Raw genomic sequence first — 115,343 nt, 5'->3', positions numbered from 1 at the left:
CACTTTCGTAAGTCGGTACACCGCGACTGCCTTGTTGCTGTAAAAACCGTACCGCTTCATTGATCGCTGACAACGGAGTCGCTTTGGTAAGTACCAATATCGGCGGCAATTCCGGATCTATCGCAAGTATGGCCAAAATCTGATGGCGTTTCGCAAAGCTGTATGGCAACTGCATCATAAAGACGGCCCAATAAGTGAGGAGAGGATGAGAAGTACGCAAGCCAAGACATGGTGGATGCCTTGTCCTTAACAGTTCGAATCAAAAAAGACTGCCAGTAAGGTTGCATGAGTTTGTTATAATAGCATTTTGTTTTAGACGGGTATTATTTTATGTGACTGGCGCTTTATACCTATCGCCCAGCACATATTATTACTATCAAAGTTAGCATATCATGCGATTTTTTCGCAGACAGCTTGCCATTGTCTATTACACCTTTTAGATTGCTTAGATTACCCATCATATTTTGTCTGTCCCCTTCTCCCGCTCGATATTAGGATTTTCCGTTATGTCAGAGAACGTTAGCACTACTCATCCAACACCACTTTTACAAGATACCTTTACTGTCGGTAGCCGTACCTTTTCTTCGCGTCTGTTAGTCGGTACCGGTAAATATAAAGACATGACAGAGACTGGAGAAGCTATTGCCGCTTCAGCAGCCGAGATCGTGACCGTTGCTATTCGTCGTGTCAATATTGGACAAAATAGTGATAAGCCTAACTTATTAGATGTGATTTCACCTGAGAAATATACGATATTACCGAATACTGCTGGCTGCTTTGACGCCGAAACAGCCATTCGCACTTGTAAGCTTGCTCGCGAGTTATTGGGTGGGCATAATTTGGTTAAGCTTGAGGTATTGGGGGATGAAAAAACCTTATATCCAAACGTTACGGAAACTTTAAAAGCCGCCAAAGTACTGATCGATGATGGTTTTGAAGTGATGGTTTATACGTCAGATGACCCTATCGTCGCACAAGAATTAGAAAGCATGGGCTGTGTCGCCATTATGCCACTTGGCAGCTTGATTGGTTCAGGACTTGGTCTACTCAATCGTCATACACTTAGCTTAATAATCGAAAATGCTAAAGTACCTGTATTGGTTGACGCTGGTGTCGGCACTGCGTCTGATGCTGCACTTGCAATGGAGCTTGGCTGTGATGGCGTACTGATGAACTCAGCCATTGCCAATGCACAAAACCCAGTAATGATGGCGCACGCAATGAAACATGCTATGTGGGCAGGTCGCGCTGCGTTTTTGGCAGGTCGTATGCCAATGCGTAAGGTGGCTACTGCCAGCTCACCACAGACTGGGTATTTCTTTCAATAAATTGAAGTATAAATGACATAGCATAATAGAGCGTGTTGAGTATTTACGTATAGTGCTGTCAGTGCTATGGTTGATTGCTTAACACGCTCTATAAAATAATAAAAAATGTTATTTGATTGAGTCTCTACTTATTATAATTTTCACATAACACTTATCGTCATAAAAGGATTTATTATGCGACTTCTCACAGCAGTCGACCAGTTGTTTCTACTTCTTGAGTCGCGTAAACAGCCCATGCACGTTGGTGGGTTGTTTGTATTTGAATTACCAGACAATGCAGATAGCGATTTTGTCTATCAATTGGTAAAACAAATGCAAGAGTCTGATGTACCGCCTAGCTTTCCTTTTAATCAGGTACTTGAGCATTTAGCCTTTTGGAAAAAAGACAAAGACTTTGATGTCGAGCATCATTTGCATCATGTCGCGCTACCAAGTCCTGGACGCGTACGTGAACTATTGATGTACGTCTCAAGAGAACATGGACGTTTATTAGATCGTGCCATGCCTTTGTGGGAATGTCATGTCATCGAAGGTATACAGCCAGAAATCGAAGGTGGACCTGAACGTTTTGCGTGGTATTTTAAGATTCATCACTCTTTGGTTGATGGCATCGCAGCGATGCGTTTGGTTCAAAAATCCTTATCACAATCGCCAACCGAACCAGTGACCCTGCCTGTCTGGTCGTTGATGGCGCGCCATCGCAACCAAGTAAACGCTATCTTACCTGCCGAACGATCTATCAGGGGTATCATAAAAGAGCAGATATCTACCATCAAACCTGTATTCACAGAACTGCTAGATAATGTAAAAAACTACGGTGATGAAGGGTACGTCGGTACTTTTGACGCCCCAATGAGTATCTTGAATAAACGTATATCAGCTTCACGGCGTATAGCCGCACAGTCTTATGATATACAACGGTTTAACGATATCGCTGAAAGGCTCAAAATTAGTAGGAACGATGTGGTACTGGCGGTCTGTGCAGGTGCTATTCGTCGTTATCTAATATCAATGGATGCGCTACCAAGCAAACCGTTGATTGCCTTTGTACCGATGTCCCTGCGTACAGACAACAGTATCTCGGGCAATCAGTTGTCGTTTGTATTAGCAAACTTGGGTACGCATTTGGACAATCCATTGCGCAGGATAGAACTCATTCACCGTAGTATGAATAACGGCAAACGTCGCTTTCGCCGTATGAACCAAGCGCAGGTCATTAACTACAGTATCGTCTCATACGCGTGGCAAGGCATTAATTTGGCGACAGGACTGTTTCCTAGAAAGCAGGCATTTAACCTGATTATCTCTAACGTACCTGGCTCTGAAAAACCGCTGTACTGGAATGGTGCTCGTTTGCAATCACTGTACCCCGCTTCTATCGTCTTTAATGGTCAAGCGATGAATATCACTTTAGCCAGTTATTTAGATAAGATTGAGTTTGGCATTACCGCTTGTAGCAAGGCATTACCTCGCGTACAAGATATGCTGATGCTGATAGAAGAAGAGTTGCAGCTGCTAGAAACTACCAGTAAAGAATTAGCATTCAAAGGTATTACCGTCGAAGATAAAAATGACAATAAGGGTAATAATAAAACAAAAAAGCTGGCTCCATAATGGAACCAGCTTTTTTTCATTCATACTCAATCTAGATATTAACTATATCTAGGCGCTAAACGTTAATACCATTAAGGTTAACATTTAGATTGCGTCACCCCAGATTGGTACAACTGTTTGCATCAATGGCTTGAGCAATTTCACATTACAAGCGAAGATAGAGCCTGATGTCATAGAGTTGTGCGCGCCAGTATGATCAACCACTACACCGCGTGCTTCAGTTACGATAAGCTCGCCCGCAGCGATGTCCCAAGGCTTGATAGACATCTCAAAATAACCGTCAAAACGACCAGCAGCAACATAGCACAAGTCAAGTGCAGCTGAACCCATACGACGTACCTGACCACCTGCCTCAGATATCTTCTGTAAGCTCTCAAAGTGCTGTTTGGCATAAGAGATTACTTCGCCATTGCGCTTACGCTCAAGCGGATGACCGGTCGTAAAGAAACCGCCATCAATGGTTTTGCGCTCGCTCACTTGCATACGGCGATTGTTCAAGCGCGCGCCTTTACCGCGGCTTGCTGAGAACATCTCATCACGAACAGGATCATAGACCACACCATGCTGAGTAACACCTTTATGCTGTACTGCAATAGATACGCAGAACTGCGGTACACCGTGGACAAAGTTCTTAGTGCCATCTAGTGGATCGATAATCCAGCACCAGTCAGCATCTTCGCCGCGGCCTTCTTGCATACCGAACTCTTCACCCAAAAATGAATGATTAGGATAGCTGGCTTTTAACGTCTCGATAGTGAGCTCTTCGCTAAAGCGATCAATGCGGGTAACCAAACCATCAAGTCCTTTAGACTCAATATCTAACTCGATTTTGTGGCGGTTTTGATGCGCATATAAAATCTCTTTACCAACTTTTTCAGCAGTACGCGCTGCGATGACGACCATGGGTTCCATAAATAACCTATTTGCTTGATGAATGAATATAAAAAATAAGACTAACTTTGTGCCCACAACATGCCAAACAGCCGCCGCATCACACCACATCTATGCGATTAAAAACGTGTCTCTTATAAACGAAAACTTATAAAAGACACCCGCATTATACTAAAATTGTTCGATAAAAACGAAAAAACCGTCACGCTGACCAAGCCAGTACTTTGGCGATCATCTAAACTGCGCAAGTTGTAAAAAAGTTAGCACCTGCGGCTAGCAGGCGTTTGCTCTGTTTAAAGAGCTTATGTTAGTTTTAAGTAACACATTTTTAACGCATTAATTTTTTAAAATAATATTGTAACGCTAGGAACATTGCTTATGATAAGAGCGTTTTAAGCTGTTTAATTACGCCTTCAACATCTAAACCACAGTCAGCCAATTGTTCTGCTTGGGAGCCATGAGCGATAAAACGATCAGGAATACCGATATTAGCAATAGCTGGACGACTTTGCTTAAAGGCTGCCGACTCGTTGAGCAAATATTCATTCACTGCACTACCTGCGCCGCCCATAATCATGTGCTCTTCTAGGGTTGCTATATGAGTAACCCCTTGCGCCAGTAACGTCTCAAGCATGGCTGTATCTAGCGGTTTTACCCAGCGCATATTGACCACCTGTATCTGGTAATCTAATGCTGCATCGTTATTTGTTAGAGTTTCTGCTGCTTGCTGAGCAATTGCTACCATCGTACCAAAGGCCAATAGTGCCAATTTGTAAGGTGCATCAGCTTTACCTAATACTGACTCTACAACTGCTTCACCAACTTCATATTTTTGGGCTGGCTGCTTAATATCAGCACCTGTGCCTGTACCACGCGGATAACGTACCGCCGTGCAGCCTGGATACTCATAGCAAGTATTGAGCAAATGGTAGCATTCGTTCTCATCTTTTGGCGCTGCAATCACCATATTAGGCACACAACGTAAAAATCCAAAATCAAACACGCCAGCATGCGTGGCACCGTCTTCACCGACTAAGCCCGCTCGATCAATGGCAAACATTACATCGAGATTCTGTAGAGCCACATCATGAATCAGCTGATCATATCCACGCTGCAAGAACGTTGAATAAATCGCGACAATAGGTTTGACGCCTTGAGTTGCCATCCCAGCCGCTAGTGTGACAGCATGTTGCTCAGCGATGGCCACATCAAAGAAGCGCTCTGGAAAATGACGAGCAAAGTCCGTCATCCCTGAGCCTTCTTCCATGGCAGGGGTGACAGCTAGTAGCTTATCGTCTTCGGCCGCTTTATCACATAAGAACTGGCCAAACACTTGCGAATATTTTAACGCTGGCTTTGTACTTGGTTGATTTTTTAGCTGCTCTACAGAGTCAGCTTTAGACGCTTCATGCGCTTTATGATTTTCGACTGGCAACTTACTGATTGCGTGATAGCCCACAGGATCTAATTCTGCTGGCGCAAAGCCTTTACCCTTAGTGGTATAAATATGTACCAATACTGGGCCTTTTACTTGCTTCGCCAGTGACAATACGCGCAGTAGCTCAGGGATATTATGCCCATCAAATGGACCAAAATAAGTAAAACCAATCGCTTTGAATAAGTTGTCTTCTAACTGTGGAACATCGCGCATCTCTTTATGACGCTTGCGGCGATCGAACGCCTGCATATCAGGGCGGTGGCAGAGTACTGGCTCACCTGACTCAGAGATATCAACTTGATAACCTGACTCCCAAAGCATGGCCAAATGCCGTGAAAATCCACCAATAGAGCAAGATATCGACATATCATTGTCGTTTAGGATAACTAGCAAATCAGCGTCTTGCTGTACTGCGTCATTCATGGCCTCAAATGCCATGCCGCCTGTCATCGCACCATCGCCGATGATGCAAGCAACCGTTTGCTCGCGGCCCTGATAACGCAGTGCGAGGCTCATGCCCAGACCAGCTGAGATAGAGGTCGATGAATGCCCTACGCCAAATGTATCGTAGACAGACTCTGCGCGCTCAGGAAACGCCGTCAGACCATCTTTAGACCTGATAGTACCTAGCTGCTCACGGCGACCGGTCAGTACTTTATGAGCATAGGCTTGATGACCCACGTCCCAGACGATTTGGTCTTGCGGCGTCTCTAACAAATAATGCAATACTATGGTCAGCTCAACCACGCCTAAATTGGCACCAAAATGCCCACCGCTCTGACCAGCTGAATACAATAGAAAAAGACGCAATTCATCAGCCAGTGTAATAAGCTTGGCAGCCGAAAGCGTGCTGAGGTCAGCGGGTGTATCAATTGCATCAAGCAATGGCGTATGAGGACGCACACGTGGAATCACAGTATAGGTCTGCTGTAAGCTCGATAGCTGAGCAGCAGAATCCAGCACTGATGTAGATAGGGACTGAGGCTTTGGAGAATGAGGTGACTGCTGCATAAACTGTACGATACCTACCAATCTGCTGACAAGACGTGTCTTTAAAATATAGCGGTGACTACAATCAAAAGACGTCAATAATACCTACATCATTATTGATGTAATCGACCATATAATTATTCATGCAACTTTCGTATTTGTATAGCTGCGCTACTTACGACAGTAGACACGCTAGCACAATAGACTGCGCGTCAATACCAACGTTTTGATATCAAAATATTGATGCTTTTACACTATTGACTACTGAGGGGTGACATTATGCCCTATTATTTTGCATCAATAGCGGATGTTAGTGACGACATAGTAATGTAAGGTTAAAGACTTGTCACTGTATCCGTCAAAATAGTATGGCATAATAGCATTTTTTTTTAATTGTCGCTTTAATCATCGTGCGTCATCTGTGAACTTTGTGTGTTTTTATAAAAAATACAATGAGCACGCTGTCTTTATGAACAGGTTATACTGGTATCATCTTAATCTTAGCAGTAAAGTTTAGGTGACATGCTCATCTCAACTAATAGTTATTTCGAAAACAGTAGTGATCTCGAACAGTAACCGGCTCTAACAGCGCTCATATCAAACAGCAACAACATACTTTTCACCGCCACGACTTTAGGCTTATGTAGGACAGCAATGTCATATCAATTTATCACTAGTGCCAAATTACCCACTCGTCACGGCGAGTTTGATATTCATATCTTTGAAAATAGCGAAGGTCAAGAGCATGTCATGCTGACCGTTGGTCTAACTGTGGTCGATCAACAGACAGATGTCATGGCTAGCCAACCCTTAGACGACATGGTATTGAACCAAAAAGATGAATCTATAGCGAAGCAAGTGCCGCTCATTCGCATTCATTCTGAATGTCTGACAGGCGACGCATTTAGCTCATTGAAATGTGACTGTGGTCCACAGCTCAATACTGCCATGCAAGCCATCCAAGAGTCGGGTTGCGGTGCGATTTTGTATTTGCGTCAAGAAGGGCGCGGTATTGGTTTGACCAATAAGATTCGTGCGTACGCCCTTCAAGATCAAGGACATGATACGTTGGATGCAAACCTAATGTTAGGCTTGCCTGCTGATGCGCGTATCTATGATATGTGTGGTCCTATGCTTGCCCATATCGGGGTCGACGCTGTCAGGCTCATCACCAACAATCCAAACAAAGTTGCTTATCTGACTGAACATGGTATTGATGTTATTGAACGGGTGCCATTGTTGGTCGGTGTCAATGATATGAATGCGGAATATCTAGCAACCAAACGTGATCGTATGGGCCACTTGTTTGATAAAAATATCAATCTTGATATAGACGCTTCTCTCGATACAGACCTTAATACCGCCATACACCTGAATAAATAGATATCTTATGAGTATTACAAATACAAATAACGAAACAGACTTATCAACGGTAGCGTCCGTGACGACGCCAACCAATAACGACATCATGCGAGTGCGCGAATTTTTGGTTGATTTACAAGCACGTATCTGTGAATCGCTAGAAGCACAAGAGCGTGACGGCAGCACTAATAACAACGAGCATGCGACCTTTGTCCCTGATGACTGGGAACGTCCTGAAGGCGGCGGCGGTCGGTCGTGCGTATTGGCAGATGGCGAGGTCATCGAAAAAGCGGGCGTCATGTTTAGCCATATTCATGTACATAACCTTCCTGCTTCTGCGACTGCGCGTCACCCCAATATCGCTGGACGTAAAGCTCAAGCAATGGGTGTATCACTGGTTGTCCATCCCAGAAATCCAAACGTGCCTACGAGCCATGCCAATGTGCGTTTATTCGTAGCAGAAGCGGAAGGCGAAGCACCTATCTGGTGGTTTGGCGGTGGTTTTGACTTAACGCCATTCTATCCAGTACTCGCTGATTGTGTACACTGGCATCAAGTTTGTCATGACTTGTGTGCGCCTTTTGGGGACAATATTTACGCTGATTTCAAACAGTGGTGTGATGAGTATTTCCATCTACGCCATCGTGATGAGCAGCGCGGCATTGGCGGCTTGTTTTATGATGACGTCAGTACTGAAAGTCGTGGCTGGGACTTCGAGACTTGCTTTAACTTTATGAAAGCCGTGGGCAACGGTTATCTTGACGGTATCATGCCGATTTTTGAACAACGTAAAAATACGCCTTATACTGAAGCGCAGCGCGAGTTTCAGCTCTATCGCCGTGGTCGCTATGTTGAATACAATCTGGTCTACGATCGCGGAACGCTATTTGGGCTACAGAGCAACGGACGTATCGAGTCAATTCTAGTCAGTATGCCGCCACTTGCCAGCTGGCATTATCGTTTTGAGCCTGCTGAAGGAACGCCTGAATTTGAGTTGACCGATTATTATCTAAAACCGCGTGATTGGTTAGCACTGTAGTTTTCGTAAATATTAAAAAGGTCAGCTACTATTCGCTGGCCTTTTTTATTGTCAGTACCATCCAAACTAGCCATTCTCACGTTGTTATCGTAAAGAATACGTTGTGTAGCTACCATAAAATCACTGCAACCAACTATAAGCAGTAACAACCAAGTTAAGTTATGCTTATTTAAAATATTACGAGGATATAACAACTATATAATTCCCATCGCGCAGATAACCTTTACAATAGAAGACGTTCTTTATTAGCAACTGTGCTCAAAAGAATTTTAGGCAGTATTTTGTATAACTATATTTTACGACAAAGCGAGCGTTTGTAATCGCGCTTACTATTAGCCAAGTTTAAAGGAGTAAGTCATATGGCACAGGTTCATACCAACAAATCTTTCAAATCTCTGTTTAGCGTTACCTTGATGGCGGCTGCACTGGGTCTAACGGCCTGTAGCACCTCAACAGGATCTAACCCTGACGTGCAAGCGCGTCAAGACACCATGAAAAACTGGGGCGATGCAATGGGCGTCATGGGTGATATGGCAAAAGCACCTGACACATTTGATGCCGATGTATTTAAAGAGCAAGCTGCGTTCTTGGCAGAAGATGCCGCCAAGCCTTGGAGTCATTTTGAAGACCCAGAAGCGGTAGGCAATGCTACTGAAGCAGTTTGGTCTAATGCTGATGGCTTCAGTGCTGAAGCGGAAAACTTTCAAAAAGTCACTGCTGAGCTAAACGCCGCCGCCCAAAACGCCACTAGCATGGACGATGTTAAACCTGCCTTTGGACAAGTTGGTGCAAGCTGTAAATCATGCCATACCGACTTTAGAGCAAAAGACGAATAAGTCTCTATATTGATAGCAAGTAGACACGTATAAAAAAACCGCCATATCAATTAATGTGGCGGTTTTTTAGTTTACTAAACATTGTAGAAATCAAAGTTTTAACACTAAATGAATATTTCACCGAGCGTGCTACTCTGCCACTGTTTTATTCACGTCCATAACGTCTTGCTGCTCGTTCATTTTATTAACGATTGCACTTACTGAAGGGTCACTCAAATCGATCGTACGTATTGGGAATGGAATGTTTACGCCCGCTGCATCCAACGAGTTTTTGATACCTACAATTACTTGATGAATCGAGGCAACCTTATTGGCTTGCGTACCATCTTCGATAAACCAGCGTACCATTAGATCAATGGACGAACCACCAAAACCAGTAGCAATCACGCTTGGCGTTGCTTTCTTCGAGACGCTTTCTATCTTATCTAATGCTTTTATAATCTCAGCTTTGGCCGCTTCAATATCATCTTCATAACCAATACCAACTGCGACTTGCAGACGGCGCTGCTTGTAAGCGGTATTGACGGTCAATGCTGAAGTATAAAGATCTGAATTTGGAATCACCACTTGCCTGCCATCATAAGTCTTGATGGTGGTTGCACGGATTTTGATATCTTCGACCGTTCCTTCATAGTCGCCTGAGACAATCTGATCGCCGATACGAAACGGCTCTGAAATCAGGAGCAAGATACCAGAAAGCAAGTTTTGAAAGATATCCTTAAAAGCAAAACCGATAGCAACGGAACCAATACCGAGCGCGCCAATCAACTTAGCAGGAGTGAACCCCGGCACCGCAATAACCATCGCTATCATAAAACCAATAAAGAAAATAAGCGCCCCACCTACTCGCTGAAACACTTTGACCAAGTTCTGATGCCGACTACGGCTACCTAATAATTTGTGAACAATTTTTTTGAAGACAATCGATAAGAACCAAAAAATTAGGATAACGATAATTGATGCGACAAAATATGGGATGCGTTCAACAAAGCCAACCCATATCTCATTTGCCGAACCAAGGATGCTTTGATAGGTCAATCCATCCGTTGTCGTAGACTGCGCAGCTGTCTCAGCACTCAGTGTCGTTTCTGCCTCAGAGGTAGGCATCTGGGTGATACTCCTTTATTCTATTCATTTCTATTAGCGCACTTATCTTAATAGGTGCTGTCGTTCTGACAATTAGCCCATCAAATCGGCCTGTACGATTTCGATCCAGTAGCCGTCCACATCTTTGATAAAAGCAATGTTTTTCATGCTGCCATCTTCTGGACGCTTTTTGAATTCGACGTTGTTTTTATCAAACCAAGCAACCGCTTCATCCAAGCTTGGAACGCTAAAACAAATATGACCAAAACCTTGTGGATCTTGATTGCCATCATGATAGCTAAAGTCAGCTTTTGTCTCGGTGCCGTAGTTGTGTGTCAACTCCAAGATACCACGTTGACGGAAAGCAAAGATTTCTAAGTCATCGCCAGTTGGCAAGTTTTCGCGCTCGCTCTCGGTCAATTTAGCCAAGAAATATAAATCGAATCCCATGTTAGGGAACTTCTTAACGGCAAGCAAGGTCATGCCCAAGACACCAGTGTAAAACTCTAGTGATTTAACAGGATCTTTGACGCGGAGCATGGTGTGATTAAACGTAAAACCTGTCGTTTGCGTAGAGATTGACTTGACGCCATCTACACTGATACTGCTCACAGGCTGTGCGATGGTCGAATTATTATCGTTAGTAGACATAGTTATCCTAAGGTTATTCAAAAAAGAGTGTTATAAATAAGCGAATCACGACTGTCATGATTCACTGCTGTCTCTCATCATAATAAAAATTGGCAAAATAATTGATAGGGTTTTGTAAGGATATGAACAAAATATGTTCATATTTAGATATATTAGCTGTCTAAGAATCGTACCTTTCCGGTCTCTAGATCATATTCAGCGCCGACTACCAATAGCTGACCACTATTGGTTAAGTCCTCTAATGCACGTGAGCCATGCTTTAGCTGACTGACTGACATACGTACGTTAGCGCGGATAGAGCGGTCGACCAGCTCGTCTGCATCGACGTCTTGACCATTGGCAGTTGCCAATTCGTGTAAGTTATAAACGCTTGGGCGAATACGATCAACGATAGATTGCAAGTTAGGTGAATAGTTCTGCTCAGGGTTAATCAACGTCTCAACGCAAGCCGTGACAGCACCGCACTTCGAGTGTCCAAGTACCACCACCAGTTGCGTACCAAAGGCTTCGGCTGCAAACTCGATTGAACCAATCTGCGATGGTGCAACCACATTACCTGCGACTCGTATAACGAACAAATCTCCCAAACCCTGATCAAAGACAATCTCAACGGGTACTCGTGCATCCGAGCAACCCAAAATAATGGCCAATGGATTTTGATCCTTGACCAACTCTGGACGGCGCTGCATATACTCATCGGTACTGGTGAGGCTATCAACGTAGCGTGCATTACCTGCTTTTAAAAGCTCAAGTGCTTCTTGACCTGTGGTTGGACGTATATCGGTAGGCATGAGAGATCCTTTATCATCAATAATATTAGAGTTATAAGCTGTTTTGCATACATGTATTCAAGCACAGATTGGCTATTTATCGCCAAACTATCAGGCTAGTTATGTTTGTCAGCCATAACGTGATTGTATAGGAATAAAAACCCAAAAACGGTAAAAAAATTTGTCTAAATATCGCTAGGTGAATGTAGTCATATTTAAAAATATAGCTGTATATATCGCTGCTACGATAGTATGACTCGCGTAACTTATAACGAACTTGCACTGACTTATATTAAGGGTTTGTTATAATACGCAGCACTCAGGCAGCATTCAGGCAGCAATCCGAACATGCTTACGCTCATGCCAATCCCTATAATGACAGCCAGCTGCATATAGCTATTGGACGCTTAGGAATAGATATTATGACCGATTTATCTCAAAATACGCATAACACCTCTGCGTCACCTCATGATGATCAGGTGCTGCTGCAACTGACTGGTCTAAAAAAAACTTATGATCAAACCGAAGTCCTAAAAGACATCAACCTTGATATCAAGCATGGTGAGTTTTTGACACTGCTTGGGCCATCAGGCTGCGGTAAGACGACATTACTACGCTTGATTGCAGGCTTTGAGCAGCCGAACGCTGGGGCGATATATTTGGATGGCGTACAGATGGCAGGCTTATCCGCTGATAAACGTCCGGTCAATACCGTATTTCAGCAATATGCATTGTTCCCTCATATGAGCGTCGCCCAAAACGTGGCTTATGGCCTAAAGCTAAAAAAAGTACCAAAAGATGAAATCCAAAGACGTGTTAGCGAGATGCTAGCGATGGTACAGCTAGAGCATTTGGCCAACCGCAAGCCGCAAGATTTGTCTGGTGGTCAGCAGCAGCGAGTTGCCATTGCACGCGCGGTGATTAACCGCCCTAAACTGCTATTGCTTGATGAACCGTTATCCGCACTCGATCATAAACTGCGCCTGCAAATGCAGTCCGAGCTTAAGCGTCTGCAACGTGAGCTAGGCATTACCTTTGTCTTCGTGACCCATGACCAAGAAGAAGCGCTGTCGATGTCAGACCGTATTGCCGTAATGAAAGATGGCACGTTCCAGCAAATCGGTACGCCTATCGAGATTTATGAAACCCCTGCCAATTTGTTTACTGCCAAATTCATCGGCGAAACCAATCTGTTCAGAGCTGAAGTCAAAGGTGTCCATCCAGACCAGCCCGATCGCGATGGCAAAGTGACCAACGGACGTATCGAGGTCGAAGTCTGTGAAGCGCAAGCGCAAGAAGGGCCGACCACCTTACGCAACTTACGTCGTCCCAATTTTGCCAATGACGTGCAAGTGGGTGATATCGTCAATTTACTACTTCGCCCCGAAGACTTACGAATATATGATCCAAAGGATAACGAGCATAGCGGACTGTTAGGCCGTGTCATCGAAAGTAACTATAAAGGCAGCACCTTAGACTCAATTATCGAACTGGCAAATGGTCATATCATTAAAGCCTCTGAGTTTTTTGATGAGGATGACCCGAGCTTTGATTACAAACTAAACGAGGAAGTCAAAGTCTCATGGGTAGATGGCTGGGAATGGGTATTGCCAGAAGACTCTGAAACTGTACCAGACATAACTGCACAAAAGGATGGTAGCTGATGGCCCGCAACCACTTAAGCAGTAAAAGTCCATTTCGTACCGCTACACTTTGGTTAATCTGGGGTTGGCTACTGATATTTGCGCTGTTGCCAAATATCTTGGTCATCGCTGTCAGTTTTTTGACTCGTGATAGCAGTGCGTTTATCAGCTTACCTGTCAGCATCGACAGCTATGTACGGATGATTGATCCGTTGTATTTTGAGGTATTTGTCCACTCATTATGGATGGCAGGTATCACAACGGTTATCTGCTTGCTGCTGGGCTACCCTTTTGCATGGCTAATATCCAAAGCAAAAGTACGTTGGCAGCCATTACTGATGCTACTACTGATACTGCCATTTTGGACCAATTCTTTGGTACGAACGTATGCATTAAAGCTGCTCTTTGCTAACAATGGTTTGATTAACAAATCGCTATTAGCCATCGGCGTAATCGATACGCCAATCGATATTTTATATACGCAAGGTGCGGTGATTGCAGGTTTAACCTACTTGTTATTTCCGTTTATGGTGCTACCGCTATATGCAGTATTTACCGACTTACGCAATGATATGCTATTGGCCTCGCAAGATTTGGGCGCATCCAGAACACAAACCTTTTGGCATGTGGTATTGCCATTAACGACACCAGGGATTATTTCTGGTGTACTGCTCGTGCTATTGCCTGCAATGGGCATGTTTTATGTAGCAGATATCTTGGGTGGTTCGCGTAATTTACTGGTCGGTAATATCATTAAAAACCAATTTCTGGATGCGCGTGACTGGCCCTTTGGTGCGGCAGCTAGCGTTTTGTTAACACTAGCGATGGCGGTATTATTACTTGCCTACCGTGCCAGTAGCCGCCGCATTGGCAAGACTGACTTTAACGAGGTGGCCTAATGTCTTATAGCTCACCGAATAAAAAAATTCGTACGCTCAAGCTTGGCAGTATCGCTGCCAAAGGCTATCTCGGACTGATTTATACCCTGTTGTACCTACCTATTATTGTCTTGGTGGTAATGTCCTTTAATGAGTCGAAAATTGGCTACAACTGGGGCGGCTTTAGCTTAAAGTGGTATGAATCACTATTCAATAACCAAGCAATGCTCGATGCGTTTTGGCACTCTATTGTCTTAGGATTGGTGGCGGCCACTGTCTCGACTTTGATAGGCACGCTTACAGCGTTGGCGTTACACCGTTATAATTTTCGTGGTAAAGGCTTATTAAATGGATTGCTATTTGTCCTGATGATGTCGCCTGAGATTGTATTGGCTATTTCATTGCTAGCACTGTTTCTATTGATTGGTTTGCAATTGGGCTTCGTCTCACTGCTATTGGCACACATTACTTTTTGCCTGCCTTTTGTTGTGATTACCGTCTTTGCACGATTAAGCAGTTTAGATGAGCGATTGATGGAAGCGGCACGCGACTTGGGTGCTAACGAATCAACCATGGTGCGCACCGTATTGATTCCCGTTATTTTGCCAGCCGTCATGGCAGGTTGGTTGCTAGCTTTCACTTTATCGCTAGATGATGTAGTGGTGTCGACCTTTGTCACAGGGCCTAGCTATGAGATTTTACCGCTACGCATTTATTCTATGGTACGCGTAGGACTCAAGCCAGAAGTCAACGCCATTGGTACGTTATTGCTGGTTGCTTCACTAGTATTGGTCGTTATCTCACAGTTGCTATTACGCAAGCGCTAGATGTTGATTACTGACTAATTGCTTATGAACTGCTTATTAATAATGGACTATGAGTGAAAGTCAGCGCTATATTGACTATAATGAATTTTTCTCACCTTAGCGGTTAGGTTATATTATGCTTGAGCTACGTCATCTTAATACGTTAACCGCGCTACGAGCGCATGGTTCACTTGCAGCAGCGGCAGATGAGCTACACGTTACTGCCTCGGCCGTTTCGCATCAATTAAAAGAGCTTGAGAACTATTACGACATTAGCTTAGTCAATCGCCGAACGCGCCCGCTTAGTTTTACGCCTGCAGGTAAAGCAGTACTGGCGTTAGCAGACAATATCCTACCGCAAGTTACTCGTACCAAATCTAATCTTAAACGCTTAGCGCACGGTCAAGCAGGTAGATTACGCCTAGCATCAGAGTGCCACAGCTGCTTTGATTGGCTCATGCCAATACTGAACCACTATCGCCGTGAATGGTCGGATGTCGAGCTGGACTTTGCCACAGGGTTTGAGCCTGAGCCGCATCATCTACTTATGGAAGGTGATATTGATCTGCTTATCACTACCAGTGATTTACCGCTCGACGGTATCAGCTATCAGCCATTGTTTGAATATGAGAGTCGTTTGGTACTTTCACCAACGCATGATTTAGCTACTCAAAAATTTATTGACCCCAATAATTTGATTAACGAGACATTAATTGCCTATCCAGTAGAGGCCAAACGTCTCGACATCATTGCTAATTTTATGACGCCAGCACAAGTAAGCTTTAAGAGTGTTCGTACGACAGAGCTGACCGCGATGCTGATTCAGTTGGTTGCTAGTGAGCGCGGCGTAGCAGCATTGCCCGATTGGGTGGTTGCTGAATATGAGAAAAAAGGCTGGGTCGTCTCACGGCCACTTGGCGACGGCGTTCGCTGTCAGCTGTATGCAGCGACACGTACCTCAAGTCAAGAGACGGCATATATGCAGGGGTTTGCGAGTTTGCTACAAGGAATAGTGAAGCCGGTGTAATATTTCACTATTTACTAAATTATTCCAGTTAAGAAATATTGTTCGCTCTCTGACATTATGACGAGCGCTATGGTACATGACGGTTCCCTAGTGAGGACTTGAACACGGAACCTAAGTTATTGATATTAAATTTTTTATATATTGATGGTCGCTGTCAATGTACTTATGAATGTAATTATTGTGATTAACTCGAAGGTTTTTTGACTTGATTCATTCTTTTATTATCCTTAAAGCTACTTACTAGACAGAATGTAAAATCACTAGATAGCCTTGATAAAGAACATATAGCCCAACACCAAGAGCTAAAAATAGCACAGCTATCAAGGAAAATAGAATTATCTTGCTACTTTTTTTCATTTTCATCTCTCAAAGCCTAGCTAAGGCTTTTTATGTCTGTTTTGACGTTCAATATCATGGCGACGGTGTGCCGTTCTTAACGTCCAACTTTGGGTAGTGGATAGATCGTTCAATCTTGCGCTTATCTCATAAAATCGTGTTTGGTGCGCTATACAGGCATCGAACTATCAGCTGTATACTCACTATTTTTGATAGCTTAGCAACTGATTTAAGAGAACTATAATATGGATAATGTGGATGAAGACGATCTGAGTCTTAAATTTGAGATGCTTATAGATCATATTATAGCTAAAAAAAGTTCTCAGCCTATTCTTAGGGACATTTTTGGTCACTCTAGTGGTGATTGGGTGAATTTCAGAAATTATATAGATAAAAATACATATATTGAAGAATATGAGGGCTTAGATGTATATGTATGTTGGCTAACTGAGATTAATTCAACTAATGACCAAGGTAGGTTAGTTGCTTTCTTCGAAAATAATCAATTGTATTCTCAAATATTAATATTTAATATGAATACGCTTAAGCCTAAAGCTTAATGAAATTAGGCAGTTCTTAAAGGTATACCCCAAAGGAACCAGCTAATTCACTCTCCAAACGTATTAATAGACTACTTATAACAGACTGGTATAATGGAACCACTTATAACAGACTCTTAAACGATTAATATCTATCAACGCCTACAAAACTAGCTTAAAGAAATAAAAGCCAAGCGCGGTTGCTAATAATGTCAGTCCAACATGCAAGCCGATGAGCGCTAAGCCTGCCAGCAGCCGCCCGTCATGGATAAAGCCAAATACCTCTGCACTAAACGTACTAAAAGTAGTCAATCCGCCCAAAAAACCAGTTATCACAAACACGCGTACATGATCAGATAAGTTGCTTCCCATACGCTCAAACCACACTAGCGCCAGCCCTATCAGCAATCCACCTAAGATATTAGCGCTCAGGGTACCGAGTGGCACCCAACCGTGCAAGGCATTAAAACGCGATAGCCAGGCTCGCAGGCAAGCACCGAATGCTGCGCCCAAACCAATAGCAAGCCACTGCATAGACTGTCCTTAATTCATATAAACGTGTTGGACCAAATGCTCAGTTATACGGCTGGCAACTCTGTCATTGGCCAACGCGGAATACAGCTAACGGCCAAATCATCAGATTGTCCTGCTTGCAAGCGCTCAAAACCTGCATAAGCAATCATCGCGCCATTGTCCGTACATAGCGCAGGCGGTGCATAATGAACCGTTGCATTGATCTTAGCCAGTTCCGCTTCTAACGTCTCGCGCAAATGAGTATTGGCACTGACCCCGCCCGCAATCACTAAGCGGCTCATATGTGCTTGCTTGAGTGCTTTGACGCACTTCTTCACTAGCGTGTCGACCACTGCATGCTGAAAGCTAGCGGCAATATCAGCACGAATCTGTGGATCGCTGTCAGCGCCATTACCTGACCCTCCCGAGCATGGTGTATCTTTAATCAGATTATGCACGGCTGTTTTCATGCCACTAAACGAAAAGTCTAGACCCCGATGGAGCATTGGTCTTGGGAGTGCGTAAGCGTCAGGATTACCAGCTTCTGCCAGCTTAGCAATATTAGGACCGCCAGGATAAGGAAGACCCAACATTTTAGCTGCTTTATCAAAGCACTCACCCGCCGCATCATCTATCGACTCACCCAATATCTCATATTGCCCAACACCGTGAGCAGCAATCAGTAACGTGTGCCCACCAGATACTAGTAGCGAGACAAAAGGAAATGCCGGAGGGTTCGCGCCCATAAGCGGCGCCAAAAGATGCCCTTCCATATGATGGATACCAATCGCTGGAATATCCAAACCATAAGCTAAGCTACGTCCAAATAGTGCGCCTGTCATCAATGCACCAATAAGACCAGGTCCTTTAGTATAGGCAATCGCATCGATGTCGCTTTTTTTCATATCGCATTGCTCTAGCAGCTCATTCAATAACGGCACGAGCTTACGAATATGATCGCGGCTAGCAAGCTCAGGCACAACGCCACCATAAAGTGCGTGCAGCTCAATCTGAGAGTACAGTACTTGCCCGACCAAACCTTGGTTGTCGCTATTTATTTGCTCACTATCAAAAATCGCCAGCCCCGTCTCATCACAAGAAGTCTCTAAGCCCAATACTTTCATACTTTTGCCTTTATACTTTCGTTTTCGTGCTATTTTTATCGCACTTTTATCTTACATCATTTTGAGAAACTGGATAACGAGTACAGCCAGCCACACACTATCTCGAATTCGCTTGATACAGCTGTATATTCTCAGACTGGCATGATAAAAAACGTGCATAAAAAAACCGTCATTGTCAGTCACCATGACGGCCAGTTTAGCAAATTTCAATAGCTGACATACTCTATATATACCGTATCAGCTTACCGACGCTAGCATATAATCAACTGCTGCTTTAACTTGTGCTTCGGTCACACCATTTACCGCTTGCGCTGGCATTTTATTAAAGCCTTTAGCCGAGTGCATATATAGCGTCTCTTTATCTTTGGTTAGACGAGCTGTCCAAGCTGCTGTATCACCATACTTTGGCGCATCGAGCAAACCTGCAGCATGACACACCTGACAGTTTGATTCATACAGTTTGGCACCTGCATCTGCTGCCAACACTTCAGGCTCAGAATCAGTTTCAGGTGTTGCCACTGCGTCATCTACTATGTCGGCAGACTCTGTTGCTGCTTTTGGTTCTGTATCTGGCTCAACCACAGACTCAGGCGTCGTGCCTTCGGTTTCTGCTATAGCTTTCTCTTCTATAGCGGTAGCAGGTTCATTGGCTGCTGTAGACTCTTCCGTAGCTGTGTTATCACCGTTACAAGCACTCACTGCAAATACCACACTCATGCCGATCACAGACAATTTCAGCTTGTTCATATACGGTTGTATATTAATCATGGTTTTACCCTTACTTAATCAGTCTGCAATCAATTAGCGATGCGCTATATAAGCTTAAATTACTTACATATACGACTAATGACTGTTTAATAGTCCATTGAGCTAATAGTCAATTGACCACTAAATTACTCAGCAGTGGCTGCAGCTGTGTCGTCAGTAGCCGCCATATCAGCGCTGTCAGTAGGAGCAGCGGCTGTATCCGAACTATCAGTAGCTGCTGCTTCTGCAGTATCAGCGTCAGCCGTTCCTGCTTCAGCAGTAACTGTACCATCAGCTTCTGTACCAGCTGCATCAGCCGCTGGCATTGGTGCTGTCTCTGGGAATTCCATTTCTTCAGCTGGTGGCGCATTTTTGATGGCAAGTTCAGCAGCTTCATCAACGCGATCGATTGCCATTACTTCTTCATGCTCTTCGCCGCCACTACAAGCGCTCACGCTCACACCTAAAGCTACGATAAGTGCGGTGCTTAATGCCGTGTTAAATACTGTTTTTTTCATTCCAACATCCTCAATAAAATACACACAAAACGGTTTATAGGCTTACTAGGGTCTATTGAACTTTCAAATGTGGTGCTGGCAGTCACTATTTTTTAGACAATATGCAGTGAAATTGTTGAAGCCTAGTCATTGTAGGTTAAACCATTTCGCCATATATTGACAAAAAAGAGTACTGCCCTCCACTCGAGCACAGCTCTTGCCTTGCGAACGGGCAAAGCAGTGCTTTGCTCGATCCGTTCTCAAGGCTGATGCTAAAATTACCCCAACCGTTGTTGAAAACCTAGCTAAGGTCTCGACATTATCGTCGGTTTTCGCCTAGTTTGGGGTAACTTTAGCCATCAGCAGCCCTAATATTTGAATGTTCAATAGACCCTATAATATGGGAATTATCATAGCATAAACTCCAATCAAACCGTTATAGACGGTAGGGGTTTTTTATTGATAAAGCGTTGTATATATGTCGAATTCATAGTTTGAGAGCCAAATTCAAATAGCCATCTAATTGAATAACCTATCGGCAATAAATGCTTAAAACCATTGACTTTGTTGGTATTTTTTATTAAAATACCTGCCCTTACGCTGATGCGTGAGAATTGTCCTAGTTTGAGCTGATGCCTGTAATCTTGAGATATTACGGCTAAATACTAATACACAGCCAAACTAATGCCCTTATATCTCATCCTAATCGAGGAGTCTTCATGCCTGCAGTTAAGGTTAAAGAAAACGAACCAGTTGATATCGCTATCCGTCGTTTCAAACGTGCTTGTGAAAAAGCTGGTGTATTATCAGACGTACGTAAGCGTGAGTTTTATGAAAAACCAACGCAAGTACGTAAGCGTAAAAAAGCTGCTGCCGTAAAGCGTTATAAGAAGAAGTTACAACGCGAAACTATTCGTACCACTCGTATGTACTAATCAGTAATCTGATTAGCTAAGTACAAGCGCTACACTAACGCCACTGTTATCAATCGATATCAGTGGCGTTTTTTATGCTACAATTTTTGTTATTACTGCTGACATTATTTTTTATTAACACTACTATCAGCAGGTTTTGTTCTAAAATTTAACAAACGACCTCTAACGAATAGCATTTAACAGATCGATAAGGATAATAGCAGTGAGCCAACTTAAACAGACGTTATCAGACAATATCAAAGTTTCAATGAAAGCTCGTGAGCTTGAGCGCGTCAAAGTACTGCGCAATGTACAGTCAGTAGTGAAACAAATCGAGATTGACCGTCAAACAGAACTTGATGATGCGCAAGTATTAGAAGTTTTGCAAAAGCAGCTAAAGCAGCGTCAAGAATCACTAACTATCTTTACAGAAAATGGCCGTGATGACTTGGCTACCAAAGAGCAGTTTGAGATTGATATCATCAACGAGTTCATGCCGCAGCAAATGAATCAAGACGAGATCATGGCATTGGTAAATGCTGAAATCGCTGAGCAAGGTGCTACGTCTATGCGTGATATGGGCAGCGTCATGGGTGTTTTGAAGAATAAAACAGCTGGCCGTGCTGATCCTGCTTTGATTTCTAAAATGGTCAAAGACGCGCTACAAGGCTAGCACTTGCTATTGATTGGCAGGCTAATCTGTACAAATAACCGCCTAAGGCTTAAAGTCTTTGGCGGTTTTTATTGCTTTGAGTTCTGCATTAATATTAGCCAATAACGGACGCGCACTATTGGCTTGTTCCGTAGTTTGTAGGTTTTCCGTCAACTGTTTGGCTTGTGTCAAAGAGGTCAGCGCACTCTCATAGCGTCCATTCCATAGCTGATCATAACTGCGATAGCGCAATGCATTAATCGTCGCGATATTGGCTAACTGTGGTGAGGTGGTGGTCTTAGCAAGTTTTTCATTGGCAAGTTGCAAGCTTTGCCATGCGTAACGGTCGCTTGGCTGCTGTTCTGTTAGTGGCTTCAACAGCGCTTGAGCTTTTATCGGTTGACTGCTATTAGTCAGCGCTTCGGCCAGATAAAGGCGTAAGTCTCGGCGCTCAGGATAGAGGCGCTGTTGGCTCTCTAAGACATCTACGGTTTGTTGCCACTTACCTTGTTCACTTAATAACTGACTGTGGGTAATCGACAATAGAGGCTCTAAACTCTGACGCTGCGTGCTTGATAACGCATTTATCTCGGCAAATACCTTATTAGCATCTGTAAAACGTTGCTGCTCTCCATACCAATGCATTAGCGCAAGTTTGGCCCCGAGACTGTTTTTGGCGGCCGTTGTCAGTGTGACTTCGGATGCGTGTTTACCAGCCACTTGTACACGCCAATACAACAAATCAAACAATGCTTGATGACGCTGCTGTTGGCTCAATGAGAGCGCTGGATACTGCTGAGCACGACTTTGTGACTCGCTCAACCGCTCATTACTCAGAGGGTGTGAGCGCACAAAACTCGGTAAGAATTGATTCTCAACTTGATTTAACTGACTCTGTTGATTCATCGTGGCAAAGAACCGTGGCATCGCCCGAGGATCATAACCCGCTTGGGTCATAATCTGCATCCCTACTCGGTCAGCCTCACGTTCGTTACTACGGCTAAACGCCATACTGCTATTCATAGAAGCTGTCTGACTGCCCATCATCACTGCCGCAGCGGCATCACCATCGACAGCTGAGGCAGCAATCGCAGCTAGCATACCACCTAGCTGCATCAGCAAGGCTTTTTTACGTTCGTCAGCGCCGCTTTCGTAGTGCCGTTGACTGATATGCGCAACTTCATGCGCGACGACGCTTGCCAGCTCATCCATGCTACTAGCTGACAGTATTGTTCCTGTATTGATACCGATTACGCCGCCAGGCGCTGCAAAAGCATTGATACTGGGGTTATCAATGATAACGACGCCAAGTGGTGCTTGCTGACGAGCTTGAGCATTGAGACGCCACGTCATGTCTTTTATCGTTTCTTGTACCCAAGGATCATGTTCCATTCTGACGCGGCCATTGATATTCTGTAATGACCATTCGCCAAGCATTTTGTTCTGATATTGCTCAGCAAAGCTCAAGCCTTGCCCGCGCAGATTTGGTAGATCTAGCGTTTGCGGATCTGTGACTTGCCACGAGCTATCAGCAAATTGCAGCATTTGACTCTCACGACTATGCGCACCGCTGGCTATGGCTAGGAGCATTATTGACAACCCTACCTTGACGTTATTTAGCAAAGTTAAACTCATAAAATGACGTTTACCTTTTTGCTTAGACAACATAATTGGTAAGCCTACGGAGTTTTTGGCTACTAAAGAGTTATTGCTGTCGGGTCGCTTCGTTCTATTAGCCTGGTACAAGTGCATATCCTATAAAATGATTAACGACGTCTTTTCGACTATACGAGCTTGTTTATCCAAGGTCAATTCTACAATGAACTTAACTACCAATAACTTAGCCACCCGTCACGATTGCGCAACATGGCTGTGTAATTATTCATTGGGCAACTATTTATGCAGTAAATCTCAAACGTATAACACTTAATCGGGCAACTGCTAATCGTACAACTCTTGGTTATATGATTCTAGTGAACCGAACACAGCGTTGATTATATTCAACTGCAACTATACATTGTCTATTTGGTATAATAAGCAACAATGATAGTAGGTTTAGATGACTGTGATGGCTGTTATGACGACCTCATAATTTATGATTGATGGATTATGTTCGTACTCAATATCAAAGCCTATCGCTGATAAAACAAATTAAAATATAGATATCTACAAGGTTTAAGTTATGCCCGCTGCTAGTGAATTAGTCATCAAACGTGTATCACACTCTATACAGTTATCAGAGAATTTGACTGATACACAGCAGAACGACATTGCGAGTTTACTAGAATTGCTACCGACTGAAAGTCATAACTCAGATGATGTAGCTATAGAGCAATCTGAACTAAATATAAAAGGTTTTGTTGATGGACGCGGTCTTGCATGTCCGATGCCATTGTTAAAAACTAAGGTCGCATTACGTGACGTAACAGTTGGCAAATCACTGTATGTGGTTGCAACTGACCCTAACTCGCAAGCTGATATCACAGCGTTTTGTCGACAAAATCAGCAATCACAGGCGACAGATTATTTAGAGCTAGTGGTCAATGAAGTTACTGACCATTCGTCAGTTGATGGCACATCATTACAGCGTTTCGCTACAATATATCACTTCATCATTACCAAAACTGATAGCAACTAAGCGCTGCTATCCTTTACAATTAAATCATAAAGATTTTTATCTGACTATTTGCTTAACTATTTAACCAAGGTCAAGAATATGGCTAATACTTCTACTGATGCTGTAAATACAAATAAAAAAGATGGCTCAGCTCCTATAAAAAACGATGCACGCGATGCTGCATTAAAGGCCGCTGCTCAGCGACCACCCTATGACGCGAGTGCATTGGGCAATACCAGTACGCGCGACTTAGTACCAGCTATGCCAACTCACCTGTCAGCGCCAGGGGTCAACCTGGGTGCGTATATCAATACTGTCCATCAAATCCCTATTTTGACACCAGTGCAAGAGCAAGAGCTGGCGCATCGCTATTATGATGAAGGTGATGTCGAAGCCGCTCGTCTACTGGTGATGTCGCATCTACGTTTTGTGATTCATATCGCGCGTAGTTACTCGGGCTATGGATTACCACAAGCAGATCTAATCCAAGAAGGTAACTTAGGATTGATGAAAGCGGTCAAACGTTTTGACCCGAATAAAGGCGTACGTCTAGTATCCTTTGCCGTACATTGGATTAAAGCTGAAATTCATGAGTTTGTGATTCGTAACTGGCGTATTGTGAAGGTTGCGACCACTAAGGCTCATCGTAAATTATTCTTTAACTTGCGTAGCCTTAAGAAGACCAACAATCAGCTGACACTAGAAGAAGCGGACGCTATCGCTAATGACTTGAATGTTACGCGCAAGCAAGTGTTAGAGATGGAATCACGTCTAACCTCTTATGATGCTTCGTTTGAGGCGCAGTCAAGCGACGATGATGATGGTCGCTACGCCCCTCAGCTATTTTTGGAAGATGGTATCGATCCAGCTGAGCAGTTAGAGGAAGCAGATTGGGAAGAAAATAACTCATCAGCACTTATCGCTGCTATGGGTACTTTAGATGATCGTTCACGTGATATTGTTGAGCAGCGTTGGTTGTCTGAGCAAAAATCCACCTTGCATGAGTTAGCCGCGGTTTACTCTATCTCAGCTGAACGCGTCCGTCAGATTGAGAAAAATGCCATGGACAAGATTCGTGATGCGATGACCATTGATAGTGTGATTTTGCCAGATGATATTCAGTAGTCTTAAGATGATACGAGTTGTTCAATGTTAAATTGGATCGGTATTGCCGCAATTAATATGGCTATCGCCGTGGCCTTGGGTGCGTTTGGTGCTCATGGTTTAGAAGGTCATGTCAGCATACAGCAGCTCGAGTGGTGGCATACGGCAACGCTATATTTGTTTGTACATGCGCTAGGATTATTGCTTGTTGGCTTACTGATTCGTTTGAAATATATTACTCAGACAACCGCTTGGTTACTACAAATTGGCATTATAATCTTTGCTGGTAGTTTATATGCCATGACGCTTGGTGCACCGCGCTGGTTCGGTGCGATTACGCCTATTGGCGGCGTTCTTATGATTGCAGGTTGGCTATGGTTAGCCGTTTCCGCCTTTCGATTGAAGGACTCAGTTAGCTGAGCTGCTTAATAGTTATTGTTATTGTAATTGTAATTTTTAGCTCTTTGCATCAGCTGCGACGAACTATCAGTAATAAAGCAAAAGATACGTAGTGAATGAACAGGAATTTTAAAATATTAAGGAGTATTTAATATGAGCACCATTAGTGTCAATGGTAAAAGCTTGCAAACCACTCATCAGACTGTGCAACTAGTTATCAATGAGCTTGGTCTTAGTCAGGGTCGTTACGCTGTAGAAGTCGATGGCGAGCTGATGCCAAAAAGCGAGCTTGCTCAACTGCGTATCGTAGAAGGTATGAATATCGAAGTAGTACAAGCCGTCGGTGGTGGTTAATAATGTTTAGACAGATAAGCTTGAGCTGACAGCTAGTTCATTTTCGTTCTAAGTTTACTAACTAAGTTTACTAACTAAATTTACTAATGCTAAAAAAGACCTCAACGTATTACACGTTAGAGGTCTTTTTTTACGTCAATTACAAACTAATGCAGTAGCTACTTATAAATTTTTTATTCTCTTAGTCTACTTTCACTAGCTTGTAACGATAGTGTTCAAAGTTTTAAACTCGAACTATGCTGCTGGTACTGCTTCTGCAGGGGTTAGATCCTGATAGCGACTATCGCGCCCTGCACCCTGAGTCTTTTTGCGCTCTTGACGGGTTTTGTACTTGCGTACTTGTCTATCTAGCTTGTCTGCCATCTCGTTAATGGCTTTATACATATCATCTTCATACGCTTGGACAAACATTTCTTGACCCGAGACACGCATAATTGCTTCAGCTTTATGGCTCTTTTTACCGCCGTCGCTAGCACCGCTATTGTCTAACGATAAAATCACTTGAATACTTTGTATCTGATCAAAGTGACGCTCTACTTTTTCAAGCTTCTCGCGTACTGCTGTGTCCATAGCTTCTGTAACGCTGATATGATGACCACTGATAGAAACATTCATATTGTTGTCCTTTTATTTGTAACTTACAATCAACAGATGAGGTAGCATTCTTGCTTTTGTCATCCTGCCTTACCAATAACTACTCCAATGCCTCTAGTAATGTGTCGACGTATCCTTTTATCGTCTCCTTTATTAATTGTAAATAAATACTATAAATCGGCACTTGGTTTTCGTTGTTGGTATGACTCTAATTTGTCATGAAAATCGCCCAGTAGCAAGCCATTAAATTGTAATTAAGTGTAACAATACCTATTATTTCTATTTGGTTTCTATATAATCAAAAAATTTTATTTTTTATATCTGTATTACACTATACAGACAGGTAACCATTAATCTTATAAAAAGATGAGCTTAGATAATTAGTATTTCTGTTTGCGCTGAGTAGACGAGCCAATATTCATTGCTTCACGATATTTGGCGACGGTTCTTCTGGCTATATCGATACCATCTGCTAACAGCTCATCTTTGATACGACTGTCTGACAATGGTTTTTTGGGATCTTCGTCAGCGATGAGCTTTTTAATCATGGCACTGATAGCGGTCGATGAGATATCTCCATCAGCACTACTTACGTGAGATGAGAAGAAGTGTTTCAAAGAAAACAATCCTTGCGGCGTTAAGATGGTTTTACTGGTGGTAAGGCGTGAGACCGTAGACTCATGCAAGTCAACTTCTTCAGCAATTGCCTTTAATATCAGAGGTTGCATGGCGGTTGCCCCATGCTGCAGGAACTCTTGTTGATAGCGTACAATGCTGGTCGCTACTTTGAGTAGGTTTTGATTGCGCTCTTCTATACTACGAATAAACAGTCGAGCATCGGTAAGGTTTTCGCGCAGATATTGATTGTCAGGACTGTCATCGCCGCGCTTGACCAAGTTAGCATATTCTTGGTTTACGCGTAGTTTTGGTAGGGTATCTGGATTGAGGCGTACATACCAGCCATCCTCTTCTACTTCAGAGTTACTGGTCGCCTTATTGTTTCTAACAGGTGTGACCAGCACATCTGGAATATCATAGCTCTCAGGCGGCTGGGCATAGTCGGGTTGGCTAGATTGAAACAGCAGCCCTGGCGAAGCGTTTAAGGTACGTAGTAGCGTAAGCGCAGGTGTGATATATTCTGGTGCAAGCCCTGTGCGTTCTGTCAGTGCTTTAATATTATTACTGACTAAATGCTCGCTCGCTGATAGGAGCGCTTGAGCTTCTTGTAGGTATTCGGTGTGGGCATCTAGTTTGGATAGCTGAATCAATAAGCACTCACTTAAATGACGCGCCCCTACGCCAATGGGATCACAGGACTGGATAATACGTAATACCGTCAAGACTTCTTCTTTTTCAACGCGCTCATCCCATTGATAGAAACTTGCCATCGTATCAAAGCTCTGCAGCAGCTCATCTATATCAATTCGAATAAAGCCCATGTCATCCATAGAGTCTATTAAATACTCTGCAATCAGCGTATCGGCCTCTGATAGACGCTTAAAGTTCAGCTGCCAGCGCACATGATCTTGAATGGTAGACGATGTACCGCCTTGGTAACTATCGAAATCTTCATCACCCCTACTATTGCCAGAGCCCATTGCAGTAGAGGCGTAGTTACCCGTGTCAAAGCTACCTATATCAAAGCTATCGGTATCAGAACTGCTGTAGCTATCTACATCTATTGCACTATCATCGATATTAGGCTGTTGAAGCTTATCCAAACTATCACTGAAGCTATCACTACTATCGCCACTGTACTCTGTACCGCTAGTAGGTACTGAGTCGAATGAGTCAATACTACTTTGATTCCAACTATCAAGCGTCAATGGCTCGCTCCACTCCTCTATTTCATCGTCACCACTGTCGTATTCGTCATCGTTTTCGATACGTTCAAGTAATGGATTACTATCTAGCTTTGCCTGAACCTCTTGTGCGAGCTCAAGACTAGAGAGCTGCAGCAATTTTATGGCTTGCTGCATTTGCGGGGTTAGCTTTTGTGAGTTGCTCAGCGTGGTCGCCAATCCGAACGACATACTCATGGGCGGCTTCTTGCACTCCGATCTTAGTGATATTGTGTTTATTCTGTCAGTAAAGGTAACGACATAAATCTTATCAGGACATGACGATAGCATTTTTTGCCACAATTTTGCTATGATAATTTATGTTTTGTCTGGATACGTTTGGTTTGCTATCAATAGCAGACTACCATCTTGGCAAGGATAAGCAATCCATAAATACGAGCAGTTTGTTCATTACCGCGAAAATATTATAATAAATAAATTGCGGCAAATGACCAATACAGCTCACACCCAATAGGAATATTGTCATGAACTTAAGTAACCATCAACTTAACGTCGCTGCTATTCAAATGAACAGTCAGCAGAATGTTGAGAATAATCTAGCAGATATCAAAGCCGCTATCACAGATGCACAAGGCCAAGGGGCTGAGCTCGTTGTATTGCCTGAGAACTGCTGTAGTATGGGACAGCAATCTGCTACTGCTGAGCGTTTTGACGACTTATCAGCGACGATAGCAGATTACGCCCGCACCGCTGGCATCCATGTACTAGCAGGCTCGTTACCCTGCCATTATCGCCCTGATGGTACTGTCGTTCCTGATGGTAGATTGCGCCAAGTGAGCCAACTGTTTGCACCAGATGGCACCCGCGTCGCACGCTACGACAAGATTCATCTGTTTACCGCAACTGTGGCTGATAAGCATGGCAGCTATAACGAAGCGGCGACCTTTGAGCCAGGTACACAGACCGTAATTGCGCCACTAGCAGTAGGCAGCACAGTCTATCAACTCGGCATGATGGTATGTTTTGATTTGCGTTTTCCAGCATTGGCGCAGCGTCTGCGACAAGCCGGTGCTGAACTATTGAGTGCACCTTCTGCCTTTACGTACTTGACTGGACAAGCACATTGGTCGCTACTGTTACGAGCGCGTGCTCTAGATAGTCAATGTATGGTCATTGGCGCTGCACAAGGTGGTGATCATCTCTATAAGGATGGCAGCACCCGTCAGACATGGGGACATGCAGCTATCACAGCGTTTGATAGTAGTATTATCGCAAGCTACGACGATAGCGAACTGGATAAACAATATGCCGTCATCATGGCGTCATTAGACAAACAAGCGCAAGAGCAAGGCCGCCAAAAACTACCTATTTTTGATTGCCATCGTTTGGCATAGATCATGGAATTCGGTGGATTTCGTGCCTAATTGCTAGGGCAGTTCTTCATTTTGAGCATGAGTTGCTCTAGGATGGGCGCGATCATAAACCTGCGTTAATTTTGCAAAATCAACGTGGGTATAAATTTGCGTGGTGCTAATATCACTATGCCCAAGCATCTCTTGTACGGCGCGCAAGTCACCACTGCCTGACAGCATATGTGATGCAAAACAATGACGCAATAGATGGGGATACATGTTTTGGGCAATACCCGCGCGAGTAGCAGCGACTTTTAAACGCTGCTGCACTGCCCGTGTTGATAACCTGGTACCGAGCTTTTCACTGATGAACAATGCGCTATCCATCTGCTCTACCCACAGGTTGCGATGTGGTAAGTAGCGACTAATCGCTTCTGCGGCTTTTATCCCTAATGGCACTAGGCGTGTCTTATTGCCTTTACCCGTAACTCGTACCCGTAAGTCAGACAAATCTACATCTGCCATATCGAGTGCAACCAACTCGCCAACTCGCAAGCCACTACTATAGAGCAATTCGAACATAGCCTTGTCGCGTAACCATAAGCGTGCTTGCTCTGGTGTATCAGGAATCTCTTGATCGAGTAGCTGAGTCAGTAAATCGACATCAGCAATAGAAGGCAGTGGTCTAGGACTACGCTTAAGCTGATAACCAGTGGTTGGGTTGATACGTGCTAGCTCTTCTTCAATCATCCAACCATAGAAATGCCGAATCGCAGACAGCTCTTGCTGGACACTGGCAAGCGCCAACTTATCTTCATCAAGACGTTGACTGATATGCTGGGCAAGTTGCCGTTTATCACAGCGTGTCCACGTTAGACGCTTACCACGTAAAAATAACGCCAGTTGATTTAAACCAGCAAAATAAGCGGTCAGAGTATGCGGCGAATGGTTGCGCACAGACAACGTATTGAGCCAACGATACACAGGTGCGAGTAGCTCTCGTAAGGCAGCGTCTGACTCTATATTGGCGGCTAGCTCAGTAGACAGCCAAGGTGCTGAGCTAGCCGCTCGGCTTTCCTTATTGGTAGACATAACCATATTAGAACCTTCCTTGGTATTTATACGATTGGCCTAACAACAGCTATCAGCCTTCAGCATTGGGTTTAAGCCCCGCTTGTGCCATCAGGCCATCTGGACTAAATACACCTTCATAAACGAAAGCGGTCGGACCCGTCATCGTAACTGAATAGCCTGGCTGCCACTTGATAATCATACTGCCACCATATAGCTGTGCGCGAACTTCCTCACCCTCATCAAGCCAGCCTTCACGTATACCAACGGCTACTGCTGCACACGCGCCTGTACCACAAGCTTGCGTTTCACCCACTCCGCGCTCGTACACACGTAGACGAATGTGGCGCTGATTCATCACCTGCATAAAGCCCACATTGACGCGGTCTGGAAATGCAGGATGCGACTCAATTGCCTTGCCTAAAATCTCAACTTCGGCATCGAGTACGTCATCGACTTTTATCACAGCGTGCGGATTGCCCATATTGGCAACGTACAGCTGTACAGGTGTGCCATTTACATCAAGATGATAGGTGTTTTGGATTTTGGTCGTCGCTCTTGGGCTAAATGGAATCTCATCTGGCTCAAATTTAGGCTTGCCCATATCGACATCTACCCAACCGTAACGATCAGTAGTCAGGGAAATAATACCGCTAGCCGTCTCAACGCGTAAACGCTGCTTAAATGACAGTTTACGTGCTTGTACAAAACGTGCGAAACAACGCGCGCCATTGCCGCATTGTTCGACTTCGGTGCCATCAGTATTAAAGATACGATAACTGAAATCGACATCAGGGCGCATGGGTGGCTCAACCACGAGCAATTGATCAAAGCCAATGCCTAGGTGACGATCGCCCAATAACTGCACCAAATCCTTGGTCAAATCTAGACGCTGGGTCACTAAATCAATGACCATGAAATCATTACCCAACCCATGCATTTTAGTAAACTCTATTAGCATATCTTTGATGTCCTATCCTATTTTTATGTATGCCTTATCTTAGCACGCTGTCAGATACAATCATAATAATACCAATCCCAAAAAATACGATCAGCGGTGTCAAACTTGTTTAGTCTACAGTGAGTAGTACTTACACTCGTTTTCCTTGCTACTCTAATTTTTGTGAATGGTGTTGCCTTCAACTAAAGGCGTGCCTTCAAATAAGAATCAGCTTTAATTAAAAAACACTTTCCTCAAAATCCAGTCATAAAAAAACCCATTGTCATTATCACAATGGGTTCTCTTCAATTATCAAATACGGCGATAGTTTTGGCTCGTCTTTAATAATCTTATTGCGCCTGCCACAACGCTTCATCTGCATATAATGCTTCAATCGTTTCGCGCTTGCGGATTAGCTGATGACTATCGCCTGACACCATCACTTCGCTAGCACGCGGGCGTGAGTTATAGTTACTACTCATGGTAAAGCCGTAAGCACCTGCGCCCGTAATGGCCAGTACATCGCCTGTGGCCAATGATAGTAGGCGGTCTTTTGCCAAGAAATCACCCGTCTCACAAATCGCGCCAACGATATCCCACGGCTGCGTACCATCCGTATCGATACCAGCACTAGGTAACATACTTGGAATCACCGCCATCTCAGCTTGATATAAAGCAGGACGAATCAAGTCATTCATAGCGGCATCAACGATCGCAAAATTCTTATGCTCAGTTGGCTTGAGTACGTCAACTTGAGTTAATAGCACGCCAGCATTGGCAACGATACTACGACCCGGCTCGAAGAACACAGTCAAGCCAAGTTCACTAAGTTTTGGTAATAAGGCTTGGGCAAACTCATCGATAGATACAGGCGTCTCATCAATATAGCGCACACCTAAACCGCCGCCCAAATCAATATGCTGCAACTCAATACCAGCGTCACGCAGGCTATGTATCAGCTCAATAACTTTATCTAATGCTGCAACAAATGGCTCTACTTCAGTCAATTGCGAGCCGATATGACAGTCAATACCAACGATGTCGATATGTGATAAATCGGCCGCTTGCTGATAGACCGCTAGTGCGTCTTCGTGAGTGATACCGAACTTGTTGTCTTTAAGACCTGTTGAGATATACGGATGGGTTTTGGCATCGACGTTAGGGTTGACGCGTAACGAGATTGGCGCAGGCTTATTAAGTGACTTTGCCACTTCATTGATTAAAGTCAGCTCGCTGATAGACTCAACATTAAAACAGCCGATACCTTGAGTCAGCGCATATTCGATATCACTATACGTTTTGCCAACGCCTGAGAATACCACACGTGATGCTGCGCCACCTGCGGCTAACACACGCATCAACTCACCGCGAGAGACAATATCAAACCCAGCGCCTGCCTGTGCCAAGACACCAAGCACGGCAAGGTTAGAGTTTGCTTTTACGGCATAGCATACTTGATGATTCAGACTGGCGAAGCTATCAGTATAAGCTTGATAAACGTCCAATATTGCTTGCTTTGAATACACGTAGCATGGTGTGCCATATTGTTTTGCTAGCTCATCAATACTGACCTGCTCCATATACAATGCATCGCCGCGATAGCTTAACGCTGGCAAGTGAGCACTTAAAGCTTTCGGGTCAACATATAGCCCTTGCTCAGTTTGGATAGTAACGGATTCGCCAGTAGTAGAATCGGTTAAGTCAGCAGGTAGTTCAGAATGACTCATATAAACATCTCTAATATAATCAGATTATCAAGGGTGAAAATTAAATTTAGGTAGCAAAGCTATTTAGTCAATCAGGCAGTGAAGAATCGACAGTTAGTTAAACAGTCAATTAACCATCACCTAACCGCTATCTACGGGCTCCGCTTAGCAACTATTAGCCTAGTAATTAATAGCTTGGCAATTAATAGTCGTTGGGGTCAGTACTAGGCTCAGGTAGCACCATTTGCTCTTCTAGGTAGCGGTTTTTTTGATAGTTATCATCGTCGATACCCGCAAAGGCTGCATCTTGTGGATGGCTAGTACTATCCAATACAGACGCACTGCCCTCTATCGTTTGACTACTAGAGTCTGCCAAATATAGATCGCCTTTTTGCCCGCAACCTGACAATCCTAGCATAACCACACTGCCAATAAATAAAGTGGCAACAGCCTGACGACTGGTACGAGCGAATGAGCTAGCATGCTTGGCTGCTGAGGGGCTGTGTATAGTAGACATATAATAGATAACCTGTGAGCTTACGACGGCATAATGGCGATAGTAAATCGTGATAAATAAAAAACAAACGGACAGCCAAACCAGCAGTTAAAGCACTGTCGTTATGACCATTTTCATCATAGCATTATTACATAAAGCTGTACGGATACTGAATATGATTGGTGAATAAATTTGCGTGATGTTGGATATTTTCTAGAACATTAGTCGAATTTTTATAGTAATATCGTCTGCGAGCTTAGATATGAATGTATGACATATGGGTTTCTCGACAATATTTCTTACAATTTCGTGAGTCATAGCACTGCTATGTAGCCCATACAAGTTATCCACTTATAGTTCTACAACTCATTGAATATAATTGATTTATTTTACATTTAGCCATTTATTAATCACATATTTTAAACCTTGCCCCTGTCGTGGTGTAGAAACAAAAATGTGTTACATTATATTCCCAGTTTGCGGCGGCAATAGGATGCTAGCCTGAGATGCATACGCATTACCTCATAAGCATGGATGCATAGCACTGTCAGAAATAGTAGCCCAAGTATAAACAAAATCGCCAATATGCTTGCTTGATATGATCAGCATAGATATGGCTTATTTTTATTTACTCGGCGGTTATCAACTTCATCAATTCCATATAATAATGACATCATGTCTTAGTGAATTTTACTACAGCGTTTGAGATATCAGCGATGTAGCATTTGATGATAATAAAACAGGACGTGGCAATAGACGTCTTTTTTGTATCGAACGAACGATATAATTGATTTGCCCTTTATAAAAACCAATCTAAGGATAGAGTATGAGCGCCAACCTAAGTACCACTTTTGATGATAAGAACAGTGACACATCAACCCTAACCAGCCCCACTTTAGTCCTCAACTGCGGTTCGTCTTCTATCAAATACGCGTTGATCAGCGATGACAACTCTACTCGTATCACCGGTCTTGCCGAAAACTTAGGTCTCGATACAGCCCGTATCAAACACACCACGCTAAATGGCGATAAATTAGAGATCTCTATTCCTGGTGGTAGTCACAAACTCGCCCTGCAAAAAATCCTAGAGCTATTAGAGCAATATCATTTCATCGCAGTCGGGCACCGTGTGGTACATGGCGGCCGTGAATACTCTCAAGCTGTTCGCGTTGATCAGCATGCGTTAGAGGAAGTGAAACGTCTAAAGATATTGGCTCCACTACATAATCCTGCAAATGCTTTGGGTATTGAAGCGGTTCAAGCTATTTATCCTGATATCCCACAAGTTGTGGTATTTGATACCGCCTTTCACCAAACCATGCCGCCTGTCGCTTTCCGCTATGCGTTGCCAAAATATCTATACGAAGAGCACAAAATCCGTCGTTATGGCTTCCATGGTACGTCTCATGCTTATGTCTCAGAACGTGCTAGCCAAATCACTGCAGCAAAAGGTCCTCATGGCTGGATAACCGCGCATCTAGGCAATGGTTGCTCAGCAACCGCCGTATATGATGGCAAAAGTCTCGATACCAGTATGGGTCTGACCCCGCTTGAGGGACTGATGATGGGCACACGTAGCGGCGATGTCGACCCAAGCTTACATATGCATCTAAAGCGTCAGCTCGGTATTAGTCTAGAAGAAACGGATAAGATGCTGAATAGTGAAAGCGGTCTGCTTGGTATTTCTGGCCTATCAAATGACTTACGTACTATTGAGCAAGCTGCGAGCGAAGGCCATAAAGATGCGCAGCTCGCCATTGAGATGTTCTGCTACCGCGCTGGTAAATACCTCGCCAGCTTAAGCTGTGCACTGCCTGAGTTTACCGGTATTGTATTCACAGGTGGTATCGGTGAAAACTCTGTCACCACGCGCGCAAGCATTTTAGCCGTCATGCGTCATTTCGGTATCAAGATGGACGCTGAAAAGAACGCTGGATTGTACGGTGGTCAAGAAGGCAGCTTCCAAGCAGAAGGTAGCAGTGTCGAGCTGTGGGTTATACCAACAGACGAAGAATACCGCATCGCTCAAGAGACTCGTCAAGCATTGAACTTAGTATAAGACGATTGATCATAATGCCTAGCGCTTATCGTTCTAGACGCTTATAAAAAGCTGAGAACAAATAAGGTAAAGCGCTTGGTGTTTTTATACTGCATTTCTTATGCTGCTCAAAATGACTCGACGTCTAAAATAAAATAAATTGTAGGACACATTATGCAAACCATTTTACTTGTTCCCATTAGTCGCGGTATCGGTGTGACATCAGCCGCGCTAGGGCTAATCCGTGCCTTTGATTATAACGGTATCAAAGCGGGCTTTATGAAGCCGTTTTTGCAAGATGATACGCTAGACAAACAACACAGTTTAGACAGCTCAAGCGCATTGACCATGCACGCATTTGGCCTAAATCCGCCTGACTCTATCAGCCGTCAACACGTCGAACGTATGCTAGGCGATGACAATCTTGATGACTTGATGGAAGAAGTGATTGCCAATTTTCATACGATCGATGATGGTCATGACGTGATTATCTGTGAAGGTCTGGTGCCAACCACTGAGACCTCTTATGCGTCACAAATCAACCGTGCACTTGCTCACGCGCTAGACGCCAAGATTATATTTGTCAGTACCGCTGACATCAGTAAACCTGCCTATTTAGCAGACAAACTGGATGTCCATGCCCGTGAGTTTGGCGGGGTAATCGATTCACGGACGCTAGGCGTGATATTGATGCGGGTACAAGACGTGCCGAACACCTTTGATAATCAACCTGTCGCGCCGGGTGAGGCCGTTGTCAGCTTAGATCCGAACTTCCTGCAAGAGGTTCAGCGTCTATCGCCTTCGTTCAATACCGAAGTGTTCCGCCTTATCGGGGTTGTCCCTTTTAGTGACTCTCTATCTGTGCCCCGCACATGGGATATCGCAACAGAGCTCGATGCGACTTGGCTAAATGTTGGCGAAGCAAAGACACGTCGTATCAATCGTATCAGCCTAACCGCTCGTTCAGTGGCGCGCGTCAACGAAGTCTTTAAGCGTGGTACGTTAATGGTCGTGCCTGGCGATCGTGATGACTTGCTATTGGCTGCTGGATTGGCCTGTATCAATGGAATTCCATTGGCAGGTCTAGTATTAACAGGTGGCATCACCCCAAGCGATACAGTTGCTGAGCTTTGGCAATCAGCGCTCAAAACTGGCATCCCTGTCATGAGTGTCGAAAGCGACAGCTACGAGACAGTACAGAGCCTGATGCATATGAGTTCTGAGATTCCAAGTGATGATACAGAACGTGCTGATGAAGTGGCTCGTTATGTGGCGGCGCATTTGGATCTAAGCTGGATTAAAGAATACTTCAGCCGCAATCATGAGCCGCGTCTGTCACCATCAGCGTTTCGTCATCAATTGGTCAAAAAATCACAACACGCCAAAAAACGTATCGTACTGCCAGAAGGCGCGGAACCACGTACGGTTGAAGCTGCCTGTATCTGTCAGAGTCGTGGTATCGCCAACTGCGTATTACTTGCTAAACGTAGTGACGTTGAGCAAGTGGCAAAAAACCGTGATCTAACGCTACCTGAAGGGTTAGATATCATCGATCCTGATAACCTCGATATGAGTAAATATATCGCCGCTGTCGTAGAGCGCCGTAAAGGTAAAACCACTGCGGAAGTCGCTGCTGAATATCTAAAAGACACAGTCTATTTAGGTACTATCATGCTCCAACTAGACGAAGTCGATGGTCTGGTCTCAGGTGCGATTCATACTACTGCCAATACAGTACGCCCAGCATTCCAGCTGATCAAGACCGCGCCGCAATATTCGCTCGTGTCGTCAGTGTTCTTTATGCTGTTGCCTGAGCAAGTGGTCGTCTATGGTGATTGTGCGATCAACCCAGATCCTAACGCTGAGGAGCTGGCAGAGATTGCCATTCAATCAGCACAGTCTGCTGCTGCTTTTGGTATCGATCCAAAAGTTGCGATGATCAGCTACTCTACTGGCTCATCAGGCGCAGGCGCGGATGTCGAAAAAGTCGCCCGTGCAACCCAAATCGTTCGTGAGCGCGCACCAGACCTCAAAGTCGACGGCCCGCTGCAGTATGATGCGGCGTCTGTCATGAGCGTCGGTAAACAAAAAGCACCTGACTCACCTGTCGCTGGACAGGCCAATGTCTTTATCTTCCCTGACCTCAATACTGGTAACACGACGTATAAAGCAGTACAGCGCAGTGCCAACGTCGTCAGTGTCGGCCCTATGCTACAGGGTCTGAATAAACCAGTGAATGATTTATCACGTGGTGCCTTGGTCGACGATATCGTCTATACCATCGCGTTAACCGCTATCCAAGCGTATAGCGATTTAATTTAATCGCTGTAAGACTTAACCGTTAAATTCCTATACAAAGCCGACTATCATTATGATGGTCGGTTTTTTATTGGTGCTCTATGACAGACAGTGGTGACAGATGCTCATCTGCCCTCTACAATAGCGCTATCATCAAATTATTTACCCTAAAAAGGCCAGACAGTAAAAGAGCAAGGTGCATCGACGACCACGTGCGCCCTATCTACTTTTATACATTTATTTATGCCAAATACGAGCAACAGCCCTCAAGAGAAAACACCTGCACCTGCCATTCGTGCCTATCTTGGCGGCTCGTTCGATCCCGTACATAATGGTCATTTAGAAGTCGCGATGTCGGTCTATCAACACCTACTGCCAATCGCCAAGCAGCAACAGCGCACACTGCACGTGTCCTTATTGCCCAATGCACGCTCGCCATTTAAGACACAAAGTACAGATGCTAATCATCGTTTAACGATGTTAAAGCTGGCGACAGAGAATACACCGATACAGATCAATGAGCTGGAGCTATGGCAAGCGCCGCCTGTCTATACGATCGACAGTGTACGCACATTGAGGCAGCAGTACCCTAATGACAATTTGATATTTATCATGGGTATGGACAGCGCCCATAGTTTGGATAAATGGAAAGATGGATTGCGTCTCACTGACCATGTCAATCTATGGGTATTTAATCGTCAGAGCAGTACCGATGTGAGTGATGGTATTAGCGAAAAATTTTCTGACAGTATTATATCTTCTAAAAATAATATAGCGACTACGGAAGATGTTAATTTCTTAAAATCGCAATTGCCGTTGTCGTTGCAGCCCCATGTAACAGACTCACCTATCGAGCTATTAACACCAACTATTCGACATTCGTCAAATAGCTTAAACTCAAACAGTACTAATCCAAATAGCACTGATCCAAATAGCACTGATCCAAATAGCACTGATCCAAATAGCACTGATCCGACTAGCACTGACTTAAAAAGCACTGACTTGAAAAACGCCATTCAAGGACGCATTTATATAGATTCGCGACCTATTACTGCGGTATCAAGCACACAAATACGTGAACAACTACAGAAACTAGACGATCAAACAAATAAAATGCCAGTCGCTCAACGGCAAATCGCATCTATAGCATCAATAAATGATATCATTAGCAATACTGAATCTAATCCATTAGCTAAATGGCTAAATCCTGCTGTTTATCAATATATTATCGCCCATCAGCTATATTCTGCTGCTCAATTCCGTTAAAATCGCCTTATCTATGTCATTTTGCCTATCCTGTCTCTATGCGTGACTGACAACATATGATCAGTCGGATAAGACAAATTGACGTTTTACCCCTTTATTTTACATATTTACGATTCAAGAGATTAAAATTTATGACCAACACCATGACTGCAGAACGCCTAACAGAATGCTTGACCCTAGTACAAAGCGCTTTAGATGATATGAAAGCAAAGAACATCACTGTAATGAATGTAGAAGAGTTGACTGACGTAACAGAGCGCATCATCATCGCTGATGGTACCTCAAAGCGTCATGTACGTGCGATGGCTGATAGCGTCGGCGCTGAAGCTAAGCAAGCTGGTTTTATGCCACTTGGCCGTGAAGGCGGCATCGATTCTGACTGGACGTTGATTGATTTGGGCGCGGTTGTCGTCCACATGATGACGCCGCAAGCACGTGAGTTTTATGACCTAGAAGGCCTATGGTCATCACCTGAGCAGTTGGCTGAGCTAGTTGCTACGCCGCGCGAAAAGAAAACTGCGGGTCGTCGTAACAAAAACAAATAAGCTTGTCAGTGACGATGTTCGCTCAAGATTAAGAAACGCTCCATCAAAAAGACCAGAATACTTATTCTGGTCTTTTTTTATGTAAATTTTATGGTGCTGAACCAGTATAATCAGATACATCATTGAGTACAGATAAGCTCATTTCATATTAATAGTTATTAGCCACTAATATTAAACCGCCAAAATTAAGCCGCCTTCGCCTATTCATTTTACCTATTAGGAAACCTTATGAGCGCAGAATCGAACACGTCATTACCTGAGCAAACACTAACAGACTTTAATCAAGACCTGCCCCTACATATCGCTACCCTCACTTGTGTCCGCGCTGGCAAGTCTATGCCATTTGCCCGTGAAGAAATGAGCGCCATTGATAAAGCACCTATCAAAGCTCCTGTCACTGTCAATTTTATGGGCCTCGCCACTGATGAACAGGCTGACCGTAAGCATCATGGTGGCCCATTCAAAGCCGTGCATCAGCTAGCGACTGCGACGTATGCAAAAATCAATGCAGAATTCGGTTTAAAGGTTCGCGTCGGTACATTGGGCGAAAACCTTACGACTGAAGCTGTCGGTGGTTTGCCTGAAATGACCGAATCTACGGTTTGCATTGGTGATGTTTTTCAATATGGTGGACATTTTGAAAATGGCCAAGATAACAGTAATGATGGTGATAGCGTTCAACTACGTATCGTCCAACCACGCCGCCCCTGCTACAAAATTAATGATCAAATTGGCCAATTTACCAAAGTACCAAATATCGCGGCATGGGTCAGCAAGCAAGGTATCTCTGGCTGGTACTTCCAAGTTGTACGCGATGGCCTTATATACGCTGATTTACCCGTGTATTTGGTTGAGCGCCCTTATCCGTTTGCGACACTAGAGACGCTATGGCAACTGTCCAACTCAAAAGGAAAGTTTGATGCCAATGTGATTGAACCGTGGCTCGCGATTGACTGTTTAGAGGACAGTTGGAAAAAGGTTCTGGCTAAAAAAATCCAACAGGATTGAAAAGGTAACACTCAACAAAAACCTTTAATATGACTTTTCTACTTATAAAAGATAGCCACTACCCTGCGTAATGGCGTCACAAGGTTTTTCATGTTCTATGTCAGCTCCATAATAAACACTCTCTCCTTCTCTTTCTCCATCTTTGATCGTGAAGGAGCACTCCATGAGTGAAAAGACAGAAAGTATCAGCTACCTACAAGCGATAGCGATTAGTGTTGGTGCAATTATCGGCTGGGGTGCGTATGTCATGCCAGGCGATTTGTTTTTACCACAGTCACAGCTATTAGGCTCTTCTGTCGCTATTATTATCGGTACTTTAGCCATCTATATGGTTGCACGTGCCTATATTAATTTGCTGACCCAAACGCCAGAAAACGAGTCAGGCGGTATCTATTGGATTGAAAAATATATCAATCGCAAGCATGCCTATATCTATGGTTGGGGCGTTACGATAGGCTATATTTCTATTATCGCGCTCAATATATCAGCCGTCGCTTTGCTACTGCGCTATCTGTTACCTAGCGGCTTACAATTAGGTTATCTGTATACGATTGCTGGTTGGGAAGTCTACGCCAGTGAAGTTTTCCTATGCAGCGCGGCTATTATTTTGTTCAGTTATATCAATCTAAAAGGCGTACGAGTCGGCGCAAAAATCCAACTCTATATTGCCCTCTTTATGATTCTATCAGTCACCGCGCTGTTTTTTGCCTCGCTTTGGATGACACCAACGAGCCAAGTATTTTTGCCAACTGATATGTCTAGCGGCTCTATCACCAGTCTGGCATGGTTACCTATCTTGGCCGTTATGCCGTGGGCGTATGTCGGTTTTGAGACCACACCGCAGATTTCAAAAGCTATTAGCGATTCAAAAACCAAGACCAAAAGCATTATCCTAATTTCACTTATCGCCGGTGTGTTGTTTTACTTTTTAATCAACTACTTTACCGCGCTAAACATGAGCTTTGACTATCAAGCAATCAAAGACAGCCACTGGGCGACAGGTGAAGGCATAGACAATCGGATTGGTAGCATCGGTATTTGGCTGCTATCGATCGCTATGATTGGCTCGATAATGAGCGGTATCAACGGCTTTATATTGTCATCGGTTAAGCTCTTAGAATCTATGGGCGATACCTCATTATTGCCCAGTATATTTACGGATAAACACAACCAATTCAGTAAGCAAAAAACCGTTATATTGATATGCTTGGTATGCCTACTCTCTCCTTGGCTAGGTAGAAACTACCTACTCGATATCGTGACAATGGCGTCCTTGGGTATAACCGTTGGCTTCGCTTATGTCACGACCGCTGACCTAATTAATGAGCGAAAAAAGAAACAGGCAGGTTTGCTAAATTATCTCTCTGTATTAATCAGTGTGGTCTTTATATCGCTATTACTGCTACCATTTTCACCAGCAGCGCTGTCATTTAATGCTTATGTCTTGCTAGGATTTTTTATTCTGCTTGGGGCAATTGGTTATAAAAAAATCGCAGTCAATCCTAACGTTTATTAAACATAAATAGCATTTGCTAGTTGGGCACGATAAACATCAAACGCAAACGATGCTATATGCTATAACCGCAACTCTTCCTATATAGAGCACTTCATGGCAAAAAATATTTCTTCGATTGCATTGGTATCAGTACTAGTATCATCCTCTATGCTATTGCTCGTTGGCTGCGTATCAACGACAGCGCCGCGTTATGTCATCGATAGCGATAGCTACCAAGCGACTGGCAAAAGCGAGCGCATTAAAACCATCGTCTTGCACTATACGGTTTCAGATAATGAGCGCTCGATAAAGACATTGACCACGGGTAATGTGAGCGCGCATTATCTAGTATTAGACAATGATGACAATAAAATCTATAACCTAGTACCAGAGAGCGAGCGCGCATGGCATGCAGGTGATGGCGGCTTTGCAGGACGGACGATATTAAACGATACCTCTATCGGTATCGAGATCGTCAATGGCGGCATCAAGCCTGAATATCGAGACGCGCTAAAAAATGGCACGCTCGACTATCATCCTTATGAGCATTATGTGGCATTTGATGAATTGCAGATTAAAAAAGTCGCACAACTGGTGCAGGATATCGCCGCGCGCTATGACATCTCACCAAAGAATATCATCGGTCACTCCGATATGGCACCCTCGCGCAAGATAGACCCCGGTGCAAAGTTCCCGTGGGAGCGACTGTATTTCGATTACGGTATCGGCGCTTGGTATGATGAGTTTGATAAGCAGTTCTTTATGAATCAAAATGGATTTGCGTCGGCCACGATACCTGAAATCAAGCAAGCGTTTCGTAAATATGGCTATCAAATCAACGACACTGATATATGGGACAAAGCCAGTCGCGATGTCATCTATGCGTTTCAGCTGCACTTTAGAGCGCAGCAACCAACGGGGAATATGGATAGCGAGACCTATGCGATATTGCAGGCACTAAATAAGAAGTATGCTGGTCGGGATGATTTTTATTAAAGAATACAGGCTATCAGGAGACATAAGCCATGAATAACTCTCAAAAAAATGAGCAAGACGACCTACAAAAGTATCTAGAAGTAAAAGCCAGACAAGAGCAGGATCAGAAAAAGAAAGAGGAACAAGAACCTGAGCCACTTTCTGCCTATGATGCCTGTGTGCTAAAGGAAAGCGCCAAGATTCATGAGTTGATCGCTGAGGCTCAGAAGCGTCCCAAAGATGACTAACTGGATAGACGGTATTTACCAATACTTAGCAATCAAGAATATATAAATGCGCAAGTTGACGTCTTATGTTTTGAGACATAGCTAAGCCGCTATGAAACCAATACCACAACTAAACAACGCTATATCACTTTATAAAAGAAGGCCTATCTACCGACTATTTAGGCTATTTATTGCGATAGGCTAATGATAAAATCACCGCTCACAGGGTTATAGATAGTATCACTGCTCACACCATCTCGTTGGCTTCCCGCCTCTTTAGTTTTATCGTTGATTTTAATGATGGCTAGGATGCTGCACGGCTTTGATAGCTTGGCTTTGATAACTTGATTCTATGACCAGTCCCAATATCTCTATTATCAAATGAACACCAATAATACTAAAAAAGGAATATTTATGTATCAAGCTTTTCAAAAACACCTACAACAAGAAATTAGCGATATACGCGAGGCAGGACTATATAAAAACGAGCGCGTTATCACCTCTCCGCAAGATGCACTCATCAAGATCGCCGATGGCCGTGAGATGCTTAACTTCTGTGCCAATAATTACCTTGGACTGTCTGACCATCCTGAGATTAAAAAGGCGGCGATCCAAGCCATTGAAGACTCAGGTTACGGCATGTCATCGGTGCGTTTTATTTGTGGTACGCAAGATTTGCATAAGCAATTAGAAGCAGCGATCTCTAAGTTTTTTAATACCGAAGATACGATTCTTTATGCGGCCTGTTTCGATGCCAATGGCGGTGCCTTTGAACCACTGCTAACTGCTGAGGATGCCATTATTTCTGATTCGTTAAATCATGCTTCAATCATCGATGGTGTACGCCTGTGTAAAGCCGCACGTTATCGCTATGCAAATGCAGATATGCAAGATTTAGAAACGCAATTGCAAGCGGCGCAAGCACAGCGTTTTCGTTTGATTGTCACCGATGGTGTGTTTTCAATGGATGGTAATGTAGCGCCGATGGATGAGATTTATGCGTTGGCACAAAAATATGATGCCATGGTCATGATTGACGAATCACATTCAGCAGGCGTGGTCGGTCGCACTGGTGGCGGCGTGACTGAATTGTTTGATCTACGTGGCGATATTGAGCTGATCACGGGTACTTTAGGCAAGGCATTTGGCGGTGCTATTGGCGGCTTTACCACGGGTAAAAAAGAAATGATTGAGATGCTGCGTCAACGCTCACGCCCGTATCTATTTTCAAATTCTATTCCTCCTATGGTGGCTGCCGCTGGGGTAAAAGCGTTTGAAATGCTATCGCAAGACAATACCTTACAAGACCAATTGCATGAAAATACCGCCTATTTTGTGAAGCAGATGCAAGATGCAGGCTTCGATATCAAGCCTACCGAATCGGCAATCTGTGCGGTGATGCTCTATGACGCCAATGTCTCGCAACAAATGGCAGACGCATTGCTTGAAGAAGGCATTTATGTGATTGGTTTCTTCTATCCTGTCGTGCCAAAAAATGAGGCTCGCATTCGTGTGCAGCTCTCTGCTGCTCATACTCGCGAGCAGCTCGACCAGTGTATCGCTGCCTTTATCAAAGTCGCCAAGCAAATGAAGGTAATTGATTAAGCATCATTCAGAACTTATCTAAATTCAATAATTAAGTACAACACAGTTAAATAAGAGAAAAGTATGAAAGCACTGGTTAAAGCTCATGCCGAAAAAGGCATCTGGATGCAAGATATGCCAGAACCAACAGTCGGTATCAATGACGTTAAAATTAAAATTAAAAAAACCGCCATCTGTGGCACAGATTTGCACATTTATAAATGGGATGAATGGTCACAAAAGACCATAAAAACGCCAATGATCATCGGACACGAATACGTCGGTGTCATTAGTGAAATGGGCGATGGCGTCAAGCATCTTGAAGTAGGTGACCGAGTCACAGGCGAAGGCCATATCGCTTGCGGGCATTGCCGTAACTGCCGACGTGGTAAGCTACATGTGTGCGAAAACACTATCGGCGTGGGCGTTGACCGTGATGGCGCGTTTGCCGAATATTTGGTGATACCTGCCGATAATGTCATCAAACTCGATGAGCGTATCAGCGATGAGATGGCCGCCATTATGGATCCCTTTGGCAATGCCACTCATACCGCATTATCATTTCCTGTCCTTGGTGAAGATGTACTGATTACGGGTGCAGGGCTGATTGGTTCAATGGCAACCGCGATTTGCCGATTCGCAGGGGCGCGTAATATTGTGGTCAGCGATATCAGCGATTATCGTCTAGAGCTTGCCAAAAAAATGGGCGCGACGATGACCATCAACCCAGCCAAAGGTGAAACCATCGAAGGCGCTATTGATACGTTAAAAATGCACGGCTTTGATATTGGGCTTGAGATGTCAGGCTCGCCTCAGGCCTTTGATTCGATGATTAGTAACATGTATAACGGCTCTAAAATTGCACTCTTGGGTATTTTGCCTAACACCACCACGGTGGATTGGAGCAAGATTATTTTTAAGGCGTTAACCCTAAAAGGTATTTATGGCCGTGAGATGTGGGAGACGTGGTATCAGATGGAGCAAATGCTGATCAGCGGTATTGATCTGTCGCCCATCATTACCCATCGCATGCACATTGATGACTTTCAAGAAGGCTTTGATATCATGGAAAGTGGGCAATGCGGTAAGGTAATTTTAAGCTGGGATTGATTTTGGCGATTTAGCACTTGATGAGCCATGGTTAGCTTTTACATTGTCACGACTGATAAAACGGTACTGATTTCAGTGCCGTTTTTTTTTGGATATTAAAAAGCGATGAGAGAGAGATAAAGGATGAATAGTTAGGTGAAAATATTTTTATCCGCTAATCATGCGTTTACGGTAAAATCAACCTATGTTGATAAATGATGCAAAACTAAAACGTCTTACTTAAAAGATAATAAAAGGGACTTACCATGAGCGCAGGATTAGTCAAACATCTAAGAAAGAAAACTGATGAAGACAGCAATACTAAAATATTGATGTCGCAATGGGAGTTTGATGAAAAGCTCGTCGGTAAGTCGCTCGAAAATGTTGGTAGTTATTACCCACACTTTAGTAGTCATAACGAATCGCACTCACAGCAAATACTCGTCAATATAGAACGTCTACTTGGTAACAACATTGAAAAGCTGACAGCAACAGACACATGGTTAATATTGGAAGCGGCTTACTGGCATGATATCGGTATGTTATTTAATGCTGATGAAGTTCAAGATGTCATTGAAAATGAGCATTTTAAAGACTACGTTGAAGAGCTTGCTAACAACAATGTTCAAGACTTACATGAGTTTGCCAAAGTATGGCATAACGACGGTTGGGAAGCTGCCCTTGTTCATTATGACAACCCATACAAAGGCGTTGAAAAATATCGTCAGATGGTTGCCGAATGGTATCGGCGTGACCACCCCGCCAATTCCGAAAGAGTGGTTTTAAAACCATTTGAAAAGCTGAATATTAGCTCTCCACGTACTGAATTACTTCCAAATCGTATTTATCGCTATCTCGCTCAAATCTGTTTATCTCATGGCAAAAGTTTCAACTACGTCATGAAAGACTTACCTTTTCGCCAGACAGGTATGGGTACAGAAGATTGTCATCCTCGTTTCGTCGCTTGCTTACTTCGCTTAGGTGACTTGTTTGATATCGATGACAATCGCTTTTGCCCTGTTATGGCAAGACAAGTTGGTAATATGCCGTCTTTTAGCGAAACGCATAAAAATAAGCATCAAGCTATCCGAGAATTTCAGTTAGATAATGAAACGGTAAGCGTAACGGCTATTTGTAGTACTGAGATGGCATATATTGAATGTCGAAACTGGTTTGACTGGATCAAAGAAGAAATTCAAAACCAAATGTCACAGTGGAAGAATATCGTGCCTAGTCGTGATTTTGGTTTGCTTCCGACTATAAATAAACTCGATGTTGAAATGGATGATTCAAAGGTACTGTTAGATGGGAAACCTATGAAGTTTGCGTTGGATGAAAAGAATGTAATTGATTTATTGCAAGGTAACAATTTATATAATGGTGTAGATGATGTTGTAAGAGAAATTATACAAAATGCTATCGATGCTACATTATTAAGAGTATGGATAGATTCTAGGGCTGATGAGAGTAGGCGAAAAATACTAGAACAAGGTAACCCTTATGATAGCGAAGTTCGTAAAATTTTTGATGATCACTCGATTATTGTGAGTCTAGATTTTATTGAAACTACGAAAAATTACGAAAATATTTGGAAGCTTTGTATTAAAGATTCTGGTATCGGTATTAGTTTAAAAGATCTCAAATATATGCAGTATATGGGAGGTTCGGATAAAAACACTGAAAAAAAGAAAATTATTAATGGCATGCCACAATGGATGAAGCCTTCAGGAGCTTTCGGTATAGGAATGCATAGCGTATTTTTGTTAAGTAGGAAAAATCCAGAAGAATACCAGCATCTCAGATTTACAACTAAAAGTATAATTAGCAATGAATCTATTGAAATAAAACTTAACTCTCCTTTAAGTACAGACAATGGCTATTGCTTTATTAGTCAGTTAGATAAGAATAGTAAATATATCCCCTATGGCACTCGAACAGAGTTATTCCTTAAAACTGAACTAAATTTTTCATCTGATATTGTCACCAATATTTCTAAAGAAGCTAACTCTATATTAATTGAATTAAAAAATTCATTATCTAATATCTTTATTAATACAATTCCAAAAATATCTTTTAAGGATATAGATATTTCATGGAAGAAAGATATGGCAAACGAGATATTGGACCAAGTATACGATATAGAAGAAAACTATAAACCAATTAGCGATATAGCTTGGTTCAATTACAAAAATTATAGTTTTGCTATACAGGTATATGTGCCAGAAACTATATGTAGTAATGACTTTGGGTATGCTTATAGTTATTCCTTTAGAGGACAGGAGATACCCATCTATAGGGAAAACGTTTATCTTGTTCACTCTTTTAAAAATGCTAGTGTTTATATAGATATTTACGGGAATGCTAAAGAATTTCTAAATATCTCTAGGAACGATTGGAATAATTATGATCTACTCGACGACTTGATAGTCGAGGTAAAAAAAATATTTGAAAATACGAACATTACACAAGATAATATGGGAAAAATTATCTACGGTTTCGAGTATGATAAAGATTTAGGCTTTAGTATCATAAATAATGAAGTAAATGATAAGGATATAGATAAAAAAGACATAGAGAAACTAAAGTTTAATGATGATATATACATTAGTGATATTCTTAAGGAAGAGGTGTTTATACTTGGAAACCCTAAACCATCAAGTGTACTAATAGAACTACTCAAACGTGAGCAAGTATTTAGTAGCATAAAGTCTTTCAATAAGATCAACGATATATATCGTAAAGGAACATTAGACTATTTCCTCAAGAATAATTTTCTAATATACAAAATTAACTTTTCTGGGAAATTAGATAACTACAGTAATAATGATACATTGTTGTTTTGTAAGCCAGAGTGTTTTGAAAGCATGAAAATAAAAAATGCGCTATGGGTAGATGATGACAATGTTGCTATTTTTTCTCCTATCACTACAAACTCAATTGTAGAGAATTCAGATCAAATCTATCTCGCTGAAGATTATAAATTTATTGATGAGATAAAAGAACTTGATAAGCTATCTAAAGAGGATACAATTTATATAAGACCAACTTACGATGACTATCATTTGTTTTATAACTTCAAAGATCTCGAAATTATGATTCCTGAGCCTTACTCATATGCTCTACACAAACTCTACGAACAAAGAGGAATAATATTTCCGTTTTACTTTAAATCTAATGAAATAATATTTCATGACTTCAAATTGCTGTGTAATTTTGTTAAGAATAAAGCTATGAATGCTGATATATCAATATCAGATATTGAAATGAAATACAAAAGCCTAATAGGTTATGTGAGGGAACTGACAAGAGGATGCCCTAAATGGGATGAATTCTTTAGTAATAATGATTTTTAGTATTAAGAAATTAAAAACTATTGGGTATCACAAGATCCACACTTACCCTAGACACTCAAATCTTAAACACAAAAAAGGTGAGCCTAAGCCCACCTTTTTCATTTGTAGAACAGTACTCTAAACTAACTTAGTTAATCTTAACGAAGTAAATCAAAGCACCAAAACACCCTATATATTACTCAGCTCTTTTAACGCCGATAGCGCCTGCTCCGCCTTATCATCCGTCACAAATATATGGTCATGATAGTAGGCAGCGATCACATTGGCACTGATACCCTTTGAGGTCAGCTTAGTTGCTATTGCTGCGGTTAGACCTACTGCTTCTAGGCTTGAATGCACCGTCAGAGTGATTTGCCGAAACACGCCCTCATACTGTAAACCTGCCTCATCAGCGTTGTCTTTTGTTAAAACCAGAGTCAACCCTTCTGTCTCCATAAACGTCGCGATTGGCGCTAAGTTTACATATTCTGCTAGCTGCCCTGTGACGGTACAAAACACAAATGACTCATCAACCAATGCTGGCTGCATCGAACTCAATAGCTCATTGATATCTGTAATTCCTGACATGTTGTTCTTCCTTATTTTGCTTAATGCTAGTCTTTGTTAACCGTGATTTTAGCATGGGTGTCATTATTTATATCCGTGAAAACACGATATAAACACTAACCTTTATTTCCAAACACTCAACTATTAAACACAAAAAAGGTGAGCCTAAGCCCACCTTCTTATTTTAAACGACAGCTATCTCAAACTATAAGCAATTACTAGAGGTCTGAGTAGCGACTAGCGCAACCAAGCACGAGCGTTACGGAACATACGCATCCACGCGCCGTCTTCGTCCCACTCTTCTGGTTTCCAGCTATGGTTATAGGCTTTTAGGTTACGCTCAGGATGCGGCATCATGATAGTAACGCGACCGTCGGTGCTACATAGACCCGTGACACCGCCGAGCGAACCGTTTGGATTGAGCGGATACGTCTCAGTTGGATGACCTTGGCTATCGACATAACGCATCGCAAGCTGACCGTGTTTTGCCATACCATCAATTTCGTTGTTGTCTAATGTGGCATAGCCTTCTCCATGCGCCACAGCGATAGGTAAGATGCTGTCTTGCATGCCTTTGAACAGGATCGACTTGGTACGCTCAATTTTTACGTTGACCGTACGCGCTTCAAAACGAGCTGATTTGTTGGCGACGAAACGTGGGAAGTTTTCCGCACCTGGGATGAGGTCTTTTAACTGAGCCATCATCTGACAACCGTTACAGACACCTAGTGAGAAGGTATCAGGACGGGCAAAGAAGCGGACAAACTGCATGCGTAGCTCGTCATGGAACAGGATAGAGTTCGCCCAGCCAGAGCCAGCGCCCAGTACATCACCATAACTAAAGCCACCACAAGCGACCAGACCGTCGAAGTCACGTAGATTGATGCGACCACTGAGTAGATCACTCATGTGTACATCGACCGCTTCAAAGCCAGCTTGGGTAAAGCCTGCTGCCATCTCTGTCTGACCATTGACGCCTTGCTCACGCAAGATAGCAACTCTTGGTTTACTCTCGCGACTGGCTAAGTATGGTTCTTCAACTTTTTGATTGAGATCAAAGTTTGGCGCAGCGATTAGGCCTTTATGGCTCGCGTCGCTAATCAAGTCATACTCTTGCTGTACGCACGCTGGGTTATCGCGGCGACGCGCAATTTGATAGCTGACCTGCGTCCATGCTTGCTGTAATTCAGTACGGCTAAAGCGTAGAGTGTCATCACCCATGAGCGTTGGCGTTTGGATCAGTAGGCTGTCTTCTTCACTGCTTTGACCGACGAGGCTGAGCATATCGCTGACGTCAAACTCTTCTGCCAACTGCATGAGAGCGGCGACGTTTTCTGGCAATACTTGGATGACCGCACCCAGCTCTTCGCTGAACAACTGACCGAGTAAATTATCGTCATTTAATGACAGCTTGATACCTTGACGGCTGGTAAACTGCATTTCTGCGATAGTTGCCAACAGACCGCCATCACCGATATCGTGATAGGCGCTGATGACGCCTTGCTCATTACCCGCTTGAATAAAGTTAAAGAAGTCGACCAAATCACTTGGCTGCGCTAAATCTGGACAGTCGTTGCCTAGTTGGCTAAGCGTTTGCGCAAGGATTGAACCACCTAGACGCAATTTACCTTTTGACAAGTCAATACGGTAGAACGCGCTGTCGCCATTGATTAGCTCAGGGGTTAGCGTTTTTGCCACATCAACGACAGGGGCAAACGCAGTCACGACCAAACTCATTGGCGACACAACTGATTTGTCTTGGTTGTCGCCATTGTCGTTAGCATTGTCAGTCCAGTTGGCACGCATCGATAGCGAGTCTTTACCGACTGGGATAGCGATACCGAGTGCTGGGCATAGCTCTTCGCCAACGGCATGTACGGCATCGAACAAGGCAGCATCTTCTACGTCATCACCACACGCAGCCATCCAGTTCGCCGACATAGTGATATCAGACAATTGAGCGATACGTGCACCAGCGATGTTAGTAATCGCTTCACCGACCGCTAGACGCGCCGAGGCTTTTGGACTGATAAGCGCAACAGGCGTACGCTCGCCGACACTCATTGCTTCGCCAGTCATTGGCTGACCATCCAGCGCCACTAAGCCAGAAGCCGTTACCGCACAATCTGATACAGGCACTTGATAGCGACCCACATACTGATCACGTACGACCATACCCGTGATAGAACGGTCACCAATGCTAATCAAAAATGATTTGCTCGCCACGGTTGGGTGACGCAATACATCGGTGATTGATTCAGCTAGATTCACATCATCAAGCTCTAATGCGGGCAACGTGCTCTCAGTACGCTCAAAGCTGCGTTGCATTTTCGGTGTACCACCGAGCAGTACTTGCATCGGCATATCGACTGGTTGCTCAGTTAATAGCTCATCATCAACGATTAACTGACGAATATCGGTTGCCTCGCCCAAGATGGCATATGGGCAGCGCTCACGGGCACAGATCGCATCGAATTGATCTTTGCTCTCTGGGCGAATCGCTAGCACATAACGCTCTTGCGCTTCGTTTGACCAGATGGCCATTGGCGACATACCAGCTTCTAACGATGGAATCTTACGCAAGTTCAGATGCGCGCCCATTTCATGGTCATTGACCAGTTCTGGCATCGCATTAGACAGACCACCTGCCCCTACGTCATGTAGTGAGACGATTGGGTTGCCGTCTTTACTGTTATTGCTTACATCGACATCATTGCCCGCTAGTGCCCAGCAGCGATCAAGGACTTCTTGGCAACGACGCTCCATTTCAGCGTTATCGCGCTGAACTGAGGCAAAGTCTAAGCCTTCATCAAGGTCACCACTATCGACCGACGATGCGGCACCGCCGCCCAGACCGATTTGCATCGCAGGGCCACCAAGGACGATTAGCAAATCGCCTTTTTTGATTGCATTTTTTTCAATCAGGTTGCGTTTGATATTGCCGTAACCACCTGCCAGCATGATTGGCTTGTGATAGCCGCGCATCTCGCTACCGTCTTTTGCCGCAGAGGTATCTAGCTGAAAACTACGGAAGTAACCGCATAGATTTGGACGACCAAATTCGTTTGAAAAATTGGCACTGCCTAGTGGCGCCTCGGTCATAATCTCAAGGCTGGTTGCCATACGATCTGGCGTGCCATAATCCTGCGTGCTCAATTGACCTGACTGCTCCCACTTTTCGCTAAGCTCTGGGATATGTAGATGCGATACATGAAAACCTGCTAGACCCGCTTTTGGCTTACCGCCGCGACCTGTTGCGCCTTCGTCACGAATCTCACCACCAGAACCAGTCGCCGCACCTGAATACGGAGCAATCGCGGTTGGGTGATTGTGCGTCTCAACTTTCATCAAGATATCGATGTTTTCTTGATGGAATCCATAAGGATGGATTGAGTTGGCATCCATCGCATCCGTTGGGATAGGATAAAAACGCATACCATCAGACCCAGCCATCACAGCAGCGTTGTCTTTATACGCTGATAAGATACCTTGTGGGTTCGACTGGTAAGTGTTTTTGATCATTTGAAACAGTGACTTTGGCTGTACTTCGCCGTCAACGGTCCACTGAGCATTAAATATCTTATGACGGCAATGCTCTGAGTTTGCCTGTGCAAACATCATCAGCTCAACGTCAGTTGGATTACGCTTTAGCTCATTGACATAGGCATTCATTAAATAATTAATATCTTCACTTGATAACGCAAAGCCGAACTCGGTATTGGCCGACTCTAGCGCTGCCTGACCTTGTCCGATCACGTCGATATGATTCAGTGATGCTGGCGCTTGATCGTCAAACAATTTGCTGACATCGCTCAAGTCATAAACCAAGCTCTGAGTCATACGGTCAAACAATAACTGCTCGGCGTCTACTGGTAGTTTTTCGCCTGCGTCACCATCGACTGTTAACGTATAAACAACGACACGTTCAACACGATTAATCTCGATTTCACAGTTATTAAAGATATCTGTCGCTTTACTTGCCCATGGCGATATCGTACCAAAACGTGGCCCAACGATGACTTGTAGTTGGTTGTCTTGCGGCGCATTTAGCGTTGCTGACTGGTCAACCGCCAGTAAATCTAGCGCTTTTTTATGTTCATCACCAGATAACTCTCGTGATAGCACATACACTTGCTGTGTACTTATTTGACTGACATTTAGCTCGGTTTTTTGCTGAAACTGACTGATGAGTTGCTGCGTCTGAAAATCGGTAAGAAACGGTTGTCCGGCGATGGTCATCATAAAGGCATAATCCGTAAGATCAAGGCATCTCTGCCATGCTAAGTAAATGGTCTGGGTATTATAACAAGAAGACCTGTAATAAGCAGGTCTAAACCGAGATAAATTGCTGATAAGTTGCACTCTATCGCGACTTATTATTTGCGAATCGATAATTCAAAAAAGTATCTTTTTAAGTCGTTTTTGAATTATCCAGTAAAAAATAGAACGCTCAAATCTACGCTGTCACAATTTTTACCTAACATTCATATTCCTTACAAACACTCACATCGCATTACTGGGAACCTATATAAATGTAGGGTGACAACTCGGTATTCTAGTCTCAGTTGTTAAGGCGACGATGACGTTTAATTCTTGAATATATTTAATGGTTAGACATATCTAGCCCAAAGAAAAATTACTATAAATAATCAACTGTTCAATTCGGCTAATTAGAACAATGCTATATAAGCCCAATTAAAACACTATAAGAAAGGAAATTTATTATGAGTAGACAAGACCATATCGATAAAGTACAAGAACTGGTAAAAGAAGTGAAATTTGCCATGATGACCACTCGTACTCATGAAGGCCATTTACATGCTTGTCCAATGACTACTAGTGAGACGAGTATTGGCGCAAAAGAGATTTGGTTTATTGGCGATAAGACTACTGAAACCATCAAAGATATCGAAAAAGAACCACAAGTGAACTTGGCCTATGTCAGTCAAGATTCAAAAGATTACGTCTCAATTAACGGTAAAGCAGAATTGGTCGAAGACCAAGAGAAGTTAGACGAGCTATGGTCGCCAATTTACAATGCGTTTTATGAGCAAGGTAAAGAAGATCCAAATGTACAGTTAATCAAAGTCGTCCCACATGGTGCAGAATACTGGCTAAGCGGTAGCTCAGTAGTTAATATGTTTAAGATGACTACTGCTGCAGTAATGGACGGTAAGAAAGCGACCAACTTAGGCGAAAACAACTCGGTGACGCTATAATTTATCTGATTTATAAGCAGTAAAAATAAAAACGCCAGTGGCTAATGCGACTGGCGTTTTTTATTGTCTAAGTTTTGGGCTGATTACTTTTGTCTTATGGAGTTATCCGCTTTGCTTTAAATAAGGCCAAGCTGCTTTTAGATAAATCATCATCGACCATAAAGTAAGTATCACAGCGGCGACCATTAATACGTAACCGATGGTTTCAAGCGACTGCCAGTTAAGCAGTAGTACGGTAATCGCTACCATCTGAAACGTGGTCTTTAGTTTGCCAACATAAGATACCGCAACGCTAGTGCTTTTGCCCAACTCTGCCATCCATTCGCGTAATGCTGATACTGCGATTTCGCGCGAGATAATGACGATAGCCGCTATCGCCATAATGATATTGGGATGCCACTGTACAAGGACGATGAGCGCTACAGCTACCATTAATTTATCAGCAACAGGGTCTAAAAAGCGACCAAAGGCTGACATGACATTAAGTTTACGAGCAAAATACCCATCGAGCCAATCGGTAATTGCGGCAATAATAAAGACGCCGGTCAATAATAAATGGCGCAACAAACTATCGCTAAACTCGCTCATCCCAACGCGCGCAATGACATTGTCTGAAATCGCAGGCATACCAATACCCATGGCTGGCGGCCAATAAGCAATCGCGACAAATAGCGGAATCATTAAGATACGCGCAATCGTAAGGTTGTTAGGCAAGTTAAAAATACTTTTGGTATTTTGCGAACTTGGCGGTTCTTCCTGCGTATGCAAATGCGTGCTGTCAGTCATGGCAAACCCAGTTTAATATGAACATAATAATGGCAGATAGCTTAGCATTTTTCGGACAAGGCGTCATGCCATCTCTGCAGCGATTAAGTTATCAAAGATATCAAGAAAGGTATCAAGGTTGACTAGATGCCCTCTTATCTACATAAGGTATTGAAATTAGTGGCAGCCTTTATGAATGATTGCATCATAAAGCTCCGCTACTTACTCTAAATACCAGTGCTTCATACCAGTCTTTGCGTCTTTTGGATTTTTACAACGTAATATACTGTAACCAAAACTGCCAGACAGCACTCAATTGCGCTATCATAGCGACTGTACCAGAACACTTGTACACTTAAATCAGTAAATATAAATAGCTAAGTAAATATCTCTACCTATTGTATTGATAATTATTACCCTTATAAATAACAGTAGAGAGCACCAATAATTACAACAACTCTTGACCACGGCCTGTGTAGCTAATACATGACCCGTTTTCCTCAGCCCACAGTACCTCCTCTGTGGGCCTTTTTTTGCTTACGTTTTGCTAAATGTCGAGTTTTTATACTTTCCAAATATCGCTTAAACACTAGCTTTAAAATAAGCCTCAGTTCTAAACAATGCAAAATAATGAGCATGGATATTACGCTTACTGAGTTTGCATGATTACTTTAACAGTTTGCTGCGCCATTCGATAGCAGCTCTCAATATTACCTTTCGCACACCAGTCACCACTGACGATCCATTGCTTGGTTTCATCTATTAAAATGCCCAACTCTTCAGTATCCTTATTTACGATAGTAGCTGCATAGCGCCAACGATGACAGTCTGTTTGGCTAGGTGCACTAGCTTCATTCCAATTTAATGCTTGTTTTGCCGCCTGTAATAACTGTTCTTTTACCAACTCAATATCATCATCGACGTGGGCCTCTGACCAGTCATTACGTGCATGAATGGTGACACTTGGTAGTAGCTCATCACGAGCAGGTTTTTGATGCTCAATAAATACCCTATCAAGAACAGCGCTATTTAGATAAGCGACATCCCACTGCGGTGCAAGTTGGCCATTTAATGTCTCAGGTAGCTTTCGTACATCATCCCAGCCAAGCATCAGCGTATAGCAAGCTTGCATTTGCGGTTTAGTAATTTTGTCTTGTTGAGCAAAGCCACTATCTGACATCAGCTCTATCGCCTGACCATTTGGCGCTGTGCAAATAACCCAATCAAACCAACCCAGACTGGCTCCAGTTTCGTCAAATAGCTCAGTTTGCTTGCTGTTTTGATTAAAAGTTTGATTAAAAGTTTGATTATGAGTCTGGTTCTGGATCTGATGCTGAGACTGCTGCTGGTTTTGAGACTGCAAATACTGAGCAAGCGGTGCGACACGAGTCTTAAATACTATGGTCGTATGCTTGAGCGCAGCGGCCAATTCACGGCCCCAACTGGTCATTTTCGGTGTGCTGATATAGCGTGCATGCACCGCGTCCCATTGCTCTTTGCTTCGGATATTAGGCGACTGCTCATTGTCACTTGCAGGCGTTAACTCAACCACTTCGGCACACCACGGCTGTAGCAACCCTGTATCTAACCAAGGCGCAATAAACTGTTGAAAGTCAGAAGTTTTCGCAGTAAAAAACTGTGCACCGAACGACCATTGCCAGTTCTTACCAGTTTCACTATCGCTGCGATAGCGGGTTGCTAAACGCCCCACACTGCGCGATTTTTCAAAGATAGTGATTTGCGGGGTGTTAGATGACGAGCTTGATTGGTTTGACGCGCGCTCTAATAGTGTTGCTGTGAGCAAACCCGTTAGGCCACCACCGATGATGGCGATTTTTGGGGCAGATAGGATAGTTGAGCACGAAGCATGATCAGTCATGATGACAGTAGACCTTATAAAGTATTTATGAGTCGCTACTATATTAATTAGCTAGCCTAGTAAGTACCGAGTGGCTCGTCAATTAATCCTCAATTAAAATGGTAGCGATGTTGTCCTGTTAGCATTATTGAACCTTCAAAATGCGCCAATATCAATATCGTCTACGTAAAAAAGCCATGCTATTCTCGATAACATGGCTTTTATTCAACTTTAATATACAAATATCAATGGCTAGTACTGAATAACTATCCTTAATACTGCAGGTTCGTTATCAGGCTAACTTACTCTCCGCGGCCCGCTTTGACTTCTTCAACCAAGTCATTAATCACTGAGCTATCGGCAAGCGTAGATAGGTCGCCCAGTCCTACATATTGACCTGCTGCAAGGTTACGCAAGATACGGCGCATGATTTTTCCTGAGCGCGTTTTTGGTAGTGCATCAACCATATAAATGGCATCTAAAGTCGCAATTGGTCCAATCTCAGCACGCACATGGCGTTTTAATTCTGCTTTTAGATCGTCAGTTTTTTCTTCACCTGACTTTAGAATGATAAATGCACAGATACCTGTACCGCGTATCTCATGCGGCATACCAACAATCGCAGCTTCAGCAGTTGCAGGATGCGCAACCACAGCGCTCTCAATCTCTGCTGTGCCCAAGCGATGCCCTGCCACGTTGAGTACATCATCGACACGACCCGTAATCCAGTAATGCCCATCTTCGTCACGTTGAGCGCCATCACCCGTGAAATAATGACCCGGATAATCGCTAAAGTAAGTCTTCAAAAAGCGTGGATGGTCATTATAGATAGTTCGCATTTGCCCTGGCCAACCGCTACTGATCACCAAGTTGCCTTCTGCAGGGCCTTCTAAAATTGCGCCCTCGCTATCGACGACTTCTGGTTTGACGCCGTATAGTGGTGTCATTGCCGCGCCTGGTTTGAGATCGACCGTGCCTGGTATTGGCGCCATTAAGATACCACCAGTCTCGGTCTGCCACCATGTATCGACGATAGGACATTTACCATCACCGACGACATTGTAGTACCAGTCCCACGCTTCTGGGTTGATCGGCTCACCGACCGACCCTAGCAGACGCAAACTAGAACGATCCGACTCACGAACAAAAGCATCGCCCTCTTTCATCATCGCGCGAATAGCTGTTGGGGCGGTATATAGGATAGTCACGTCATGCTTATCAATGATATGACCGATACGTGCCCATGTTGGATGTTCTGGCACACCTTCGAACATTACCGTCGTCGTACCATTGGCCAGTGGTGCATAGGTTGAATACGTGTGACCGGTAATCCAACCCACATCTGCCGTACACCAATAGACGTCATCTTCTTTGATATCAAACACATCACGGAACGTTGAGATAGCATAGGTGATATAGCCGCCTGTAGTATGCACTACACCTTTTGGCTTACCTGTCGAACCAGAGGTATATAACAAGAATAGCGGGTCTTCGGCATTCATGACTTCAGGCTCGCAGATCTCTGATTGACCATCGACCAAATTGTGATACCACACATCACGGCGGCCACTCATCGGTATAGAGTTACCCGTACGATGAACGACGATAACTTTTTCGACACTCTCAGTGCCATCCATGTCGAGTGCGTGATCGACATTGGCTTTGAGCGGTGTGTGCTTGCCGCCGCGTAAACCTTCGTCAGCGGTAATAACAACTTTTGAGCGACTGTCTATCAAGCGATTACCCAAACTCTCGGCAGAAAAACCACCAAACACCACTGAATGTACCGCACCGATACGCGCACATGCCAGCATCGCTACCATGGCTTCCGGTATCATCGGCATATATAGCGTTACGCGGTCACCTTTTACAACGCCAAGTTTGCGCAATGAATTACCCAAGCGGCAGACAGCTTCATGTAGCTCTTTAAAAGAAATGATTTTGTGCAATGAAGGGTGATCACCTTCCCAAATGATAGCAGGCTTGTATGGGTTTTCTTCAAGGTGACGATCAAGACAGTTGACTGAAATGTTCAGCTCACCATCTTCAAACCATTTGATGCGAAAATCATCTAAGTCATAATTGACGTTACTGACTTTGGTCGGCTTTTTTATCCAGTCGATTAGCTCAGCACGCTTCGCCCAAAAAGCATCACTTGCTTCTGTTGATTCGATGGATTGTCCGTAGTCTTTGAGGTACTGTTCAGGTGTGGTATTGGCAGCAGCCATAAACTCGGCTGAGATAGGAAATGATTTCTGAGTCATAGTATTTGGTCCCTTTTAATTATTATGACCTACATGGGTGTTCGTCTATGACGCGCCCCATGTAAGCAATAAGAGTCATCTTCCATAATGTGTGACGCTCATCGTTAGTTTGACAAATAAGCGTGACCGTTGCAAGACATCAAAAGCCAAACATAACAATTTCACTGTACATCTGTATGTTTAGGCACAAATAATCTAGTTGCTATAAGCGAAATTAACTCAGCATTCTAGTCAATTTTTATTGTCTATGACTTATGGCTTATTTTGTATTGAGAAGGGTTTTGGACTTATGAATAATCGTAAAACGGTTAAAATATAAATGAAATTATTGTCAAACCCATATTTTATAAACGACACAAGCCATACTATGTATGGCTTGTTGCTATCGAAAGCTCCCTAAATATCTAGAATGTATTATTTAAGCTGCGTTACTGTTTTCCATTGACCATTTTGTACTTGCGACAAGTAAATATCATTAATCGCGACATGGCTCTCAGGCGTGATGGCAACTGTAGATCCTGTGACGCCATCGACAAAGCTGACGGTCTCTAGACCCTTATTGAAAGTGTCGGCATTTAAGTCAGGACCTGCTGCGGTTAGACCATCAACGGTTACTTTAGCGGCTAGATAACCAAGAATAGCACCTGCTGATACTTCCTCCCCTGTGGCTTTTTCAAACTTCTCAACCCACGCCTTAGTCTCAGGTTCATTGGCTCTTAATGCCAAATCATTATAGTACGATACAGAGTATAGGCCTTCACTTGCGCCGCCTGGTGCCGCCGCAACTGCGGGATGGAAACCAGTGACAGGAGCGATAAATTTCACATCACTCCAGCCCATAGCGTTCGCCGTACCAACCGCTGTAATAGCACCGCGAATGGTTAGAGATAAGGCAATAAGCTCACATTTAGCGTCTTTTAACTTGGCCATTGCCCCAGCAAAGTCTGTTTCATCAGGACGATGTGAGCTGGACTGGACTAGGGTGACGTTAGGATTGCTATCACTAATATCCTTAGCAGCCTCATTGGTCTCTTCACCATAGTCTGATGGGATATACATGACACATAAATTGCTAACTTTGTTTTCGGCAATAAGATACTCCATGCCTAGCTTTATTGAATCATAATAGGTACTACCAGCGGTATAACGACGATTGAAATCCCCTTCTTCTTGCATAGCTCGCGCAAAGGTGAGCGGCATGATACTAGGAACATTGGCGCGGTCCATAATAGGGAAACTCGCTAAGTTGTGCGGTGTGCCGAGCGACATCAGCATGGCAAACACTTTATCGCGGCTGACCAATTTGTTCGCAGACTGTACGGCCTTTGGTACTTGATAAGAATGGTCCTCGACGATATAGCGGATCTTTCGACCATTGACCCCACCTGCCGCATTCACCTCATCAAAATACATATTGGCTGCGGCGACTGCAGGATTACCAAATCCAGCAAACGGACCCGATAAATCATTTGCACCGCCTAAGATAATCTCAGTATCGGTCACGCCCTGTACTGGCATATCGCTTGTAGAAGTAGATGTGGCAGCTTCAGTATCAGTGCCCGTCGCTGCGGTCGTTTCTGGATCACTACACCCTACTAGACCCATCGTACCGACCGTGAGTGCTAGTAGCGTCATCTTGAATGTCCATTTCATTGCCTTTCTCCTTGCGACTCCGTCGCTGTTAGTTTGATGCTCTTAAGATTAATACTTTCGAGGTTGAGACGACTTCAAAAAAGCTGAACGGTGCTAAACTAAACTGTATTAAAGAGCTAGATCAGTACATAGAGTCGATGAGAGCGTGATGCTTTTTCTCAACCAAGTTTCTTTTCAATTTCATCGTCGCGGTCAATTCGTCATCTTCAGGACTGAGCAGCACATCAATAAGCCTGAATTGCTTTATGGTTTCTACTTGAGCTAGGGTTTCGTTAGCAGACTGTACGACGTCATCTATCAAGGCGATGACTTCTGGCGCATGACACAACGAACGAAAATCAGAAAACATCACTTGATTGTCTTGCGCATATTTTTCGACGTTTTCTTGATCTATCATGATCAGACAAGTCAAATACTTTCGCTTATCGCCAATGACGACCGCATCTGAAATATAAGGTGAAAATTTAAGTTTGCTTTCAATCGCAGCTGGTGTGACGTTCTTGCCGCCTGCGGTGATAATAATGTCCTTGATACGACCCGTGATGAATATATAACCGTCTCTTATCTCGCCGACATCACCCGTATGTAGCCAGCCATCACGTAAGTCCTCAGCCGTTTTTTCTGGCTTATTCCAGTAGCCTGCAAACACGTTAGCCCCTTTTACGAGTATCTCCCCATTGTCGGCGATACGGACTTCAGAGTCTGGTAGTGCCTTACCTACACTGCCCGCCATCTGTGCTTCAGGGGTATTGACCGATATCACGCCCGCACTTTCGGTCATGCCATAGCCTTCATAGATAGGCACCCCTATCGCATGAAACCAGCGGATAATATCTAGCGATATGGGCGCAGCACCAGTAGTGGCACGGCGAATATTACTCATGCCTATCAGATCACGAATTTTATATAGCACCAGTCGATTCCAAAACTCGTAACGCAGTCGTTGACCTGTCGTAGGAGTATTGCCTGCCATCACGATATCAGCGTAGTCATGGCCTGCTTTTATGGCCTGATCAAATGCCCAGCCATTGAGTGCACTGGCGTCGCTACGCATATTACTGATGGAGGCGTACATTTTTTCCCACAGCCTGGGCACAGCGGTAAAGGTATCAGGCGATACTTCTTTCATATTCTCAAATACTGTCTCTGTGCTCTCAGCAAAGTTAACGATACAGCCTCGATGGATAGGCAGATCTACTGACGTTAAACGTTCGAGTACATGACATAAGGGCAGAAAACACAGCTGCTCATCAGTAGGCAATATAGGAAGAATATCTATGCTTGTTTTTAGCTCAAAGAGGACATTAGCATGCGTTAAGATAGCGCCTTTTGGGTTACCTGTCGTGCCAGAGGTATAGATTAAGGTGCGTATGTCATTGGGCGTACCTTGATCGATATAATCACTAAAGCGTTCTCTTGCGTTATCAACACTTCGACCAATCGTATATAGCTCATCGAGGAAGATAACCTGATCATCCTCTAGGCTACGCAAGCCTTTACGGTCAAGGACAATGACTTTTTTGACATTAGGCGTCTGTTCACGAATCTCTAAAAACTTGTGCAATTGTTCATCGTTTTCTACAATCAGAAACTTTGAGTAGCTGTCATTTAATATATAAGCAAGCTGTTCGGGACTGTCTGTCGTATAGACACCGTTGGGTATCCCGCCTACGCCGCAGACGCCCATATCAAAATAAAGCCATTCTTTATTGTCTTCACTCAAGATAGAGACGGTATCGCCTTTACTCAGACCAAGCTCGACGAGTGCCATGCCGATATCGCAGCTATGATGATAATAGTCTAGCCAACTATAACTCTGCCAAATCCCAAAGCTCTTTTCGCGATGCGCAATCCTATCACCTCGGCTCAAGCAAACCTGTCGCCAGAGTTTGCTCAATGTATCGCACCCTTCTAGGATTTGAGGTGCATGATCGAAAGGCGCATTATGTATCTGTTGACCAGTCTTGTCAGCATGACTTTTAGCATGGTTTTCAGAATGGTCTTGAGACGATACTGGCGCAGCAGACTTTTCTTTCATGTCTGCCGCATCCGCAGGCGAAAGTGAAGTATTGTTTTCAGTATTAACATCAATATCAATGGAGGTCGTCATGATTATTATCGCCAAGTCTTTTTGCGTTTCCACCGAGTGGCTTCCGCAGTGTTATCTTTGGTTTGTCCCAAATAGAACTCTTTAATATCATCAGAGTGCATGAGTTTGTCCGCTGAACCTGCCATGACAATACGCCCTGTTTCTAACACATAACCGTAATCCGCTGCTGCCAAGGCAACTCTTGCGTTTTGTTCAACCAGTAGAATCGTGACGCCTTGCTCTTTATTTAAACGTCGAATAATGGCAAATATTTCTTGTACCAATAATGGAGACAGTCCAAGAGACGGCTCATCGAGCAGCATAAGAGAGGGTCGTGACATCAGCCCTCGACCGATAGCGAGCATCTGCTGCTGACCACCAGACATCGTGCCCGCTGCTTGTGTACGGCGATCTTTTAGAATAGGAAAATACTCATATATCATCTCGACATCACGCTGTATCTCAGACTTGTCACGCCGAGTATAAGCACCCATCGCTAAGTTTTCAGCGACATTCAAAAAAGGAAATACCTCGCGCCCCTCGGGTACATGCGACAGTCCTTTTTTGACCAAGCGATCAGGCTCAGTACCATCGATACGCTCTCCGTGGAACCATACTGCGCCCTTGCGAGGATTGATAACCCCCGAGATGGTTTTCATTAGCGTCGTCTTGCCCGCCCCATTCGCACCCAAAATCGTGACCACTTTGCCTTCGGGTACCTCTAGACTCACGCCTCTCAATGCCATCACTGGACCATAAGCAGATTCTAGATTTCGTACCTCAAGCACGTTGTTCTTTACTTCAGAGTCGACCAAATTCATTTCAGTAGCCGGCGCGGCAGAAGATAGTGATTTTTTAATAGCTGACATTACACACTCTCCTGTCCAAGATAGGCTTCAATGACCTGTGGATTGGCTTGCACCTCAGCTGCTGTGCCCTGAGCCAAAAACTTACCTTCAGCGACGGCCAATACGCGATCTGATACGCGATTCACAAGACTCATGTCATGCTCTACCATCAAGATAGTCAAGCCAAGATCCTTTTGCATATCTTCGATCCACCATGCCATCTCGGACGTCTCCTCTACGCTAAGACCAGAGGCAGGCTCATCGAGCAAAATAAGCTTTGGATTAGCAGCTAATGCACGCGCAATCTCAACCACCTTTCTAATGCCATAAGGCAAACCTGCGATCAGCTTATCTCGATAAGGCGCTAACTCTAAAAAATCTATAATCTTCTCAACTTGCAAACGATGCTCGCGCTCGCTACGGCGCACCTTTGGCAAAAACAGCAAGTCCTGTATCCATGACGTATTACGCTGCGAATGGCGACCGATAAGCAGGTTTTGAAGCACGCTTGAGTGATCAAACAACTCAATGTTTTGAAAAGTACGGGCGATACCCAGTTTTGCGATATCGTGAGCAGGTAGCTTGGTAATATCAGTGTCATCAAAGGTAATACGACCACTAAGCGGCTCGTACAAGCGACTGATTAAGTTAAAAATCGTAGATTTACCAGCGCCATTAGGTCCTACGATAGTAAATACCTCGCCCTCGTTTACCTCAAAGCTAATGTCATCAACGGCTTTCACACCACCGAACGCGATAGATAAGGAGTCAACTTTTAATAAGCTCATCGCATACGCTCCGTCTTAAGATAAGTTTTAGAACGGCGAAACAGTCCTTTTCGATATAATGGAAACATCTGAAACCAAGTCCGTATCTTTATCCAAATACCGTATATACCGCGTGGCTCATAGATGATCATGATGACAATGACTAAGGCAAACAGCGCCGTATCAATACCAGGAATACTGGTGATACTAGAGCCCGCACCTTGACCAACCATATCGCCCAAGATAGCAATCACTTGTGGCAATAAGACAACGACGACAGCACCAAAAAACGCACCATGTATGGAGCCCAAACCGCCAATGACAATTTGCAGTAGGATGGTGATAGAGATGATAACGGTGAAGCTCTCATAATTGACCGCTTGCACAAAATGCCCGTACATAGCGCCGCCAATAGCGGTAATCGCGCAAGATATGCTAAAAGCTAGCGTTTTGGCTTGCGGTACATTGACGCCAAGCGCGCGGGCGGATACTTCGCTGTCTCTGATGGCTAAGAACGAACGCCCTGTGCCGCTTCTGAGTAAGTTGATATACCCTAAGGTAACTAGCACCACGAGCGCGAGGCATAAGTAATAAAATGCTTTTGGCGTGATATAACGATCGATGGTGTAGCCAAAGAGGTTAATGGGAGAAGCAAAGGTACCAGAGATGCCGCCAGTAATAGGCTCAGCCACGATAGCGATGTCCTCGACGATAATACTAAGCGCTAAGGTTGCGATGGCTAAATAGATACCGCTAGTTCGTAGGATAGGTCTGGCAATGATAGCGCCGATAACCCCAGTGATGAGTGCGCAGGCAATCAAAGCAGGGAAAAAATTCCACCCTCGAGCCATCAGTGCCATATGGCTAAATGCCCCTATCGCCATAAAGGCGGCATGACCTAAGCTGACCTGTCCAGTGTGCCCGGTCAAGAGCATCAGACCCAGTCCAGAGATAGACCAAATCAATATGGCGCTAAGCTCACTAATATAATAGTTGCTCAATAACCAAGGCGCCATCAGTAGTAGCAAAAGAAGCACGCCATACTTTATGAGTTGGCTTTTGTCATCGAAGATATTGATATCTTGATCATAGCTGTGTTTAAACTGAGCTTTCATGGGCAGTACTCATCCTTGAAAAGTTTTGGAGGCCGCTTTATCATCCTTGAATCAAAGCTGCCTTGGATCAAAGCTTCTATACTTTTTTCTGTTTGACCTGAGAAAAAATACCGCCCGGACGTACGATTAGTACGATCAACATAACCACATAGGGCGCAATTTGACTAAGACCTAGCGGTAGATAACGCCCAGCAAAAGGCTCTATCACCCCTACTAGCAATCCGCCTGCCAGCGCACCAGGCAAGGAGCCTAATCCACCAATTACCGCAGCGGCAAAGGCCTTGATACCGAATAGTAATCCGACAGAGGGTTCAATCGCGCCTTTGGCCGCAAATAGTATGCCGGCAAGTGCGGCAACCACCCCTGACAATGCCCAAACGATACCATTGACCCGCTTGACGGGAATACCCATATAGTAGGCTGCCATTTGGTTTTGACTGCTGGCTTGCATCGCAATACCAAGCCGCGTGTGGGCAAAAAAGAAGTACAAAATGGAGGTTAATGCGATAGTAGATATGATGATAATGATGTCAACATAAGCGATACTGAGTGAGCCTAATGCCAACATCTTGCCTGAAAACGGTGTCTGTAGTGAGACTGGGCTATGTCCCCAGATAACACCAGCGACAAAGCGCATTAAGAAACCAAGCGAGATGGTAAGGATGACCATCGCAAATTGCGGTTGACCAAAAATACCACGTAGGATAAAGCGATCGAGTAAGTAGCCAAATGCACCCATGATGACAGCAGCAAAGGTGATGCCTAATAAGAAGGGAAGGTTTGCCTGATCGGCATTGATGAAAGATATGCCCAAAAAGGCACCGAGCATAAGCATGTCGCCTTGGGCGAAATTGACCGCTTCTGAAGCTTTGTAAATGAGTACAAAACCCAGCGCTAACAGCCCATATATACAACCATTAGCAATCCCGCTAATGAGCAGTTGTAGGATATCCATAAAGTCCCTTTTGTCTTAACATTATCATCCGTGACAATGTTTGAATAAGCGGTTCAATCGACTGACTTTTTCATCAACTACTTGTAAAGAAATTCATTTTCTTTGTATCAAAACGACTAGCGTTTTAGGAAGTAATCAATATGGCAGCAGTAGTAGCGAATAATATTCATATATTCACATTATACCAACTACGAATTATTGTCTATAGAAAAATCAAAGTTATTCAATGATTTATAGCAAGTGGCAAAAGCTATTTATATTACTCACCTAAAAACACCGCCATTATTGCCATGGTATAATTAGCTACTTTATATCGTCTATCCAAACCTATTCTATAAGTCATCATCATGAGTCAAATGCCAAAACAAGCAAAGCCAGTTAAGCCAAGCAATTCATCAGCGGGTAATCCATCGTCAGCCAAAAAATCTACTGATAACCACTATGACGTCATTATCATCGGTGCTGGTGCTTCAGGATTGTATTGCGCACTGACTGCTGGTCGCCGTGGTCGCCGCGTATTGGTGTTGGATCATGCCAATAAAGCTGGCAAAAAGATTTTGATGTCGGGTGGTGGTCGCTGCAACTTTACCAATTACTTTGTGGAGCCTGAGCATTTTATTGGTGCCAATCCCCACTTCTGCAAATCAGCGCTAAGTCGTTACCCGAGTTGGGAATTTATCGGCATGGTAGAGTCGCATAAGATTGCCTACCATGAGCGCGAACATGGTCAGCTGTTCTGTGACGACTCAGCACAAGACATCTTGTCTATGCTACTAGATGAATGCATGGCTGTAGGCGTACAAGTAAAGCTTAATGCTCAAATTGATCATGTTAAAACTGCTGCTCATGATAAAGGCGAACGCTTTTATCTAACGACGAGCAAAAAGCTTGGTAAAAAAGACATCGCGAGCGGTGCTCAATCTGCGCAGACACGCTATAGCTGTGAGTCTTTAGTTGTCGCTACTGGTGGTCTGTCTATCCCGACCATGGGAGCAAGTGGTATCGGCTATGAGTTGGCGCAGCAGTTCGGGCATACGCTCGTACCTACTGATGCCAGTCTCGTGCCGTTTACTTTCACTGACAAAATAGGCGATCTCATCCGCGCTTTGGCTGGTATCAGTCTGCCAGTTATTGCCAGTAACGAGCGTATCTCTTTTAAATTACCTGTCCTATTTACCCATCGCGGTCTCTCTGGCCCTGCCATGCTACAGCTCTCCAACTATTGGCAGACTGGCGAAACCATCAGTATCAATCTGTTGCCTGAGATAGATGTCACTCAGCTTTTACTTGCTCGCAAAAAATCACACCCACGCCAACTGATTCGTACCGTGTTGGCAGAAAATACAGATAACGCATTACCCAAGAAGCTATTGGCAGCGTTACAGACGCATCTGTGGGAAGACATCAAAGATACAGAACTTGCTAATATCAAAGACGAGCGACTTACAGAACTTGGTGCTACGCTCAACGGCTGGCAGCTCAAGCCCTCTGGTACGGAAGGCTATCGAACGGCTGAGGTCACACGCGGCGGCGTCACAACCGACGAGGTATCTTCCAAAACGATGCAAAGCAACTTGCAAGATAACTTGTATTTTATCGGTGAGGTACTCGATGTGACTGGCTGGCTTGGCGGTTATAATTTTCAATGGGCTTGGGCCAGTGGTTTTGTCAGTGGTGAAGTCGTTTAATCACCTTAATAGCTTCACTATTTATCGCGACAATAGTAGCTTTAGTGTCTGTTAGGATTTGAATAATTGATCAATGTTCAGATAATGGCTGACAGTATGTTTGATGATAGTTAAATGGTTTTAGACAGTAATCTTAGAGAACGATGAGAATAAACACAACATAAGTCTATTTTCATAGTAGAATTAACGTAAGGCATTCATCCTATTGATAGCAATGCCACTTAGACTTATGAGGTAATCCATGCGTCCAATCAAGCATATTCATGGTGATAAAAAGCCGCATTGGGTAGGTGATGGGTTTTTCGTAAAAACCCTAATCAACCATCTCGATAACAATCCTGATTTTAACTACAGCCATACCGATCCCTTTTTATTATTTGACTACGGTAAGCCTACGACCTTTTTACCCAATCCTGATTATAAACTGCAACCGCATGGTGTTGGACTGCATCCACACAAAGGTTTTGAAACCGTAACCATCGCCTATTCAGGTGAGATTAGCCATGCAGACTCAACAGGTGGGCGCGGCGATATTTTAGAAGGTGATGTACAGTGGATGACTGCTGGTCGCGGTATTCTACACGAAGAGTTCCACTCTGAAGCTTTTGGGCAACGTGGTGGTATATTTAGTATGGTGCAGTTATGGGTCAACTTGCCAAGCGCCCACAAACTGACCGACCCAAAATACCAATCTATCAAACGTGCTGATATGCCTATTGTTGATCTGATAGACAATAGCGACGAGCAAACTATCATCGGTCAAGCTGCCATTATTGCCGGTGACTGGCATGGAATAACGGGTGCCGCAACGACATTTACGCCTGTCAATATGTGGGATATCGAGCTACATACAGCAGGTACAACCACGCTACAAGTACCGAAAACACACAACACCCTACTGCTGGTACAAGAAGGTCAAGTATTGGTCAACGGTACAGCCGTCAGCGCAGGCAGCCTAATTGAGTTTTCAGCGCCTATTCGAAATCATGTAGGCACTCAATCTGAACATCCATCATTACCTGCTACTGATACTATCGAATTGACCTACCCCGCAACTACCGATGACGATACCCCTATCAAATTGCTACTGCTAAGCGGCAAGCCAATCGGCGAACCAGTCGCAGGTCACGGTCCCTTTGTCATGAATACTCAAGAAGAACTACGTCAAACCTTTCGTGATTATCAAATAGGTATTTTCGGCAAATAATAAAAATCTAGGCTTAAAAAAAGCCGCTCAACTATTGCTAGTTAAACGGCCTTTTTATATTGCGTTGTTTAGTTAAAAATCTAACTATTACGCCTGGTCTAAAAATGGATAGTCGGTATAACCTTCAGCACCGCCACCATAGAAAGACTCTGGATGCTGCTCATTAAGCGGCGCGCCTTTTTGGATACGCTCAGCCAAGTCAGGGTTGGCGATATAGTCACGGCCAAAGGCGACTGCATCGATATAACCTGCTTTCACATTTTGCTCTGCTTTTTCAGCAGTGTAACCACCAGCTGCGATAATCATTTGATCAAAAGCAGCACGCACACGCTTACGGAAGTCTTCGCTATAAGGCGTACCACCTGCCCAATCTGGCTCTGACAGATGCAGATACATGATTCCGCGTTTGTTAATCTGCTCAATCATCCAGATATTTTCGTCTTCGTTATATCCAGCTTCTACGTTGTTGAACGTACCCAGTGGTGAAATACGAATACCAACATGATCTGCATCCCAAGCGTCTACACACGCATCGATAACATCAAGCGTCAAGCGCGCACGGTTTTCGCGGCTACCGCCGTATTCATCATCACGCTGGTTGGTTTGCTCAACCCAGAACTGATGCAATAGGTAACCATGGGCACCATGAATCTCTACCCCATCAAAACCCGCTTCTTTGGCGTTCTTAGTGGCTTGACCAAAGTCAGCGATAACTTGTTTTATTTCTTCAAGCGTGGCTGGACGTGGCGGCGTTGCATCTACACGAATGGCTTGGTTATCGCTGTCACGTAGCGAGGTACGTACACCAACATCAACGTTAGAAGCAGAGATAGGCGCTTTACCGTCTGGCTGTACACTCTCGTGAGAAACTAAGCCCGTGTGCCATAGCTGTACGACGATTTTGCCACCTTTAGCATGGACATTGTCTACGATGGTTTTCCACGCAGTGATTTGGTCTTTGGTATGAACGCCTGGCGCGCCAGCATAGCCTTTCGCTTGGAAAGATACTTGCGTTGCCTCAGTGATTACCAAGCCAGAACCTGCGCGCTGTGAGTAATATTCGCTTGCCAATGCTGTTGGTACATCACTTGGCTCAACCGAACGTAGACGCGTCAACGGTGCCATAATAATGCGGTTTTTTAGGGTTTGGGTACCCATCTTGACGGTTTCAAATAAATTATCATGTGCCATAAAAAGCCCTGTTTATTGTTTTAAACCTTACTATCAGGTTTACTATTATTGGTAATAAATAGCACTTATATTAGTAGGTAGCACTCAGCTGTCGTTCTATAATTTGCGAAGTACGCTACTCATAAGCCGAGTTCTTTATAGGGGGCAAATGCGATTATTCCAAGCAATATTTACAAACAGAAACACCAATATTTAGATATTCGAATCTTTATAATTAAAGGCTACGAAGACAGTTTACCGTAGCTTAAACTCTCGTCGCCCGCGTGGAATTCTTTGGTTGTAGCATTTTTTTGACAGACAGCTCTAATGACAGATATGTACCAAACAATATCACTACTGAACCGATGATGGCTTGGATATTTAAGGCTTCACCAAGTAGTAGATACCCTAAAATAATGGCGAAAATTGGAATGACTAAAGTAATACTAGTGGCGCGCGTCGGGCCAATATTTTTAATCAGCTGATTCATAAAAATAAGGGCAATGGCGGTCGAAAATACCCCGATACAGATCACTGATACCCACGCCTTTATGCTGATATCTTTACCATATGGGAACTCATTAAAAGCCACAGGCAGCATAATGATACTACCGATAATGAGCGAGCCTGCAGTGATAGCGACTGGCGATACTTCGTACAGATAGTTTTTGGTGATGTTAGCCCCAAGCGCATAACCTACACAAGCCAACAGCGCGTAGCCCATCGGTAGTAGCCCTTCGATCAATCCTTTGCCTGGCTCGCCGCCACCAAACAAGCTTTCGCTCATCAGTATGATTACCCCAATCACTCCGATGACCAAACCGAGTGCTTGTTTTTTCGATAGCCTATCCTTAAAGAAGACCCTAGCGATAAAACCACTCATCATCGGTACAGAAGCATTTAGCACGGCTAGCACGCCTGCGTTCACTGATTGCGCAGAAAACGAGAACAACACAAAAGGTAGCGCTGCCGAAAACAAGCCGACGAGCGCTAGCATTTTCCAATGCTCCTTGATGCCTACTCTGTTTTTCTTATTGAGCAATACAAAGACCAACATGACCAATCCGGCGAATATCACACGCAAACTGGCAAATGCCAATGAGCCAAACTCAGGTACGCCAATACGATAAAAGACGAAAGAGAGTGACCACATAAAAGAGAGCGTCACAAAGATGATGAGGTCACGGTTGGTCATTGGGTAATCCTATTAAGCGCTTAGACTGCGTTTGCCAACTCGTGTCGGTCATAAGCATCTGGTACGTTGGGGAAATTATCATGTAATTAAAAACCCATGATGATAACTTTTTAATTGTTTGATGGGTAATTTTTTATAGAATTTATAGTGAATTTTTATCCACTTATTAATTTTTCTAGCACAGTTTTAAGGTTTTCACCTTTTGATAATTTATAAATTTGGACAAATCTCTTTTATTAAGCACCATATAGCAAGCAGCACTGATCCTATAGCTCTTATACTTTAGCTTATTCCAACGCCTTTCTATTCACATACTAAAGAACTCCAAAGTCATCCTTAAGTAAGCCATCAGTTCAATACCTATAAAAACAGATTCACAGTCATAGTAAACCCTTCTTATAACACTACCCTATAACAGCTACTCTTAATAATGCTGATGATAAAAGTAGCTCTGATAAATAAATTCAAGTTTTACTTAAAATATATTAGTTGATATTTGTTTACTAATTTTCTACTATCTACAAGGTATTGGTTAGTATTTGGCAATACAAAAAATAGATGGCAAACATCATTAGTAGGATTAATAAATTATTGAGGAATGATTATGAAAAGGATAGCGTTATTTATCGGTATGATATCAGTTGCAACGGCAGGTTTTTGCGGGGTTGGTCAGTTCTCAGATGAGACCACTTGCTATGTTTATAAACAAGATAAACTGCAAAAAAAGCTAAACTGTCAGTATGAGGGCGCTGAGGGTGCAGCGATGAGTTATAGTTTTAGACAGGTCTCCTATAACCTGCCAGGGTTTGGCAAAATGGCAACCTCTACCAGTGCAAACTATAATGACCGTAATGAAGTGACTGGATGGACGACCACCGTCAATGACGAGCCCGCGATCATCAGATATCGTCTGCCAACCAATCAGCGTATCGTCAGTGATGCCTATGCACAGTCTGGTAAAGCGGTTATGCAATGTTATCTTAGTACAAAATCGCAGTGGGAGATTTGTGCTAAATAACACTAGATAGCATCAACGTATAACGTATGGCGCAGCTTTCTATTAAAAAGGACTTGAGAGTGTTACTAGCAATATGCTTATGGCATAGTTCAAATCATCGCTTTTATCTAGACACGACACTAAATGACGCGCATAAATTGGGGAGCATTGATATTATATAAAATTCAATTCAGAATATATTAATACCTAACAAATGTATCAAAAGGATAATTGTACTATGGCAAGATGCACAGCACCAGTAAATGGTCATCGTTCAGCAAGCGCAGCAGCAGCTTGTCCGGCATGTAGAGGTGGTAGTCGCGGATATGGAAGTGGATACTCAACTTACTCCCCTCCATCATATTCAGCTTTAGGAAGTAGCTCTAGCGGGTCAAGCAGCAGTAGAAGGTCTAGCAGCACAAAACCACGTTGGTCAAAAGCAGGTTCATCGGTGGTTTACACCTCAGCTGAAGTACGGACACTTACACCAGTTCGTCAAAATATTGAAAGACGAGCTGTTAAGCCAGATCTTAGAGATATATTTCTTTGTCACGCGTGGGATGATCGAAAGGGAGTAGCAAAGGAACTACACGATCTTCTTGAGTCTTTGGGCGTTTCAGTTTGGTTTAGCGAAAAGGATGTCCTCTTAGGTACTAATCTGCTTCGTGAAATAGATAAAGGTCTAGTAAAATCTCGAGTCGGAATAGTGTTAGTTACCCCCTCTTTTTTAGATAGGATAGCAGGAGAGGGAATTGCAGATAAAGAGCTTTCAGCACTTCTAGCTACTGACTTGCTCGTACCTATTGTACATGACACAACATATGAAGAACTTCGCGATGCTAGCCCCTTGTTAGGTTCGCGAAGTGGCTTAAATACCGCTGAAGATCCAATAACGAATATTGCCGCCAAACTCGCTGAATTAGTAACAATCTAACGTACTGAATAACTTTATTTTCTTTTCTAACATATATTTAATTGAGGTGTAGTATGTTTATTGAAATTTTATTGGCTTTAGTAGCAGTTATAATAATATTACCTCTACTGTTTGGGTTTGGGTTTGGATTAATTGTATTTAAATTCATAGGAAGTTTTGTTTTGAGACAAATCGAAAGATTCTCACCTAAAAATAAAAGCGAAGTTGAAATTTGGCAAGCTACTACCTACTTTACAATAGCTTTCATCCTTGCTGTTAGCTCTAGTATTACAAGTAATTATGTATCAAAACATGATGCGTACATTGCAGTCACTTTTGCTCTTATATTAGCCTCTATACAAGCATTCTTAAAAATGTTGGATGTAGTTTTTGATGCTATGAAAAATGAAGTTGGCTAAATACTATTAGAAAAGCGTTGAACTGGATAAAAATGTAATAACTATTTTATAAATTATAGTCTAAACATCTTTTTGCATGGCTTTTTATTTTTCGTAATTGTATAGGCTAAAATGTCAATCTATGAATTATTGCTAATAACTATACTTTCAATCACGATAAATGCATAGAAGGTAACAGTTTTCACTGCTAGCCCTGATAGTAGCGGTATATCCTACGTCGAAGATGGTGGTGTGGACTATGGTTGGTGGCGGTATCGAGAAACAGGAACACCACCAGACAAAGTAGTCTGCACGCCATCAACAAGTGAGATACAAGCGGATAGCAGGATTAGCTCCAACAACTAACCATTCCTCCGAAAAACTATAAATTACCTTCTCTAAAACCTAATCAAAATACCTCGATCCATCACTATATACAAAACCTCAAAAACTTATTCCCACCACACCGCCATTGAATTACAAACTTGCATCGGTAAGAATGGTGCTACCTATTTATAAAACCTACTCACCAACCCAGTTTATTAACGAGTCAAATACATGAAACTGCGCATCCTAAAGTCTGCTGTGACCAATCCTTGGTTTAATCTTGCCACCGAAGATTGGATATTCAATACGCTCAATCCCGACTCACATACCCTATTTTTATGGCGTAACTCTGAGACCGTGGTTATTGGACGCTCGCAAAATCCATGGGTAGAGTGCAAAACCGATAAGATGGAAGCAGACAATGTATTTTTGGCTCGGCGACAGAGTGGCGGCGGTGCTGTGTTCCATGATTTGGGTAATACCAATTTTACTTTTTTATCGCCCAGTGATGCTTACGATCAAGAAGCAAACTTCACCGTCATCATCAATGCGCTTAAGAAACTCGGCATAGACGCCACGCTGTCTGGTCGTAACGATATGCAGGTCGGCGACCGCAAAATATCGGGCAGCGCATTTAGACATGCCGCCGATCGCAGCTTTCATCATGGCACATTGCTGGTCAATGCCAACATGCAAAAGCTTGGCGACTATCTAAACCCGCATCCACTAAAGCTTAAAGCAAAAGGCATCAAATCTGTGCGCGCTCGTGTGGCAAACTTGGTAGATTTCAATGAGACTATCAATCACGAGACCTTGTCTGATGCGATCATCGAAGCGTTTTGTGAATATCATGGAGAGACTGCACAGGTTGAGCAATTAGATGAGGCTAGCCTTGTTAAGCAGCCCACACTAAACGCTTACTATCAGCAGATGGCAGACTGGGATTGGCGCTTTGGTAAAACGCCTGAGTTTACTCATCATATCGAGAAGCGCTTTGATTGGGGCATGATGGATGTGCATATGGATGTGAAGCAAGCCATAATTACAGAGGTTGTTATCTTCTCTGACGCGCTCAATGTTGAGCTTATTGATCTGCTTAAAAAGACATTGACTGGCGTTAAATATAATAAGCCTGAGATTAAAAACAAGCTCGATGACCTAACAAAAGCGCAACCTGAATTGGCAGCGCAAGTTAGTGATTTTGAGCAGTGGTTAGTTGGCGAGATGGAAGGTTAATCTTCGAATATAGCAAAATTCTGCTTCAACTTTTAAAAATGGCAATTTGTAAGAACACTTGCGAAGACAAGAGATAGCAGGATTAGTGGCTAACCTGACTGCCTGATAATTTTGTTACCTGATATCTTCGTAAGTGTGTTTGAAATAGAGACGTTTTATCTATTCGGATCGCTAGAGGAACATTCTACTCAACAACCCATTACTCACTAGATAACTCAGACGAATCATCTAAATCAGCCAAACTATCTAAAATAGCTTTGACTTCGGTGACATACTGACCCAAGTCCGGCTCTAAATGAAAACCCTCCACCGGCGTAGGTAAGCCTTTTTGCTTGCCTAGTCTAACGATAATCGCATTCTCTTCGGGCAATACCAACACTCGCTGACCTAAGTGACCAAGCATCGAATAAAATGGAATTGGACTGTCCATATCCGTCCATACCGAGTGTCCGTATATTTGCGCTTGCCCTTTTGTGAATGCTGCTGCATTTGGCGTAATCATAAAATCAACATGCGCTTTGCTCAGCAATTGCTCACCTTGCCACTCACCACCATTCAACAGCAGCTGTCCGAATTTCGCAAAGTCCAGTGCACTAGCGTTTAAGCAGCAATACACTTTTTCGATATTTTGTGAGCCATCGAGCGACCAATAAGCATCACCTTTCATACCTAGCGGCTGCCAAAACTTCTCTTCTAAATAGCTAGAAATCGTATAGCCGTGCGCTTCTAATGCACGTGACAACGCAATACCTAGCAGCTGAGTATCACCAGAGGAGTAATCAAACTGACCACCGCACTGTTCTACAAAAGGTCGGCTAGTAATATGCTTTACTAGGTCATTCCCATAGTAGGATTTTGCTGTGGGATTGACTGGGAAATAATAATCTTCTGTCCAATCATAGCCTGACGTCATCGCCGATAAATCTGCAAGCGTACAGTTTTGGGCATATTCACTGTCTGCATACTCAGGCAGCAGCTTAGTAATTGGCTCATCGATACTAGAGATATAACCATCTTCTACCGCTTTTAGATACAGCATGGTGGTGACGGTCTTTGCCATAGAAAAGCTGTTGGTGTGTGAGTCGCCACTGTAGCCCTGCCAGTAGTTCTCATATAGTAGCTTGCCGTCTTTGATAATGGCAAAGGCGACGGTTTGGTCAGTGTCTAAGGCATTTTGTAAGGCAGGTGTGAGGGAGATATTGCCGAAGTTGATGTCCTTATCCCACTCTATAGGATCTTTTGTACTAATAATCCGATTATCGAAATCCTTGTAATCATCTATATTAGCAGTGGTCTCACCTTTGAAATAAGTAAGCTGTATGCCTCGAAAAATATAGGCATTACCAGTCACCACCAAACCTAGGCTAATAACTACCAATAGCCCTATGATAGGTAGCACTATCCATTTAAATAATATTTTGAATATAGCCATCGTAAAATCCTTTTAATATGGCAAAGTTTTGTTTCTGCTGATTTCAGTGTATTAGCATCAGCAGGTGAGCTATACATATAAATACAGCCTATCTAAATAAAAAAGGACGGCAAGAGATACCCCCTCGCCGTCCATTATTTAACATTAATGCTAAAGAGTTTAAATCTGAGCAGCGACCTCAGCACCATCACGAATCGCGCGTTTGGCATCTAGTTCAGCTGCTAGCTTAGCACCACCAATTAAGTGGTACTGCGCGTCTGGTGCATCACCAACATTTGGCATCAGCTCAACGACTGACTCTTGACCGGCACAGACAACGACGCTATCGACACGTAATAACTGGCTTTGACCTTGTGGGTTAGTCACCCAGATACCTTCGTTGGTGATTTTGTCATATTGCACACCAGCGACTTGGATCACGCCGTGAGACTTGATATGCGCACGATGTACCCAGCCTGAGGTTTTGTTCAGACCACTACCCAGACGGCCTTTACTACGCTGCATGAGATAAACTTGGCGAATTGGTTTAATCGCTGCTGGTCTGACCAGACCACCATCACTTTGATAGTCGGTATCGTTGGTCACGCCCCACTCTTCGCGCCACTCATTGATTGACTGTGGCTCAGGGCGATAGCTTGGATCTTTTAGTCCTTCAGGGCCGATCTCATCAAGTGACTGACCATGATTGGCTGTCAGATATTCACTGACATCAAAGCCAATACCACCAGCACCGATGACCGCTACTGTGTTACCCACTGCTTTTTCGCCAGACAGCAGCTCAGCATAGCTCATGACTTGTGGCAGCTCAGCCCCTTCGAGCTTACCTTCTAGACTTCTCGGTACGACACCCGTTGCCACGATGACATGATGGAACTTAGCTTTTTCAAGCATGTCCTTATCGACTTTGGTATTCAGTTTAATCTCAACACCCAGATGCTCAAGCTCATTGATATAATAGCGAATAGTCTCAAAGAACTCTTCTTTACCAGGGATGACTTTAGCGTAGTTAAACTGTCCGCCAAGCACATCTTTAGCTTCAAACAGAGTTACGTCATGACCACGTAAAGCGGCCACATGAGCAGCTGACATACCAGCGACACCGCCACCGATGACGGCGACTTTTTTCGGTTTTTTGGTTTTTTTATAGACCAGTTCAGTCTCATAACAGGCTTGGGGATTGACCAAACAAGTCGAGCGTTTATTTTCGAACGTATGGTCGAGGCAGGCTTGGTTACAGGCGATACAGGTATTAATGCGATCTGTCTGTCCGTTTTTGGCTTTATTGACCCAATGCGCATCAGCCAAGAATGGACGCGCCATCTGAATCATGTCAGCTTGACCAGTCGCAACGATTCCTTCTGCTGTTTCTGGCATATTGATACGGTTGGCTGCCATCATCGGGATGCTAATATGCTTTTTGATTTCAGCAGTGAAATCAACAAAAGCGGCTCGTGGCACGCTCGTCACGATCGTCGGCACACGCGCTTCATGCCAGCCGATGCCCGTATTCATGATGGTTACGCCCGCTTCTTCTAGTGCCTTAGCCACGGTGATGACTTCATCCATGACGTTACCGTCTTTGACTAAATCAATCACTGATAGGCGGAATAGAATAATAAAGTCTTCGCCAGTCGCCTCGCGTACCGCTTTGACCACGTCGACAGCGAACTTCATACGTCCATGAATATCACCACCGTAGATGTCTTTACGCTTATTCACATGGCTTGATAAAAACTGGTTGAGTAAATAACCTTCAGAGCCCATGATTTCGACGCCATCATAGCCTGCTTGCTTGGCAAGTTTGGCTGAGCGAGCATAGTCTTTTACCGTCTGCTCGATATTTTTGATGCTCATTTTACGCGGTTTAAACGGTGAGATTGGTGACTTTATTGGGCTGGATGATACGGCAAAAGGATGATAGCCATAGCGACCACTGTGCAATATCTGCATAATAATTTTGCTATCATGCTTATGCACAGCACGGGTGACGCGCTGGTGATTGATAACATCAGCTTTAGTATTCATCGTTCCGCCAGCAGGCAACAACCAACCTTCACGATTGGGCGAGATGCCGCCAGTGATCATCATTGCCACGCCGCCCTTGGCACGTTCTGCAAAATACGCCGCCAGCTTGCCATAATTATAGAAACGGTCTTCAAGCCCAGTATGCATCGAGCCCATCACCATACGGTTTTTTAGCGTAGTAAAGCCCAAATCTAGCGGCTCAAATAAATGCGGATAGTGTTCATTGGTGCTAGCGGTTTGGATCGTATTGGCACTATGGCTGGCAGACATATCATTTTCCTTATGAATAGTTTATGAGGCTACTTCTTAAAAACGGCTTTTTAGAATTAATCGGGCTAAGGGTTTAGCATCATCGATATCGTAACACACCGCGATTATTGTCAGCTATGCAGACAAGCGACTGATGAGTGAGCACTATATTAATTGCTATAACGAGCGGGACGGTGTATCAGACGGTACTGTGGTATATGGTTAAGCAAACACCACAAAACCTAGCCAACTTTTGAGGTAGATTATATACCGTTAGCTTAATGTCACCTAAAAATTAGACTAAGGTATAAATCGATAAATATCGATTTATACCTATAACTTCTATGCTAGATTACTATACTAAATAATATACTGACGTTAACGTACTGACGCATTATAAAAATACGATAAAGGACTATCATCATGACAGATTTCCATACAGGTCTCGGCAAAAACGCCGCCAACCATCAACCACTTACCCCTATTGACTTTATCATTCGCAGCGCTCAAGTTTATCCCAATAAGACTGCCATCATTTATGACGACCTAGAACACAACAACCTTACTCAGACGTGGCAACAGACCTATACTCGCTGTCGTCAACTGGCTGACGGCCTGCGCAAATTAGGTATCGATAAAAACGACACCGTAGCCGTGATGCTACCGAACACGCCAGCGATGGTCGAATGCGCCTTTGGTGTGCCGATGTCAGGCGGTGTGCTCTGTACGTTGAACACACGCCTTGATATCAATGCGCTTACCTTTTGTTTGCAGCATTCCGAAGCCAAGGTTTTAATTTTAGACAGCGAATTTGCTGAACATGCTGAGATCATCAATGAGACTTTTCCAGACTTAATCGTCATTCATTCAACGGACAAAGCAGTCGATGTCGAGCGCTTTGGGCTCATGAGTTATGAAGCATTGATAGCCAGTTCAGACAGCTTGGATAATTGGGAGATGCCGACAAATGAGTGGGATGCCATTGCGCTGAATTATACCTCTGGGACGACAGGCAAGCCCAAAGGTGTGGTCTATCATCATCGCGGCGCAACTCTCAATGCTGTCTCTAATATTTTAGATTGGGATATGCCCAAACACCCGATGTACCTGTGGACGCTACCACTGTTTCACTGCAACGGTTGGTGCTTTCCGTGGACCATCGCCGAGCGTGCTGGGGTCAATGTATGCTTGCGAAAAATTGATGCTGATTTGATATTGCAGCTGATTGCTAAGTATCAAGTTAGCCACTACTGCTCTGCGCCAGTCGTGCACAATATGATTGCAGGCGGCAAACCTGAGTATAAAGAAGCCATCACCCATACCGTCAAAGGTTGGGTCGCTGGTGCACCGCCGTCTGAAACCATGCTGGCTGCAATGGAGGCGATGGGCTTTCATATCTCGCATGTCTACGGTCTCACTGAAGTATATGGGCCAGTGACGGTCTGCGCTGAGCAGGAAGAATGGAATGAGCTTGATGTGGCCACACGCGCCCAAAAGAAATCACGTCAAGGCATGACTTCTCACTTGATGGCAGGGTTTGAGGTGTTTAAGCAAGGTACGACTGAACCAGTCGCCGCTGATGGAGAAGAGATGGGCGAGCTGGCGCTACGTGGCAATATGGTGATGAAAGGCTATCTAAAAAGCCGCAAGGCTACCGAAGAAGCATTCGCTGATGGCTGGTTCCGTACAGGCGATTTGGGTGTTAAGTACCCTGATGGTTATATCAAAATCATGGACAGACTAAAAGATATCATCATTTCAGGCGGTGAGAATATCTCTAGTATCGAGGTAGAAAACGTCTTGTATAAACTACCTGCGATTGAGAGCTGTGCCGTCGTCGCCGCGCCACATGATAAATGGGGCGAAGTACCTGTCGCCTTTATCGAGATTCACGCCGGTAGCACTCTGCAACGTGATACGGTGATGGAGCATTGTAGTCAGCACCTATCAGGTTTTAAAGTGCCAAAATACGTAGTCTTTGCAGAAATACCGAAGACCAGTACCGGTAAAGTACAAAAATTTGAGCTACGCCAAGCAGCAAAATCATTGGCACACGAAACGCCAAAAGTAACTGCCAGTGCAAAATAATCTGACAATATATTAAATCCTGTCACAAATTAATATTCATAAAAAAGGTCAATCACGTATAAGTGACTGACCTTTTTTCGAATGCTAATCTATTTATACTATAGTTGGTTCAATATAATTTGGAGACAAGGAAGCCAAGTGAAAGTACTACAAATAGTAGACTAAGCGAGGCTGACACCGTATCCAATTTATAGAGAACTAACTATATCAGCCAAGCTTAGGCTCAAGCCATTGATAAACTAGCATTCCTATAATCATGGCAGGAATAAACACATAGGCTTGCCATTGGCCAGTACCAAGCAATACAATTCCTGGTCCTGGACAGATACCAACCAGCCCCCAGCCGATACCGAACAACATCGCACCGATAAGCAATTTTTTATTAATGACAGTTTTGCTCGGCATATCAATTGGTGTACCAATCCAACTGCTCTGTTGACGCTTTGCCAATCGCACACCGAAAAATGCCACTATCAGGCCACCACCCATTACCAGTGCAAGGGAAATATCCCATGCGCCAAAGATATCCAAAAACCCTTGTACCTTTACAGGATCGGTCATACCTGACACCAGTAGTCCAAGTCCAAACAGCAATCCTGCTAGCAATCCGATTATATTTTTTAGCATCGTCGTATCTCGCTATTATTATCTTTTATTAACCATTATATGTCGTTCGCGTATGGGCCCAGCTATCAACCTTCATCTGGCAATCTGCCATGAATTCGCTACAGCAGGCCTAGTACGTGACGACCGATATAAACGGTCACAATTCCAAACAGAATAAAGGTGACGGTCGCTGCCAATGACCGTGGAGACAGACGCGCATTGCCACAGATACCATGTCCACTCGTGCATCCTGAACCTAAACGCGTGCCAAAGCCGACCAATAACCCTGCACCAACCAATAATGGCACGGAAGTACTGATAGCTACCTCAGGTAGCGGTCTTGCCAACTGATATAGCAGTGGTGAGATGACCAGACCCAGTATAAATAGCACCTGCCACATCTCTACACGCTTGGGTTTTAGTAGGCTTGAAAAGATGCCACTGATACCTGCTATACGGCCGATACCTAGCAGTAAGATAACCGTCGCTACGCCTAGCATTAGACCCCCAACTAAGGAGATCGGCGTAAATGCTTGCCAGTCTATTTGTATGCTCATAACGGACTACCTAATTAAGTTTATTAAATACGTACTTGAGTATTAATTTATAAAAATACATTATATTATAAAATATAATAAAAAGGTAAAAAAATACTGAACCTAGCATGACACTAATAGTTCAGTATTTTTTATAACTGTAAAGACTGTACTGTAAAGGCTTTAAAAAGGGCAGTGAAAAAGACTTAATAAGCTATCCTATTACTGTCTTTATCAGCTCGCTTAATGGCGATTTTTACTGGCTCAGTACCTTATCAAGTGCCGTTTCAAAACGCGCTACTGTGCCATCGATATCAGTCAATTTATCCAAGCCAAACAGGCCCAATCGGAAAGTTTTGAAGTTATCAGGCTCGCCCACTTTCAATGGTACGCCAGCCGCGATTTGCACTCCGATTTCAGCAAACGCGCTACCCTTATGCATGTCATCACGATCAGTATAAGAGACGACAACACCAGGTGCTTTAAAACCTTCGGCAGCGACGCTCTCAACGCCTTTGGCTTCTAATACTTCACGGATACGTTTGCCAAGTGCCCACTGCGCGTCACACAATTTATCAAAACCGATTGCTTTAGCTTCATTCACGGCATCGCGGAACTGACGTAAGCTATCTGTCGGCATAGTCGCATGGTACGCATGACCGCCATTTTCGTAAGCACGCATGATATTTAACCATTGCTTTAGGTCGATACTAAAACTATCAGATTCAGTGCTGTCCACTTTTTTGACAGCAGCATCGCTTAGCATGACCAATCCAGCGCCCGGCGTACTGCTCCAACCTTTTTGCGGTGCGCTAATCAGTACATCGATACCCAATGATTTCATATCTAGCCATACGCAGCCTGAGGCGATGCAATCAATGACTAACAATCCGCCGACGCTATGCACAGCCTCGCTCAACGCTTTGATATAGTCATCTGACAAGATGATACCCGATGAGGTTTCGACATGCGGCGCAAATACAACTGCTGGCTTTTCTTCTTTGATTTTGGCTGCGGCAACGTCGATATCGACTGGAGCAAACGGTTTTGGCGACTCACTGTCATCGGCACGATTGGCCGTGAGCACTGTAGATGACTTGGCGATTCTGCCTTTTTCTAGAATTTGCGTCCAACGATAGCTGAACCAACCATTACGAATGATTAGGCAGTCTTCATCATTTGCCAACTGGCGAGCGACTGCTTCCATACCATAAGTACCAGAACCAGGAACGATCACCACGGCGTCAGCGTTATACACAGATTTTAGGTCACTAGATAGGTCGTTCATCACTTGCTGAAAGGCTTTTGACATATGGTTCAGCGCACGATCGGTGTAAACCACTGAATACTCTAATAAGCCGTTTGGATCGATATCTTGACGTAATGCAGGCATTGAACACTCCTAGTGTATGGTTAGATAATATGCGACATGGATTAGATAGCACTATAATCAAGTGCTATTATTTTGATGGTGAGGTCTTGCGCTGTCTAGAGATACGTTGTCTTTAAACGAACAAAAAACAACGGACACTGATGAGGTCTACTAACATTAAGTTAATATATTTATAGTCATATTACGAGCAAACACCAGCACATATCTTGACCTAAGCCATCCATGAGAGCTTGATATTAGCACTGATACTGAAGGTTGACAACGATACGCTCAGGCAACGATATGACTTGCGCTATCGAGCATTTATTGGTAGGTATTGGTTGATAAGTTTTGATTTATAAAGCCACGATGAAAGCATCAATGCCCACGATGAGCATCTTGTAGTCCTGATACTACGAAGTCTAGCAACTCACTATCACCTTCGCGTGCGGCTTTGCGCATCAATTTCGATGGTGCATGGGTCAATGTTTGAGTCAGACGTCGTGATAGCTCAGTGATGATATCTTCTGGACTAACATCGTCTTGTTGCAGCTTAGCAATAGATTCATGCAGCAGCTTATCCACTTGACCTTGAGTACACGCACGGTATTGCTGAATATCTTTGCCAACTTGGCGAACCTGAAAGCGACGGTCTATTTCAACCACCAATTGGCTCACTAGCAGTTCAGCATCCACTGCGGCTTGGCGACGCTGCTCGATATTACCTGCAATCACATGCTGCAAATCATCGACAGAGTACAGATAAACATCATCAATGCGGCTAATGGTCGAATCGATATCGCGCGGTACGGCCAAATCTATCATAAGCATTGGCTGATAACGGCGACGCTTTAGCGCTTGTATGGTCATTGTCTTATCAATCAACAAATCCATACTACCACTGCAACTGCTAACGATATCGGCTTCTGCCAATACTTGCGGTAATTCTTGTAAGGGTCTAACGTCTACGCGGCGATTAGGGCCACGCAGTTCAGCCGCCAAGGCTTCGGCACGTTCGGGATTACGGTTACAGATAATGACTCGTCCGACCCCTAGCCCTGCGATATGGGTAGCAACTAAGCGATTCATCTCGCCTGCTGCAACGACCAAAAGCGTACGACTGGGTAAATCATCAAATATCTGAGTGACCAATTTGGCGGCGGCAAAGCTAAGCGATACGGCCTGTGCGCCAACCTGCGTCTCGTTACGCACACGTTTGGCGGCAGCGAATACTTGATCGATGATCCAACCGAGCTGATTACTCAATACTTTTTGGTCTTGAGCCAGATGCACAGAGTTTTTGATTTGCCCGAGAATCTGCGGCTCACCCAGTATCATAGAGTCCAGACCAGCCGCTACTCTTAACCAATGAGTCAATGCATGAGTATCACGATGTACATAGAGATAAGGATCAATATCAATGAGTGGTAATTGCTTGAAGTCAGCCAGCCACGTTTTGATCTTGGTAATATGCGCACTAATCGCAGCAGATGAGATATTCATGCTACTACTAAAAGCATTGTTGGATAAAGTATTGTTGGATGATGAATGGCCAGCAGTTTTGACATCCTGTATATCAGATGATTGTGAGTCAGACAATGGGCTATTAGCATGATGCGACGTTGAAGTGTGCGGCACTAGTGCATAGATTTCGGTGCGGTTACAAGTAGAGACGATCACGCTACCATCAGTAAAGGCTTCTATTTGTTTGAGTGCGACATTTACATCGTCACCCACAAGCGCCAAGCGCTCTCGCAGAGCGACTGGTGCAGTTTTGTGATTGACCCCAATGACCACTAATCTCATTATCGATAGACCATAAACATGACGCTCAGTTGCCCCTTACGCTATCTTATTATTTTTAAAAGACAGTTTTTGACGATAGCGCTAAAAAGGAAGACCCTAAAAACCGCCTATTATATCATTATTGCGGGCTTTAATTAACACTCACCCATCTATGATAACCATATCTCTGTATCTGGTCGCAAATGTAACAAATCAACTACTCATACGATTTATAAAATCAATAGCTAGGTTTTGACTTATGGTCAATAATATAATGTTAAATCATTCGCTTACTCTATCTTAACTTGTTATATTTCTATAATATTCAGTTCGACAGACCTATCTATATTTAATCATCTTCAGTATCGTTCTTTGGCAACGTGCTCGCTACTAGTAGCATATTCATACAGCCAGACCTGCCAATACCTGAGTAACACGGATGCTATTGTTTATCTCATCGGTCTACTCTTATAATGTTTGTCATGGGTACATATTGCTAATATATAACTTAAAATGATTAAAACAAACTTGCCTTATCTGTGTAGGTAAACCATGGGCGAATACGGCTATCTATGATTTTTTTTGGGTCATTACTTCGGTCACCACATCCCTATAGCGAATACTCTAGCTTCCGTGCTTTATTGCATGTCGCTATTGAGCGCCTGTGTCAACGCTATAAGCTAGCGTTGTCTTTGGCCGTATGCCTATGTTTGGCAGCCCCTGTTCATGCTAGTCATCCCGATGTATTGCTAGAAGCAAAAATTCCAAAAGTATCCGCTGCTACCGATAATACGGCCGCTGCCAATAAGCCAAATGGCAATAAAGTGAATGATAGTAATGCCGCGATTGATACACCTTATAATGAAGATACGCTCACCATAGAAAACGTAAAAAACATTAATGGCCTAGCACCAGCCAGTCTATGGCAACCTGAGCTGAGTGAACCAAGCTTGTACGCTCTACTGGATGCTGAGTTTGCTGCCGATCGCGATGACAAACGCCGCGCGGTCTCTATTTATAAGCAACAGTCTTTTAAAGAAGATGCGACAGCCGTGTTTGAGAGAGCGCTTAGCCTGTCTTTGCGTAACGAAAGGGTTGAAGACTCATTACAGTTTGCCAAGACATGGCAAGACCAAAACCCTGACCACGTACCTGCTTGGTTTTATGTTGCGCATTTGGCTTTACGTGCCCACGACTATATATTAGCGGGTGAAACTTTAAACCGCATCTTGCGCTATGACCCACGCGCAGACTTAAGTGAAATCCTCATAGGTATTTATCCAAATAATGATGATGACAAACGTGAACTTCTTGCTGCGTTGCAGCCGCTAGATAGCGAGCAAAATGCCTCATTGTCGGTATTAAAAGCAGGTTTACTCTATCAGTTTAACGAACCTGAAGTGGCTATCGTTCATATCAATCGAGCGCTAGAGCGTCAGCCAGACTACGTGCCCTTTATTACGTTAAAAGCCGATATATTGCGCAAAATCGTAACCGCAGAGACTGTTATCAATTATGTCAGTCAAGCTCGTCTACGCAACCCTGATAGCAAAAGCTTATATCTATATGAGATTCGCTATCTATTAGATTTAAAGCAAAGCGAACAAGCTTGGAAGTTATTGCTTGAAGCGCATAGCCGTTTCAATGATGATTCTGAAATTACCCTGCTTGCAGCTTTAGTAAGCCTAGATATTGAAGAGTACGCTAGCGCCGATGAGCTACTCAATATGCTTGCTAAGAGTCCAGCTTATCTTGATCAAGCCTACTATTATCTAGGTATCAGTGCTGAGCGTCAGCAGTTGTTCGATCAAGCCAAATACTATCTCAATGGCGTCATGCAAGAGGATTTGGTATTAGAGGCGCGTAGAAAGGTAGTGGCGTTTGAATTACTCGATAACGATGTCGATGGGGCAATCGCGACTTTAGAAAAGCTGCGCAAAGACTTCACAGTATTCGCGCCTGACACTTTTGTCATGCAAGCCGATATCTTGTGGCAACAAAACGAGTCGGATGAAGCTCTGCGCTTACTAACCCGTGCCGCTCGTAAATATCCTGACAATGAAATGCTACTTTTCGCGCGGGCTCAGCTGTTAGATGATAAAGAAGACTATGTCGTTAAGCGTACCCTGCTCAACCATTTGCAGGCTTTAGATCCTAGCAACTTATCTTATCAGTTAAGCTATGCACAGTTGCTACTGGCAAATGAGCGCAGCTCAGAACAAGGTCTGGCACTAGCGACAGCGATTATTCAGATTCGCTATGATGATCCACGTTATGATAACGACCTACATCTGCAAGCCTTAAATGTCTTGGCAGGCAATGCATTGGCCAAAGAAAACTATCAGCAGGTCATCGACTATCTACAGACACCTTATGATGTGCTGCCAACTCTGCGCTCAGGTACGCTGTTATTGCGCGCCTATCAAGGCTTAGGTAACAATGAAAAAGTTGAGGCATTACTCGCAGATTTGCAGCAGCGCTTCTCATTTGGACAGCACAATATCAATGACCGCATACAGCTGTATTAATAGTGCTAGTTTTGGATATGCTTTTTGGACTTTGCGATTACAGAGATATGATGACTGACAAGGTCTTTATAAAACTGAAGCATTTATAAATTACAAGGTCGTTATAAGAAGCTAACAGCCGTGCATAACCGAGCAACAAATAACGCTTAAGCTAATATCTTTGTTCATCTTTCCATTTTGAGAAACTATTATGTCAGCATTAATCACTTCTTATAAACCAAATAAATTGGCTCTGTTTACTGCTATAACTGCAGCAATGGTCATTACCTCTGGTTGTCAGTCATTAAAAACGGCCAACGCGACTAACCAGCCAACGACGACTGTACAAGGTCAAAACGCTGAACAACCCAAAAAGCTAGAGAGCTTTAATATTACCGGTAAAATTGGGGTGACGACGCCTGCGAATGATTCGACAGGTACTCAAGGTGGTAGTGCATTTTATGCATGGGGTCAGCAAAACGACCGATTTGCCATTGAGCTGATTGGCGCACTCGGCATTGGTAAAACCAACATCGAATACAATGGTCAGACCGCTACTCTAGTTAGCGAAAAGACGGGCACATTGACTGCTGATGACCCCGAAACCTTGCTAAAGAAAGCCACTGGTTGGCAAGCACCAATTTCACAAATGCCTTACTGGATTTCTGGTCGCCCAGCACCTTCAGATAGTGCGCCACAAATGGATGAGCAGAATCGTTTAGTTAGCTCAGTCAATGGTGAGTGGACAGCCAGCTTTACCTATAAAGGCACGGATAAGCTACCTAGTAAAATTAGTGCAGTACAGCCACAAGGCAACAAAGTTGTAATGACGATCAACCATTAATCCATCACTGATTGATGATATGAACTACGCTAAAAATCATTATTGCTTATTAAGAGAGCTATTTATAACTGCACCTTATGATAAAAAAATATGACTGAAAATATAGCCGAACCATCTGTTTCTATGATTACTCGTTTATCGCCTGCAAAACTCAATCTATTTTTGCATATCACGGGTAAACGTACCGACGGCTATCATAATTTGCAAACGGTATTTCGCCTGCTTGACTGGGGCGATTACTTGCATTTTTCAGTCAGTGATGATGCTGTGATTTCTACTATAGCTAGTGAATTAAGTGCTAATCAATTCTGTCATCAGCTATTGATACTAGATGGTGCAGAGGCTATCACTACTAATATAGAAGACAATTTAATTTTCAAAGCAGCGCGCGCACTGCTAGCATCTGCCATACAGTCAAACACTTTACCTGACCAATTAGCAAAAGTGCATATCACTTTAGATAAGCACTTGCCAATGGGCGCAGGGTTGGGTGGTGGCTCATCTAATGCAGCAACGACTATGTTAGTGCTCAATGAGATTTGGCAGCTTAACTTTACTTGTGATGAGCTCATAAAGATTGGCGCAACTGTGGGTGCGGATGTACCTATATTTATCTTTGGCCAAGACGCTATTGCGATGGGTATTGGTGAGGAACTAACTACGATTGAGTTGCCTGACCAGCAATATTTAGTACTGACGCCTAACGCTCATGTAAATACTGCCAAACTATTTGCGCATCCTAAACTACAGCGAGATATCGCGCCCCTATCGGTTGCAACTATCCAAAACCGATACGCTAACTATGTGCAAACGCTCACCACGCCTTATCATAATGTCTTTACCCCAGTAGTCACAAGCCTTGCTCCTGCTGTTGCAGATGCCTTAAGTTATCTACAGGGGTTAGAAGCGCAAACACTGAGCACAGCACGAATGACTGGCTCTGGTAGTGCCGTGTTTTTACCTCTAGATGCGAGCGTAGCCACTGATAAGAAAATTCTAGTACAGTGGATTGCAGATGCGCCTTGTACGGCATATCTCGCTGGAAACTTAAAATAGCACATATAACCTTTAGATTTCTTATCATCTAAACAATGACAACGGTAGGATTGCCGATTTTAATTTGCTAAAATAGCGCCAGCAGTAACCTATGATGAATAAATACCAGAAAAAGCCGCAAATGACTTGCAAAATCTGAAAATTTACTTATAATAGGTCGCCACAATAGGGGTATAGCCAAGTTGGTAAGGCATCAGGTTTTGATCCTGACATCCGTTGGTTCGAGTCCAGCTACCCCTGCCATTTTTTAGTACGAAGCGTTAGAGATACATCGAGTATAAGCGGTTTATAGACAGCCACTTATCTTATTGTCATTGACAACGTTATCCCAGTTTCGGTATAGTTCGCAATGGACACCGCTAGGGAAAAGTTATGTTTTAAACGGATTATCCGTTTTTTGGATAACTGACAGGTCATGACACCATATCAAGAACGACTATTTAGTCGCTATTATATATCGGTTGTTCATAGCTTAGACATTACAGGGGTATAGCCAAGTTGGTAAGGCATCAGGTTTTGATCCTGACATCCGTTGGTTCGCGAGTCCAGCTACCCCTGCCATTTTTTACTGTAATAGTATACTTCAACACCTTCACCACTCTTTTCTTAATTTGAGCAGTTTGACACTGCTTAGCGGTCGCTGCTTGAGTCAATCAATAGGACTTCTGTCATGCCTTATTTGGCGATTTTTACGGGTAATGCCCACCCAGAATTAGCAAAAACCGTAGCCGATCATCTTCACATACCTCTTGGTAAAGCTGACATCACGCGTTTTTCTGATGGCGAAATTGCCGTGGAAATCAAAGAACACGTACGTGGTAAAGATGTGTTTATCATGCAGCCTACTTGTGCACCGACCAACGACAACTTGATGGAAATCATGATGATGGCTGACGCTTTGCGTCGCTCTAGTGCTGGCCGTATCACAGCAGTCATGCCGTATTTTGGTTATGCTCGTCAGGATCGTCGTCCACGCTCAGCTCGTGTACCTATCTCGGCTAAAGTGGTCGCTGACATGCTGAACATCGTTAGTATCGATCGCGTAATGACTGTTGATTTGCACTCAGATCAGATTCAGGGTTTCTTTGATATTCCTGTAGACAACATCTACGGCACCCCTGTATTGCTAAACGACCTACAAAAGCAAGACTATGACAATATCATGGTTGTTTCACCTGACGTAGGCGGCGTGGTTCGTGCACGTGCGATGGCTAAACAGCTGGGCGATACCGACATGGCAATTATTGATAAGCGCCGTGCTCGTGCCAATGAGTCACAAGTAATGCACATCATTGGTGATGTTCGTGACCGTGATTGCGTTATCGTTGACGATATGGTCGATACTGCAGGTACATTGTGTAAAGCAGCTGAAGCATTGAAAGAAAATGGTGCACGTCGCGTCTTAGCTTATATCACGCACCCTGTCCTATCAGGTAACGCACTGAAAAACATCAGCGAATCTGCATTGGATGAAGTGGTTGTGACCGATACGATTCCACTATCTGCTGAAGCCAAAGCCTGTAGCAAAATCCGTCAGGTAAGTATTGCACCGATGCTGGCTGAAAGCTTACGCCGTATCAATAACGAAGAATCTATTAGCGCGATGTTTGACGCTTAATCTGATACAGTTATTTTTAAAACAGCTATTGCAGTAATTTTTAGTAGCAATGACTGTAGTAAGACATCTTAAATAGTTAAAAAACAGAGCGTCAAGTAACATTACTTGGCGCTTTGTTTTATGTAGGCGTTTTGCGTAGGTCTTTATTATTGCTACAGAATCACGTATAATGCGCGCCTGTGCTGACCTTTTCGTTGTTTTTATTAGGCTGGCACTATCAAAAGTGCTGATCATGCTTAACAGCAACCATCGTTATAGTAATTATCATTTATCATAGCGAGCGCGGCTATAAGCAAATGGCTAATCTTAAACATTACGAGTTTTATTCGTAACGATAATATTAGCTATCATCACGTATTAGTGGATTGGTCGCAAATCCACTTTTTTATGACCAGACACTTCATCATTTTTTTTATAGGATTATATCCATGAGCATTAATCATTTTGAACTAAACGCCGTTGATCGTGCTGCTGAACTACAAGGTAAAGGTGCGAGCCGCCGCCTACGTAAGCAGAACCTAGTTCCTGCTATCATCTATGGTGGTAACGAAGAGCCAACAGCTATCTCTATCAAGCTTAACGAACTAGTAAAATCACTAGAATTCGAAGCGTTTTTCTCACACATCTTGACTATCAACGTTGATGGTGAAGAGCATCAAGCAGTTATCAAAGACTTGCAGCGCCATCCAGCTAAAGGCTTCCCAATGCATGCTGATTTCCAGCGTATTGTAAAAGGTCAGAAAATCCACATGAACGTTCCTGTTCATTTCACTGGTCGTGAAGATGCGCCTGGTACTGCTGCTGCTGGTGTACTATCTACTCTAGTATCTGATATCGAAGTTATCTGCTTACCATCACAGCTTCCTGAATACCTAGAAGTAGATGTGTCTGGCATGGAAATCGGTGATTTGTTCCGTCTATCAGACATCAAACTTCCTGAAGGCGTTGTAATTCATGAGCTTGAGCTAGAAGACGGTCATGACCGTACTATCGTTAACATGCAGCCACCAACAGTAGAAGAAGTTGATGCTGATGCTGACGTTGATGCTGATGAAGTACCAGCAACTGAGCAAAACGACGGTACTGAAGAAAACAAAGACAGCGAGTAATATACTATTTCTAACTAGTGTATTATTTTGTGCTGGTTAGTGATACATTCGTTTAGTCAATAAGACAGCAGGTGATTAAAATCTCCTGCTGTTTTTGTAAGTAAGGTTTGAAAATAAACTGTCTATCAGTACTTCACACCTTACCCCTATTTATCAAATTCAAGCAGGGTGTTTTTATGGCCATAAAGCTTATTGTCGGTCTTGGTAATCCTGGTCAGCAGTATATGTTTACGCGTCATAATGCAGGATTTTGGTTTGTCCATCATTTGGCTCAGCAGTTTAATATCACGCTCTCCCCTGATAAGAAATTTCATGGAGTGACAGGGCGTGGACAGATTCATGGGTCTGATGTGCGTTTACTTATGCCGCTGACGTTTATGAATAAATCTGGTCAGTCAGTGGTGCCTATGGTAAATTTCTATGGCATCAAAAATGATGAATTGTTGATTGCTCATGATGAGCTCGATATTCCAGCTGGTAGTATCAAACTCAAAACAGACGGTGGACATGGTGGTCACAACGGCCTACGTGATATCACACCGCATATTGGCAATGATTTTCATCGCCTGCGTGTGGGTATCGGCCATCCTGGTCACAAGTCTAAAGTTAGTGGACACGTTCTCTCTAAAGCATCTCCTGATGAGCAGATTGCGATTGATAGCGCGCTGACAGCGGCTTTTGAGGCGCTCCCATTATTGTTAGATGGTGATCTTGAAAAAGCACGTTCACAAATTAATGGCTTTAAATTACCAGAATAATATAGTCGTTCAATGATAATGACCTTTTATTTTGGCAGTTTTATCCCCATTAACCTTTTGATTTAGTTAATTAATATCAGTTACGCCAAGGAACCAACCTATGCTACTTAATATGCTTAAATGCAAATTACACCGTGCCCGTGTTACCCATGCCGAGCTTCATTACGAAGGCTCTTGCGGTATCGACGGCGATCTATTAGATCTTGCTGGTCTACGCGAAAATGAATCTATTGATATCTATAACGTGACCAACGGTAAGCGCTTTCGCACCTATGCTATCCGTGCTGAGGCGGGCTCTGGTATTATCTCATTAAATGGTGCTGCGGCTCATATGGCAGATTTGGGCGATATCGTTATCATTTGTGCTTACGCGCATTTTGATGAAGTTGAAGCGTCAACGTATCAGCCAAAACTTGTCTATTGCAACGAAGACAACACCGTTAAAGACACAGCAAATATCATTCCTGTACAAGTTGCTTAATATGACAGGATAGTGAGGTTTTGGTAAATTTAAGATAAACACAAAGTTACATCTTTGAATTAGCTGCTATTATTACTAAAAATCTCGATGCTAAAGGGAAAGCTGAATCTAAATCAAGATTCGGCTTTTTTTATGCCACTTTTATTTATCAAATTCACATTTTTCATCATATACAAGGAAACATAATGATGTGGTTGGCCGCGCTTGCAATACTGATTGGGTTAGCAATTTTAGTTTGGAGTGCCGATGTCTTCATTGATGGGGCGACAGCACTAGCAAAGAAGTTTAGTGTGCCTAGCTTCTTAATTGGTGTCTTAATATTGGGTATAGGCACGTCAGCGCCTGAGATGGTGGTATCAGTACTAGCAGCAATAGAAGGCAGCCCTGAGCTGGCTCTAGGTAACGCTTATGGCTCAAATATCATCAACATCGCATTGGTACTCGGTGCAACTGTATTGATTAGCCCTATTATCATCCGTAGAGGCATCGTAAAGCGCGACTTACCCTTGCTGCTACTGATTACTGTCATCGCCGCTTGGCAGCTACGTGATGGGACGTTAAGCCAAGCTGATGGTATCGTATTGTTGATTTTGTTGGTCGCCGTTTTAGGACTACAGATCATAATGAGTATACGCGAAGGCTATCATGAGCACGAAGACGATATGGTCGTGGCTAGTGCTGACTCAGAGCACTCAAATAACTTAGAGCACTCAAATAACTTAGAGCACTCAAATAACTTAGAGCACTTAAATAACTTAGAGCACTTAAATAACTCAGAGAGCTTAGAAAAGCTAGAACCAAGCGTAACGCGTGGTCTTGTCAGTTTAATTATCGGTATGCTGATGCTCGTAGCCAGCTCACGCGCTATCATTTGGGGCGCTGTCGAGTTGGCAACGCTATGGGGTCTTAGTGAGCTTATCATTGGTCTAACGATTGTCGCAGTCGGGACCTCACTGCCTGAACTGGTATCGAGCTTATCAGCTGCCCGTAAAGGCGAACATGATATGGCGCTTGGCAATATCATCGGCTCTAATATCTTCAATACTTTGGCAGTTGTCGGCTTGGCAACGGTCATTGCTCCTATCGCAGCCGACCCAGTGATTCTATCGCGTGATGTGATGGCGATGGGGGTTTTGACGATATTGCTAGTGACACTATGCGTATTTGCCTTTAAAACAAAACGCCAGTTCGGTCGTACGTCAGGTGCCACATTAGTGTTGTTCTTTATGGGCTACACCGCATGGCTGATCCAAAGCGTTAGTATGTAACTGTTTAGACTGAACCAACTGAGCATTGGTACAACTACATTGTTACGTCGATAAGAGTTACTAGTTCAATAAAAATTGTTACGTCAATAAAATCAGACTACGGTTTTTTCTTACGATTTTTAAAACCGCGCCATAGCCCTTCATATGCCACTTTCGGCATTTTTAGGGTGATGGTGTTGGACAGCATATCTTGTACTGCCAAACCGCGAGGGTTGAACAGACAGAACACATAGTTGAATACCAAACCAAGAAACGCGCTGGCCAATAAGGCGGCGCGTGATCCATCAATAAGACTGCCAATAATGCCGAAAATCAGCGGCATCAAACAAGCGGCCAAGATACGCTTAAACGATTGACCCCATGTTAGCCATTGACCTGAATCATTGATCGTTTTTAATCGCCACGTCTGCATCCCCAATGTCTGACCACCACGGCGCCAAAATATTCCGTAGAATGCCACGAGCGTCAGTACAAATGATGGCGTCATAATGGCGTTCTGATACCAAAGCGGCAGTGACTGAGCTTGTGAGGATTCAGTACCCGTCTCCATAGTCAATAGCGTGCCGACCACAGTCAATATAGTACCAACCAAAAACAATAACGCTAAAATCAGCATACCATCATAGAGAATCGCCACGACACGAATCATAGGCTTAGCAATGGTTGGCTCTTCGTTAGGATCTCGCTGTACAGGCGCACTCGATTGAGGCTTTGATTTGCGAGTCGTTTTTGACGGACGTTTAGATGGACTTTTTGACATGGTACAAGCTCATAGCAAGCAGTGAATAGTAACGCTATTGTACCGTAAATGGTGGGGCTATCGTACATTATCCTAGGTGACTGTCCGATCATACTACATACAAAAGATGGTCATAGAATAAATAAGTAGAAAGGTAAAAGCTACAGACATAAAAAAACCGCCAATTGTCATAAGACAGGCGATTATTTTAATGTTTTATCAGCTTAAATTAAGCTATTATGCAAATGGTGCGCCTGGAGAGATTCGAACTCCCGACCCCTTAGTTCGTAGCCAAGTGCTCTATCCAACTGAGCTACAGGCGCGTATTTTGCACTTTATCCACTGCGCAGATAATATCTTTTGCAGTAAATTAGGTTGGTCATTATATAGATAATATCGCTTGTGTCAACATCTTTTTTAATTAAAACAAATTATTTTTTGAATTAATTATTAAAATGTTTAACGCAGTATATTGCGTTATTACTCTAATAACAACTGAATAAATGGCGGTGAAGGAGGGATTCGAACCCTCGATACGCTTACACGTATGGTTCCTTAGCAGGGAACTGGTTTCAGCCACTCACCCACTTCACCTAACGATTCAAGACATTTATAAAAAATCTATAAACATAGTATTGATGCTAACAATACGTCTCATGTCGTGGGCGAGTATTATAACAAAGCCAAAACGAATTGCAAGCGTTGTCTACAGATTTAATGCGGCTTTTATCAAAATTATAGATATAAGTACTTATATTGCATTTTTATACGGAAAATTGCGGCATATCATCGCTAAATATGAATATTGAATTGCTTATTAATATTAGGTCTACCCACTCTACCGTCTTATGCCTCATCCGCAAGCATAAGACTATGATAGATTTTTTAGTAGTAGGTGGCTATAGTATTTGTCACTTACTTCAAAATATCTCAAAAGGAGCTGTTATGCGACCTGTCGTACTGTGTTTTTCAGGATTAGACCCTTCAGGCGGTGCTGGATTACAAGCGGATATCGAGGCCATTGGACAATCAGGGGCACATGCCACCATCGCTTGTACGGCGGTCACTATCCAAAGCTCACAGCAGGTGTTTGGCTTTGAGGCTTGTGCAGCATCATTGGTAAAAGCCCAAGCTACTGCGGTTCTTGATGACTTGCCTGTTAGTGCTATCAAATCAGGTATGCTCGGCACCACTGATAATATCGCAATGTTGACCGAATTATTTGCTGATCAAATTATCGATAATAATACGCCATTTGTCTTAGACCCTGTACTAGTCGCAAATAGCGGTGGCAGCTTGGGCGATGAAAAAACTCTGGTTAACGCCTTTAGACAATTGCTGCCCTACACCACTTTAATCACTCCAAACACTCATGAGCTACGTGCGCTTAGTGGTGAGCAAGACTTACATGTCGGTGCGAAAAAGCTATGTGCTCAAGGCGCTCATGCTGTACTCGTAAAAACTTCACATGATTTTGATAGTGGTGATATCGAGCAGTACTTATATATACAGGGGAAAATGGTCCATAAAAGTACTTTGCCGCGCTTAGACGGCGAGTTCCATGGCTCAGGATGTTCACTCGCCAGCTTTATCGCTGGACGCTTGGCAATGGGCGACGCTCTCATCGACGCAGTACAAGCGGCAGATAGTTGGATTACCCAGACATTGCGGGCAGCTGATGCACCGCATCCTGACGATACTCAAGCTCAGCTCATACCCAATCGCTTTGTTCGTTTTTAGCATATTTATAAAGTCATAGCTTACCCAAGTAACAGACGCAAAAAAGGCGCTCTATATTTTTATAGAACGCCTTTTTTATGACAGTCTTTAAATTTAACTCTATTAGACTTAACCTAACGTTGGCAACACACTCGCAGCCAAACCACCAATAAATATCTCCAGCAAATAAAATGCTAAGAAAGCAACCATTGGCGATAAGTCTAGCATACCTAAATTCGGCGTAATACGACGAAACGGGGCCAAAATAGGTTCAGCCAAATTAATGATAATGCCAATAATCGGATGCTCAGATCTGGTAAACACCACAATCCAGCTGACGATGATAGAACCAATTACTAGATAGCGACACATGCGTAAAAAGTCTAACAATAAGCTAGTGGTGCCCGTAAAGAATAGCGGTACAGGCGCAATACCTTTATGCGTTAATGCGGCCTTTCCAGAGATATCGATTAGACGAATCAAGAACATCAGCACGATAGCGGCAATGCTAATACGACCCTGTGCAACAGTCGGGAAAATACGCCCAAACACATCGACGATATGCGTCGCTTTATAAGCAGGTGCAATCATCGGATTGCTCGCATCCATCCCTGCAAACTGCAACATAAAACGAATAAACACCAGCATCATAGCGAATGTGGTGACCAAATCAAAAATTTGAAATAACATGTTGTTCATGAAGTGCTACTCAATGTGACATTATTAACAGATTCTAGGATGACAAATGTCATTATCAGATGCTGATGATTACATAAGGTGTGTCGTCAGTGGTAACTTACAGCACACCTTGTCAGTGTTTACTTACTCATCTCTTCACTTAACGCTTGGCTACGATCATAGCAAGCTTGCATGGCCTCGCCGATTTGACGACCAATCTCATTGGCTTGCATTGACTCAACCGCTGCCTGAGTAGTACCGTTCGGTGAAGTGACTTTGCGACGTAGCTCAGCTGGTGCATCATCACTGTTCATCGCCATTTTTGCAGCACCTAACATGGTCTGCATAGCAAGCGCTGAGGCTTGTTCTTTATCTAGCCCTAATGCAACAGCCCCATCGACCATCGATTCGATAAAGTAAAACATATACGCTGGCGCTGAACCTGATACCGCTGTAACGGCATGCATATGCTCTTCATCATCGACCCACATGACCAAACCTGATGCTTCCATAACGGCTGTTGCTAGCTGCTTCTGTTCCGCTGAGATATTGTCTGTACCGTAGAGGCCAGTCGCACCCATTTGAATCATAGAAGGCGTGTTTGGCATTGCACGGACGATATTGCTATAGCCGCCCAACATGTTTGATAAAAGATCAGTCGATAAACCTGCTGCCACTGAAATGACCAGTTGAGTGTCTAATACATCTGCAAAAGCACTTACCACTACTTTCATCATTTGTGGTTTGACTGCAAGTACCACGATATCTGCACCGATCACAGCAGATTTTGGATCAGCCATTGGATCAACAGTATTTAAACCTTTGGCGGCTAATTGCTCACGTGCATCGCTGCTAGGATCGGCGACCGTGATTAGATTTGGTTTGATGCCACAACCCACAAGCCCGCTAATGAGCGCTTGTGCCATGTTTCCGCCACCAATAAAACTGATTTTTTTATTATCTAATACCGACATACTTGTCTCCTAGTCACAAAATTCAAAGGTATTCAACTTAACATACTGATATGTAAAACGACACTCAGTTTATCATACTGCCACTATTACCGTTTGATAAATTCAAAATGTCACGCCTGACATCAACCTGATAAAAATCAATGAGTCAGCCAACGGATATTAAACTTTTGACACTTTTTATTTTAGACTAAGATCACTTGCAATGTACTCAGCCAATTGATTGCTTTTAACATCGCTATCGGTCTGCTCGGAACTCAAAAGCCAACTCTCAAATGGCGATGCTAGTAGTAGAGGAATATCAGTTTTTATATCACTTCCAACTTCAGATTTTTTTATAAAAGTGATGCTGACTACCATTAAGCTGTCTCGTAGCCATAGTGGAATCCCAAGCGTTTGATACAGTTTTTTGCCTGCTTGTGGGCGCACAGCCATCTCGGTTTTTAGCCGTTGCTGACGGTCTAACGGTGCTATTTTTAACACTGCCTGCTGTGCTATTCCGTCTACACTATTTTCTAACAATCGTACCAGCGCATTTGCTTTTACTTGCAACTGCCAAGTATAACGACTACTGCTCCGCACAGTGAGTGATGTTAAATTATTAGCTGAATCACTAGATGAGTTACTAGATAAAGACAGTCTGGATAATGGTAGTACCTGCTCGGTCAGCGGTACGTTTAGCCAAGACAGCCATTTGCTGCTCATACGATAGAGCTGCTGACGATAGCGGCGAATAGTATAAGATGCCTTACGACCTTGCCAAAACAGTTCTGTCTGATGATCTTGGTCATCACGTTGACTGAGAGTTAGCACATCATCGACGAGTTGCTTAGCAGGTGGTAACGGCTCATCTTGACCGAGCCAATAGTGCAATAGTTGCCGTTGCCGATACATGGGTAGCTTTTGCAACGCATCGATATTTAGCACGCGCTGTGCGGGTAAAAGTTGCAGGTCTGTACTCTCCGTCTGCTGCATATCCTGCATAGCTTGAGCATTGATTGTTTCCTGTGCATCACTTAATAGCTGCGCACTACGAGCAATATTGTCAATGACATTAGGATTGTATGTAGCCAGTATTGGCATGATATCGCGGCGTAGCCCACTACGTACATTGTCACCGCTGTCATTGGTAGGATCATCTATATAAGGCAGTTGTAGACGCTTGGCGTAGGCGCTAATATTGGCTCGTCGTATCGTGAGCCAAGGTCGCCACAGGATATTGCGCTGTACGCCCTGCGTTTGCACTCGCCATGGCTGCATACCAGACAGGCCGTTAACCCCAGCTCCTTGAATCAATCGCATCAACACCGTTTCAGCTTGGTCATCAGCGTGATGCGCTAATAGCAATACATCGCCTTGGTTAATATGAGCACGCATGATGTTATAGCGTGCTTGCCGAGCGGCCTGCTCATCATGTCCGTTCACTTGTGCCTGTAAAATGCGACAAGGTATCTGCTGTGCTTGCGCCCAATTGGCGACATGCTTAGCCCAATACTGACTATCCGATTGTAACCCATGATCGACATGTAATAGCTGCGGCAGACATGGCAATCTACCTTGTCGATAGAGCTGTACACACAGCGCCGCAAGTGCCAATGAATCACGCCCACCACTACATGCTAACCAAAGACGGCGACCATGCAACTGATCACTATACTCAGACATACTGCTCAAGAAAGCTGTCACCAGAGTCTCATCAACTGGCAAATCGCCAATTGATTTAATAGGGTGTGAGATGATTGCGCTGCTGGTCATAGTCAGCCTTATTTTTCGTTATTTTAGATGCTTCATATAATAACAGCCAAAAAAAAACGCGCCATTAAATGACACGTTTTTATTTTAGCATTAAGACTCAGACGCTAATATGAAAAACCTATTATTGAATAATAGCGACTTAACAATAAAGGTGCCATAGCAACCAATTAAGCAGGCAACATCACTTCTGAGTTGAAAGACTTTAGCTTTTCATAACGTAGCTCACAACGCTTTTGAGGATCTAAATCTTTAATCTCGTCAAGCTGCTCAGTAATCAGAGCTTTTAAGGCATTCATCACAGGTTGTGGCTGTACATGTGCGCCCTCGCCTTCTTCAATGACAGCGTCAATCAAACCCATTTGGTAAAGGTTAATGGCATTCAATTTTAGTGCTTCACTAGCATCTTGTGCTTTTTCAGCGGTCTTCCATAGGATAGAAGCACAACCTTCTGGCGAGATAACTGAGTAGATACTGTTTTGTAGCATATTTACTTTATCACCAACACCAATTGCCAATGCCCCACCTGAGCCACCTTCACCAATGATAGTCACGATTACAGGCACTTTCAGACTAGAGAATACAGCGATGCTTTCTGCAATCGCTTGCGCCTGTCCGCGCTCTTCTGCGCCAATACCAGGATAAGCACCTTGGGTATCTACAAAGGTCATCACCGGAATGTTAAAGCGCTCGGCCATTTTGACCAAACGAATCACTTTACGATAGCCTTCAGGATTGGCCATACCAAAATTATGAGCAATACGCTCACGAGTGCTACGACCACGATGCTGACCAATTACCATCACAGGCTGACCATCAAAACGCGCAAGACCACCTAAAACGGCTTTGTCATCGGCAAAAGCACGGTCGCCATGCAACTCGTCAAATTCGGTAAAAAGCTGATTAACATAGTCCATAAATAATGGACGCTTGGCGTGTCGTGCAAGCTGCACACTATCCCAGACAGTGCTCATAGACGCTTCCCTTTAATAATTATACTTAATGTATTTATGTTTAAGAATAATATCGTTATCCGTATTCAGATAATGAAAGTACAGTTGTAAACTCAATAGGAGCTATAGTAGCACATCTTAAATAGCATGACATTATCGACAACACCGCTTTTGTTATGTTAATCTTTAACTCAATACTTACAATGGTAACTGCTCAACCTCTGGAGTCTCGGCCTCTTGGGCTTCAATCACACTAAGCTGCACGCCCCACTTAGCAAACTGGTCAATCTCAGTACGCAAATCTGCGAGCAAGAACGCATAATGCTCACTGCTATCCGCTAAAGTGATTTGCCAGCTGTTTTCATCGACTACCTTTAGTTCTAGCTCTGGTAGCGCATAATCACTGCGGCTATGATGTGCCAGTACGGCGAGGCGCAGCAATAAGCAGAGATAAACCAACTGATCACCACCAATCTGACAAGTCTGCTCTAGCATATCGGCTTTAAGCTTGCGGCGATGGTTAAGCATCAGCTGCGCCATGCGTTTTTGATCGACTTGCGAGAATCCTGGAATATCAGAGTATTCAAGTAAATATGCGCTGTGCTTGTGATAACTACTATGACTGATTGCCAGTCCTATCTCATGCAAGAAAGCAGCACGTCTGAGCAAGTCGCAATCATCATTGGACAGCGCAAGCTTGTCTTTTACTTGTTCAAATAAATGACGACTGGTTTTTACCACTTGTTTGGCTTGCTTTTTGTCCCCTGAGTAACGCTTGATTAAGGCTAATACACTGCGGTCACGCACATCTTCACTAGCAAAACGGCCAAGCATATCGTACATAACGCCTTCACGTAGCGCACCATCTGAGTAGGTAATGGTCTCAACACCCAGCACTTTCATCACCGCGCGCAGCACTGCCACACCAGCAGGAAATACAGCTTTACGATGTTCTTTGACGCCTTCTAACTCGATATCATCAATATTGCCAATCTTAATCAGCAATTTCTCTAATTTTTTGACACCTTTGTAAGTAATGCGTTCTTGCTCATCGGCCCAACCTTTTGATACTAAAACATTACGCACCGCTTTGATTGTACCGCTTGAGCCAACCACGCTACTCCAGCCTGTCTTTTGATAGCGACCATTGATGGCTAAGACTTCTTTGCGTGCACCCGAAATCGCACTATTAAAAGCTTCTTTAGTAATCAGGCCGTCAGCGAAGAATTTTTGGGTAAAAGAAACACAGCCCATTTGTAAACTTTCAGTCAATAATGGATCGAAATTTTGACCAATAATAAACTCTGTCGAACCGCCGCCAATATCCATAACCAAGCGTTTATCACTACTCTCGTTGGTATGCGAGACGCCCAAATAAATTAATCGCGCCTCTTCGCGGCCCGCGATAATCTCAATAGGTTTTGGCAGGATTTTATTGGCACGGGAAATAAAGTCGTTGGCGTTTTTGGCTTGACGCAGCGCATTGGTCGCGACCACACGAATCCGCTCTGGCGGTACTGAATCCAAGCGCGCCACAAAGCGGCTTAAACAATCAAGACCGCGCTGCTCAGCGGCTGCGCTTAGAATATTATTTTCGTCCAGACCGGCAGCGAGCTGTACCTTTTCAGACATCGAGACTACTTTTCGCACTTCCCCATGATCAAGACGAGCAATAGCTAAATGGAAACTGTTGGAACCAATATCGATGGCTGCCATCATTTCATCATCGCCAATTGGCGGATTCGTAAGGTAGTCAATAGGCATAGGACAAGTCGTCACCGTGTTAGAGAGAGTGGATAGTTTACCAAAATCACGTGCTATATAGTTATAAAATCACATGTATAGAAAAAAGTAGTAACCACAAAAATCAGGGCAATTTTATCATTAAAGCATTTATGCCAAACACTCGCAAGCGATGCAAAACTGTAGCAGGGATATCGACGACCACCCTATAAACTGACAGGTGTCGGCTCAGCATCTAGCGCTTGTGTTACTCATATCGGTTTGCTACATTGAAAGCTATCAACATCATGGTAAAAAACCGTTATTTATAAACCTTTTATCTGTATAATTTACTTCAAAAATCACCAGCTAATCGGTTAAAAACCATCCGCAATTAGTAGTTGTCAAACCCACCAGCAAGGAAGCTAGTCACATGAATCAGACCACGACAAAAGACGCAACCCAAAATACTGAAACTCCCATCAGTAGCGCTAAAAAAGACATGGTAAAAACTGAAACTTCGCCCAAACAAGCATTTTATGATTTTTACTTAGATGAGCATCAAAACATGGCCTGTCGCCGCCTACATTTCGCAGGTAGTAGCTTTGGCTTATTAGGACTGGCAAAGTCTGTCAAAACTGGCTCAGCTAAGCCTTTGGTAAAGGGCATCGCTGCTGGATATGCCTGTGCATGGGTTGGACACTTTTTCTTTGAAAAAAACACGCCCGCTTCTTTTAAGTTTCCATTGAAAAGCTTTGTCAGCGATTTTCGTATGTATAGCGATGTGCTACGAGGCAATCTGAGCTTGAGAGATCGCAAGTTTGATAAAGCACGATAAATTTAGTCGTCATATAAATTAAATGACAAACTTTATATTATTCCCAACATTATTATAAATAAGATGTCGATAAACAAAAAAACCAGCAGAGATCACAGGACGATCTTGCTGGTTTTTTAAACTGCAACTTTTTAGTTAGCTAATAACTTACATGGCTAAACTATGCTTTCGCCATTTCTGCAAATATTTCATCAGCCGCCTTGATTGACGCATCAATATCTTCATCGTTATGTTTGATAGACATAAAGCCTGCTTCATAAGCTGACGGTGCCAAGTAAATACCGCGATCTAGCATACCGTGGAAGAAAGTATTAAATACGTCCATATCGCACTCTGTCACGTCATCGAAGTTCTTTGGTGTTTCGGTTGCGCTGTCTTTGACAAAGAACATGCCAAACATGCCGCCAAGCTTATTGGTACGTAGATGAATACCATGTTTGTCGGCTGCTGCTTGGAAACCGTCTACTAGGTGATCAACTTTCGCTGCTAATTCGTCATAAAAACCGTCTGCCGTTAAGTCTTCAAACATAGCGATACCAGCGCGCATCGCTAGTGGATTACCTGATAACGTGCCAGCTTGATAGACACCGCCAAGTGGCGCGATGCAAGACATGACTTCTTTTTTACCACCGAAAGCACCGACGGGTAAGCCAGCACCGATGATTTTACCAAAGCAAGTTAAATCAGGGTCGATACCGAAATGGGCTTGCGCGCCGCCAAGACCAACGCGGAAGCCCGTCATGACTTCATCAAAAATCAATACTGCGCCATTAGCAGTACATTCTGCGCGCAACGTATCATGAAACTCTTGTGTCGGGATAACCATGTTCATGTTGCCAGCGATAGGCTCTAAGATAACGCAGGCAATTTCTTCGCCCCATTTCTCAAAACAGTCTTTAATCGCTTGCGGATCATTATAAGGAATCGTAATCGTATGCTTAGCAAAATCTGCTGGCACACCTTTTGATGTTGGCTCACCAATATCAAGCATGCCAGAGCCTGCTTTTACCAATAGGCTGTCTGAATGCCCATGATAACAACCTTCAAACTTAACGATTTTATCACGCTGAGTATAACCACGTGCTAAGCGAATCGCACTCATGGTCGCTTCTGTACCAGAGCTAGTCATACGAATCATCTCAACGCTTGGTACGATTTCGCAAATTTTATCTGCAACTGTCGTCTCGAACGGTGTGGGCGTACCAAAGCTTAGACCATCATCAGCCGCTTTTTTTACCGCATCGATGACTTTTGGGTGCGCATGACCCAAAATCATTGGGCCCCATGAGCCAACATAGTCAATATAGGCGTTGTCTTCGGTGTCATAAATTTTGCTGCCATTGGCGCGGTGCATAAAGATTGGCGTACCACCGACCCCTGCAAAGGCGCGAACCGGTGAGTTAACACCACCTGGAATGTGTTTACGTGCTTGCGCAAAAAGCTGTTCGTTTTTAGTACTCATAATTATTCTCTACTTATAGCGTCGGTATTTTTTGATTGAGCGTCTAATTTATATTTGTTTATTATTGAATCTTTCAAGAAGTTTTTACAATTTAAGCTTTTTTGACCACAGAAGACTTAAGCTTCATTGGCCCGTAGCCATCAAGTTTGCAGTCGATATCATGACCGTCAGTAGCATCTGGCAACAGGCGAATGCTTTTCGCTTTTGTCCCTACTTTAATCACGATTGAAGAGCCTTTGACTTTTAGGTCTTTAATGACCGTCACCGCATCACCGTCCTGCAACTCATTGCCAACGGCATCACGTATGACTGCGTCTTGGTCTTCAGCTTGCGCTGCATCAGTCTCAGCCGCCGTCCATTCATGAGCACACATAGGACATACCAGTAACGCACCATCTTCATACGTATATTCAGCATCACATTTAGGGCAATTTGGTAAGCTCATTATTTCCTCGGCAGCCATCGTACATTAGGTTAATTGTAGAGCTGATATTGTACCGTAACTCACCATCTTTAACCAATTTGTACGCTTGAAAATCAAACGCTATGCCCAATTTAACACTTAACTCATCGCTTACTGATGACGTTTTTTATGACAGGGTTTTTTGTGGTACTCTTCTTAGCTTCATTTAGATTTATGTGTACAAATACTGTCAATGATAAAAGCGCCCATATGACTTTTTATCACTTCGATTTACCCTCTATATTATTACTAAGTAAGCTCTCATCAGAAGGATAATAACAATGACTCAGTCTTCAAATTTATCAGCCGTACTGCAGTTTTCGCAATTAACTATCCAAGGCGAAGACGCCGAAAAATTCTTGCAAGGGCAATTAACTTGTGACGTTACCAAGCTCGGGCTTAGCTATCAGGCAGCCGCCATCGGTAACCTAAAAGGTCGTATTGAGTTTGGCATCTGGATCAAAAAACAAGCAGAGAAACATTATGATGTGGTCATCAGTAGCGACTGTGCTGAGTCTTTTCAGGCACATCTTAATAAGTACGGGGCGTTTTCTAAATTTGAGACCAGTGCACCAGCAGCGATTTCTCCTTGCGTACTAGCAGATGAGCCAACTTTTAGCCACAAAGACGACCATAATACTGCTGAGGATACGCAGGCTTGGATGGCGTGCAGTATAGCCACAGGTAATTATTGGATTGTGGCTGCAACTCAAGGTGAGTTTCAACCGCAAGAGCTGCGTTTACATCAGCGCGGCGGCATGGACTATGATAAAGGCTGCTACTTAGGTCAGGAAGTCATCGCTCGCATCTACTTTAAATCTGCACCCAAAGCATTTTTGCATTATGTGAAAGGTACTGGCGATGTGCCCACGGCAGGCGAAAAGCTAGACAAAATCCAAGTGGTCAACAGCATGCAAACCGATGAGGGTTTTATCGCATTGGTGGTGGCGCGTCCTGAGCAATTGGCAGAAAGCGATTTGAGCATATTGGACTTGCCAGCTGCACTACAGATAGATGTTGCGCGTCCTAAGTAAAAATAGAAATCAAATCAAGCAAGCGACGTAGCGAAGGTGATGGTAGTTTACTATATATCTACCATCATGACTAACATGAGCATAGAGAATCCTATGACACATATTGCGGTACTTGGAGCAGGCGTGGTGGGCGTGACCACCGCATGGTATCTACGTCAAGTAGGCTATGATGTGACTGTGATTGAGCGCGAACCGGCAGCAGGTATGCAAACGTCATTTGCCAATGGCGGCCAAATCTCTGTCTCACATGCCACGCCTTGGGCCAATCCTGCGACCCCAATGAAAGCGCTCAAATGGTTGTTTAAAGAAGATGCTCCGCTACTGTATCGCTTGCGTGCGGATAAAGCGCAGCTCAAATGGGCCATGCAGTTTCTGCAAGAGTGCCGCGCCGATAGAGCCGATGCCAATCTTGTGCAAATGGTGCGCTTAGGTCTATATTCAAGAGATACCTTACAACAGCTGCGCGCGGATATTGGTATCGACTACGAGCAGCAAACACGCGGTATCATGCACTTTTATACCAATCAGGCAGAGTTTGATGCGGCTATCGAACCAACTGAACGTATGCAAGCGCTTGGTTGTGAGCGCCATGTGATTGATATTAACAATGCCGTCAATTTAGAGCCAGCGCTCTACCCAATTGCGCATAAGCTAACTGGGGCAACCTATACCAGCCGTGATGAGTCTGGCAATGCGCACCTGTTTACCCAACGTTTGGCGCAGCGCTGCATCGACGCTGGTGTACAGTTTTTATATGATACCGAAATTTTAGCACTCAATACTGATACTGACTCTGCGCGTCCGCATGTACATAGTATTACTATCCGTCCAAAAGGCGAAAACGCGCAGACCTTCACGGCTGATAGTCATGTGGTCGCGCTTGGCAGCTATAGTGTATCTCTACTAAAACCATTGGGCATCCACGTACCTATTTTCCCTGCGAAGGGATATTCGGCTACCTATACGGTAAATCCACGGGCGCCGCACTTAGCGCCTTTTGTCAGTTTGATTGATGATGAATTTAAACTGGTTACCTCACGACTGGGTGACAAATTACGTGTTGCTGGAACCGCAGAATTTAATGGCTATAACCTAGACTTAAATGCCACGCGCTGTGAAGCCATCACTCGGCGTGTACAGCAGTTATTTCCGAAAGGTATTATCGCAAACTCGGTGCAATATTGGACAGGACTGCGCCCGATGACCCCATCGAACGTACCTTTGATTGGTCGCGCACACTGTGGTCAAGTCAAACATGGTAGTCATAACGCTTCAGCGACTTTCGACAATTTATGGCTAAATACAGGACATGGTACCTTGGGATGGACACACTCTTGCGGCTCTGCAAAAGCCCTTAGTTTGCTAATCCAAGGTGAAACGCCCAACGTCGATTTTGATTTTATCGGTATGAGCGTTTGATCGGCTCAGTGATGTATTTAGATTACAAAAAAAAGGCGCTCACTTTACGTGAACGCCTTTTTTGTATGTCTATGAACTTGCGATTAACTTTATGCTAGTGCACCTTTCGCTACAGTCTCTGTAGCAGTAGATAAACCATCTACACCCATATCCAATGCTTCTAATTGTACAGGCACACCGTTGACTGCGGCATTACCACTCAACTGATCAATTAAGGTTTCATCAGTCAAATCATTAACGCTGACACCTGCATGCGCTTGCGCAATCTTTTGCTTAACGCCTTTGCGTCCGTGACCAAAGCCGTGCGGAATACTGACCACTCCTGGCATCAGCTCATCCGTCACTTCTGCTGCAATGACCACGCTACCCACTCGAGAAGTTACTCTGACATCTTGACCCTCTACAATGCCATGTTGCGCTGCCGTTTGCGGATGCAACATCAATGTACAGCGAGATTTACCTTTTACCAATCGATGACTATTGTGCAACCATGAGTTGTTGCTACGTACATGACGACGACCGATTAGCAAAATCTCATTACTGTTGTACTGTTGCACCATTTCTTTAACACGTGCCAAATCTGACTGATAAAAATCGACATGAAGATGAATTTGTTTGTCGGCATGTTTGATGGCCTCTGGCAACATACGATGCAGCGGACCTAAATCGATACCATGCGGATTTTCGACTAAGGCTTCAAATGTCACCTCTTTATGAGGTCCATACTTTAGGCCTTGCTCTAACAAGAACTTAGGACCAAATGCTTTTGTCGCGGCACGTTCTTTCTGCGTTGCTTCTGGCGCATCTTTGTCTAAGCGCTCTGCCAGTCCTAAATAAATCTCCCAGTCATGCTTGGTATCGTCGGTTTTATCAAACAAAGCAGGCGAATATTTGGCGACATTGTGCACGGCAAAGCCGTTAAAAGTAATGTCATAATGGTCGCGCTCTAATGGTGATACAGGCGGCAAAATAATATTGGCATGGCGACTGGTCTCAGTCACGAAATAATCAAGCGAAACCATAAATTCTAACTGAGATAATGCTTCGTCCAATTTTTCACCATTTGGCGTACTCAGAACCGGGTTGCCAGCGACCGTAACGAATCCCTTTAACTGGCCTTCCCCTTCGACTAACATTTCATCTGCCATTGCAACCACTGGATACTCACCATTAAAATCTGGCAAGTTGCCGACGCGGCTATGACGTTTACCCAGATAGCCTGGGCCAGAGCTATTTACAACATCGACGGCAGGATTTGGGAACATGAGTCCGCCCACTTCATCTAAACGGCCCGTGACGATATTGATGACCATAGATAGATATTGGCTGAGCAAACCAAACTCTTGCACCGAGATGCCCATACGGCCATAACAAACTGAGCTTTCCGCTTCACAAAACTCTTTAACGATACGTTTTATTTCGGCTGCGGTAATACCCGTGATACCTGCCACTGACTCAGGCGTGTATTGTTCAGCAAACAAAGCAAGTCGATCGATCTCAGGTGTCAAGGCTGCCACTCTAGTATCGAGCTTGGCATAACCCTGCGTATAGATTTCATTGAGCATGGCTAATAGCAGCAGTACGTCCGTCGCTGGACGAATAAAGTGGTGTTCGCTAGCGATGTCTGCAGTTTCGGTACGTCTTGGATCAACCACTACCACCTTACCATCGCGCGCTTTAATATCTTTTAGCTTTTGACGCATGTTAGGCGCAGTCATGATACTGCCGTTAGAAGCCAACGGATTGCCACCGATAATAAGCATATATTGTGTGTTATTGACATCGGGAACTGGAATGCGCAGCATGTGACCAAATAGATGCATGCTAATAATATGATGTGGCAGCTGGTCAATAGAGGTGGCAGAAAAACGACTGCGCGTCTTTAAACTGGTAAGCAGTTGTTTGATGGTCAACATACCGCCCATGTTATGTACGTTAGGATTACCCAAATAAACACCCAACGCATTTTGACCATACTTTTGCTGTATGGATTGAATACCTGCGGCGACTTTATCTAACGCTTCTGGCCAACTAATAGCTTTCCAACCGTCTACCGTTCTCTCTACCGGCTGGCGCAAACGGTCAGGATCTTCGTGCAAATCTTGCAAAGCGGTGGCTTTCGGGCAAATATAGCCTTGCGAAAAGGGATCGTTTTTGTCCCCTTTAATCGACAAGACTTTTTCGCCATCATGTTTTATTTCAACGCCGCACATTGCCTCGCACAATGTACAAGTTCTAAAATGCGTTTGCGTTTCGCCTAACGTTGGTGCAGCCGTGGTTATGGCCATAGTCACTCTCCCTGTTGTGTTTTTTGTTCTAGACTTCATGACAATAATTTTTGCTTATTATCACTACTGACTAGTATTGCTTCCGTGCAAAAAATTGGCGAACAGTGCATCAAAGCTGATACTCAACGTGGCAATCGCTTGTTGTCTTGAGTAACGCTGCTGATGACAGCCCAATATCAACTCATGTACTTGTGCCGCCGCCATATCGACGCATAGATTGACAGCACTGCGCTCGCAAGTACGATTGGATAACTGCAATCCCTGAATAAATATCTCTGTCCATTCTTCTTGTATTTCGGTAATCAGATTGCCCAGTCCATTATTCAATGATGACTGGTTTTCTATACTGTCACTAAATCTAGGACGGTCTTCGAGCAAATGCTGAAACAGCGCAATATTCTCAAATGCAGAATCAAAAATCATAATCAGACATTGTCGACATTGCTGATTAAACTGATCTTTACTCAGCACATCATAATCTTTGAGCATATTGACCCATGCCAGTCGCATCGGTGATAGATAATTATCTTTTAGTTGGGTGCTCAGCTCGTTTTGTAGCGCCTCTAGACTCTCAAAATGATTGTAAAAACTGGGCTGTGCAATACCTGCACCTTTGGCAACTTTATTCATGCTCATGCCCTGAGCACCTTCCAAACTATACAACCGCAAGGCACTTTTTAATAACGCACGCCGAGTCTTGGCTTTCGCCAGCTCACGTTTAGATTCTACTGGGACTGTCAAATCCTGCGTTAGTACATTCAATGCAGAGGTCTTCCTATTCAATAGATAATTATATCGACACACCAGTAATTTACCTTAGGTGCTATTGTGCCAAAAAAATGTGATGATAATGGTCAATTGCCGATAGCGAATATCTTAGCTATAAGGTTATAGTCATTTAAACCATATGTCTATAGCCAAACCCATAGTAGAACTCATGCTTCACAAAACAACCATTTCTAGGCCACTATCATGACATCACCTGTATTCTCCCCTTTAGTGCTTCCTTGTGGCGCTACATTACCCAACCGCTTAGCGAAAGCTGCCATGGAAGAAAACATGGCTGATGTCGGTCAAGTCCCTGGCCCTACTCTGCTCCGTCTATACAAAAACTGGGCAGAAGGCGGGACAGGTCTGTTAATCACGGGAAACGTGATGGTCGATGGCCGCGCTATGACAGGGCCTGGTGGGGTCGTATTAGACAAACACAGTGAGATAGCGCCTTTTAGAGCGTGGGCAAATGCTGCTAAGCACAACGATACGCAGATTTGGATGCAGCTCAATCATCCTGGTCGTCAAGTATATGCTGCCATGGGTGGCGATGTGCTATCACCTTCTGACGTGGCGATCGACTTAGGCAAGCACTCTCATTTATTTGGTAAACCGCGTGCGATGACGCAGCAAGATATTGAACAATTGATCCAGCGGTTTGCCGATAGTGCACTAAAAGCAGAGCAAGCTGGCTTCGATGGTGTACAAATTCATGCCGCCCACGGCTATCTAATTTCTCAATTTTTATCACCGCTTACCAATAAACGTAAAGATGAATATGGCGGTTCGATTGAGAATCGGATGCGACTATTAATCGAAGTAATCAAAGCCGTTCGTGCTCAAGTTGCGCCTACCTTTGCAGTCGCTGTGAAGATAAACTCAGCCGATTTCCAGCGCGGAGGATTTGATGCAGATGATGCCAAAGTGGTTATTTCAGCGATGAATGAATTGGCGGTAGATTTGGTTGAACTATCAGGTGGCAGCTATGAAAGTCCCGCCATGCAAGGCAGCACAGCAGATGGTCGCACATTGCAACGAGAAGCTTACTTTTTAGACTTTGCAAAAGAGATTGCCCAAGTTGCTACCATGCCTATCATGACGACAGGTGGCGTTAGGCGATTGGCTGTCGCAGAAGATGTACTGGCACAAGGGATTGAAGTGGTTGGTATGGGAACCGCATTAGCCATGAGCCCTGCTCTACCGAATGACTGGGAAAATGACAGTACGCTTAGTGCTCATAATCCTGTGGTACGCTGGAAAGATAAAACTTTAAGTGCAGTTGCTACAATGGCCGTCATCAAGCGACAATTACAGCGTATGGGGCAAGGAAAATATCCCAAACCAAATGCTTTACCAGTTTTCTCATTGATTTCTGATCGTATACGAATAAATAAACTCACTAAACGCTATCATCATTATTTGAATAAGTATCCAACGAGATAGTTTTCAATCAGTTTTAAAGATAATAAAAAAAGCAGCTACTCTATTTTTGAGTCTCTGCTTTTTTATTTACATAATTATTTTTGGATAAATAATATATTTTTTGGGGCTGTAGTAGATAAGGATTAAATATCACACCATTTTCTCAAGGTTTTC

General features: G+C 43.7%; 95 protein-coding genes and 4 tRNA genes (1 of these 99 running past the window's edge). 51 read left to right on the top strand and 48 right to left on the bottom strand.

The features are described from left to right. Positions 1-178, bottom strand: the 5' end (the start) of a protein-coding gene (gene gspE / locus QL886_RS06035; protein ID WP_290177991.1) for a type II secretion system ATPase GspE. The gene continues 1,376 nt to the left of window position 1, outside the view; only the first 178 of its 1,554 coding nucleotides appear in the window; its start codon is at positions 176-178; its stop codon lies off the left edge, out of view. Positions 179-506: 328 nt separating this feature from the next. On the opposite strand from gspE, the gene QL886_RS06030 reads away from it, so the two are divergent. Together QL886_RS06030 and QL886_RS06025 are read left to right on the top strand one after the other, a co-directional pair. After that, the gene (locus QL886_RS06030) at positions 507-1,328 is read left to right on the top strand and encodes a thiazole synthase (RefSeq protein ID WP_290177990.1); all 822 of its coding nucleotides are present in this window, start codon (positions 507-509) and stop codon (positions 1,326-1,328) included. A 174-nt stretch (positions 1,329-1,502) separates the two neighbouring features. Beyond that, positions 1,503-2,942 (top strand): wax ester/triacylglycerol synthase family O-acyltransferase, encoded by a 1,440-nt coding sequence (locus QL886_RS06025; protein ID WP_290177989.1) that lies wholly within the window; start codon positions 1,503-1,505, stop codon positions 2,940-2,942. An 84-nt stretch (positions 2,943-3,026) separates the two neighbouring features. Here the strand turns inward: QL886_RS06025 and QL886_RS06020 are convergent, their stop codons facing one another. Both QL886_RS06020 and dxs read right to left on the bottom strand, forming a co-directional pair. Then, on the bottom strand, positions 3,027-3,854 hold the full coding sequence (locus QL886_RS06020; protein WP_057758174.1) for an inositol monophosphatase family protein: 828 nt from the start codon (positions 3,852-3,854) through the stop codon (positions 3,027-3,029). A 355-nt stretch (positions 3,855-4,209) separates the two neighbouring features. After that, positions 4,210-6,282 (bottom strand): 1-deoxy-D-xylulose-5-phosphate synthase, encoded by a 2,073-nt coding sequence (gene dxs, locus QL886_RS06015; protein ID WP_290177988.1) that lies wholly within the window; start codon positions 6,280-6,282, stop codon positions 4,210-4,212. Positions 6,283-6,915: 633 nt separating this feature from the next. On the opposite strand from dxs, the gene ribA reads away from it, so the two are divergent. The 3 genes from ribA to QL886_RS06000 all read left to right on the top strand — a co-directional run bounded on the left by ribA (position 6,916) and on the right by QL886_RS06000 (position 9,498). After that, entirely contained in the window at positions 6,916-7,644 is a 729-nt protein-coding gene (gene ribA, locus QL886_RS06010) for a GTP cyclohydrolase II (RefSeq protein ID WP_290177987.1), read from the top strand. Between the two features lie 58 nt (positions 7,645-7,702). Then, positions 7,703-8,662: an oxygen-dependent coproporphyrinogen oxidase gene (gene hemF / locus QL886_RS06005; protein ID WP_290178131.1), complete on the top strand. Its 960-nt coding sequence runs from the start codon at positions 7,703-7,705 to the stop codon at positions 8,660-8,662. 359 nt (positions 8,663-9,021) lie between these two features. After that, entirely contained in the window at positions 9,022-9,498 is a 477-nt protein-coding gene (locus QL886_RS06000; protein ID WP_057758167.1) for a cytochrome c, read from the top strand. Between the two features lie 129 nt (positions 9,499-9,627). Here QL886_RS06000 and QL886_RS05995 read toward each other — a convergent pair whose 3' ends face one another. The 3 genes from QL886_RS05995 to QL886_RS05985 all read right to left on the bottom strand — a co-directional run bounded on the left by QL886_RS05995 (position 9,628) and on the right by QL886_RS05985 (position 12,026). Continuing rightward, the gene (locus QL886_RS05995) at positions 9,628-10,605 is read right to left on the bottom strand and encodes a mechanosensitive ion channel domain-containing protein (RefSeq protein WP_290177986.1); all 978 of its coding nucleotides are present in this window, start codon (positions 10,603-10,605) and stop codon (positions 9,628-9,630) included. A gap of 72 nt (positions 10,606-10,677) precedes the next feature. Further along, positions 10,678-11,235 carry a lactoylglutathione lyase gene (gene gloA, locus QL886_RS05990; protein ID WP_290177985.1) on the bottom strand — a complete coding sequence of 186 codons (558 nt, stop codon included), beginning with the start codon at positions 11,233-11,235 and terminating at the stop codon, positions 10,678-10,680. A gap of 152 nt (positions 11,236-11,387) precedes the next feature. After that, entirely contained in the window at positions 11,388-12,026 is a 639-nt protein-coding gene (locus tag QL886_RS05985; protein WP_057758161.1) for a carbonic anhydrase, read from the bottom strand. 401 nt (positions 12,027-12,427) lie between these two features. On the opposite strand from QL886_RS05985, the gene potA reads away from it, so the two are divergent. From potA to QL886_RS05960, 5 genes are all read left to right on the top strand, one after another. Then, positions 12,428-13,669, top strand: a complete 1,242-nt coding sequence (gene potA / locus QL886_RS05980) for a spermidine/putrescine ABC transporter ATP-binding protein PotA (protein WP_290177984.1) — start codon at positions 12,428-12,430, stop codon at positions 13,667-13,669. Next, positions 13,669-14,547, top strand: a complete 879-nt coding sequence (gene potB, locus QL886_RS05975) for a spermidine/putrescine ABC transporter permease PotB (RefSeq protein ID WP_290177983.1) — start codon at positions 13,669-13,671, stop codon at positions 14,545-14,547. The genes potA and potB overlap by 1 nt, the downstream gene beginning before the upstream one ends. Next, on the top strand, positions 14,547-15,353 hold the full coding sequence (potC, locus tag QL886_RS05970; protein ID WP_290177982.1) for a spermidine/putrescine ABC transporter permease PotC: 807 nt from the start codon (positions 14,547-14,549) through the stop codon (positions 15,351-15,353). Before potB ends, potC begins: the two co-directional genes overlap by 1 nt. A gap of 115 nt (positions 15,354-15,468) precedes the next feature. Next, positions 15,469-16,359, top strand: a complete 891-nt coding sequence (locus QL886_RS05965) for a LysR family transcriptional regulator (RefSeq protein ID WP_290177981.1) — start codon at positions 15,469-15,471, stop codon at positions 16,357-16,359. A 581-nt stretch (positions 16,360-16,940) separates the two neighbouring features. Then, positions 16,941-17,255, top strand: coding sequence for a hypothetical protein (locus tag QL886_RS05960; protein ID WP_290177980.1), 315 nt, complete (start codon positions 16,941-16,943; stop codon positions 17,253-17,255). 141 nt (positions 17,256-17,396) lie between these two features. Here QL886_RS05960 and crcB read toward each other — a convergent pair whose 3' ends face one another. The 4 genes from crcB to QL886_RS05940 all read right to left on the bottom strand — a co-directional run bounded on the left by crcB (position 17,397) and on the right by QL886_RS05940 (position 20,136). Further along, positions 17,397-17,768, bottom strand: coding sequence for a fluoride efflux transporter CrcB (gene crcB / locus QL886_RS05955; RefSeq protein ID WP_102078044.1), 372 nt, complete (start codon positions 17,766-17,768; stop codon positions 17,397-17,399). 44 nt (positions 17,769-17,812) lie between these two features. Next, positions 17,813-18,871, bottom strand: coding sequence for a tRNA (adenosine(37)-N6)-threonylcarbamoyltransferase complex transferase subunit TsaD (tsaD, locus tag QL886_RS05950; RefSeq protein ID WP_290177979.1), 1,059 nt, complete (start codon positions 18,869-18,871; stop codon positions 17,813-17,815). A gap of 237 nt (positions 18,872-19,108) precedes the next feature. Then, positions 19,109-19,639, bottom strand: coding sequence for a c-type cytochrome (locus tag QL886_RS05945; protein WP_290177978.1), 531 nt, complete (start codon positions 19,637-19,639; stop codon positions 19,109-19,111). 125 nt (positions 19,640-19,764) lie between these two features. Then, the gene (locus QL886_RS05940) at positions 19,765-20,136 is read right to left on the bottom strand and encodes a hypothetical protein (RefSeq protein WP_290177977.1); all 372 of its coding nucleotides are present in this window, start codon (positions 20,134-20,136) and stop codon (positions 19,765-19,767) included. 698 nt (positions 20,137-20,834) lie between these two features. Here QL886_RS05940 and rpsU point away from each other — a divergent pair. Both rpsU and QL886_RS05930 read left to right on the top strand, forming a co-directional pair. Next, positions 20,835-21,050, top strand: coding sequence for a 30S ribosomal protein S21 (gene rpsU / locus QL886_RS05935; protein WP_010195908.1), 216 nt, complete (start codon positions 20,835-20,837; stop codon positions 21,048-21,050). Positions 21,051-21,252: 202 nt separating this feature from the next. Further along, complete coding sequence (locus tag QL886_RS05930; protein ID WP_057758141.1) at positions 21,253-21,702, top strand: GatB/YqeY domain-containing protein; 450 nt, start codon at positions 21,253-21,255, stop codon at positions 21,700-21,702. Between the two features lie 42 nt (positions 21,703-21,744). On the opposite strand, the gene QL886_RS05925 is transcribed toward QL886_RS05930, so the two are convergent. Next, positions 21,745-23,316, bottom strand: a complete 1,572-nt coding sequence (locus QL886_RS05925; protein ID WP_290177976.1) for a M48 family metalloprotease — start codon at positions 23,314-23,316, stop codon at positions 21,745-21,747. Positions 23,317-23,863: 547 nt separating this feature from the next. On the opposite strand from QL886_RS05925, the gene QL886_RS05920 reads away from it, so the two are divergent. The 4 genes from QL886_RS05920 (at position 23,864) to thiS (ending at position 26,155) form a co-directional block, all read left to right on the top strand. Beyond that, positions 23,864-24,319: a sulfurtransferase TusA family protein gene (locus QL886_RS05920; RefSeq protein ID WP_290177975.1), complete on the top strand. Its 456-nt coding sequence runs from the start codon at positions 23,864-23,866 to the stop codon at positions 24,317-24,319. Between the two features lie 240 nt (positions 24,320-24,559). Further along, on the top strand, positions 24,560-25,423 hold the full coding sequence (rpoH, locus tag QL886_RS05915; protein ID WP_197099889.1) for an RNA polymerase sigma factor RpoH: 864 nt from the start codon (positions 24,560-24,562) through the stop codon (positions 25,421-25,423). 24 nt (positions 25,424-25,447) lie between these two features. Continuing rightward, on the top strand, positions 25,448-25,822 hold the full coding sequence (locus QL886_RS05910) for a DUF423 domain-containing protein (protein ID WP_290177974.1): 375 nt from the start codon (positions 25,448-25,450) through the stop codon (positions 25,820-25,822). A gap of 132 nt (positions 25,823-25,954) precedes the next feature. Beyond that, positions 25,955-26,155 carry a sulfur carrier protein ThiS gene (gene thiS, locus QL886_RS05905; RefSeq protein WP_057758131.1) on the top strand — a complete coding sequence of 67 codons (201 nt, stop codon included), beginning with the start codon at positions 25,955-25,957 and terminating at the stop codon, positions 26,153-26,155. A gap of 234 nt (positions 26,156-26,389) precedes the next feature. Here thiS and raiA read toward each other — a convergent pair whose 3' ends face one another. Further along, a complete protein-coding gene (gene raiA, locus QL886_RS05900; protein ID WP_057758130.1) occupies positions 26,390-26,770 on the bottom strand; it encodes a ribosome-associated translation inhibitor RaiA in 381 nt (126 codons plus the stop codon). Between the two features lie 359 nt (positions 26,771-27,129). Continuing rightward, on the bottom strand, positions 27,130-28,788 hold the full coding sequence (gene rpoN, locus QL886_RS05895) for an RNA polymerase factor sigma-54 (protein ID WP_290177973.1): 1,659 nt from the start codon (positions 28,786-28,788) through the stop codon (positions 27,130-27,132). A 287-nt stretch (positions 28,789-29,075) separates the two neighbouring features. On the opposite strand from rpoN, the gene QL886_RS05890 reads away from it, so the two are divergent. Beyond that, entirely contained in the window at positions 29,076-29,945 is an 870-nt protein-coding gene (locus QL886_RS05890; protein ID WP_290177972.1) for a nitrilase-related carbon-nitrogen hydrolase, read from the top strand. A 33-nt stretch (positions 29,946-29,978) separates the two neighbouring features. On the opposite strand, the gene QL886_RS05885 is transcribed toward QL886_RS05890, so the two are convergent. The 4 genes from QL886_RS05885 to QL886_RS05870 all read right to left on the bottom strand — a co-directional run bounded on the left by QL886_RS05885 (position 29,979) and on the right by QL886_RS05870 (position 34,137). Further along, positions 29,979-31,001 (bottom strand): tyrosine recombinase XerC, encoded by a 1,023-nt coding sequence (locus QL886_RS05885; RefSeq protein ID WP_290177971.1) that lies wholly within the window; start codon positions 30,999-31,001, stop codon positions 29,979-29,981. 46 nt (positions 31,002-31,047) lie between these two features. Continuing rightward, positions 31,048-31,935, bottom strand: a complete 888-nt coding sequence (dapF, locus tag QL886_RS05880) for a diaminopimelate epimerase (RefSeq protein ID WP_114701301.1) — start codon at positions 31,933-31,935, stop codon at positions 31,048-31,050. A 329-nt stretch (positions 31,936-32,264) separates the two neighbouring features. Then, positions 32,265-33,494, bottom strand: coding sequence for a diaminopimelate decarboxylase (gene lysA, locus QL886_RS05875; protein WP_290178130.1), 1,230 nt, complete (start codon positions 33,492-33,494; stop codon positions 32,265-32,267). A 328-nt stretch (positions 33,495-33,822) separates the two neighbouring features. Further along, complete coding sequence (locus QL886_RS05870) at positions 33,823-34,137, bottom strand: lipoprotein (RefSeq protein ID WP_057758119.1); 315 nt, start codon at positions 34,135-34,137, stop codon at positions 33,823-33,825. 805 nt (positions 34,138-34,942) lie between these two features. On the opposite strand from QL886_RS05870, the gene QL886_RS05865 reads away from it, so the two are divergent. The 11 genes from QL886_RS05865 to QL886_RS05815 all read left to right on the top strand — a co-directional run bounded on the left by QL886_RS05865 (position 34,943) and on the right by QL886_RS05815 (position 49,994). Continuing rightward, positions 34,943-36,175 (top strand): acetate kinase, encoded by a 1,233-nt coding sequence (locus QL886_RS05865; RefSeq protein ID WP_290177970.1) that lies wholly within the window; start codon positions 34,943-34,945, stop codon positions 36,173-36,175. Positions 36,176-36,328: 153 nt separating this feature from the next. Then, positions 36,329-38,476, top strand: a complete 2,148-nt coding sequence (gene pta / locus QL886_RS05860) for a phosphate acetyltransferase (RefSeq protein ID WP_290177969.1) — start codon at positions 36,329-36,331, stop codon at positions 38,474-38,476. A gap of 219 nt (positions 38,477-38,695) precedes the next feature. Next, entirely contained in the window at positions 38,696-39,718 is a 1,023-nt protein-coding gene (locus tag QL886_RS05855; protein WP_290177968.1) for a nicotinate-nicotinamide nucleotide adenylyltransferase, read from the top strand. Positions 39,719-39,849: 131 nt separating this feature from the next. Further along, positions 39,850-40,263: a ribosome silencing factor gene (rsfS, locus tag QL886_RS05850; RefSeq protein WP_057758112.1), complete on the top strand. Its 414-nt coding sequence runs from the start codon at positions 39,850-39,852 to the stop codon at positions 40,261-40,263. 228 nt (positions 40,264-40,491) lie between these two features. Next, positions 40,492-41,271: an MOSC domain-containing protein gene (locus QL886_RS05845; protein WP_290177967.1), complete on the top strand. Its 780-nt coding sequence runs from the start codon at positions 40,492-40,494 to the stop codon at positions 41,269-41,271. A 163-nt stretch (positions 41,272-41,434) separates the two neighbouring features. Further along, positions 41,435-42,787, top strand: a complete 1,353-nt coding sequence (locus QL886_RS05840; protein WP_290177966.1) for an APC family permease — start codon at positions 41,435-41,437, stop codon at positions 42,785-42,787. Positions 42,788-42,880: 93 nt separating this feature from the next. After that, complete coding sequence (locus QL886_RS05835) at positions 42,881-43,762, top strand: N-acetylmuramoyl-L-alanine amidase (protein WP_290177965.1); 882 nt, start codon at positions 42,881-42,883, stop codon at positions 43,760-43,762. 29 nt (positions 43,763-43,791) lie between these two features. After that, on the top strand, positions 43,792-43,989 hold the full coding sequence (locus QL886_RS05830) for a hypothetical protein (protein WP_290177964.1): 198 nt from the start codon (positions 43,792-43,794) through the stop codon (positions 43,987-43,989). Positions 43,990-44,382: 393 nt separating this feature from the next. Continuing rightward, the gene (gene kbl, locus QL886_RS05825; RefSeq protein WP_290177963.1) at positions 44,383-45,573 is read left to right on the top strand and encodes a glycine C-acetyltransferase; all 1,191 of its coding nucleotides are present in this window, start codon (positions 44,383-44,385) and stop codon (positions 45,571-45,573) included. Between the two features lie 63 nt (positions 45,574-45,636). Then, positions 45,637-46,662, top strand: a complete 1,026-nt coding sequence (tdh, locus tag QL886_RS05820) for an L-threonine 3-dehydrogenase (RefSeq protein ID WP_290177962.1) — start codon at positions 45,637-45,639, stop codon at positions 46,660-46,662. A gap of 245 nt (positions 46,663-46,907) precedes the next feature. Next, on the top strand, positions 46,908-49,994 hold the full coding sequence (locus QL886_RS05815; protein WP_290177961.1) for a histidine kinase: 3,087 nt from the start codon (positions 46,908-46,910) through the stop codon (positions 49,992-49,994). A gap of 168 nt (positions 49,995-50,162) precedes the next feature. On the opposite strand, the gene QL886_RS05810 is transcribed toward QL886_RS05815, so the two are convergent. Beyond that, positions 50,163-50,561, bottom strand: a complete 399-nt coding sequence (locus QL886_RS05810; RefSeq protein ID WP_290177960.1) for an ACT domain-containing protein — start codon at positions 50,559-50,561, stop codon at positions 50,163-50,165. Between the two features lie 216 nt (positions 50,562-50,777). Next, complete coding sequence (purL, locus tag QL886_RS05805; RefSeq protein WP_290177959.1) at positions 50,778-54,782, bottom strand: phosphoribosylformylglycinamidine synthase; 4,005 nt, start codon at positions 54,780-54,782, stop codon at positions 50,778-50,780. Between the two features lie 482 nt (positions 54,783-55,264). On the opposite strand from purL, the gene QL886_RS05800 reads away from it, so the two are divergent. After that, a complete protein-coding gene (locus tag QL886_RS05800) occupies positions 55,265-55,759 on the top strand; it encodes a pyridoxamine 5'-phosphate oxidase family protein (protein WP_290177958.1) in 495 nt (164 codons plus the stop codon). A 102-nt stretch (positions 55,760-55,861) separates the two neighbouring features. On the opposite strand, the gene pgsA is transcribed toward QL886_RS05800, so the two are convergent. The 9 genes from pgsA to QL886_RS05755 all read right to left on the bottom strand — a co-directional run bounded on the left by pgsA (position 55,862) and on the right by QL886_RS05755 (position 68,073). Further along, on the bottom strand, positions 55,862-56,545 hold the full coding sequence (gene pgsA, locus QL886_RS05795) for a CDP-diacylglycerol--glycerol-3-phosphate 3-phosphatidyltransferase (RefSeq protein WP_057758088.1): 684 nt from the start codon (positions 56,543-56,545) through the stop codon (positions 55,862-55,864). Between the two features lie 628 nt (positions 56,546-57,173). Continuing rightward, a complete protein-coding gene (locus tag QL886_RS05790; protein ID WP_290177957.1) occupies positions 57,174-58,403 on the bottom strand; it encodes an NAD(P)-binding protein in 1,230 nt (409 codons plus the stop codon). Between the two features lie 281 nt (positions 58,404-58,684). Then, positions 58,685-60,646 (bottom strand): acetate--CoA ligase, encoded by a 1,962-nt coding sequence (acs, locus tag QL886_RS05785; protein WP_290177955.1) that lies wholly within the window; start codon positions 60,644-60,646, stop codon positions 58,685-58,687. Between the two features lie 414 nt (positions 60,647-61,060). Next, positions 61,061-62,299 carry an ABC transporter substrate-binding protein gene (locus QL886_RS05780; protein WP_290177954.1) on the bottom strand — a complete coding sequence of 413 codons (1,239 nt, stop codon included), beginning with the start codon at positions 62,297-62,299 and terminating at the stop codon, positions 61,061-61,063. Between the two features lie 121 nt (positions 62,300-62,420). Next, complete coding sequence (locus QL886_RS05775; RefSeq protein WP_290177953.1) at positions 62,421-64,409, bottom strand: long-chain fatty acid--CoA ligase; 1,989 nt, start codon at positions 64,407-64,409, stop codon at positions 62,421-62,423. Positions 64,410-64,414: 5 nt separating this feature from the next. Next, positions 64,415-65,209, bottom strand: a complete 795-nt coding sequence (locus tag QL886_RS05770) for an ABC transporter ATP-binding protein (protein WP_037032897.1) — start codon at positions 65,207-65,209, stop codon at positions 64,415-64,417. 47 nt (positions 65,210-65,256) lie between these two features. Beyond that, positions 65,257-66,024: an ABC transporter ATP-binding protein gene (locus QL886_RS05765; protein WP_290177952.1), complete on the bottom strand. Its 768-nt coding sequence runs from the start codon at positions 66,022-66,024 to the stop codon at positions 65,257-65,259. Continuing rightward, a complete protein-coding gene (locus tag QL886_RS05760; RefSeq protein ID WP_057758081.1) occupies positions 66,021-67,118 on the bottom strand; it encodes a branched-chain amino acid ABC transporter permease in 1,098 nt (365 codons plus the stop codon). The genes QL886_RS05765 and QL886_RS05760 overlap by 4 nt, the downstream gene beginning before the upstream one ends. Positions 67,119-67,194: 76 nt before the next feature. Further along, positions 67,195-68,073: a branched-chain amino acid ABC transporter permease gene (locus QL886_RS05755; RefSeq protein ID WP_057758078.1), complete on the bottom strand. Its 879-nt coding sequence runs from the start codon at positions 68,071-68,073 to the stop codon at positions 67,195-67,197. Between the two features lie 347 nt (positions 68,074-68,420). Here QL886_RS05755 and QL886_RS05750 point away from each other — a divergent pair, with 347 nt between their 5' ends. Both QL886_RS05750 and QL886_RS05745 read left to right on the top strand, forming a co-directional pair. Continuing rightward, entirely contained in the window at positions 68,421-69,761 is a 1,341-nt protein-coding gene (locus tag QL886_RS05750; RefSeq protein ID WP_290177951.1) for an NAD(P)/FAD-dependent oxidoreductase, read from the top strand. A gap of 241 nt (positions 69,762-70,002) precedes the next feature. Then, a complete protein-coding gene (locus QL886_RS05745; RefSeq protein ID WP_290177950.1) occupies positions 70,003-70,968 on the top strand; it encodes a pirin family protein in 966 nt (321 codons plus the stop codon). Positions 70,969-71,055: 87 nt separating this feature from the next. Here the strand turns inward: QL886_RS05745 and QL886_RS05740 are convergent, their stop codons facing one another. Further along, complete coding sequence (locus QL886_RS05740) at positions 71,056-72,159, bottom strand: alkene reductase (protein WP_201568238.1); 1,104 nt, start codon at positions 72,157-72,159, stop codon at positions 71,056-71,058. Positions 72,160-72,403: 244 nt separating this feature from the next. Continuing rightward, positions 72,404-73,333: a DMT family transporter gene (locus QL886_RS05735; RefSeq protein ID WP_290177949.1), complete on the bottom strand. Its 930-nt coding sequence runs from the start codon at positions 73,331-73,333 to the stop codon at positions 72,404-72,406. 604 nt (positions 73,334-73,937) lie between these two features. Here QL886_RS05735 and QL886_RS05730 point away from each other — a divergent pair. The 4 genes from QL886_RS05730 (at position 73,938) to QL886_RS05715 (ending at position 77,204) form a co-directional block, all read left to right on the top strand. Then, the gene (locus QL886_RS05730) at positions 73,938-74,351 is read left to right on the top strand and encodes a hypothetical protein (protein WP_165597771.1); all 414 of its coding nucleotides are present in this window, start codon (positions 73,938-73,940) and stop codon (positions 74,349-74,351) included. 430 nt (positions 74,352-74,781) lie between these two features. Next, positions 74,782-75,264: a toll/interleukin-1 receptor domain-containing protein gene (locus QL886_RS05725; protein ID WP_290177947.1), complete on the top strand. Its 483-nt coding sequence runs from the start codon at positions 74,782-74,784 to the stop codon at positions 75,262-75,264. Between the two features lie 53 nt (positions 75,265-75,317). Then, a complete protein-coding gene (locus QL886_RS05720) occupies positions 75,318-75,662 on the top strand; it encodes a hypothetical protein (protein WP_290177946.1) in 345 nt (114 codons plus the stop codon). Between the two features lie 537 nt (positions 75,663-76,199). Continuing rightward, positions 76,200-77,204: a lipoate--protein ligase gene (locus QL886_RS05715; RefSeq protein WP_290177945.1), complete on the top strand. Its 1,005-nt coding sequence runs from the start codon at positions 76,200-76,202 to the stop codon at positions 77,202-77,204. 199 nt (positions 77,205-77,403) lie between these two features. On the opposite strand, the gene QL886_RS05710 is transcribed toward QL886_RS05715, so the two are convergent. Beyond that, positions 77,404-78,636 (bottom strand): serine hydrolase, encoded by a 1,233-nt coding sequence (locus QL886_RS05710; RefSeq protein WP_290177944.1) that lies wholly within the window; start codon positions 78,634-78,636, stop codon positions 77,404-77,406. Positions 78,637-78,795: 159 nt separating this feature from the next. Continuing rightward, positions 78,796-80,931: an NADPH-dependent 2,4-dienoyl-CoA reductase gene (locus tag QL886_RS05705; protein WP_290177943.1), complete on the bottom strand. Its 2,136-nt coding sequence runs from the start codon at positions 80,929-80,931 to the stop codon at positions 78,796-78,798. Positions 80,932-81,333: 402 nt separating this feature from the next. On the opposite strand from QL886_RS05705, the gene QL886_RS05700 reads away from it, so the two are divergent. Further along, a complete protein-coding gene (locus QL886_RS05700; RefSeq protein ID WP_290177942.1) occupies positions 81,334-82,998 on the top strand; it encodes an AMP-binding protein in 1,665 nt (554 codons plus the stop codon). A 207-nt stretch (positions 82,999-83,205) separates the two neighbouring features. Here the strand turns inward: QL886_RS05700 and QL886_RS05695 are convergent, their stop codons facing one another. The 4 genes from QL886_RS05695 to hemA all read right to left on the bottom strand — a co-directional run bounded on the left by QL886_RS05695 (position 83,206) and on the right by hemA (position 87,318). Continuing rightward, on the bottom strand, positions 83,206-83,625 hold the full coding sequence (locus QL886_RS05695) for a DUF6691 family protein (protein WP_102090866.1): 420 nt from the start codon (positions 83,623-83,625) through the stop codon (positions 83,206-83,208). A 98-nt stretch (positions 83,626-83,723) separates the two neighbouring features. After that, positions 83,724-84,161 (bottom strand): YeeE/YedE family protein, encoded by a 438-nt coding sequence (locus tag QL886_RS05690; RefSeq protein ID WP_290177941.1) that lies wholly within the window; start codon positions 84,159-84,161, stop codon positions 83,724-83,726. 235 nt (positions 84,162-84,396) lie between these two features. Next, on the bottom strand, positions 84,397-85,533 hold the full coding sequence (locus tag QL886_RS05685) for an aminotransferase class V-fold PLP-dependent enzyme (protein WP_290177940.1): 1,137 nt from the start codon (positions 85,531-85,533) through the stop codon (positions 84,397-84,399). 357 nt (positions 85,534-85,890) lie between these two features. After that, a complete protein-coding gene (gene hemA / locus QL886_RS05680) occupies positions 85,891-87,318 on the bottom strand; it encodes a glutamyl-tRNA reductase (RefSeq protein ID WP_290177939.1) in 1,428 nt (475 codons plus the stop codon). Between the two features lie 551 nt (positions 87,319-87,869). Here hemA and QL886_RS05675 point away from each other — a divergent pair. From QL886_RS05675 to QL886_RS05630, 10 genes are all read left to right on the top strand, one after another. Then, entirely contained in the window at positions 87,870-89,825 is a 1,956-nt protein-coding gene (locus QL886_RS05675; protein WP_290177937.1) for a tetratricopeptide repeat protein, read from the top strand. Between the two features lie 190 nt (positions 89,826-90,015). Beyond that, positions 90,016-90,648, top strand: a complete 633-nt coding sequence (gene lolB / locus QL886_RS05670) for a lipoprotein insertase outer membrane protein LolB (protein WP_290177935.1) — start codon at positions 90,016-90,018, stop codon at positions 90,646-90,648. A 90-nt stretch (positions 90,649-90,738) separates the two neighbouring features. Further along, entirely contained in the window at positions 90,739-91,704 is a 966-nt protein-coding gene (ispE, locus tag QL886_RS05665) for a 4-(cytidine 5'-diphospho)-2-C-methyl-D-erythritol kinase (RefSeq protein WP_290177934.1), read from the top strand. A 167-nt stretch (positions 91,705-91,871) separates the two neighbouring features. Continuing rightward, positions 91,872-91,947, top strand: a tRNA-Gln gene (locus QL886_RS05660). A 240-nt stretch (positions 91,948-92,187) separates the two neighbouring features. Then, positions 92,188-92,265, top strand: a tRNA-Gln gene (locus QL886_RS05655). 109 nt (positions 92,266-92,374) lie between these two features. Then, entirely contained in the window at positions 92,375-93,322 is a 948-nt protein-coding gene (locus QL886_RS05650; protein WP_057758042.1) for a ribose-phosphate pyrophosphokinase, read from the top strand. Positions 93,323-93,750: 428 nt separating this feature from the next. After that, complete coding sequence (locus QL886_RS05645; protein ID WP_057758040.1) at positions 93,751-94,431, top strand: 50S ribosomal protein L25/general stress protein Ctc; 681 nt, start codon at positions 93,751-93,753, stop codon at positions 94,429-94,431. A 176-nt stretch (positions 94,432-94,607) separates the two neighbouring features. Then, on the top strand, positions 94,608-95,189 hold the full coding sequence (pth, locus tag QL886_RS05640; protein WP_290177933.1) for an aminoacyl-tRNA hydrolase: 582 nt from the start codon (positions 94,608-94,610) through the stop codon (positions 95,187-95,189). Positions 95,190-95,289: 100 nt separating this feature from the next. Then, a complete protein-coding gene (panD, locus tag QL886_RS05635) occupies positions 95,290-95,670 on the top strand; it encodes an aspartate 1-decarboxylase (protein WP_010196068.1) in 381 nt (126 codons plus the stop codon). Between the two features lie 188 nt (positions 95,671-95,858). Next, positions 95,859-96,938, top strand: a complete 1,080-nt coding sequence (locus QL886_RS05630) for a calcium/sodium antiporter (RefSeq protein WP_290178129.1) — start codon at positions 95,859-95,861, stop codon at positions 96,936-96,938. Positions 96,939-97,035: 97 nt separating this feature from the next. Here the strand turns inward: QL886_RS05630 and QL886_RS05625 are convergent, their stop codons facing one another. From QL886_RS05625 to QL886_RS05615, 3 genes are all read right to left on the bottom strand, one after another. Continuing rightward, positions 97,036-97,698, bottom strand: coding sequence for an RDD family protein (locus QL886_RS05625; RefSeq protein ID WP_290177932.1), 663 nt, complete (start codon positions 97,696-97,698; stop codon positions 97,036-97,038). A gap of 225 nt (positions 97,699-97,923) precedes the next feature. Continuing rightward, positions 97,924-98,000: transfer RNA gene (locus tag QL886_RS05620), tRNA-Arg, on the bottom strand. Positions 98,001-98,181: 181 nt separating this feature from the next. After that, positions 98,182-98,271: transfer RNA gene (locus QL886_RS05615), tRNA-Ser, on the bottom strand. A 351-nt stretch (positions 98,272-98,622) separates the two neighbouring features. Here QL886_RS05615 and QL886_RS05610 point away from each other — a divergent pair. Continuing rightward, entirely contained in the window at positions 98,623-99,417 is a 795-nt protein-coding gene (locus QL886_RS05610) for a hydroxymethylpyrimidine/phosphomethylpyrimidine kinase (RefSeq protein WP_290177930.1), read from the top strand. Between the two features lie 108 nt (positions 99,418-99,525). Here the strand turns inward: QL886_RS05610 and QL886_RS05605 are convergent, their stop codons facing one another. The 5 genes from QL886_RS05605 to ppx all read right to left on the bottom strand — a co-directional run bounded on the left by QL886_RS05605 (position 99,526) and on the right by ppx (position 105,514). Continuing rightward, the gene (locus tag QL886_RS05605; protein ID WP_101205146.1) at positions 99,526-100,095 is read right to left on the bottom strand and encodes a YggT family protein; all 570 of its coding nucleotides are present in this window, start codon (positions 100,093-100,095) and stop codon (positions 99,526-99,528) included. Positions 100,096-100,214: 119 nt separating this feature from the next. Further along, positions 100,215-101,048, bottom strand: coding sequence for a pyrroline-5-carboxylate reductase (gene proC / locus QL886_RS05600; RefSeq protein WP_102093237.1), 834 nt, complete (start codon positions 101,046-101,048; stop codon positions 100,215-100,217). Between the two features lie 177 nt (positions 101,049-101,225). Then, positions 101,226-102,800 carry a tRNA lysidine(34) synthetase TilS gene (gene tilS, locus QL886_RS05595; protein WP_290177928.1) on the bottom strand — a complete coding sequence of 525 codons (1,575 nt, stop codon included), beginning with the start codon at positions 102,798-102,800 and terminating at the stop codon, positions 101,226-101,228. A 167-nt stretch (positions 102,801-102,967) separates the two neighbouring features. Next, entirely contained in the window at positions 102,968-103,771 is an 804-nt protein-coding gene (locus QL886_RS05590; RefSeq protein ID WP_290177927.1) for an acetyl-CoA carboxylase carboxyltransferase subunit alpha, read from the bottom strand. A gap of 177 nt (positions 103,772-103,948) precedes the next feature. After that, complete coding sequence (ppx, locus tag QL886_RS05585; RefSeq protein ID WP_290177926.1) at positions 103,949-105,514, bottom strand: exopolyphosphatase; 1,566 nt, start codon at positions 105,512-105,514, stop codon at positions 103,949-103,951. Between the two features lie 460 nt (positions 105,515-105,974). Between ppx and QL886_RS05580 the strand changes: the two genes are divergently transcribed. Further along, on the top strand, positions 105,975-106,310 hold the full coding sequence (locus tag QL886_RS05580) for a DUF962 domain-containing protein (protein ID WP_290178128.1): 336 nt from the start codon (positions 105,975-105,977) through the stop codon (positions 106,308-106,310). 160 nt (positions 106,311-106,470) lie between these two features. On the opposite strand, the gene hemL is transcribed toward QL886_RS05580, so the two are convergent. Together hemL and QL886_RS05570 are read right to left on the bottom strand one after the other, a co-directional pair. Further along, positions 106,471-107,772, bottom strand: coding sequence for a glutamate-1-semialdehyde 2,1-aminomutase (hemL, locus tag QL886_RS05575; RefSeq protein WP_290177925.1), 1,302 nt, complete (start codon positions 107,770-107,772; stop codon positions 106,471-106,473). Positions 107,773-107,863: 91 nt separating this feature from the next. Next, entirely contained in the window at positions 107,864-108,217 is a 354-nt protein-coding gene (locus QL886_RS05570) for a zinc ribbon domain-containing protein YjdM (RefSeq protein ID WP_057758016.1), read from the bottom strand. 299 nt (positions 108,218-108,516) lie between these two features. Between QL886_RS05570 and QL886_RS05565 the strand changes: the two genes are divergently transcribed. Continuing rightward, a complete protein-coding gene (locus QL886_RS05565) occupies positions 108,517-109,269 on the top strand; it encodes a folate-binding Fe/S cluster repair protein (RefSeq protein ID WP_290177924.1) in 753 nt (250 codons plus the stop codon). 39 nt (positions 109,270-109,308) lie between these two features. Then, on the top strand, positions 109,309-110,688 hold the full coding sequence (locus QL886_RS05560; RefSeq protein WP_356625809.1) for a D-amino acid dehydrogenase: 1,380 nt from the start codon (positions 109,309-109,311) through the stop codon (positions 110,686-110,688). An 89-nt stretch (positions 110,689-110,777) separates the two neighbouring features. Here QL886_RS05560 and QL886_RS05555 read toward each other — a convergent pair whose 3' ends face one another. Beyond that, entirely contained in the window at positions 110,778-112,976 is a 2,199-nt protein-coding gene (locus QL886_RS05555; protein ID WP_290177921.1) for a molybdopterin oxidoreductase family protein, read from the bottom strand. A 63-nt stretch (positions 112,977-113,039) separates the two neighbouring features. Further along, complete coding sequence (locus tag QL886_RS05550; RefSeq protein ID WP_290177920.1) at positions 113,040-113,738, bottom strand: TetR/AcrR family transcriptional regulator; 699 nt, start codon at positions 113,736-113,738, stop codon at positions 113,040-113,042. A 210-nt stretch (positions 113,739-113,948) separates the two neighbouring features. On the opposite strand from QL886_RS05550, the gene QL886_RS05545 reads away from it, so the two are divergent. Next, positions 113,949-115,190, top strand: a complete 1,242-nt coding sequence (locus tag QL886_RS05545; RefSeq protein WP_290177919.1) for an NADH:flavin oxidoreductase/NADH oxidase family protein — start codon at positions 113,949-113,951, stop codon at positions 115,188-115,190. Positions 115,191-115,343: the final 153 nt, after the last annotated feature.

The sequence above is a fragment of the Psychrobacter sp. APC 3281 genome (assembly GCF_030407815.1).
In the GTDB taxonomy this organism is placed as follows: Bacteria; Pseudomonadota; Gammaproteobacteria; order Pseudomonadales; family Moraxellaceae; genus Psychrobacter.
This window is presented reverse-complemented; position numbering and strand designations above follow the sequence as displayed.

Coding starts and splice junctions, on each gene's coding strand:
- QL886_RS05830 (WP_290177964.1), top strand. CDS start 43,792: ATGAATAACTCTCAAAAAAATGAGCAAGACGACCTACAAAAGTATCTA.
- QL886_RS05865 (WP_290177970.1), top strand. CDS start 34,943: ATGAGCGCCAACCTAAGTACCACTTTTGATGATAAGAACAGTGACACA.
- QL886_RS05690 (WP_290177941.1), bottom strand. CDS start 84,161: ATGAGCATACAAATAGACTGGCAAGCATTTACGCCGATCTCCTTAGTT.
- QL886_RS05695 (WP_102090866.1), bottom strand. CDS start 83,625: ATGCTAAAAAATATAATCGGATTGCTAGCAGGATTGCTGTTTGGACTT.
- QL886_RS05815 (WP_290177961.1), top strand. CDS start 46,908: ATGAGCGCAGGATTAGTCAAACATCTAAGAAAGAAAACTGATGAAGAC.
- QL886_RS05855 (WP_290177968.1), top strand. CDS start 38,696: ATGCCAAATACGAGCAACAGCCCTCAAGAGAAAACACCTGCACCTGCC.
- ribA (WP_290177987.1), top strand. CDS start 6,916: ATGTCATATCAATTTATCACTAGTGCCAAATTACCCACTCGTCACGGC.
- QL886_RS05735 (WP_290177949.1), bottom strand. CDS start 73,333: ATGACCAACCGTGACCTCATCATCTTTGTGACGCTCTCTTTTATGTGG.
- QL886_RS05790 (WP_290177957.1), bottom strand. CDS start 58,403: ATGACTGATCATGCTTCGTGCTCAACTATCCTATCTGCCCCAAAAATC.
- QL886_RS05920 (WP_290177975.1), top strand. CDS start 23,864: ATGCCCGCTGCTAGTGAATTAGTCATCAAACGTGTATCACACTCTATA.
- QL886_RS05885 (WP_290177971.1), bottom strand. CDS start 31,001: ATGGTTATGTCTACCAATAAGGAAAGCCGAGCGGCTAGCTCAGCACCT.
- dapF (WP_114701301.1), bottom strand. CDS start 31,935: ATGCTAATAGAGTTTACTAAAATGCATGGGTTGGGTAATGATTTCATG.
- QL886_RS06025 (WP_290177989.1), top strand. CDS start 1,503: ATGCGACTTCTCACAGCAGTCGACCAGTTGTTTCTACTTCTTGAGTCG.
- lysA (WP_290178130.1), bottom strand. CDS start 33,494: ATGGAGCAGGTCAGTATTGATGAGCTAGCAAAACAATATGGCACACCA.
- ppx (WP_290177926.1), bottom strand. CDS start 105,514: ATGCCTATTGACTACCTTACGAATCCGCCAATTGGCGATGATGAAATG.
- QL886_RS05705 (WP_290177943.1), bottom strand. CDS start 80,931: ATGTCTGCCAGCCATAGTGCCAATACGATCCAAACCGCTAGCACCAAT.
- QL886_RS05625 (WP_290177932.1), bottom strand. CDS start 97,698: ATGTCAAAAAGTCCATCTAAACGTCCGTCAAAAACGACTCGCAAATCA.
- QL886_RS05750 (WP_290177951.1), top strand. CDS start 68,421: ATGAGTCAAATGCCAAAACAAGCAAAGCCAGTTAAGCCAAGCAATTCA.
- ispE (WP_290177934.1), top strand. CDS start 90,739: ATGACTGAAAATATAGCCGAACCATCTGTTTCTATGATTACTCGTTTA.
- QL886_RS05745 (WP_290177950.1), top strand. CDS start 70,003: ATGCGTCCAATCAAGCATATTCATGGTGATAAAAAGCCGCATTGGGTA.
- QL886_RS05760 (WP_057758081.1), bottom strand. CDS start 67,118: ATGAAAGCTCAGTTTAAACACAGCTATGATCAAGATATCAATATCTTC.
- QL886_RS05675 (WP_290177937.1), top strand. CDS start 87,870: ATGATTTTTTTTGGGTCATTACTTCGGTCACCACATCCCTATAGCGAA.
- QL886_RS06020 (WP_057758174.1), bottom strand. CDS start 3,854: ATGGAACCCATGGTCGTCATCGCAGCGCGTACTGCTGAAAAAGTTGGT.
- QL886_RS05940 (WP_290177977.1), bottom strand. CDS start 20,136: ATGAAAAAAACAGTATTTAACACGGCATTAAGCACCGCACTTATCGTA.
- dxs (WP_290177988.1), bottom strand. CDS start 6,282: ATGCAGCAGTCACCTCATTCTCCAAAGCCTCAGTCCCTATCTACATCA.
- QL886_RS05580 (WP_290178128.1), top strand. CDS start 105,975: ATGGTAAAAACTGAAACTTCGCCCAAACAAGCATTTTATGATTTTTAC.
- QL886_RS05910 (WP_290177974.1), top strand. CDS start 25,448: ATGTTAAATTGGATCGGTATTGCCGCAATTAATATGGCTATCGCCGTG.
- QL886_RS05555 (WP_290177921.1), bottom strand. CDS start 112,976: ATGGCCATAACCACGGCTGCACCAACGTTAGGCGAAACGCAAACGCAT.
- rpoH (WP_197099889.1), top strand. CDS start 24,560: ATGCCAACTCACCTGTCAGCGCCAGGGGTCAACCTGGGTGCGTATATC.
- QL886_RS05560 (WP_356625809.1), top strand. CDS start 109,309: ATGGTAGTTTACTATATATCTACCATCATGACTAACATGAGCATAGAG.
- QL886_RS05965 (WP_290177981.1), top strand. CDS start 15,469: ATGCTTGAGCTACGTCATCTTAATACGTTAACCGCGCTACGAGCGCAT.
- QL886_RS06000 (WP_057758167.1), top strand. CDS start 9,022: ATGGCACAGGTTCATACCAACAAATCTTTCAAATCTCTGTTTAGCGTT.
- QL886_RS05985 (WP_057758161.1), bottom strand. CDS start 12,026: ATGCCTACCGATATACGTCCAACCACAGGTCAAGAAGCACTTGAGCTT.
- potC (WP_290177982.1), top strand. CDS start 14,547: ATGTCTTATAGCTCACCGAATAAAAAAATTCGTACGCTCAAGCTTGGC.
- QL886_RS05780 (WP_290177954.1), bottom strand. CDS start 62,299: ATGAAATGGACATTCAAGATGACGCTACTAGCACTCACGGTCGGTACG.
- QL886_RS05945 (WP_290177978.1), bottom strand. CDS start 19,639: ATGATTAATATACAACCGTATATGAACAAGCTGAAATTGTCTGTGATC.
- QL886_RS05645 (WP_057758040.1), top strand. CDS start 93,751: ATGAGCATTAATCATTTTGAACTAAACGCCGTTGATCGTGCTGCTGAA.
- tdh (WP_290177962.1), top strand. CDS start 45,637: ATGAAAGCACTGGTTAAAGCTCATGCCGAAAAAGGCATCTGGATGCAA.
- QL886_RS05835 (WP_290177965.1), top strand. CDS start 42,881: ATGGCAAAAAATATTTCTTCGATTGCATTGGTATCAGTACTAGTATCA.
- QL886_RS05775 (WP_290177953.1), bottom strand. CDS start 64,409: ATGACGACCTCCATTGATATTGATGTTAATACTGAAAACAATACTTCA.
- QL886_RS05570 (WP_057758016.1), bottom strand. CDS start 108,217: ATGAGCTTACCAAATTGCCCTAAATGTGATGCTGAATATACGTATGAA.
- QL886_RS05685 (WP_290177940.1), bottom strand. CDS start 85,533: ATGCCTGCATTACGTCAAGATATCGATCCAAACGGCTTATTAGAGTAT.
- QL886_RS05630 (WP_290178129.1), top strand. CDS start 95,859: ATGTGGTTGGCCGCGCTTGCAATACTGATTGGGTTAGCAATTTTAGTT.
- QL886_RS05810 (WP_290177960.1), bottom strand. CDS start 50,561: ATGTCAGGAATTACAGATATCAATGAGCTATTGAGTTCGATGCAGCCA.
- QL886_RS05545 (WP_290177919.1), top strand. CDS start 113,949: ATGACATCACCTGTATTCTCCCCTTTAGTGCTTCCTTGTGGCGCTACA.
- QL886_RS06030 (WP_290177990.1), top strand. CDS start 507: ATGTCAGAGAACGTTAGCACTACTCATCCAACACCACTTTTACAAGAT.
- QL886_RS05925 (WP_290177976.1), bottom strand. CDS start 23,316: ATGAGTTTAACTTTGCTAAATAACGTCAAGGTAGGGTTGTCAATAATG.
- QL886_RS05960 (WP_290177980.1), top strand. CDS start 16,941: ATGGATAATGTGGATGAAGACGATCTGAGTCTTAAATTTGAGATGCTT.
- QL886_RS05700 (WP_290177942.1), top strand. CDS start 81,334: ATGACAGATTTCCATACAGGTCTCGGCAAAAACGCCGCCAACCATCAA.
- QL886_RS05845 (WP_290177967.1), top strand. CDS start 40,492: ATGAGCGCAGAATCGAACACGTCATTACCTGAGCAAACACTAACAGAC.
- raiA (WP_057758130.1), bottom strand. CDS start 26,770: ATGAATGTTTCTATCAGTGGTCATCATATCAGCGTTACAGAAGCTATG.
- rpsU (WP_010195908.1), top strand. CDS start 20,835: ATGCCTGCAGTTAAGGTTAAAGAAAACGAACCAGTTGATATCGCTATC.
- pgsA (WP_057758088.1), bottom strand. CDS start 56,545: ATGACTGACAGCACGCATTTGCATACGCAGGAAGAACCGCCAAGTTCG.
- QL886_RS05740 (WP_201568238.1), bottom strand. CDS start 72,159: ATGGCACATGATAATTTATTTGAAACCGTCAAGATGGGTACCCAAACC.
- QL886_RS05715 (WP_290177945.1), top strand. CDS start 76,200: ATGAAACTGCGCATCCTAAAGTCTGCTGTGACCAATCCTTGGTTTAAT.
- QL886_RS05730 (WP_165597771.1), top strand. CDS start 73,938: ATGAAAAGGATAGCGTTATTTATCGGTATGATATCAGTTGCAACGGCA.
- proC (WP_102093237.1), bottom strand. CDS start 101,048: ATGTCGGTATTAGATAATAAAAAAATCAGTTTTATTGGTGGCGGAAAC.
- QL886_RS05755 (WP_057758078.1), bottom strand. CDS start 68,073: ATGGATATCCTACAACTGCTCATTAGCGGGATTGCTAATGGTTGTATA.
- thiS (WP_057758131.1), top strand. CDS start 25,955: ATGAGCACCATTAGTGTCAATGGTAAAAGCTTGCAAACCACTCATCAG.
- QL886_RS05610 (WP_290177930.1), top strand. CDS start 98,623: ATGCGACCTGTCGTACTGTGTTTTTCAGGATTAGACCCTTCAGGCGGT.
- QL886_RS05720 (WP_290177946.1), top strand. CDS start 75,318: ATGTTTATTGAAATTTTATTGGCTTTAGTAGCAGTTATAATAATATTA.
- QL886_RS05800 (WP_290177958.1), top strand. CDS start 55,265: ATGAGTAGACAAGACCATATCGATAAAGTACAAGAACTGGTAAAAGAA.
- purL (WP_290177959.1), bottom strand. CDS start 54,782: ATGATGACCATCGCCGGACAACCGTTTCTTACCGATTTTCAGACGCAG.
- QL886_RS05890 (WP_290177972.1), top strand. CDS start 29,076: ATGAACTTAAGTAACCATCAACTTAACGTCGCTGCTATTCAAATGAAC.
- hemA (WP_290177939.1), bottom strand. CDS start 87,318: ATGAGATTAGTGGTCATTGGGGTCAATCACAAAACTGCACCAGTCGCT.
- tilS (WP_290177928.1), bottom strand. CDS start 102,800: ATGACCAGCAGCGCAATCATCTCACACCCTATTAAATCAATTGGCGAT.
- tsaD (WP_290177979.1), bottom strand. CDS start 18,871: ATGAAAGTATTGGGCTTAGAGACTTCTTGTGATGAGACGGGGCTGGCG.
- QL886_RS05565 (WP_290177924.1), top strand. CDS start 108,517: ATGACTCAGTCTTCAAATTTATCAGCCGTACTGCAGTTTTCGCAATTA.
- QL886_RS05650 (WP_057758042.1), top strand. CDS start 92,375: ATGCCTTATTTGGCGATTTTTACGGGTAATGCCCACCCAGAATTAGCA.
- QL886_RS05605 (WP_101205146.1), bottom strand. CDS start 100,095: ATGAACAACATGTTATTTCAAATTTTTGATTTGGTCACCACATTCGCT.
- QL886_RS05840 (WP_290177966.1), top strand. CDS start 41,435: ATGAGTGAAAAGACAGAAAGTATCAGCTACCTACAAGCGATAGCGATT.
- kbl (WP_290177963.1), top strand. CDS start 44,383: ATGTATCAAGCTTTTCAAAAACACCTACAACAAGAAATTAGCGATATA.
- QL886_RS05590 (WP_290177927.1), bottom strand. CDS start 103,771: ATGAGCACTGTCTGGGATAGTGTGCAGCTTGCACGACACGCCAAGCGT.
- lolB (WP_290177935.1), top strand. CDS start 90,016: ATGTCAGCATTAATCACTTCTTATAAACCAAATAAATTGGCTCTGTTT.
- gloA (WP_290177985.1), bottom strand. CDS start 11,235: ATGTCTACTAACGATAATAATTCGACCATCGCACAGCCTGTGAGCAGT.
- potB (WP_290177983.1), top strand. CDS start 13,669: ATGGCCCGCAACCACTTAAGCAGTAAAAGTCCATTTCGTACCGCTACA.
- acs (WP_290177955.1), bottom strand. CDS start 60,646: ATGACTCAGAAATCATTTCCTATCTCAGCCGAGTTTATGGCTGCTGCC.
- QL886_RS05710 (WP_290177944.1), bottom strand. CDS start 78,636: ATGGCTATATTCAAAATATTATTTAAATGGATAGTGCTACCTATCATA.
- crcB (WP_102078044.1), bottom strand. CDS start 17,768: ATGCAGTGGCTTGCTATTGGTTTGGGCGCAGCATTCGGTGCTTGCCTG.
- rpoN (WP_290177973.1), bottom strand. CDS start 28,788: ATGAGTATGTCGTTCGGATTGGCGACCACGCTGAGCAACTCACAAAAG.
- rsfS (WP_057758112.1), top strand. CDS start 39,850: ATGACCAACACCATGACTGCAGAACGCCTAACAGAATGCTTGACCCTA.
- QL886_RS05870 (WP_057758119.1), bottom strand. CDS start 34,137: ATGTCTACTATACACAGCCCCTCAGCAGCCAAGCATGCTAGCTCATTC.
- panD (WP_010196068.1), top strand. CDS start 95,290: ATGCTACTTAATATGCTTAAATGCAAATTACACCGTGCCCGTGTTACC.
- QL886_RS05995 (WP_290177986.1), bottom strand. CDS start 10,605: ATGCCTACCTCTGAGGCAGAAACGACACTGAGTGCTGAGACAGCTGCG.
- QL886_RS05765 (WP_290177952.1), bottom strand. CDS start 66,024: ATGAGCTTATTAAAAGTTGACTCCTTATCTATCGCGTTCGGTGGTGTG.
- pth (WP_290177933.1), top strand. CDS start 94,608: ATGGCCATAAAGCTTATTGTCGGTCTTGGTAATCCTGGTCAGCAGTAT.
- pta (WP_290177969.1), top strand. CDS start 36,329: ATGCAAACCATTTTACTTGTTCCCATTAGTCGCGGTATCGGTGTGACA.
- QL886_RS05770 (WP_037032897.1), bottom strand. CDS start 65,209: ATGAATTTGGTCGACTCTGAAGTAAAGAACAACGTGCTTGAGGTACGA.
- hemL (WP_290177925.1), bottom strand. CDS start 107,772: ATGAGTACTAAAAACGAACAGCTTTTTGCGCAAGCACGTAAACACATT.
- potA (WP_290177984.1), top strand. CDS start 12,428: ATGACCGATTTATCTCAAAATACGCATAACACCTCTGCGTCACCTCAT.